General features: G+C 32.3%; 80 protein-coding genes, 2 tRNA genes, 2 pseudogenes and 1 CRISPR repeat array (1 of these 85 cut by a window edge). Of the genes and pseudogenes, 27 read left to right on the top strand and 57 right to left on the bottom strand.

Annotated elements, in window-relative coordinates:
• Nucleotides 1-28 precede the first annotated feature (28 nt).
• The 11 genes from E5Z56_RS07790 to E5Z56_RS07740 all read right to left on the bottom strand — a co-directional run bounded on the left by E5Z56_RS07790 (nt 29) and on the right by E5Z56_RS07740 (nt 7822).
• Nucleotides 29-256 carry a hypothetical protein gene (locus E5Z56_RS07790; protein ID WP_138157305.1) on the bottom strand — a complete coding sequence of 76 codons (228 nt, stop codon included), beginning with the start codon at nt 254-256 and terminating at the stop codon, nt 29-31.
• A 470-nt stretch (nt 257-726) separates the two neighbouring features.
• Nucleotides 727-1161 (bottom strand): hypothetical protein, encoded by a 435-nt coding sequence (locus E5Z56_RS07785; RefSeq protein WP_138157304.1) that lies wholly within the window; start codon nt 1159-1161, stop codon nt 727-729.
• A gap of 1 nt (nt 1162) precedes the next feature.
• Nucleotides 1163-1606: a LytTR family DNA-binding domain-containing protein gene (locus E5Z56_RS07780; RefSeq protein ID WP_138157303.1), complete on the bottom strand. Its 444-nt coding sequence runs from the start codon at nt 1604-1606 to the stop codon at nt 1163-1165.
• A gap of 1 nt (nt 1607) precedes the next feature.
• Nucleotides 1608-2954, bottom strand: a complete 1347-nt coding sequence (locus tag E5Z56_RS07775) for an alpha/beta hydrolase family protein (protein WP_175405424.1) — start codon at nt 2952-2954, stop codon at nt 1608-1610.
• A gap of 181 nt (nt 2955-3135) precedes the next feature.
• Nucleotides 3136-4440, bottom strand: coding sequence for a hypothetical protein (locus E5Z56_RS07770; RefSeq protein WP_138157301.1), 1305 nt, complete (start codon nt 4438-4440; stop codon nt 3136-3138).
• Entirely contained in the window at nt 4437-4988 is a 552-nt protein-coding gene (locus E5Z56_RS07765) for an RNA polymerase sigma factor (protein ID WP_138157300.1), read from the bottom strand. The genes E5Z56_RS07770 and E5Z56_RS07765 overlap by 4 nt, the downstream gene beginning before the upstream one ends.
• Before the next feature lie 143 nt (nt 4989-5131).
• Nucleotides 5132-5353 carry a hypothetical protein gene (locus E5Z56_RS07760; protein ID WP_138157299.1) on the bottom strand — a complete coding sequence of 74 codons (222 nt, stop codon included), beginning with the start codon at nt 5351-5353 and terminating at the stop codon, nt 5132-5134.
• Between the two features lie 113 nt (nt 5354-5466).
• A complete protein-coding gene (locus E5Z56_RS07755) occupies nt 5467-6066 on the bottom strand; it encodes a DUF2812 domain-containing protein (protein WP_138157298.1) in 600 nt (199 codons plus the stop codon).
• The gene (locus E5Z56_RS07750) at nt 6059-6373 is read right to left on the bottom strand and encodes a PadR family transcriptional regulator (RefSeq protein WP_207668578.1); all 315 of its coding nucleotides are present in this window, start codon (nt 6371-6373) and stop codon (nt 6059-6061) included. Before E5Z56_RS07750 ends, E5Z56_RS07755 begins: the two co-directional genes overlap by 8 nt.
• A gap of 170 nt (nt 6374-6543) precedes the next feature.
• Nucleotides 6544-7035, bottom strand: coding sequence for a hypothetical protein (locus tag E5Z56_RS07745; protein ID WP_232842416.1), 492 nt, complete (start codon nt 7033-7035; stop codon nt 6544-6546).
• Nucleotides 7036-7051: 16 nt separating this feature from the next.
• Nucleotides 7052-7822 carry a hypothetical protein gene (locus E5Z56_RS07740; RefSeq protein WP_138157297.1) on the bottom strand — a complete coding sequence of 257 codons (771 nt, stop codon included), beginning with the start codon at nt 7820-7822 and terminating at the stop codon, nt 7052-7054.
• A gap of 77 nt (nt 7823-7899) precedes the next feature.
• On the opposite strand from E5Z56_RS07740, the gene tnpA reads away from it, so the two are divergent.
• From tnpA to E5Z56_RS07705, 7 genes and pseudogenes are all read left to right on the top strand, one after another.
• Nucleotides 7900-8232, top strand: a complete 333-nt coding sequence (tnpA, locus tag E5Z56_RS07735) for an IS66 family insertion sequence element accessory protein TnpA (protein WP_138156885.1) — start codon at nt 7900-7902, stop codon at nt 8230-8232.
• Entirely contained in the window at nt 8225-8581 is a 357-nt protein-coding gene (gene tnpB, locus E5Z56_RS07730) for an IS66 family insertion sequence element accessory protein TnpB (RefSeq protein ID WP_138156313.1), read from the top strand. The genes tnpA and tnpB overlap by 8 nt, the downstream gene beginning before the upstream one ends.
• A 49-nt stretch (nt 8582-8630) precedes the next feature.
• Nucleotides 8631-9137 carry an IS66 family transposase zinc-finger binding domain-containing protein gene (locus E5Z56_RS07725; protein WP_138157296.1) on the top strand — a complete coding sequence of 169 codons (507 nt, stop codon included), beginning with the start codon at nt 8631-8633 and terminating at the stop codon, nt 9135-9137.
• Between the two features lie 67 nt (nt 9138-9204).
• Nucleotides 9205-9963 (top strand): annotated as a pseudogene (gene tnpC / locus E5Z56_RS11915) (IS66 family transposase); the annotation flags it as partial.
• Between the two features lie 12 nt (nt 9964-9975).
• A complete protein-coding gene (locus E5Z56_RS12210; protein WP_408638879.1) occupies nt 9976-10191 on the top strand; it encodes a transposase domain-containing protein in 216 nt (71 codons plus the stop codon).
• 286 nt (nt 10192-10477) lie between these two features.
• Entirely contained in the window at nt 10478-10657 is a 180-nt protein-coding gene (locus tag E5Z56_RS07710; RefSeq protein WP_138157294.1) for a hypothetical protein, read from the top strand.
• 3 nt (nt 10658-10660) lie between these two features.
• A complete protein-coding gene (locus E5Z56_RS07705) occupies nt 10661-11017 on the top strand; it encodes a TnpV protein (RefSeq protein WP_138157293.1) in 357 nt (118 codons plus the stop codon).
• A gap of 153 nt (nt 11018-11170) precedes the next feature.
• On the opposite strand, the gene E5Z56_RS07700 is transcribed toward E5Z56_RS07705, so the two are convergent.
• A complete protein-coding gene (locus E5Z56_RS07700; protein ID WP_138157292.1) occupies nt 11171-12676 on the bottom strand; it encodes a hypothetical protein in 1506 nt (501 codons plus the stop codon).
• 307 nt (nt 12677-12983) lie between these two features.
• Nucleotides 12984-13829: a tyrosine-type recombinase/integrase gene (locus E5Z56_RS07695; protein ID WP_138157291.1), complete on the bottom strand. Its 846-nt coding sequence runs from the start codon at nt 13827-13829 to the stop codon at nt 12984-12986.
• Nucleotides 13830-14179: 350 nt separating this feature from the next.
• Here E5Z56_RS07695 and E5Z56_RS07690 point away from each other — a divergent pair, with 350 nt between their 5' ends.
• The 5 genes from E5Z56_RS07690 (at nt 14180) to E5Z56_RS07670 (ending at nt 19238) form a co-directional block, all read left to right on the top strand.
• Entirely contained in the window at nt 14180-15067 is an 888-nt protein-coding gene (locus tag E5Z56_RS07690) for an RNA polymerase sigma factor (RefSeq protein ID WP_138157290.1), read from the top strand.
• A gap of 115 nt (nt 15068-15182) precedes the next feature.
• Nucleotides 15183-16118 carry a ParM/StbA family protein gene (locus tag E5Z56_RS07685; protein WP_138157289.1) on the top strand — a complete coding sequence of 312 codons (936 nt, stop codon included), beginning with the start codon at nt 15183-15185 and terminating at the stop codon, nt 16116-16118.
• Between the two features lies 1 nt (nt 16119).
• Nucleotides 16120-16434 carry a hypothetical protein gene (locus tag E5Z56_RS07680; RefSeq protein WP_138157288.1) on the top strand — a complete coding sequence of 105 codons (315 nt, stop codon included), beginning with the start codon at nt 16120-16122 and terminating at the stop codon, nt 16432-16434.
• 463 nt (nt 16435-16897) lie between these two features.
• Nucleotides 16898-17641 carry a carbohydrate-binding protein gene (locus E5Z56_RS07675; protein WP_138157287.1) on the top strand — a complete coding sequence of 248 codons (744 nt, stop codon included), beginning with the start codon at nt 16898-16900 and terminating at the stop codon, nt 17639-17641.
• 271 nt (nt 17642-17912) lie between these two features.
• A complete protein-coding gene (locus E5Z56_RS07670) occupies nt 17913-19238 on the top strand; it encodes a recombinase family protein (RefSeq protein ID WP_175405422.1) in 1326 nt (441 codons plus the stop codon).
• A gap of 104 nt (nt 19239-19342) precedes the next feature.
• Here the strand turns inward: E5Z56_RS07670 and E5Z56_RS07665 are convergent.
• The 4 genes from E5Z56_RS07665 to E5Z56_RS07650 form a co-directional block, all read right to left on the bottom strand.
• Nucleotides 19343-19427, bottom strand: a tRNA-Leu gene (locus tag E5Z56_RS07665).
• 332 nt (nt 19428-19759) lie between these two features.
• Entirely contained in the window at nt 19760-20932 is a 1173-nt protein-coding gene (locus E5Z56_RS07660; protein WP_138157285.1) for a tyrosine-type recombinase/integrase, read from the bottom strand.
• 12 nt (nt 20933-20944) lie between these two features.
• Entirely contained in the window at nt 20945-21274 is a 330-nt protein-coding gene (locus E5Z56_RS07655; RefSeq protein WP_138157284.1) for a helix-turn-helix domain-containing protein, read from the bottom strand.
• Between the two features lie 562 nt (nt 21275-21836).
• Nucleotides 21837-22919 (bottom strand): helix-turn-helix transcriptional regulator, encoded by a 1083-nt coding sequence (locus tag E5Z56_RS07650; protein WP_138157283.1) that lies wholly within the window; start codon nt 22917-22919, stop codon nt 21837-21839.
• A 120-nt stretch (nt 22920-23039) separates the two neighbouring features.
• On the opposite strand from E5Z56_RS07650, the gene E5Z56_RS07645 reads away from it, so the two are divergent.
• Complete coding sequence (locus E5Z56_RS07645) at nt 23040-23723, top strand: leucine-rich repeat domain-containing protein (RefSeq protein ID WP_138157282.1); 684 nt, start codon at nt 23040-23042, stop codon at nt 23721-23723.
• A 59-nt stretch (nt 23724-23782) separates the two neighbouring features.
• Here E5Z56_RS07645 and E5Z56_RS07640 read toward each other — a convergent pair whose 3' ends face one another.
• The 11 genes from E5Z56_RS07640 to E5Z56_RS07590 all read right to left on the bottom strand — a co-directional run bounded on the left by E5Z56_RS07640 (nt 23783) and on the right by E5Z56_RS07590 (nt 47561).
• Complete coding sequence (locus E5Z56_RS07640; RefSeq protein WP_138157281.1) at nt 23783-26566, bottom strand: GmrSD restriction endonuclease domain-containing protein; 2784 nt, start codon at nt 26564-26566, stop codon at nt 23783-23785.
• A 212-nt stretch (nt 26567-26778) separates the two neighbouring features.
• Nucleotides 26779-28596: direct repeats of the CRISPR family, unit length 36 nt; unit sequence GTTATAGTTCCCTAATTATTCTTGGTATGATATAAT.
• A 100-nt stretch (nt 28597-28696) separates the two neighbouring features.
• Entirely contained in the window at nt 28697-29017 is a 321-nt protein-coding gene (gene cas2, locus E5Z56_RS07635) for a CRISPR-associated endonuclease Cas2 (RefSeq protein ID WP_138157280.1), read from the bottom strand.
• Complete coding sequence (cas1, locus tag E5Z56_RS07630) at nt 29010-29906, bottom strand: type II CRISPR-associated endonuclease Cas1 (RefSeq protein ID WP_138157279.1); 897 nt, start codon at nt 29904-29906, stop codon at nt 29010-29012. The genes cas2 and cas1 overlap by 8 nt, the downstream gene beginning before the upstream one ends.
• A complete protein-coding gene (cas9, locus tag E5Z56_RS07625; RefSeq protein WP_138157278.1) occupies nt 29903-33163 on the bottom strand; it encodes a type II CRISPR RNA-guided endonuclease Cas9 in 3261 nt (1086 codons plus the stop codon). Before cas9 ends, cas1 begins: the two co-directional genes overlap by 4 nt.
• Before the next feature lie 274 nt (nt 33164-33437).
• Nucleotides 33438-38678, bottom strand: a complete 5241-nt coding sequence (locus E5Z56_RS07620; RefSeq protein ID WP_138157277.1) for a DEAD/DEAH box helicase — start codon at nt 38676-38678, stop codon at nt 33438-33440.
• 4 nt (nt 38679-38682) lie between these two features.
• The gene (locus tag E5Z56_RS07615) at nt 38683-39693 is read right to left on the bottom strand and encodes a hypothetical protein (RefSeq protein ID WP_138157276.1); all 1011 of its coding nucleotides are present in this window, start codon (nt 39691-39693) and stop codon (nt 38683-38685) included.
• The gene (locus tag E5Z56_RS07610) at nt 39686-41872 is read right to left on the bottom strand and encodes a coiled-coil domain-containing protein (RefSeq protein WP_138157275.1); all 2187 of its coding nucleotides are present in this window, start codon (nt 41870-41872) and stop codon (nt 39686-39688) included. Before E5Z56_RS07610 ends, E5Z56_RS07615 begins: the two co-directional genes overlap by 8 nt.
• Nucleotides 41869-42444: a hypothetical protein gene (locus E5Z56_RS07605; protein WP_138157274.1), complete on the bottom strand. Its 576-nt coding sequence runs from the start codon at nt 42442-42444 to the stop codon at nt 41869-41871. The genes E5Z56_RS07610 and E5Z56_RS07605 overlap by 4 nt, the downstream gene beginning before the upstream one ends.
• 23 nt (nt 42445-42467) lie before the next feature.
• Nucleotides 42468-44033 (bottom strand): hypothetical protein, encoded by a 1566-nt coding sequence (locus tag E5Z56_RS07600; RefSeq protein ID WP_138157273.1) that lies wholly within the window; start codon nt 44031-44033, stop codon nt 42468-42470.
• A gap of 281 nt (nt 44034-44314) precedes the next feature.
• Nucleotides 44315-46564 carry a DEAD/DEAH box helicase family protein gene (locus E5Z56_RS07595; protein ID WP_138157272.1) on the bottom strand — a complete coding sequence of 750 codons (2250 nt, stop codon included), beginning with the start codon at nt 46562-46564 and terminating at the stop codon, nt 44315-44317.
• A gap of 376 nt (nt 46565-46940) precedes the next feature.
• Entirely contained in the window at nt 46941-47561 is a 621-nt protein-coding gene (locus E5Z56_RS07590) for a hypothetical protein (RefSeq protein ID WP_138157271.1), read from the bottom strand.
• Nucleotides 47562-48915: 1354 nt separating this feature from the next.
• Here E5Z56_RS07590 and E5Z56_RS07585 point away from each other — a divergent pair.
• Complete coding sequence (locus E5Z56_RS07585; RefSeq protein ID WP_175405421.1) at nt 48916-50832, top strand: leucine-rich repeat protein; 1917 nt, start codon at nt 48916-48918, stop codon at nt 50830-50832.
• A 151-nt stretch (nt 50833-50983) separates the two neighbouring features.
• Here the strand turns inward: E5Z56_RS07585 and E5Z56_RS07580 are convergent, their stop codons facing one another.
• Nucleotides 50984-55162, bottom strand: coding sequence for an Ig-like domain-containing protein (locus E5Z56_RS07580; protein ID WP_138157269.1), 4179 nt, complete (start codon nt 55160-55162; stop codon nt 50984-50986).
• Nucleotides 55163-55409: 247 nt separating this feature from the next.
• Between E5Z56_RS07580 and E5Z56_RS07575 the strand changes: the two genes are divergently transcribed.
• The gene (locus tag E5Z56_RS07575; protein WP_138157268.1) at nt 55410-56534 is read left to right on the top strand and encodes a HipA domain-containing protein; all 1125 of its coding nucleotides are present in this window, start codon (nt 55410-55412) and stop codon (nt 56532-56534) included.
• Nucleotides 56535-56704: 170 nt separating this feature from the next.
• On the opposite strand, the gene E5Z56_RS07570 is transcribed toward E5Z56_RS07575, so the two are convergent.
• From E5Z56_RS07570 to E5Z56_RS07550, 5 genes are all read right to left on the bottom strand, one after another.
• Nucleotides 56705-60106, bottom strand: a complete 3402-nt coding sequence (locus E5Z56_RS07570; protein WP_175405420.1) for an Ig-like domain-containing protein — start codon at nt 60104-60106, stop codon at nt 56705-56707.
• A 175-nt stretch (nt 60107-60281) separates the two neighbouring features.
• On the bottom strand, nt 60282-60665 hold the full coding sequence (locus E5Z56_RS07565) for a hypothetical protein (RefSeq protein WP_138157266.1): 384 nt from the start codon (nt 60663-60665) through the stop codon (nt 60282-60284).
• The gene (locus tag E5Z56_RS07560; RefSeq protein WP_138157265.1) at nt 60662-61054 is read right to left on the bottom strand and encodes a hypothetical protein; all 393 of its coding nucleotides are present in this window, start codon (nt 61052-61054) and stop codon (nt 60662-60664) included. The genes E5Z56_RS07565 and E5Z56_RS07560 overlap by 4 nt, the downstream gene beginning before the upstream one ends.
• A gap of 185 nt (nt 61055-61239) precedes the next feature.
• On the bottom strand, nt 61240-63618 hold the full coding sequence (locus E5Z56_RS07555) for an Ig-like domain-containing protein (protein WP_175405419.1): 2379 nt from the start codon (nt 63616-63618) through the stop codon (nt 61240-61242).
• Nucleotides 63619-63833: 215 nt separating this feature from the next.
• Complete coding sequence (locus E5Z56_RS07550; RefSeq protein WP_138157263.1) at nt 63834-68243, bottom strand: carbohydrate binding domain-containing protein; 4410 nt, start codon at nt 68241-68243, stop codon at nt 63834-63836.
• Nucleotides 68244-68696: 453 nt separating this feature from the next.
• On the opposite strand from E5Z56_RS07550, the gene ade reads away from it, so the two are divergent.
• The gene (gene ade / locus E5Z56_RS07545; RefSeq protein ID WP_138157262.1) at nt 68697-70424 is read left to right on the top strand and encodes an adenine deaminase; all 1728 of its coding nucleotides are present in this window, start codon (nt 68697-68699) and stop codon (nt 70422-70424) included.
• A gap of 93 nt (nt 70425-70517) precedes the next feature.
• On the opposite strand, the gene E5Z56_RS07540 is transcribed toward ade, so the two are convergent.
• The 3 genes from E5Z56_RS07540 to E5Z56_RS07530 are packed head-to-tail and all read right to left on the bottom strand — an operon-like array spanning nt 70518 to nt 75351.
• Nucleotides 70518-72899, bottom strand: coding sequence for a hypothetical protein (locus E5Z56_RS07540; RefSeq protein WP_138157261.1), 2382 nt, complete (start codon nt 72897-72899; stop codon nt 70518-70520).
• Between the two features lie 35 nt (nt 72900-72934).
• Nucleotides 72935-74119 (bottom strand): HNH/ENDO VII family nuclease, encoded by a 1185-nt coding sequence (locus tag E5Z56_RS07535; protein WP_138157260.1) that lies wholly within the window; start codon nt 74117-74119, stop codon nt 72935-72937.
• Nucleotides 74120-74121: 2 nt separating this feature from the next.
• On the bottom strand, nt 74122-75351 hold the full coding sequence (locus E5Z56_RS07530; RefSeq protein WP_138157259.1) for a hypothetical protein: 1230 nt from the start codon (nt 75349-75351) through the stop codon (nt 74122-74124).
• A 390-nt stretch (nt 75352-75741) separates the two neighbouring features.
• On the opposite strand from E5Z56_RS07530, the gene E5Z56_RS12325 reads away from it, so the two are divergent.
• Complete coding sequence (locus E5Z56_RS12325) at nt 75742-76161, top strand: hypothetical protein (protein ID WP_456300119.1); 420 nt, start codon at nt 75742-75744, stop codon at nt 76159-76161.
• 54 nt (nt 76162-76215) lie between these two features.
• On the opposite strand, the gene E5Z56_RS07520 is transcribed toward E5Z56_RS12325, so the two are convergent.
• The 10 genes from E5Z56_RS07520 to E5Z56_RS07475 all read right to left on the bottom strand — a co-directional run bounded on the left by E5Z56_RS07520 (nt 76216) and on the right by E5Z56_RS07475 (nt 95394).
• A complete protein-coding gene (locus tag E5Z56_RS07520; protein ID WP_138157257.1) occupies nt 76216-77184 on the bottom strand; it encodes a YARHG domain-containing protein in 969 nt (322 codons plus the stop codon).
• Between the two features lie 124 nt (nt 77185-77308).
• A complete protein-coding gene (locus tag E5Z56_RS07515) occupies nt 77309-78010 on the bottom strand; it encodes a metallophosphoesterase (RefSeq protein WP_138157256.1) in 702 nt (233 codons plus the stop codon).
• 92 nt (nt 78011-78102) lie between these two features.
• Nucleotides 78103-80283 carry an Ig-like domain-containing protein gene (locus tag E5Z56_RS07510; RefSeq protein ID WP_175405418.1) on the bottom strand — a complete coding sequence of 727 codons (2181 nt, stop codon included), beginning with the start codon at nt 80281-80283 and terminating at the stop codon, nt 78103-78105.
• 223 nt (nt 80284-80506) lie between these two features.
• Nucleotides 80507-81850, bottom strand: a complete 1344-nt coding sequence (locus E5Z56_RS07505; RefSeq protein WP_175405417.1) for a hypothetical protein — start codon at nt 81848-81850, stop codon at nt 80507-80509.
• A gap of 296 nt (nt 81851-82146) precedes the next feature.
• Nucleotides 82147-82965: an endonuclease/exonuclease/phosphatase family protein gene (locus tag E5Z56_RS07500; RefSeq protein WP_138157253.1), complete on the bottom strand. Its 819-nt coding sequence runs from the start codon at nt 82963-82965 to the stop codon at nt 82147-82149.
• Nucleotides 82966-83116: 151 nt separating this feature from the next.
• Nucleotides 83117-84046, bottom strand: a complete 930-nt coding sequence (locus E5Z56_RS07495) for a helix-turn-helix transcriptional regulator (RefSeq protein WP_138157252.1) — start codon at nt 84044-84046, stop codon at nt 83117-83119.
• Nucleotides 84047-84331: 285 nt separating this feature from the next.
• The gene (locus tag E5Z56_RS07490; protein ID WP_138157251.1) at nt 84332-86404 is read right to left on the bottom strand and encodes an RNA polymerase sigma factor; all 2073 of its coding nucleotides are present in this window, start codon (nt 86402-86404) and stop codon (nt 84332-84334) included.
• 392 nt (nt 86405-86796) lie between these two features.
• Nucleotides 86797-88722 carry an Ig-like domain-containing protein gene (locus E5Z56_RS07485; protein WP_138157250.1) on the bottom strand — a complete coding sequence of 642 codons (1926 nt, stop codon included), beginning with the start codon at nt 88720-88722 and terminating at the stop codon, nt 86797-86799.
• A gap of 164 nt (nt 88723-88886) precedes the next feature.
• On the bottom strand, nt 88887-93485 hold the full coding sequence (locus tag E5Z56_RS07480) for a bacterial Ig-like domain-containing protein (protein ID WP_138157249.1): 4599 nt from the start codon (nt 93483-93485) through the stop codon (nt 88887-88889).
• A gap of 562 nt (nt 93486-94047) precedes the next feature.
• A complete protein-coding gene (locus E5Z56_RS07475; RefSeq protein ID WP_138157248.1) occupies nt 94048-95394 on the bottom strand; it encodes an ATP-binding protein in 1347 nt (448 codons plus the stop codon).
• A 263-nt stretch (nt 95395-95657) separates the two neighbouring features.
• Here E5Z56_RS07475 and E5Z56_RS07470 point away from each other — a divergent pair, with 263 nt between their 5' ends.
• Nucleotides 95658-96164 carry a hypothetical protein gene (locus tag E5Z56_RS07470; protein WP_207668577.1) on the top strand — a complete coding sequence of 169 codons (507 nt, stop codon included), beginning with the start codon at nt 95658-95660 and terminating at the stop codon, nt 96162-96164.
• A gap of 132 nt (nt 96165-96296) precedes the next feature.
• Here E5Z56_RS07470 and E5Z56_RS07465 read toward each other — a convergent pair.
• Nucleotides 96297-97471, bottom strand: a pseudogene (locus E5Z56_RS07465) (IS110 family RNA-guided transposase).
• A gap of 390 nt (nt 97472-97861) precedes the next feature.
• Here E5Z56_RS07465 and E5Z56_RS07460 point away from each other — a divergent pair.
• From E5Z56_RS07460 to E5Z56_RS07430, 7 genes are all read left to right on the top strand, one after another.
• Entirely contained in the window at nt 97862-98473 is a 612-nt protein-coding gene (locus tag E5Z56_RS07460; RefSeq protein ID WP_138157247.1) for a WYL domain-containing protein, read from the top strand.
• On the top strand, nt 98463-99374 hold the full coding sequence (locus E5Z56_RS07455; RefSeq protein ID WP_138157246.1) for a WYL domain-containing protein: 912 nt from the start codon (nt 98463-98465) through the stop codon (nt 99372-99374). The genes E5Z56_RS07460 and E5Z56_RS07455 overlap by 11 nt, the downstream gene beginning before the upstream one ends.
• A gap of 266 nt (nt 99375-99640) precedes the next feature.
• Nucleotides 99641-101122 carry a DUF2828 family protein gene (locus tag E5Z56_RS07450; protein ID WP_138157245.1) on the top strand — a complete coding sequence of 494 codons (1482 nt, stop codon included), beginning with the start codon at nt 99641-99643 and terminating at the stop codon, nt 101120-101122.
• 23 nt (nt 101123-101145) lie between these two features.
• Nucleotides 101146-102348, top strand: a complete 1203-nt coding sequence (locus tag E5Z56_RS07445; RefSeq protein ID WP_138157244.1) for an RtcB family protein — start codon at nt 101146-101148, stop codon at nt 102346-102348.
• Between the two features lie 177 nt (nt 102349-102525).
• Nucleotides 102526-103290 (top strand): hypothetical protein, encoded by a 765-nt coding sequence (locus E5Z56_RS07440; RefSeq protein ID WP_138157243.1) that lies wholly within the window; start codon nt 102526-102528, stop codon nt 103288-103290.
• Nucleotides 103287-104144 carry a hypothetical protein gene (locus tag E5Z56_RS07435; protein WP_138157242.1) on the top strand — a complete coding sequence of 286 codons (858 nt, stop codon included), beginning with the start codon at nt 103287-103289 and terminating at the stop codon, nt 104142-104144. The genes E5Z56_RS07440 and E5Z56_RS07435 overlap by 4 nt, the downstream gene beginning before the upstream one ends.
• Nucleotides 104131-104766, top strand: coding sequence for a radical SAM protein (locus E5Z56_RS07430; RefSeq protein ID WP_232842415.1), 636 nt, complete (start codon nt 104131-104133; stop codon nt 104764-104766). The genes E5Z56_RS07435 and E5Z56_RS07430 overlap by 14 nt, the downstream gene beginning before the upstream one ends.
• 558 nt (nt 104767-105324) lie before the next feature.
• Here the strand turns inward: E5Z56_RS07430 and E5Z56_RS07425 are convergent.
• Nucleotides 105325-105409, bottom strand: a tRNA-Leu gene (locus tag E5Z56_RS07425).
• Between the two features lie 348 nt (nt 105410-105757).
• Here E5Z56_RS07425 and E5Z56_RS07420 point away from each other — a divergent pair.
• Nucleotides 105758-106426, top strand: coding sequence for a winged helix-turn-helix domain-containing protein (locus tag E5Z56_RS07420; RefSeq protein ID WP_138157241.1), 669 nt, complete (start codon nt 105758-105760; stop codon nt 106424-106426).
• A gap of 7 nt (nt 106427-106433) precedes the next feature.
• A complete protein-coding gene (locus E5Z56_RS07415; RefSeq protein WP_175405416.1) occupies nt 106434-108083 on the top strand; it encodes an ATP-binding protein in 1650 nt (549 codons plus the stop codon).
• A gap of 989 nt (nt 108084-109072) precedes the next feature.
• Here E5Z56_RS07415 and E5Z56_RS07410 read toward each other — a convergent pair.
• The 8 genes from E5Z56_RS07410 to E5Z56_RS07375 all read right to left on the bottom strand — a co-directional run.
• Nucleotides 109073-109858, bottom strand: a complete 786-nt coding sequence (locus E5Z56_RS07410) for an acetyl-CoA carboxylase carboxyltransferase subunit alpha (protein ID WP_138157239.1) — start codon at nt 109856-109858, stop codon at nt 109073-109075.
• Complete coding sequence (gene accD / locus E5Z56_RS07405) at nt 109858-110730, bottom strand: acetyl-CoA carboxylase, carboxyltransferase subunit beta (RefSeq protein ID WP_138157238.1); 873 nt, start codon at nt 110728-110730, stop codon at nt 109858-109860. Before accD ends, E5Z56_RS07410 begins: the two co-directional genes overlap by 1 nt.
• Nucleotides 110731-110802: 72 nt before the next feature.
• Nucleotides 110803-112152 carry an acetyl-CoA carboxylase biotin carboxylase subunit gene (gene accC / locus E5Z56_RS07400; RefSeq protein ID WP_138157237.1) on the bottom strand — a complete coding sequence of 450 codons (1350 nt, stop codon included), beginning with the start codon at nt 112150-112152 and terminating at the stop codon, nt 110803-110805.
• A 28-nt stretch (nt 112153-112180) separates the two neighbouring features.
• A complete protein-coding gene (locus E5Z56_RS07395) occupies nt 112181-112591 on the bottom strand; it encodes a 3-hydroxyacyl-ACP dehydratase FabZ family protein (RefSeq protein ID WP_022504718.1) in 411 nt (136 codons plus the stop codon).
• A gap of 93 nt (nt 112592-112684) precedes the next feature.
• Complete coding sequence (gene accB / locus E5Z56_RS07390; protein ID WP_138157236.1) at nt 112685-113197, bottom strand: acetyl-CoA carboxylase biotin carboxyl carrier protein; 513 nt, start codon at nt 113195-113197, stop codon at nt 112685-112687.
• A 1-nt stretch (nt 113198) separates the two neighbouring features.
• A complete protein-coding gene (gene fabF / locus E5Z56_RS07385) occupies nt 113199-114440 on the bottom strand; it encodes a beta-ketoacyl-ACP synthase II (RefSeq protein WP_138157235.1) in 1242 nt (413 codons plus the stop codon).
• Nucleotides 114441-114473: 33 nt separating this feature from the next.
• Nucleotides 114474-115217: a 3-oxoacyl-[acyl-carrier-protein] reductase gene (fabG, locus tag E5Z56_RS07380; RefSeq protein WP_138157234.1), complete on the bottom strand. Its 744-nt coding sequence runs from the start codon at nt 115215-115217 to the stop codon at nt 114474-114476.
• Between the two features lie 16 nt (nt 115218-115233).
• Nucleotides 115234-115343, bottom strand: partial view of an ACP S-malonyltransferase gene (locus tag E5Z56_RS07375; protein WP_138157233.1) — the end only. Its footprint extends 793 nt past the window's final position; 110 of the gene's 903 nt are visible here — the last part of the coding sequence; its start codon lies beyond the right edge, outside the window; the stop codon is at nt 115234-115236.

Here is a 115343-nt window from a genome sequence, read left to right as displayed (position 1 = left end):
GTGGTTCCTTAAACCCTCTCAAATCTTCTTACCACCCAATCGTGCTTATAATGCTCATACGGGCTTGAACAATGAGAGCAGCGCCCTTTTTGTTGAGCCTTTCTCTTTGCAGAGACCGCGTATACTTCAAATCTGCCGAAGCGTCGTCGGGATCGGCTTTACCGCTCTGCGAATCCAGCTGAGTGATAAACCTGTCGAGCGTGATCCTTGCCTGCTCGTCATAGTTGTAGTTTATATTGTTTGAATTTGAATTCATAGTCATGCTCTCTTACCGCTTTATTATTCAATGTATATAATATACCATAGATACGGACTTTTGTCTATATTCAAAGCGTTTCTGGGGACAAGTAAAGTCGCCAAGTGGGATAATCTCCTGTGAACAGCTCCGTAAAAAGTAGACAATAGAAAAACAGCACCTCCTATGGTAGAATAAAGATACCATAGGAGGTTGGTTTTTATGAGCAGAAAATATCGACACATAAGCGAATATGAAACTGAAATAATTAACATGGTGAATCAAGGTCTGACGTTAAGAGAAATAGGAAATAGACTTGGGTTTACTCATATAATAACTATCGTATTCAAACAAAAACAAAACTGACACCCCTCGAAAAGAGATGTCAGTATTTTGCTTAATTCTTTAATTCTGCCATAGCACGCCGTTTTTGTGTTGTCTACACAATTTGGGGCAGTTCACCTGCTTGGCGGCGTTTTATTTTATTGGTTTTACTTTACCATATTATTCTGAAAGTTTTTCAGCTGTTCAGTGAGCTTTTTTGATTGCTGAACCTTTTGCAGCCACATCATCACCATAGTTAGAACATATATGACGGCAATTACCGCGCCGAGAACAAGATAAAACATCGGTTTCGCTATTCCTTCGGGAGCTGATATTAGAAACATTACTACCGATTCAATCAATGCTAATTCTATGATTTGGCGTATAATATACTGTCCGGCAGTCGGCTCTTTTTTAAAGTACGTTACACAGGTTGGCAGCACACAGCACGCGGCGAGAATAACGGGACTGAGCAAATGATAATAGCGCAGTTCCTTATCGGGCTGATATATCGCGCCGAGAATAACCGTCGCTGTCAGAATCAGCGTTACCAGTGTGAAAAAAATCTGAACACGTGAGATGATAAACTCTTTAATTGTCATTTCATTTATCTCCTTTCAATGCCTTTTTGAGCTCCGGTACATATTTTCGGGTAATAACAACCTGCTCGCCCGAAAACAGCTCGGCTGTGAATCGACTGTTCAGTGCGGGTTTAATCGCGCTGACCTTCATCAGATTGAGCAAGGTGGATTTTGAAACTCGGAGGAAGCGCTTTTCTTTAAGTATTTCCTCCAGCTCATACAGCTTCTGTCTTGTTTCGTACACCTTGTTTTTTGTGTAGATAAAGGTTTTGTTATCCACCGACTCAATATAAAACACATCAGATACGGCAATTTCATACTGCCTTTCGTCAGCGGTACCCGTCAGCTGTCCCTGTCTTGACTTGACAAAGGCTATGATCTCGCGCACCTCGTCGCTGATTTTGTGACAATGAATTTCAAGCAGTTCGGGCTTATCACGGTCGATTTTTGTGATCCTTGTTTGCATATCAGTATTGCGGCTGAATATTCAATGCGCCGTTACCTTTCAAATAATAATCGAACCAGTTGAGGACAACGCTGTTCAGCGTATTCATCATTTCCTCGTTGTCGCGTTCTCCGCTTCCGAGCATATTGCCGAGGAAGGGAGAAAACAGCGGAAGGTCAGTAAAGTCCATATGCTCCGCGTTTTCGAAGGTCACAATTCTGCCGTCCTTCGCGTTGTTGATCATATTCTCATTGACTCGATAGAATCCGCTTTCATCTGATTCTATCATATTATAATTGTTTTCGGTGAATAAAGCAAGCACGGGAACAGGATAGGACTCGGAATTATATGTGTATTCTCCGTCCATAACGCCGGTTATCTCACCCATCATCGTGCCGTCGATATCGATCACGGCGTCGATATCCGTTCTCTCTCTGCCGAGTTCAACAGCCGTCGCGCCGCCGAGGGAATGTCCTGTCAAGCCGATTTTATCGGTATCGATCCTGTTGATAACGCTGAGAACAGTATCTGCGTCAGAGGTATGCCATGCGGTTGAGAGTGTGCCGCTGTTCTTTGCCTCTTTAATGGTATCCAGCACAAAGTTCTCATCATCGACTCTGACCTTCAGCCAAGCCTGGGAATCCGTCATCATTTCCTCTTTGCTGACAGCATCGTCATCTCTTGTGACCTCATAGATAAACTTCTCGTCAACGGTGATCATTTTCCCGTCGGTATCCTTCGTGAAGAAGGAGTGGTGCGGATGATCGAGCGCGACAACAATATAGCCGTTGCTGACAAGCTCCGCGTAGGTGGAAAAGTTGCTCTGATAGTAGCCGAACGCGCCGTGCGAGAAGATGACGAGGGGATATTCGCCCTCGGCGTTTTCGGGGTAGTAGAAGTGCGCGGGAACCTCTCTGAACGAGCCGTCGCTTTCGAATTCGTCGACTCTGCTTTCATCCACAAGGATGGCGCTTGTCTCATTCACCTGATACTCGCCTGTGGTCGGGAGACCGTTGTAGTTGGTGAAGATGAACGCTGGAACGAGCGAGAAGGCGATCAGAACCACAGATAACACGCAGCTAATAACCGTTACAGGCTTTTTTCTCAGTCCGTTGGATTTCTTCCTCATGACCAGCCAAACGATACCCGCGATCAGCAGGCGAACAGCCACGACGATCAGCGCGCCGAAAAAACGCCATTTCATATTGACCGTCGGAATGAGGATCATACCAAGGAGCAAAACCACCTCGGCGGCTCTGATGATAGCGCGGTTTTTCCGCCACGAGGCTTTTTCTCTGAATTTTGTAAAGGTCAAAACGACCAGTGCGATTTCTGCCAATGTGAATAAGATGAAAAAAATAATGCCCATAATCAATCTTCCTTTCGGTTTTGTTATGGGCATAGTATAGCTTATTATTTTAATTTTTTAAATAGATTTTGCTGTAAGTTGCAAAAATCGGCGGTAAGATGCGTTTAGTTCCCTAAGAATAATGGTGTTTTTTGTGGGTGTTTGATATCTGAAGCCATCTTTACGTATTTTTGAATTATTACTATTTCCGGTAAATCGTATCGCCGTTGATGATAACGCTTTGCACCTTGTCAAGGTCGATGATGATGCGGTTGCTGCCGAGGTCCCATGCCATTTCCTCCGTTGCGGAGTATTGAAGCTGTGCATTCTCATGGAAAACGCCGCTGTCGTCTGTCCTGCGCTCGCCGCCCTCGTTTACAAGGATATAATAAACTGTTCCGTCATCCATTGTTACCTTTGATTTGCCGTCTGTGTCGGGAATCTCAAAGCAGCGACTGCCCCAATCCGGCATTTGCTTGTCATATTTCTCATCACACTCGCCCGTAAGAGAGATACCCAGCGGAGAGATTTTGATTTTCGCGTTGCTTGTGTAATCCTTAACAACATTCGGGGCATTTTCGGAATTGATATCGCGTTCAATCTGATTATCAACTGTTGAATTGATATCAAAGCTGATGTCAAAGACCAGCTCAAACTGTTTTTCCTCGCCCTTTGCGTAAACTGTCTTTCCTTCGTGATGAACCCAAATACATTCTTCCTCGGTAAGTCCGTTTTCCTCGCGCAGGCTTTCAAGCTTTGCTTCCGTTTCATATTCCTCTCCACCGCGTTCTTCTGTCAGTCCATCATTCGACAGAACCTCCGGCAGATCCTCTGTGTAAAGAATCTTGTCAAGCTTATAGCCGTTGATGGCTGTGCAGTGAAAGGTAACCCTGAAATCCTTCGTTGCCTGTTCCATATTTCCGCCGCGTACATAGTCGGTATAAATACTCAGAGTCCTGCGATCCTCCGAGAGCGAGCAACGGCCGCGTGCAATCGCTCCTCCGTCAAGCTGGTCTCCGCCGTCAAGCGAAAACTCATAGCTGTTTTTTACAAACGTGTCCAACGAGCTGCTGATATAATAGCCTTCCTCAACAAATGGACTGCCGTCCTTTCTGGTGATCTCCATCGCGGAATAGGCGACCTCTCCATCGCTCATCACGCCAAGCAGCTTTACATCATAGTCGTCGGACTGCACCTCGACGTTTCCGCCGTTGTAGAGTCCCAAATCATTTACCTCTGCACCCTTGAAATACCCCTTGAATATCGCCTGAATGGTGCCCGTTGCAAACGCTCCTATTGTGCTGCCGACGAGGATGACCGCCGCCGCGAGAATGACAATAAACTTCTTGCTGTATTTCTTTTTTGTTTTATTTTCGTCGTTGATCTGCATAAATACCTCACTTTTTATCTTTTCGATGTCGATATCAACAGGAGCGTTTTCCTGAATATCGAGGTTCATCAGTTCGTCGTCCAATTCGGTGAAAACTGTCTTGAATGTTGTTTTCATATCGTGTAACTCCTTTCAATCAGTTTTTTCTTGATTTTTTCACGCGTCCGCCTGAGCTTGGATTTCACGGTTTCAAGGTTCATTTTCATCTCAGCCGCTATCTGAGATACGGTCTGATTGTAGTAATAATATCGAATCAGTATCTCCCGGTCGGGCAGCGGAATTTCTGTTATGACCTCTCTGAGTTCGCGGTGAATATCCTTTTTCTCGGCATCAAGCGCAATCGAAAAATCGTCCTCGGGATCGTAATCGTCAATATTGAGTACGGCTGTATTCTTTAAGCTCTTTATCTTATTTAATGCGCGTGTTTTGGCAATGCTGCAAAGATAGCCCTTCAGCTTGCCCTCCTGCACCTTTTCCGCGTTGTTCCACAGCGTGACAAATACGTCGGCGGTCACTTCTTCTATATCTTCCTTTGAAAGACTTCCCTTTGATGTGTTGTAAATAACGGAAGCCACAAACCGCGACTGCTGCTCGATGATTTGCGACAACGCTTTTTCGTCGTGTTTTTTCAGCTTTTCCACAAGCCTGTCCCGCATGAAGTTCATCCCCTTCTGTTCTCTTTTGAAGCGCTTCTATTCATTATAACACCGGTAATCGGTGTTTGGGTGCAAAGTTAAAATGTATTTCTAAAATTTTTGTCAGAAAGACAACGGACGAAGGTGAAAGGCTCATCTTCGTCCGTTAACTTTTATAAAGTATATGTCTTTTCTCCGTTTTGGTAAGCGGCAAAAATCTTTTCAAGCTCCCTTACTGCGGATTCCTTGTCGGGGAAACAATCGAGTATATCGTCATGGTGATTGACAGAGCCGATAACGGCGTATTTCTTCTCTTTTCCGCCGCCAAAGTTTTTCTGAACAATGATGCGGTTATACTCCGCGCATTTTGTTTTATCCTTTGAAATAATAATCATAGTCATTTTCCTTTCAGCTATTTTTGAACTGGACGAAGCGTAAAAAATGATAGTAAATAATATCAAGAAAAAGATAATCATGTACATCGGATAATTCATTGCTTCACGTCCCTTTACTCATAGATTTCACTTTCGCTCTGCAATTGCTTAAAGCTGCGGCGCGCCTTGGCGGTCAGCGCCAACACATACACGCACATAGCGAGATACGCTGCCGCAAACAGCGTAAACAGTACGCAGATCACGGTAAGCGCAACCGAAGCATCGGGATCAGCCATTCTCGTTCCGATCATAAAACCTGCCTGATACATCAGGAAAAGCGAAATCACAACAAAAACAATGCTGAGCGTGCGGAAACGGTGATAGATTCTTTTCGCGCTTTCTGTTTTTTCGGGACCCTCGCAGACAAATTCAGGCGATACCTCCGCTTTCTTTCCTGTGAGATAGAGAAAATCTCCGTAGCCGTCCATCGTATGCGGAATCGACTGATAACCGCACTGTGCGGCAAAGGCGGATATCTCCATTACCTTTTCTTTTGCAGCGGCGTGAAGGATGGTAAAATACTCGTCAGGCTCCGTTTTTTCAAAATGATAAACACAGCCGCCCTTGATATACACAAGCTTCCAACCCGCCTTGTTCATCTCGTTGATGTAATTCAGTTCTTTATCAAGCGAAAAGAACAGCTTGTTTTTTTTCATCGTTTCTTTATTACTCATTTGGACCCTCCAAAATTTCCTCTCCGTTTTTCACAAGCTCCTTTAATCTGGATAATTCCGCGGATAAAACACCCCGTCCTTCTTCGGTAATGATGTATTCCTTTTTGGACGGATCGCTTTTATACTCCGCGATAAAGCCCTTTGAGAGCAGTGTGTTGATCGCTCCGTAGAGCGTGCCAGCGCCGATGTTCACTCTGCCGTTTGTCAGCTTTTTTACGTTCTGCATAATACCGTAGCCGTGCATCGGCGTGAGCAGTGAAAGCAGAATGTAATATACAGGCTCGGTAAGTGCGCCTTGCTTTGCCACAAAATCACCTCTTTATCGTTTGCCGATATATCGCTTCTCTCTATATCGTATACCGATATATCGGACATTGACATAACTATATCACCTTCCGATATATTTGTCAAGAGGTTTTTAAAAATTTTTTGTTAATAAAATACCGTCAAGAAGCGGTCGCTCCTTGACGGCAAATGTTATTTTATGAGAAGCGCCATCAGCGCGGCAAAGCCTGCGGCGAGGACGGGATAACCGACTAAGGTATATACCCATTTCAATGCAAGCGTTTTGCCGTATATATACGGCTTCAAATCTTCAGTACCATTAATTGTCCACGCATTCGTTCGGTTCACCCAGAAAAAGTCTATGAACAGGCGGTCAAAAAGCCCTTCCGTCATGATGATAACGAGAATCTGCCAAAAGCCGTCCCAGAAGCCCCTTGCGCCGTTTACCGCATAGACCGATATCAACACAAACGCGATGAAAAACGGCAGCCAGATATTGAACAGCATAGCGTTGCGCTTGATTTTCTTTTCCGTGATCAGCCCAAGCTCCACCACGCGCTGCTGTACTTCCTTTTCATACAGACAAACGAGATTTACCGCTCCGTATGAAATGCCGATAACGCACGGCAATAGTACAAACAGGCAGGCGGCGAGCGCTTCAATTATCAACAAAAGCATAGTCATTTTCATTTCTCCTGCTTTATCTCTTCTTACGTGCCTTGTACGCGTCTTTGATGAACCGCTCCACGCGCTCGTTTTCTTCCTTACCGAAGTTTTCGGCTATAAAATTTTTATTGTACATTTTGTTATACCGATCGAAGGTATATTCAACATCCGAACGCCTGCTCTTCTTCACAATTTCGCCGCTGTGGTTGTGGTAAAGAAAATCATAATAAATCGTAAAGAAAGCGGCGATCTCGCGGTCAAGGCTGTTATCAAGGAAATGCAGTAGATAGCAGTCGAGGTTATTAACAACAGCGTTGGGCTTTGTCAGCTGTCCGATCTGCGTTTCACCGTCATAAAAGGAGACGACCTCTTTCTTGCCGGCTCCCTTTAGATAACAGGCTATCAGCCTTCCGCGCCATTCCATCACATACTTGGTTTTCGCTATGCCGGTCTGCTCAAAGTAAAAGCGTCCGACGATCTGGTTCTCTGTGTTGAGCACGGAATAGCGGCACACCTGCTTTGCGCCCTTAAACAGCCAACTCATCGGAACAGCTGACGCGGCAAGGTTTTCGACCGCGTTATAGTCGGTATACAATATCGGGCGATTCGTAGCGTCCATTAGCGTAAGCCTGCGGAAAACGTCTCCGCCTATCGGTATCCCGGGATTATAGAACGGAGCCGTGCCACTGAACAGAAGCTGTCCATTTTCAAGAATTTCAAATTGATTTCTGCCGTTCGCGGCAATTTGATTGATTTGAAGGTAACCGTCAAATAAGCCAGCGTCTTGAAGCGGATTTGAAAACATGCGAAAATATCCAAGTAAATAAGTTGTAGACGAACATCTACAATAGACTACAACAAAAAACGATTGGAGAGTTTCGTATGAACAAAGGTATCAGAACATTAAGAAAAGAACAGAACCTGGCTCTTTGGGCAAACCAAGTAGAGAAATGCAACAACAGTGGGTTAAGTGTTGCGCAGTGGTGCAGAAATAACAATATTCCTGTAAGTACATTTTGGAGCAGACAGAAAAAGGTATACGAAGCCTACACTCAAAAAAACAGACCTCAATTCATAGAAGTGTCAGTAGAACCAGAAGTAAACGCTAACTCACCTATGATTTCTATCAAAAGAAATGATTTCACAGTAGAAATCAATAATGGTGCTGACGAAGCTACAATAACAGCTGTGTTGAGGGCAATGAAAAATGCTTAATGATTTTAATTGTAATTGCCCGATATACCTTGCAAGTGGATATACTGATCTACGCAGAGGAATAGACGGACTTGCAACAATAATAGAAAAGCAGTTTAAGCTTGAGTCTTGTACAAATGCTTTGTTTCTCTTCTGTGGACGAAGAACGGATAGAATTAAAGGTTTGTATTGGGAAGGTGACGGATTTCTGCTTCTGTATAAAAGGCTTGAAAAAGGTAAGTTTCAATGGCCTCGAAAATCTGAAGAATGTGTCACAATAACACCTCAGCAATATCGTTGGTTAATGGAGGGACTTAATATAATCCAGCCTAAGTCAACACAAAAAATAAGTGGAATAAAGTTCTCATAAAATGGCTTAAATACTGTACTTTTGCCTTGTTTTGTGGTATAATATAGGTATGATAATCAAGGATAAAAACAGTGAAACAATTACTATTTCACTGGATGAATATAATGAACTAAAATCATTAAAAGAGCACTGTTCAGAACTTGAAACACAGGTGAAGTGGCTGATGGAGCAGCTTAAGATAAATAATAAAAAGACCTATGGCTCAAAAAGTGAACAATCGGAATATATTTACGAACAGCTTAGTCTTCTTCATAACGAAGCAGAGCTCTACTCAGATGTAGAAGCAAAGGAAGAGGTTAAGGTGGCTTCTCATACCCGAAAAAAGAAAGAAGCTACTCTTGACAAATTACCAGAAAACATCAAGACAGTTGTTGTAGAGCATACTCTTCCCGAAGAAGAAAAGGTATGTCCTAACTGTAATGAACAGCTTGAGGTTATTGGTAAGGAAGTAAAGAAAACATTAAAAATCAAACCTGCTGAGGTGATTATTCAGGAGGATGTATATTACACCTACGCCTGCAAGAATTGTGAGAAAACGGTATTGAGACCCCAATAGTAAAACACCACAGGAAAAGCCAGTAATCAAAGGCAGCTTTGCTTCACCAGAAGCAGTGGCTCACATTATGACACAGAAGTTTGTGATATACTCACCACTCTATAGACAAGAACAAGACCTGAAAAGGCAAGGTGTTGAATTAACAAGACAGACAATGTCTAACTGGATACTTAAAGCGAGTCAGCTGTGGTTAGAACCAATATATGAGAAGTTAAGAGAGCTTCTCATAAAAGAGGAAGTAATCCATGCAGATGAAACAACACTGCAGGTACTGAAAACCAAAGAGAAGCCTACTCCAAAGAAAGCATATATGTGGCTGTACAGAACGAGTGGATGCTCTGAAAAGAATATCGTACTGTATGATTACAAACCAAACAGAAAGATTGAAAATGCGGAGAACTTTCTTGAAGGTTTTAATGGCTACATACACGCAGATGGTTATCAGGGATATCACAAACTTGGAGATAACTTCACAGTTGTTGGTTGCTGGGCGCATTGCAGAAGAAAATTTGCTGAAGCATTAGAAATGATAAGCAAGGACGAACGAGCAAACTCAACAGCTGGAATTGCTTTAGATTACTGCAATCAGCTATATGCAATAGAAAAGAAATAGCTGATAAAAGCTATGAAGAAATACTAAAGGTGCGACAAGAAAAATCAAAGCCAATTCTTGACGCTTTTGTGCTGGGCTGAAAAGCAAAGCATAGCATTTAAAAGCAAACTTGGTGGTGCGTTTACCTATCTTAAGAATAACGAGAAATATCTCAGAAGATATTTAGAGGACGGCAGATTAGAAATTGACAATAACCGAGCCGAAAGAAGCATTAAGCCATTTGTTATGGGCAGAAAGAATTTCCTGTTTGCCAATACTGAGTCAGGAGCTACTGGCAGTGCTGTTATGTACAGCATAATCGAAACAGCCAAAGAGAACAATCTGGATCCGTTTAAGTATCTGACATACATCTTCAAAAAGTTCCCTAATATTAAGGAAAATGAAACGGCTGATATTCTACTGCCTTGGAATGCACCAGAGGAGTGCAAAGTTAAAATTTGATACATATGTGGAAATCCCTGCGAGAACAAACTCGCAGGGGTTTTTTAGGATGATTTGACGGTTACGTCGTTCTCGTCACCTTCAATTCCTGTCCCCCTTTGCTTGTTATATAAAGAAAAAGAGAAGTACTGATGTACTTCTTTTTCTTGGTGCGAGTGTTCATAACGGACTTATGAAAAATTCAGGTTTTATCGGCAGTTACACACATTTCTCACTCGCACATTTGTGATTTATTCAATTTCTTCCTATAATATGAATACAATATTCAGTCGAGGAGGAAAAGACTATGAGAAATCCCAAATACCACATTTACTTAACGCCCGATGAACGGCGCACGGTCATCAACAGCCTGATTGATTTGAGGAATGACCTCATCTCACGTGGCAAATATACCGATGTCATTGACGAGCTGTTAATCAAGCTCACGAAAGCCAAAGTCAAACAAATCAAGATTAAGGAGGTCTGAATTATGGCTACAAAAATTACATACACACAGCAGGGAGATTACTTGCTGCCCGATTTAAAATTGCCAGAACAGCCGAAGGTTGAAATCGGAATTTGGGGTAGGCGGCATTTGAAGTATATTGAGCATTACCGCCCAATTCTGTATACAAACTTGCTGACGAGCTGCAAACTCACCGCCTATCTCGCTGACATTGATGAACTGGCAGAGGATATGTTCTTTCGGTTAGTAAAACAATTCGCTGAAAAGGAAGGCGTAAGTGAACAGCTCAAAGCTGAGGATCAAATGCAATGGGTCCGGAAGATGAATAGTATTCGTAATCGGGTAACGGAGATTGTTAATAATGAAATAATTTATTCATAAATGTTATGGGCGAAGGTGATTTGTTTCATCTTCGCCCGTGTTTTGGTCGTTGTTAATTAGATTTTTAAAGCTCAGTCTTTATAAGCCTCATATTAACTACCGGTAGAAATTACCATAAGTATAAGAAACGTAGTATAATCATCTACCTTTTCATTACGATTTCTCGAAATTTGATGAGGAAGCAATACATATTATTAAAAATATTGGTATCAAAGAAATAGTATATTTATTCCTGCATTCAGTCAAAAGTAATAATGAGGTTGTTCCCAATAAATAAAGTTGAGTAAATACGATAAGGTATTCTTTCTTGGCGGATTTGTTACGAATTAAAGAAGCTAAGCCAAAAACAGCAAGTAAAAGCAACACTAGGTACTCAATGAAAGTAAGCGGTTTAAACAAATACTGATTATAAAACTTGCTTATCGATTCATTTGGAATGGTCTCATTTGTATATCCTATGGAATAAGAAAAATTACCCCAAATCACAGTAATCTTATGCTTTATCAACGATAATAGTTTTTGAGGACTGGAAATAAGTTCTTTATACTGTTGTGAAATTAGAGCCATGTGATAATCATCTATTTCATCATTGCTGTAATTCTCAGGATAATCATCCCATTTCTTATCTGGAAACCATTCTCCGTTGTGTTCATAATTGCTTCCCACATATAAGGTCCATAATACTTTATTATTTTTCTCTCTTGTGATTTTAGAATGATTAATCTGGAAAGCGTTAAATATAACAGAACCTATGATAAATATCAATAATAGTGAGACTATTTTTATAGCAAAAGACATAATTGTTCGTTTTGATAAGCACCTAATAAGCTCTATGATAAGAATTATAGTTAAGGCAATCATTGCAATAAGTCCTATTGAATTCATCTGACTACATAAAAAGAAACTTACAAAGGAGCCAACTATAGCAATTATCTTTAAATATCGTTTTTTGACCTGTTTTGATATTTTAAAATACAGCCAGATTCCAATGAATAAAAAGAACATAGAAGCAATTTCGTGCGTCACATATTGAGGCAACAAAATTTGTGAAGGCAATATGCAAAATAAAAAAGCTACTGAAAAAGCAATGGCTTTAGAGTATAAAAACGACATTGTATCAAACACAAGCGCACAAACAAGCGTAAGTGTTATAGAAAGATATATTGAATATGCCAATTGGCTAATTCCAAAAAGTCTAGTAACAGGCGTTAAAAAGACTGCATACCAAAACATATGAGAAAACGAATTACAATAGTTTGCGTATTGTTTTACCATTCCATAATCTGCTAATTCTTTTGAAGTTGTGACATATACATTAATATCAGAATGGTCATCAATAGAGTTAATATGAAAAGCCATTACAGCGATAAACTTTGTAATCAATGATATAATTGCGATAAAAATAATTAATTTTCCATATCCAATGCCATTTATGCGTGTAAAAAATATATTAATTTTACTAATTATGTAATCATATTTTATTATTACAACAACACATAAAGTAACTATAAAAACAGAACCAACTACTGCAATTAAATTAGGTACTAAGTCAAATAGATAAATACATTTTGAAAGAATAATAACTGCAAAAAGAGCAATGCAAAAAAATCCAATTATCTTAGATATAAGATCTGGTCGGTTTTGTGTACTTTGTTCCATTATATTTGTCCAAGCCTTTCCACGAATTTTTATAACAAACAGTTCCATCATAATGTTTTAGTTTATTACATAATGTCGATTATGTTGTAACGTACTTGACTATTATACATTTAAAATCAAATTTAATCAACATATTTTGCTCAAAAAGTGCGGACGATTTATTATTTTGCTAAAAATTGTCACAGGAAATCAAACTCTTGAAAAATCAGATTTCAAGGGCTTGGTATTTTTGCGCTGTTTTTGTTTGATATGATGCGATTATATCTTTGTTCTGTACTTTCTTTACAACATAATCGACATTATGTACTCAGACCACCAACCGCATATTTTCCATACGCTTTAGGTGTTCATAACCGGTTGAGATAATATAGATTCTTGTTGTGTTGATACTGCTGTGGCCAAGGATATCTGCGAGCTTGGCAATGTCTTTTTCCAACTTATAAAACATTCTTGCAAACAGATGTCGCAGATTGTGAGGAAACACCTTGTCCGGATTGACGTGAGCCTGCTTGCACAAGGCTTTCATCTCTCTCCAGACGTTTGTGCGGTTTACCGGCTTGCCTGATTTCGTAATAAAGATAGCTCCTGCTTTGATGTGCCATTCTGCGGCGTATCGGAGCAGTTTTTTCTTTAGCTTTTTTACAATGAATATTATCCGGTTTTTGCCTTTGCAAGCTACTTCAACAGTACCGCTTTTCACTGCTTCAACTGTTATGAATTGTAACTCGCTGATTCGGATGCCTGTACCGCCGATCGTCTGCAATATCATATTCAAACGTTGGTTGTGATTATGCTCGGCAGCTTCAACCAAACGCAAGTATTCCGCTTTGCTCAACTCCTTGTTTTCGGGGCAGTAGATTTGTCGTTGAGTTTTGATTGATTTCACCTTGCAGTCAACCCAACCCAAGTAATCAAATAAGCTGTTCACGGCGGCAAGCATCGAATTGATACTGCTCACAGCATATCCGTCGGCAATCAGCTTTTGCTTATACTCGATGACAAGCTCCTTGCTAACCACATTGCCGTTCAAATACGCCGCAAATGCCTTTACATCACGAGCGTATTTCTCTATTGTGTTTGCGCTCTTTTCTTCCAAATGAAGATGGTTGATAAAACCCGTTATAGTTTCTTTGGTTAGTATTCTTCCTTTCATAGTCTTACCTCCGAGTAAATGTATCTTTATTTTACCCGAAAAGCACAGCGATTAATTATCAAGCTAATTGTAGAATTAATCGGCTTAAATTACGAATGTGCAAATTATAGCCCCGCTGTTAGATAACACATTATCTGTTATCCGACAGCGGGGCTTTTTTGCTTTTATACGATTTTTCTACGTTTTTACTGCGACCGTACCAAAGTCCGTATTTTGGGACACCCTATCTGTTAGAATTAGGGTAGTGCGAAATATTTTTTAAAAAATTTTTTCAATTTTTGGAACAATTTAGGGGTAGAAGCGTCTTTATAATATAGAGGCACCTAACCTCGGAAAGGAGATGAATACAAATGCCAATCAAAATCAAACGAAAGAATGGCGAAATAACCCGATACAAAAATGCAGAGTATATACCGCTGTTTTACTTTTTCCCAAAGTCTTTACTTGATCATTGCGGAACGCTTCCGTTTCAGATTTCACGCTATCCCTATGAGCTGTTCACGGATTGGAAGCAGATAGAGTTGATAGAGAGCAATCAATTTGCTCTTTTGATGTATGACGCTTTTCACTATCTTGTATGGGAATATATGGGATTGAACGTAGGTCGTGAAATATATTCGGGAGATCATCCGGCTTGGAAGTTTTCTCACGCACCTTCTTTCTGGATAAAGACTATGCAGGACGAGGGCGTGCTGCCGCCGATTGAGAGCCTTGTTAACGATATTCAGCCTACAACTTTTTTCGGCTTTGTCAGCGACGAATATGTTGACGCTGTTTTGAAGGATATTGTTCCGAAAACAATGGAACGCTTTGGAATGAATGAGATCCTCGCCGTTGTCAAGGAGCATCAGTGCTTTGAGGATTTCGATTATAGATATAGCCAACAGAAGAATGACTTTAAAAACAGCTATTATCATAAGAAAACCAAGCACCCGATGGTCTCACTTGAAGCTTTTCAGGAGGATTACAAAAATAATCACGACGGAGCTGAGTGGGATAAAGCGGATGACTGTATCGACTTGGAAGGCGATATAACTGCAAAGGTTGATGTTGAACGGTTTATGGCAACGTTATCCGAAAAAGACAGGCAGATATTGGAGCTTCGTGTTGAGGGTTTTACCTATCAGGAAATAGCAGATAAGGTCGGCTATAAAACGCATAGTGCCGTAAAAAAGCGCATTGATAAAATCGGAAGAATATTCCAAGAACAAACAAACACAGATATTGGCTTTGAATAGCACCTACTGATTGTTTTCGGTAGGTGTTATTTTTATTCCAAAATTACACAATTAATTAATTGATAACTGCCCCACTTTTCAGGGCAGTTTTACTATTTCAGGAGGTATTTTTATTATGAAAAGTTACAAGAACAAAATCATTATCGGTATCGACCACGGTTACGGCAACATCAAAACCGCTAATCATTGTTTCAAGACTGGTATAACCACCCACGACAGCGAACCGCTATTTACAAAGGATATGCTTACCTACAACGGCAAGTATTATCTGATCGGCGAAGGTCACAAGGAATTTCTGCCCGAAAAGCAGAACGACGAGGATTACTATATCCTCACGCTCGCCGCTATCGCAACCGAGCTTGCAGACGAAGGACTGACCGAAGCGGATGTGATTATCGCCGCAGGTTTGCCATTGACTTGGACAAGCGGACAGAAAGCGGATTTTGCTGCATATCTGTCAAAGAACAAAGAGGTAGAGTTTACTTTTCGGAATGTAGATTATTATATCCGAATCTGTGATGTGAAAATCTATCCGCAGGGTTATTCTGCGGTTGTGCCTATCAAATCCACGCTCAAAGGTCTGAGTATGGTAGCCGATATCGGTAACGGTACGATGAACACACTTTATCTTGTCAACGGCAAGCCGCAAAGCGGTAAGATGTTCACCGAGAAGTTCGGCACTTATCAATGCACTCTCGCTATTCGTGAAGGTTTTATGCGCAAGACACGCAGAGAGTTGAATGACTATATCATCGACGAGGTGTTGCGGACGGGCACGGCAGATATTCCTGATTCGGATTTGGAGATCATCACCGCTATTGCGGAGGAATATGTCGCAGAAATCTTCCGCCGTCTGCGTGAGCACGGCTATGATGAAAGCACAATGAAGCTCTACGTCTGCGGTGGCGGAGGCTGCCTGATCAAGAATTTCTATCACGGCAATCTTGACCGTGTAAAGTTCATTGACGACATCTGTGCTGCCGCAAAAGGCTATGAATATCTCGCAGACGTTTATCTGAGAGCCGAGGCGAAGAATGAAGGACGTGTATAAAATGACAGTGCGCTTTGATTTGACCGACGCCCGAGAGCGTGCTCTTGCAGAATATATGCAGACGCTGGATGTGAAGAAATACCAATCCCGCAATCAGTTTGTGTTAGATGCAATTGCCGATTATGTAGATTTGCAGTCAATCACCCGTGAACAGCACGAGGAAGATATCCGAAATATTATTCGTGAGGAAATGCGGGCTTGCTTTGCAGAAGCAAACTTTGCCCCGCAGCCTATGGCAAACGCTTCGGCACTGACCGCAGAACAACAGGAAGAAGCCGAACAGGATATTCTGGACGACCTTAAACTGTTTGATTGACAGCAAGATGACGGCATTTTTCAAGTACGAATTTGAGTTTGACGGCAAAACGCCGTCATATCAAGACAGTATAATTATCAGCAGTATAAGGCACAGCAGAATGGTTGAAATAGCACTCCGTGGCTGTGTCTTATACTGTAGCAAGCAATATCATATTACCCTCCTGCTTGGTGTCCGCAAGAAAGCATAGCTTCGTTAAATGCACCAAAAATCGTTAATCAACACAGTATATATTTACATAATTAATGCACTTTGCTAAATCTATTGTAAATATGCACAAAAAGTACATCCTGTTACCGTGCAGAATAACCAATAGGCAGAAATGCTTTTTACCCCCTTGATTTTTTTACCCCCTTGATTTTTGTTTTAACATTTGGTAAGATATAGGTGTCGCAAGGAAAAGCGACAAACAAATACAAGTCAAAGTCACTTGAAAAACAAAAACAAAACGGAGGAAAAAATCATGACAAAGACTAAGACAACAAAAAGATTTGCAGCGATTCTTCTCACACTTGCAATGGCATTCGGTATGTTCAGCATGATCGGTGCAACAAGCGTTAGCGCAGCTACAGACAAGGTAAGCCTTTATTCCTTGAACCCCACTTTCTCAAAGTACGGCGGAACTTCATTTGAGGCTTACATCCAGACAAACGACAGCGCAAGCAACCAGGAAGTTTATGTTCACTACAACTACATGGATTCAATGGATTGGCAGGACGCTAAGGCTGAGTATGTAACTACTCTTAACGACGGTTCAAAGATTTGGAAAGCTAACTTCTCAAGCTGGAACACAAAGTTCGCTATCAAGTTCGTTGCTGACGGTCGTGAGTACTGGGACAACAACAACGGCAACGACTACACACGCAACGACATCCTCGGCGTAGCTCCTGTTACTTCTGAGAGACTTGGCTATCAGCTCTACGGCAACAAGTTCCAGATCAACGCTGTTCTCCAGAACTATGCTTATCAGAAGAACGTATATGTAAGATACACAACAGACGGTTGGAACTCATACAACGATCAGGCTCTCGGTTATGACAAGACAAACGAGAACGGCACTGAGACTTGGACAACAACACTCAACCTTCCTTCTAACATGGATTACAGCAAGTTCGAGTATGCTATCTGCTACCAGGTAAACGGCACAGAGTTCTGGGCTGACAACTTTGGCGCAAACTACGACGCATATTACTATATCCACCACTAATTAAACCATCGGATCTATCCGATAATAAAAGGGGCAGACGGAGAGCAAACGCACTCCGCCTGTTTCTTTTTTTGATTTTTGTGTAGGAATTTTTGCCGCAGTATGATATAATCATTAATGCAAGCGGCATTTGACCGCAATCAACCCGAAAGGAGCCCGGCTTTGTCCGGCTTGAATAATCATGAAAAAATTTTTATCGATACTTTTTTCCGCCGTCATGCTCCTTTCCTTTTGCTCGTGCTCGGATACTAGGTCCGAAAGCTTGCAGAGAATGCTCGAAAGCCTGACGGAAAAAGCTGATTTCGGCGGAGTAATCAGAATCACCAGGGACGGAAGGACGCTTTGCGAAATCGCACGCGGCAGCACAGGCGAGCCGTTAGCTCCGCCGCCATATGGATATATCAAATCTCTCGATAATCCTAAGAAGTGGATCATCGATCCCGAAGCAGCACAGATCGTTCGTGACATCTTCAAAATGGCGCTTGAAGGCAAAAGCAACGAAACGATTGCTCGAATCTTGCAAGAGCGCAAGGTGTTGATTCCTATGGCGTATTGGCAGGAAAAGGGTATCCGAAAAGGCGGTAAGGTTACGCAGCCTAACAAATACAAATGGTGCAAAACCACTATCACCAAAATACTAACCCAACAGGAGTATTGCGGCGATATTATCAACTTCAAGACTTATTCCAAATCATACAAGAATAAGAAACGCTACGATAATCCTAAAGAAAACTGGGTGATTTTCAAGGACGTTCACGAGCCGATTATTAACCGTGATGATTTTGAGTTGGTGCAAACGCTTGTCGTAAAGACAAAGCGCCGTGCTCCTAAAAAGGAGAACGGCGAGAAGAATATGTTTTGCGATTTTCTATACTGTGCCGATTGCGGCAGTAAGCTATGGTATCATACGAATACCACCAACAAGGAAATCCATTATTTCAGCTGTTCCAACTATAAAAAGGATACCCGTGGGAATTGCGAAACCCGCCATTATATCCGTGCCGACGCAATCGAACAAGTGGTAATGCTGGAACTTCGCCGTTTAGCAAAGTATTTGGAATCTCACGAGGAAGAATTTGCAAAGCTTCTTGCCGAGAAAACCAACGCCGATATGTTGGCGGAGCAGAAAACCTTAGAAACAGAGCTGAATCGGGCAACCGCCCGAAACGAAATGCTCACTTCACTTTTCGCCAAAACCTACGAGGACAATGTATCCGGCAAGCTAAGCGATGAGATGTATATGGAGCTATCGCATAAATATGAGGTTGAACGCCTTGAACTGAAAACAAAGATTTTTGAGTACAAGGAACGCCTTGCCAAAATCAGCGAAATGGAGCAAAACAAAGATGACTTTCTTAAAGCTGTCAGAAAGTTTATGGAGATGGAATCCTTAACCGCACCAATGCTCAGAGAGCTTATCGATCACATTGATGTTTACGAAAAGGAAGGCGGGAAGAAAAGCTACACCCAGCGCATTGTAATCTATTATCGCTTTGTCGGCTACTTAGAGCTACCGTCATCAGAGGACGAAAACTACAAAGCAAACACCCGAAAGGGCGTAGATGTGGAGTATATCCCCACAGCAAAGTCTGCATAAAAAATTGTGAGCAGGCACAAAACCTGCTCACTACATACAAATCGGATGAAATTGAATAAAAAGAATGAGTGTCCATAACTTAAATCCGTTATGAACACTCATACTGGTGCGGGTGACAGGACTTGAACCTGCACGTCGGTGAACACTAGAACCTAAATCTAGCGCGTCTGCCAATTCCGCCACACCCGCATATATTTTATTTTGCGTTTTGTTGTCTCTCAACAACGATATTTATTATATCTTATGATGTCCCAAAAGTCAACACTTTTTTGCAAAAATATTTTAAAATATGATAAAAACACAGAAAATCACCTCAAAAATAGCCTATTAATGGGGTTTTGGTGGCAAAAAAAGATTTTTATGATATTTTTTATTCATCCAATGGTTATAAATTTCAACTGATTATTTTTCTTTTTAAGCATAAAAAGTGCCTAGTAATTTCTTAAAAAACTAGGCATTTTCTTGTGAAAAAATTTCTCTGGTGCAGTTCTGGTGCAGTAGCAAAAGATTTTCATTAAATTTTATATACTTAAATTCTGCTGACAATAGGTGTTAAACTGTTCCATTGCAGGGTTATTTAATCTATCAAAAACATCACAATATGTATTTATAGTTACAGAAATATCGGTATGTCCCATCCAGTTTTTCAATACTTCTGCTGATATTCCTGACTCAATAACTCTGGTTGCAAAGGTATGTCTTAGAAGATGCTGACCACCACTGATTTCTATATTTAGCTTCTTACATATTCTGGTAAACGAACTATTCACTTGTGAGGTGGATATTGGTCTATTGCTTTTAAAATTATAAAACAGTAGTCCGTTATCATTCTCTTTATAGTTTGCCAAAACTTCTTTTAGTATAGGCACTAAACAATCTTGAATTGGTACATCACGATAACCTTTTTGAGTTTTTGTTCTGTCCCCTACTTTTATTGCATAATTTATACCTCTTGTAACGGTATTTCTAACATGTATAAGTCTATTTCTCAAATCAATATCCTTAGCAGTCAAAGCACAAATTTCTCCCATTCTAAGTCCGGCAAAAAGTTCAATGTAAAACATAGGTCTGTAATCAATAGCATTTTTATTGATTTTCATATCTTTAAGATAATTAAGAAAATCATTTTCTTCTTCAACAGTAAAGGCTACTACTTTCTTAGTTGGTTTATCTGACTTTGGCTTTCTAATAAACGGACTATCCATCAAGTTATATCCCATTAATCTTTTATGTATGGCAAGGTTATAAGCTTTAGACATTGAAGAATACACTTTATCAATTACACTATTAGAATAGTGCTTTATCGAAAATAAAAAATCATTAATTTGATTTGTTTGTATCTTTGTAATTGGAATTTTAGCTAGACTTCCTTTTTCTATAATTCGAACAGTCAGCAGTCTTCTGTTATAAGCAGAATCTTGTATTCTATTCATATTGTGGTCATACTCTGCATCTTCTTTCAGTAAATCAACCATTGTAGCATCTGTAGTTTCACAAATTTTTTGCTCCATAATATCTTTTAATAATTGATTTCTCTTTTTAATAAGTTCTGTTTTAGTTGATGCTGATAAACTTTTTCTTGCTATTTCTCCACTATACTTTTGATAACTTATTTGGCATCTCCATCTCTTACGACTTTTATCATAAAAAATTGTGCCTTCGCCGTTACCTTTTCTCTTAGGTTTATTTGCCATAAAAAACACCTCTTATTGATTATTAATCCAAGTATTTCTTTCACTACTTTTTCTCTTTACTGAAAAGAAATTAATGAAAGCAGTTTTTAGTACAAGTTGTTTTTTGCCTAAATCTGTAGAAGGAAATTCAGGATGTCGAAACAACTCCTCTACTGTTTTCCTAGACCAGCCAGTCATCTTCATAACATCTTCAATATTGAAAAACAAGTTATTTACTACTTGATTATTAATGTTACGAGATATTTCTTCAATCTGTTTTTGCAATTCTAACAATGCAGGAATTGTTAATACAATATCTTCTTTATTTTCTGACTTTTCAATTAAATTTTTAGTTTTTTTCATAAATAAAAACTCCTTTTTGTTATATTAAATCAAAAACGAATAATCTGTATCTTCGTTTCACTGAATTATCAAACAAAATGGAGTTAAATTTTTATTCTTTACAAGAATTTATTTCTTATAAAGAACTATAGTATTTAATTTGACAAATAATATTTGCTAACTTCTTTACTGCATAAAGCCTTTAGCAAATGCTATTTTATTTTGTTCGATTAATTCAGTTCTTATATTCTAATACAATTTATTCGATTTTAATTCTTTCTTATAGCATGATGTTAGCACAGTTACCTTAATAATACAATGTACATTTTTATGGATTTGTGCATAATTCAATCAATATTTAAGTAATCTTTCACTATGCACTTTTCTGTTTTGAAATTTGATTATTATAAATATAATTATCTATAAAAAAGAAAGACTATCGCTAGTCTTTCTAATTATGCAATATTCATCAGAGAGCTAAAACAAGATGAAATGTTATATTGTTGTAAAAAGCAAAACACCTTCATGAATAATTGATTATTCATGATATTATCTTAATCATAAAAAATAATTACCTAACTTTTTATTTCAAATCATCATAAATTTTTAGGGTTTGTTTTGCATCTTCTTTTAACTTTTCTATCAAAGACTTTGGTTCTAGTACCACAACATCATTTGAATAATTCTTAGCAAACTGAAACATAGAAATTTCATTTACATTTGCAGTTACAGTTACATAAGCAGAACTTTCATCAGAAAATTTCAAGTTCTTTTCAAACATATCAACAACATCACTTAACAATGCTTTACTTACCCTAAACTTTGCTTTTATTGTATCGCTGGCATACATATAAACATGCTCATCCATATATTTCTGCAAATCCAGTGGTTGTCCGTTAGCACCTCTTAAGCTCTTAAATGGCTTTACATCTTCATCAAGAATTTTTATATTTGCTATTCTGTCTACTCTATAATTTGACACATCCATGTACTTATCGTTATTACAGATTAGGTAATACTTTCCCTCTTTTGCAACCATTTGATATGGGTTGATTTTGTATTCTCTAACAGTACCGTCAGAAGTTTTTCTACAATGAAGTTTCTTGTCTGTACCATATTCATAATAATTGAAAGACACTTTCTTTTTCGCAGTAATCGCCTCATCAAGAATGTCTATGGTATAAAAAAGTTCTTTGTTATCAAGGTTATAATCAGTAGCGGTTACAATGTGCTTTATGCTAGGCTTAAAATACACACTGGAAAGTTTCTCTAACTTTTCAACAAGCTCTTTTCTCTGAGAATAAGGTATATGTCTTGAAAAAACCAGACTATCAATCAGCATCCTTAATTCACTGTTAGAAAATTCATTTGCATAATAAAAATCAGACCAAACATAACTTTCTTCCATTTCACCTGTCTTTTTGTTAGGTGTCATTCTTACTGTTTCGGTATATTCAATATCATAACCGGCATCTATCAAATCCATAATATTACGCTTAATAGCTTTTCTGTCTACTGACATATTATACTCTTTTTTGAGAATATCTATTATTTCTTTTTGACCTAGTCTATGGTTTTCATCAGTATATTTTCTTAGAATTTCTAGGATATTCAAAATAAGAAGTTTCTTAGGTTTGTATTCTGAGTCTTTCTGATAATTCTGCATAAAATCACCTCATATATAAATATTTTATCATTACACTATCAAATTGACAATATTATATGTGATAAAAAAGGAACATAGGATTTTGTATAATATAGCCAACACACAAGGAGGATTTGTAATATGGAAAATAATATTAAAAAGATAAAGTCTTTTCAGTATCTTGACAGGTATGATATTGTCAGCATTGATATACCCTATGGAACAGAAGAAATAGAATGTTGTGCATTTTATAATTGCCCTAACCTTCAGCACATTACCATTCCTGATACTGTTAAAATAATAGGTTTTTCTGCTTTTAGATTTTGTACTAATCTTGATAATATAGTTATCCCTGACAGTGTTACTTTTATTGGTCATGATGCTTTTGATAATACAAAATGGTACAGAGACAACAATGATGACTTTGTTATTTCAAGCAATAAATATCTAATAAAATACAGAGGTAAAAGTGAAAATGCCATAATTCCTAAGTCAGTAAAATATATTAGTCCCTACGCCTTTGACAGATGTAAACACCTTAAAACCATTGCTATTCCTAATGGTATAATGGTAATTGAAAGTTTCGCATTTATAGGTTGTAGCAATATAAAATCTATCATTATCCCAAACAGTGTTGAAAAAATCAGTGAATACGCATTTATAAATTGCAAAAGCCTTGAAAGTGTTTCTATCTCTGAAAATGTTAAGTATATCAGTAAAAAAGCATTTGCCGGTTGCAGTGAAAATTTAACTATCCTTGCTCCTAAAAATTCCTATGGAAATAAATTTGCCAAAGAAAATTGTATTGAATATCTTGAACTATAAAAATGACCTGTGGGTAAAACTCACAGGCCATTTTTTATTTAGCATTACTGTATTTTGATTTACGACTTTTTATCTATTACTTCATAGAATTCACCATATAGATTTTTTAGGAATTCTGTTTTAGCGATATTTCTATCTGCTATGTAATTTTCTATGTTATGGCTTTTATCATAATTGTTAAGAAAATTCTCAACAGATTGCAAGGTGCTTTTCTTATAAAATTCTAATTTAGTTTCTATATCTTTCTGTTTATTGACCTCATTTAAATTTTTAGTTTTAGCACCTAATTGTCTATTTATAGTTCTTTCAAGGAACATTAAGTTTCCTAAACTATCCACATACTCATTATCACTATACAATGAATGTGAAAGTATATGTTCAATATCAAGTGCTTTTTTAGGTTCTTGATTTGAAGAATAGAAAATTGTATTTTTCACATTATAAATAGTTTCGTTAGTACTTTTACAATCATCAATGTAACTAAGTGAAAGAAACAGATTTTTTGTACGATTATCAAATACCGATTTATCAAGTACATTCTTAAAACCGACAAAATCAAAATTTTCTTTTTCTAAAGTTTTAATCAAATCATCTTTTACTTCTTCAATATTGTTATAAGGGTTATTGTTTTCACTAAAATAAATCTCCTTAATATTTGTAAATACACGATAGACAATTCTTGAATATGAGGCACTGTATAATGAACAGTATTGCCATAGTAATTTTGTCAACTGTTCTGCATTATCGATTACTGTATTATCAATTACTGTATTATCTATCTTTTTACCATTTATACACTGAATAAATACAAGATAAAAATACATATTTTTTAAGTTGCCATAACCACTTATTCCTAGTAATTCTCTTGAACAACCATTAATTAAATTACCACTATTTTTATCTCTGGTATTCATAAGATAATTTTGTGTTTCAAGAATACAAGCAGAAATATCCTCAAAAACTTTCAGCAAATCCACATTAACAAGTTCATCAGGTAATGGTGAATTGAAAAATCCTTTTTCATCAAAAAAGAATTTATTGTTGCTCATTCTAAGGCAATCACCGCTTTTATTGGTTTTTGAAATTAGATAAAACCTAAATGTATCAAGCAATACATTTTCATTAACAGAATAATTTTCTTCCAAAGAATTAACTTGTTGATAAGCATCATTAATCTTTTTTAGGGTACTATTTTTATCACTGCTATTTTTGCAAATATAATCACAAAATTTTATCTTGAAAATATCCTTAACATCTAGCTTTAGACCTGTTGTGTTGATAGAATCGAAAATTTCTAATAATGTAGAAATAGATGCAGTTTCACTTACAAAAATTGAAACAAAGAGAATTTTTTTATTTATAAAATCTTGAAAACTCTCTAAATTTTTCTTTTCAATACCGGACACAAACTTATCTAAAAGTTCTTTATTTTTCCCATAATTTGTAGATTTATCATTGATAGCTTTAACTATATCAGCATTATTGATTTGATTCATCACCTTAGGCAAATTATTCTCTTCACCTAACCTTTCTGCTAATATACTTTTCAATATGTAAAAGGTAGTTATTCTTTGGTGACCATCAATAATGCTAAGAGAATGATTTTCAATTTTTCCAAATTGTAAAATACCAAACATTAAGAATTGAACATTTTCTTCATTCTCTAAATAATCACAAAACTTTGCATAAATAGTATTAGTAAGTTCATTAATTTCTTTCTCTCCCCATTCATAAGGTCTTTGATATGCCGGGATTATAAAATTTTTTGAACTACATAAAACATCTGCTAAAGTTTCTGTTTTACTTTCTATATCTTTCCTTTCTAATTCATCAAGTAGTTGTTTCACTTCATCAAAGTGGGTTAAGTCATAGGCAATATTAAGAAAATATTTTGCAAATTCATCATTGCCATTTTCTGCACTATTCTCGCCATAAGCTATAGCTAATCCTACAACATCCTCATTAGGCTCTAATGGAAAGCCATATTTCCTACTAAACTTCTTCATTGTTTCAATAGGTGCAGGTTTTATTTCCAAATGTGTGGTTTGTTCAATATAAAACAACTCACCATAAGCTGCATCAGTATTAGAATCAAAATTCAAACTATAATCTTCACAAGCAATAGCCTCTTGCCACATTTTCTTTTCTATAAAGTAATAACCAAGATTTCTATAACAACGGGCTAAATCCTCAGATTTATAAGCAAAATTGAAAATTTCAATTGTGTAATCCAAGAATGTTTCAATATCACCCATAGCCTTGTATGTTTCTGCATATTCAAAGGCAATATCGGCATCCATAGGATTCCATCTTTTTGCTTTTTCAAGGGCAACATTTGCTTCTGTATAACGACCCAGTTCAAACAATATATTTCCATAGAAGAAATATATTGTAGCAAACGGAAAATTAGATAGTCTAATATCTTTCTTGCTATCTCTGTGTCTATAACCATAAAGTAATTCTTGCATAGGGTTAATGAAACAAAAATAATCGCTGACTGAATCATTCTGATACATACCGGCAGAAATTAATTCTTCAGCCTTTTCCACTAATTTTTCTACTTTTCCAAGTGCTAAATTATAATCACCTGATTGTAGAGTAGAAAACAAATCATCAAGTTCATTTTCGATTTCTGCATTATCTTTTTCAAAAGCATTAGCTAATTCATTGACCTTTTCTTCAGGCAACATTCCACTTATCAGCCTACCACAAGCCCTGATAATCTCTTTTCCAAGTTCATGGTCTTTGTACTTTTCCATTTGTTCCATTAAGTACTGTATATCTTTTTCATTTTCACCGGTTAAACCACTTGCAATATCTCTCATAATTTCTTGATAATCCATAATATCCTCCTTAAATAATTAAATTTATATAAAATAATTAGTTATTATTATTTGTTTCTGTATATTATGCATTATATCATACTTATTTTTAGAAACACAATAGAAAAAGAAAAATTATAGTGTTTTATAATAGATAAGTCCCATATTGGGGACTTTGGTTATTGTTATTGGTATGATATAATAACATTGTTAAATAGCATTGATGTTATTATGTTATAGTTCTCTAATTATTCTTGGTATGATATAATCCTTAACAACATTGAAGGAAGTCGGTCCACGTTATAGTTCCCTAATTATTCTTGGTATGATATAATTTTGCTTTCTGTATATCTTCGATTGTGTGGGTTATAGTTCCCTAATTATTCTTGGTATGATATAATCTTTTTACTTCTAATTCCGTGTTGTAAACTGTTATAGTTCCCTAATTATTCTTGGTATGATATAATATAAGTAGCTATGAGCACTAAAACAAAATGGTTATAGTTCCCTAATTATTCTTGGTATGATATAATTGTTTCTCTGTTATTTAGTGCAATTTGTGCGTTATAGTTCCCTAATTATTCTTGGTATGATATAATTTAATCTCTTGATTTATACAATTATTTATTGTTATAGTTCCCTAATTATTCTTGGTATGATATAATAATATAAAAACAAGACAAGTAACTTGTCCTGTTATAGTTCCCTAATTATTCTTGGTATGATATAATTTGGGTTAGCTCGTTAAAAATTGCAGTTGTGTTATAGTTCCCTAATTATTCTTGGTATGATATAATCATTGACGATAAAGAAGTGTGCTTTACCAAGTTATAGTTCCCTAATTATTCTTGGTATGATATAATTACAATACTATTAATATCTGATGATATATCGTTATAGTTCCCTAATTATTCTTGGTATGATATAATGCAAGGATATTGACTTTGTAACCTTTGAAAGTTATAGTTCCCTAATTATTCTTGGTATGATATAATTAAGTCAGAGAATGTATGTCTGCAAGAGTAGTTATAGTTCCCTAATTATTCTTGGTATGATATAATAAGCTAAATTTCATTTTTCGTTGTTCTAATGTTATAGTTCCCTAATTATTCTTGGTATGATATAATAGTTCACCAGATAGATTATAAGACAATTCAGTTATAGTTCCCTAATTATTCTTGGTATGATATAATTAACGGTACTAACTTGTCATACGGTCAGTAGTTATAGTTCCCTAATTATTCTTGGTATGATATAATTTATCTGCGTTGCCTCGTCTATCATTAACAGTTATAGTTCCCTAATTATTCTTGGTATGATATAATATATGTATAAATGCCCTTTATGCGGAAGCGGTTATAGTTCCCTAATTATTCTTGGTATGATATAATGCAAACCCATTCAAGGTTGTTCTCATTCAAGTTATAGTTCCCTAATTATTCTTGGTATGATATAATAAAGGGATGGACAGCAATGTTTGATTCTGTGTTATAGTTCCCTAATTATTCTTGGTATGATATAATGCAAACCCATTCAAGGTTAGCTTCACTCAAGTTATAGTTCCCTAATTATTCTTGGTATGATATAATTGGATGAGTATATCTAATTAATCGACATAGGTTATAGTTCCCTAATTATTCTTGGTATGATATAATTTACAATTTAAAAAGTAAAAAAAGTTCTCCGTTATAGTTCCCTAATTATTCTTGGTATGATATAATAGTTTTCTTTCTCTTCTCCAATTGCAAAGAGTTATAGTTCCCTAATTATTCTTGGTATGATATAATGCATTGACAAAAACTTGCTATGTATTTATTGTTATAGTTCCCTAATTATTCTTGGTATGATATAATAAGTACCTACTGATTATTCAGATGATACGGGTTATAGTTCCCTAATTATTCTTGGTATGATATAATTCGAGCCATCCTATACCCATTCAGGCCTGGGTTATAGTTCCCTAATTATTCTTGGTATGATATAATTAACACTTATAAAACTGCAATAGCAAACCTGTTATAGTTCCCTAATTATTCTTGGTATGATATAATAGGGACTAAAGAAACTCCCATAAACACTAAGTTTATGGGAGTTTTCTTTGCGCAAAAATTATTATTTTTAACAGTAATACAATCAGAAACTCAAGAAAAATCAAAAAATAGAAAGTTGTTCAAATACTTGTTGTTTTTCTTCATTTACAAGATCACCTATAAGAATTTCCATTCTTTCATACTGTTTTTCAGTTATCACTAACATTCGTACAGAACCATTTTCCGGAGTATTATCTCTAATTCTTGATTTATGTTTCTCAACATCATCAACGCCATTACAAATTCTTGCATACACAGAAAACTGCACCATAAAAAAACCATCTTTTAGTAGAAAATTTCTAAATCTTGTTGCAACCGTTCTCTGTCTTTTTGTTTTTACAGGTAAATCAAAAAATACAATTATTCTCATAAATTTATTCATATGTATGTTGTTCCAAATCAATAATCTGTGGCAATAATAAAGATTTATTCTTATCATTATACCAACTAGATAAACTTTTTATTGTTAGTTCAATAGCTTTTGCACAAGCAAACAATTTATTGTCTATTATTAAATCACAATTTAATAGATTCACCAGAGAAGCCTTCGTATGTGTATCTATTTCATCTTTCAAAGCAAATTTTTTTACATACAAATCTACTATTGGTCTAAATGGCTCAATGATATCATCTGACAGATTAAAGCTATTTAGATTACTCTTATGAAAAATACCTAGTGAAGGTTCATATCCATATACTATAAGATACTTTGATATTGTACTTCTCAAAATAGAATAACCATAGTTAAGTTTTGGGTTTATAAAGTTATCTTGAGTTCGGGTATAATTTTTACCAAACAATAACTTAAAATATTTTGAAGCTGCTACTGCCTCCATATTATCCGGATCACCAGACTTAACCATATTTTTCAAAACATCTATGCTTTTCCACTCATCTATACCGCACAATTTTAAAACAGTTGCTTGATTTTCTATTTTTTGACAAACAATTTGTTTCCATAGCTTTTTCTTATTAGGTAAAGTCATTTCTAACTGATTTTTTAGCACTGATAGATGTTTTGAATGTCTCAATAGCGGAAGAAAAGTTCCACAAGGGTGATGTGTTTTGTCAGTTACATACAAAGTAATAGCATATTCAGATAGTCTTGACAACAAATATGAATTCATTGATATTTGCATAGAATCAATAGCAATGCATTCAATATCTTCTAATGGAACTTTAAAAACATCACCATTATCTATTACAAGTTGTTGATTTTTTACATATAATCTTGCTGGATTTGTAAGAAAAATTACCCTATATCCCATCATCTAAAACCTATTCGTTTTTCTTTTTTAACTTTCGAAACATTCCCCAAAACATCAACTTGGTATTTTTCTAAAGACTGAAGGTTTTTCACTCCTAAGCTTTTTTTGATGTAACAATTGTCATGAGTAACAACCCTTATAGAAGCTGTATTAATACTAGTTCCTTTAAAATACACAAATTCCTCTCGTAGGGATTCTGTTTTAGGCAAACTGCTACTTTCATTCATTAATGAAAATGTCACATCACTGTTTGACTTAATTTTAATTAAATCATTTCTGTACAGAGAAAATAAAAAGTCTTCATCATTCATAGCTTTCCATTCTCCACCTTGAACTATCGCTTTATGAGGCAATTCATTTTTTACTGTATCAGCAACATAAATTGGCACTAAATAATATCCGTCTTCCGTACGAAACACATCAGTCCTTATCATATCACCATTTTTAGCTATAGTAGTGTTATTATTTAATGTAACTGATGAAGTAATTTTCTTGATAATTTTCACTGACTTTACAAGTGGACCCTTAGAACCATCACTTTTTGGCTTATAGAAAGGTTCGGTAAAAGCATCTTCTACCTTCTTTTTGCCATTCTCTTCCTTATGCATTTCTTTAAATTTTATTAAATGATTCTTTAATGCATCATATAATAATCTATCATCATCAGGATTGTAATAATTAGCAATTTCGTTATTGTTATCTAAACTTAATTTATTCAAATCAGTTTTAACAACTTCATATTTTTGACCATTTTCTACAACCATTCTTCTTAATGTATCTTGATGAGCCGGTCCAGTTACTTTTCTATTAACCATTCTTGATACGAAGATTGGTTTAACCTTTTCGTCTCTTGCATAAGTAGGTATAGGATTAGATGCTAAAAGTCTCTCTGGATTTTTAGAACATCTAATATCAAGCTCTGTTCTAAACCACTTGTATGGCATAGGAAAATAATTTTTCACTTCACCAGTTATTTTATCAACATCTAATGTTTCATTGTTGTTCTTGATATACAGAGTTTCCTTATATTTAGAATACTCTGAGATTCTCTTTATCATTGACTTGGTAACGCACGCAATAACTATTGCATCCGTAGCATGATGAGCATCACCATTTGCACGGATTTTTTCAATACCCCATCTTTTACGAATGTAAGAAGTTATTGCACCATTCACTGCTATTACCGTTTCCTTTCTGTTAGTAGAACTTGGTGCAAATTTAAGGTATTTCTTAATAAACTTCAAAAGAAATCTTGAAAGATATTGTGTATCCTTTAAATTTCTATTCTTAAATCCATCAAAATCGTCTTCCGAAATTTTTTCTTTAAGAAGATTCTGCTTTTTTCTAAAGCTAAGATGAGAATTCTTCACCCAAACTATAAACTCATCTCTTTCTTTACCACTCAAATAATTAAGAGGTATTCTGTTGCCTTTATTTTGATTTTCATTGGTATGCACAAGAACTTTGTTTGAATAAGAATCATCAAAAGAAATACTATAAGGAACAATATGATCCACCTCAGCATAACCTTCTGAAAATAGTTTTTCTATTTTTAGTGGTTTTTGTGAATAAACACATATTCCATCTTGTTCTTTCCACAATTTATATTTCACTAAATCAAAAGCAGTAGGTTTAACAACTCCCAATTTTTTTAATTCTTCAAAACTTTTCTCATTTTTCTCCCTATTTGATTTTTGATTACTCTCAATATTTTTTCTTTCCTTATAACTCTTTGCAAGTTCCCTAGCTAGTTCAATATTGATGTATGTTGGACTTTCACCCTTTTCTCTAATAATAGAATTAATAACCTTTATAGTTTGAGAAACTGTTCGTCTAACTACAGGATTTCTTATTTCATCAAGTTCTGGAGCATCTTTTGGATTTGATGGTAAATACATTTGCTGACACTTATCATCATCTTTAAAGTTATAACCCAATGCAGTAATAGCTTCATTGTACAACATTCCATCTTCAAGATATGGAATCATTTTATTTAAGACAGCAATAGAAAGATTTCCAAACTTTGTAAATGATGGTATTGTAAGAGCAACATTAATTTCATCTTCCAAGAAATTCTTTTCTTTCATTTCCTCGATAATTTTTGAGTCGTTTTTGTGAAGTGTAAGTATCGTTGCTAAAGTATTTTTCTTCTCAACACTCCACTCTAAATATGAAGATCCATATGCTTTTTTAAATTCATAATAAGCAGTTAAGTAACTAAACTTTGTTTTCTTTTCAGTTTCAGTATAATCTTTTGAATTATATGAAATGTTGAAAAATTCTTCATTAGATAAACCTAATTCTGTTCTAATAGAAGAATAGGTTATCTTATTCTTTTTAAAAGCTAAATTAACAACTTTTTCTCTTTCTTCCTTAGTTAACGGTCTCCTATTTCCATTGTATAAAATTTTCATACTATTGACCTTAGTTAACAAGTTTGAATACTCAAACGAATATGATGCTTTTGGGGCTGCCTTTAAAGTAGGTTCAAATGTACAATTCTTCACCATTTTTCCAATTAGATTTCCACCGTATGGGCTACTTTCATCCGGTCCGTCATCAAAATTTCTTTGTGACAAATAGATTTTTAGATATTCGTTTTCAAAGGATTCCGTTGCATGTTGATTATTGAATTTTCTCTGTTGATTAAATATCACTTTAATTTCATTTTCATAATCAACTCTTAAGAAAGTCATAGAATAGTCTGATTTATTTCTTTTTCTTTGAATAAACTTTTCATTTTTAAATAACATTTCACCTATCGTACGATAACCGTTATCTGTAAAAATTGACTTATTCTTTTCAATTTCTTTAAGCATCTTGCCATCATCAGAATTTTTATTTTTTGCATCAATCTTTCTGTTAGACTTAAAACCTCTTCTCTGTGATAAATGAATCAATAATCGAATAAACTCATCTTTTGTTAATTTTCTATTCAATGCTTCATATCTAATCTCATAAATATCTGATAAATTCTTTCTTTCATAGATAGATTGAATGTACTTAAAATCTACATTCATAGTATCACAAATAAGTTTTTTGATTCTATCTTTTCTGTGAGTCTTTCTTCGGTGAGTTCTCCTAGATCCTCTAAATGTTCTTCTTTCAGCAGCTAATGATTTTCCGGTACCGGTTTCAGCTTTATCAAAAGTTCTTACACCCATAAAATCGATTTTGTAAGGTTCTTCTTTTTCGTTCAAAAGAACAGTTCCACTACCTACTGAAGCAATTCCACAATCAATACCTAAACCATAACTCATAATTAACCTCCTAACAAATATCAAATTATAAAAGATAATGCCCTATTCAAATGAACAGGGCATCAGCGCTTTACGGTTTACTACCTTATTATAGCAACCTAATTATTCTTGGTATGAAATAATTTAATGTTATATTAACATATATTTTGCAAAAAATCAAGTATTTTTATTAAAAAGTTCTAATGCCACTCATAATATATCACATATACATAAATTTTTCAATAAATATAACAAATTTTACATAATTTTTATAAATGTATCATTACACGCATTGTTATAATGCAATTTCATCCAATATTTTTTGCACTGCAAATGGCTTTGAATATTTAATGTACGAGTCACGTAAGTATATTGTTTTCTCTTTATTCTTTTCAGACCACATAGCAGGATAAACGACCAAAGTTTTTTTAAATTTATCTTTAGTAATTGTAATTTTCTTATTGCTAAAATCAAGGATACAATTAAATGAACTTAATATATTACATAGTGGTTTAATAATATCAACCTGTTTTTCAAAATTAAGTGCTGATGCTACTGTACCATTTTTACCCCATTGTAATAATTCTAACGCTGCAAATCTATCCAATAAACCATGAACAAACTGATTTCTATAGTTTCTTAAACAATTGTGGCAAGAACTACTACAATCACAATTTTTCAATAAATCTTCAACTTCAATTAAAATTTCTTCAATATCATTAGCTATACTATCTGCATATCCAGCACCACTTGAAAGACTATCATACAAATATATATCAATAAAAGAGCCTTTGCTATTTTCCCTTATTCGATATCCAGTAACCAATTCAGTAAATTCAACATCTAAATGTTTGCTAGCTGCCAACCTCATTGCTTCAGCCAATGATTGACCAGCACGTTCAAGCCAAAGGTTTTCATTTCTATCTACATTAATATAGTTACTATCAAGAAAAAACTCTAACACTAACATATCAGTAATAAAATCAAATCCTAAGTTTACATTTACAGTATTTAAATGATTACATTTTTTTCCAGCATATTTATTATTGTACGGTCGATATATACTATTTAAAACACGCTCATCATCACCTGGCATTGAAGCACCACAATCTTTGCATACCATAAACCCACAATCCTGAACACCTTTATTCATCATAATAATTCTTTGATTAGTCCTTGAAGCTATTCTTATATTATCACAATTAGAGACACTTATCATATCAGAAGAATTAGGTAAAGTTGAATATAGTGGTTGTTGAACTGATGTATATTGTTCTATTAATTGTGCTTCTGAAATACTTTTTCCATCCTTTGGGGCAAATCCCCACGGTCTCAATAATGGTTTACTTGATATTATACTTTTGCTACTGCAAAACGGACACAATGTTAGGCTTTCTTCTTTTAAACCAAACCACCCACATTTTGGGCAAGATAAAATTTCTTTCAAATAATTTGGATCCTCCACATATGCACGAGCTGGTATCTTAGTCAAACCTTTTCTTTTATCGCTATTTGGAAAATACAAGCCACCTATTTGGTAAGTTTGTTTATCAACAACAATCGCTCGTCCTGGTGCATATTCCCCAATCGCAACATCAAGGCCTCTACTTATTTCATAGCGTACTCTGCCATTTTCATCTGTAATATAGGTACTAACAACATTTTTGGGGAAAGAATATGTAGGTATAATACCTTCCTCGTATAAAGCATCTAGTAAAGATTTAGTGTTCTCATTATTAGAGCTTTCAACACCAAACAACTCAGGATGTTCATCTCTTCTATTTTTCATTTTAATTAACTCATTATTAAGCCAATGACAAAACTTTGAATAATCAAATTCAATATTATTTGGTATAAGTTTTCTTCTAATCGCATATTTCTTTAAGTAATTACTAAATTCAAACAAGTGATAATCAAGAAACTCAGCTGCACTAATGAAATCTAAGCTATTATTATTCTTGCTAAGATATTCACAAAAAATAACCATAGCCAAATGGCGTTGAATCAATTTGTTACTTTTAGTATCTATCCAAGGTTTTCTTGGATCTCCCCTAAGCATTGGAACAGGATCTTTAAAATATAATGTGTCATGAGGTCCATCCTCACAAAATGTAACAATAGTAGATAAACTTGAACCCCTTCGACCTGCTCTACCTGCTCTTTGCTGATAATTTTCACGTAATGGTGGAATATTTCTAAGGCCAACTGCTACTAATGAACCAATATCTATTCCAACTTCCATTGTTGTAGTACTACTTAAAATATCAACAGGAGTTTCATTATTTTGAAGTAAATCCTGAAATCTTAGTTCATACTTTTCAGTTTTACTCCAAATAGCATCTCTTTGATCCTTATGAGATACCTGTGCAGTATGTTCCTCTGTATCAATAACATAAATTTTTTTACCACTAATTGCATCATCTATAGGCTTTCTCCAAAATTCAAGAGACTTAATTTCATTATCATCCATATAATGGATTTTAGTAGTTCCACAACTTGGACAACACTTTTTTAATAGATAAGGAGTTATTTCTGAACAGCACTCACACCTATACCATTTATGTTTCAAATCAAATCTCGGTTTAATTTTTGATAAAGATACGTAGTATTTTCCATGATCAAATTGAGACATATCTAAAAAGTTATTAATTAATGTCCTCTTCCATATACTTAACACTTCAGAATCATTTTTCCAATCCATAACACTAGCGATTGCTTTTGAAAATGACCAATCTTTTTTCAATCCATATCCGTCATAACTAGATCTTACCTCACTTCTAGTATCATCAGAAATTGACTGTCCTAAGGCAGTACTTGAATCGCAAATATTTATCATCCAAGCATTGAAGAGTTCCAAGAATTCATTTTCCGTTACAATGATACCATTTTCCTCAAGTTCATCAAGAGAATAAAACATTGCCTCATCCGTTGGTTCAATCCAACTTATAGCAGAATCATAAAGTGTATTATAACCACCCGCATATAATCTTAATAAATACTTTTGCATCTGTATAGGTGCATTAGATATTATCAATTCAGGTGAATACTCGCGTTTTCTTCTTAATGATCTATTATATTTATTAAGAGCACTATCACAATTTTCTATAAACCATTCCCTTTCAGGTTCATTAAATATCTTTATTTTATTCTGCGCTGCAACAATACAAAAATAATCATATAAATATTCCATAGAATACTCTTTATTAGATTTTTCCATCATATTAATTGCTAATGCAAATAATTGATGTACAGCCATAATATCTGAAGCTTCAGACATATCACGCGCAAGTTTTGCAGCTCTTTGTCTACTATCAGAAAATATTAAAACTTTTCTTCCCTCATTAGGTAATCGGTCTGGATCGTTATCTTTACCTGGAACAGCAGGTTGCACTTGAAACTGTGATTTAATTAAGTTAAAGAAGGATTGATTACCTCTTGTACTAAAAGATGTTAATTGCGATGAAGACAATTGGTGCCTACAATGCGGACAAGTTGGAAAGGTAATAACTTGAGGACGACCTTTGGCAGAATAATCGCAATAATACAATTTTCTATAATTTGAATTATTAGATTGAGAGTCATCTTTAAAATTAATAAATCCACTTTTAATATCTAGATAACAAGCTTTTATTGGATACTTTTTACGACCTTTACTTAATTCAAAATCATCTGTTGGAATAAATAAATGAATTTCTTTCACTCGTCTATCCAGTAACTGACCCGGATAATGCCATAAATACGTACTATTACTAATTTCATTATTTTCTTTTAAAATAAAACCTTTATAAAACAAGGCACCACAACGACGATCATTATAAAGTTCATATACAACACTTTTGCATTTAGGGCATATAAAGTTACCATCAGATAAATAAATTTCACCTAAAGTAAGTGTTTCATCACTATGGGAATTATCACAATTTGGATTTACACAAGCATACACTCCATTGATACCTCTGAAAAACATATGCATACGTGCTGGAAACAATATTGTTCCTTCATAATTTTTTGCCAATGGTGCAATAGCCAATAGCACACTCACTGCTTTTAGACCTTCTGTCCTGCATGTTTCCGGAAAAATTTCATTAGATAACTCGTTTAATGATACTGCATTTCCACGGCACTTATTAAATAATTTATGAAATTGTTTATATTCAATCAAATGATTATACATCCAATCATATACTTGCTGTAAATTACTAAAAGTCTCATTACTTATACCATTCCAAAATTTCTTTAACGCAACAAATTGAATGTCTTCTTTATCTTCAAAATCAGATGGATTACAATTTTTAAATTTTTCAAATGGTATATTATATTTTGCAAGTCCGGAAATATCCTCTCTTTCGCCAGTTAAATAACAAAATTCCTTATTCGAATCACTTGCCGTAAGTTCATTGGCAAATTTCATAATAGCATTTCTATCTTCTTCATCCCTATCAGGCATACTGGCAGTGGTTAAAATAAACTGGACTTTACTACGAGTAATTCCAAGTTTATAGAAAAGTCTTCTTAATAGAAGTGATACCTCACCGCCGGATGAACCTCTATACATATGTGCTTCATCAATAACAAATAATAATTTATTATCCTCACTACAATTTAACCATTTTTTTGTATCTTTCCAAATTTTTTCTTCTCTAGGTCGTAAAAGCATATATTCCAACATTGAATAATTTGTAATTAGAATATCTGGACAAAATTGTTGCATTTCAAACCTGGTAATTAACTCTGCATCTTCCTCATTTGGAATATGATTACCATTATGTAATCCTTTGAGGAAACCTTTCATATCATACTTTGCCGGTATTCTTCCCTCATTCAATAATTGTTTTAAAAATCGTTCTTCTGATTCTGTTTTTGGAAAAGACATTCTTGCTAAATTTTTTTCTAAAAGTCGATCCTGATTTTGCTCCGATTCAATTCCTGGATAAGGTGTACGACCTGTATACATTCCAAATTGAGGTCTTCTAGAATGATACAAACAAGTATCACGAAAAATTTTTACAAATTTATTTTCGGGATCACCTATTAATCTACGTAAACGACTTACCTGATCAGAAACAAGCGCATTCATCGGATACATAATAATAGATCTTATTCCGCGATTACTCCAACTGCTTGGAGTTTCTTTTGCCTCTGTTACTAATTTTGCCATTAAGGGCCACATAAAGCATTCTGTTTTACCTGAACCAGTACCTGTGGCAACAAATAGGTCATCACCTTTAATTGACGCTTCTAACGCTGATAGTTGGTGTAAAAAAGGTGTAGGATACACGCCCAATTTAGCTTCTGATAATCTATCAAAATATTTTTTCAACCAATCAGGTATATTAGAAAACTGTATGCCATTTTTCTTACTTTTATAGGCTGGTGATGATTCAATATATGGTTTTTGATATAAAACGCCTTCTTTATTTATTTTTTCAGTTACAGCTGAAAGCAATAAAGGTGTCTTTCCAAAATACTGAGATTTTATATAATTTTCTAGTTCTTTACACAACTGTTTGTGTACATAATTCGCACCATTTGACATCTTATCATTCCTCAATAAATTTATATCCTAACTGTATCATTACAGTTTTAATTGATTCAAATACCTTTCTATCACATATTCTTTTAAAATCATATGGCAATTTTTTCATAAGTCGAGGCCAACTATACAATTTCCATAAATATAGTACTGACTGAGGTGGTAAATATTGAAATTCAATATACACTAAATCTCCGTCAATTTTATATTTAGTTGGTGGTAATACATCTCTTTTCCGTAGGCAAGCATTTGTCAATAGTCTTTTGTTATTATTTTCAACTAACCATTGAGGTAACTCACTAGCATATAACTTATTTTCATATTTATAAAGATAATACAAATAAGTTCCTTTTGTCTTAATTTTCAATATTGATATCTCACCTGTTTTATCAATATTATTAGTCCAATAACCTTTATTATATGGTGGTTTTGTACGCAAATATTCAATATCCGCATTTATATCTATGGTATCCCATTTTGCTTTTTTTGTATATATATCCCATAACTGGGATAACATAATATTTTCAAGTTGAAACATATTAATAAATTGATCTTTATTTTCTTGTCCTGGAAATTGTTCATAGGTACCAAGGCCACTAATTTTCTGTTTACTATCTAGTTCATATCCTCTTGTAAATTTTATTTCATTAACAATTGAATCTGATTTTGATGACATAACAACTCTATTGGGCCTATGATAAATCACACCAGTATTTAAAAAAATATCATACACTTCTTCTGCTAATTCAGTAGAATCCATCGGCAACAAAGTTTTTAATTCCGGATACATATCTTGATAACTAGCAAATACTTTGTTTATTCGTCTTTTCATATGGGTAATTGAAGAATCTTCTTCCTCTTCCGTGCCATAGTCTGTGTCAAATAATGAAGCTAGTGCCATTCTTCCTAAAAGACTATAAATTATTCTAGACTTCCATTTATTAATTTCTTCATTATCACCTTTATAAATTGAAAATTCCTTAGAAATACGACTTAACAAATTTTGATACTTATTCATCGTCTTCTCCAAACAAAGTATTTATAATATCCTCTAATTCTTTTGAAATTGTAATATGTCGATCTGTTGTATTTTGAATCATATCCAACAAAATAGGCATTTGCATAGTTGTAAAGGCATATGGTAATAATGCAAACAAAACATCATAATCAACAGCATCATTTCCCAATAATTCATGCATGTTAGTAATCAATGTTTTGATTCTATTTCTTATTAATAATGGTGCGTGAAACTTCTTTAGAATTTTCTCATATGTTCTTGATGGCCCAACTAATTTATATTCTTCATGATCATCTGAAAAAACTCCTCTTATTACTTCACCTGTTGGTGGATTTTCAATAAGTGGTTCCGTAAGAACTGGCAACATATAGTTAAATAAACTTGCTGGTTCTATCTGCATATCCTCAGAATAAGGATAGACTGAAATAAAAAATTTGTTATCATTAGAAATAATATCCGGTAACCTTGAAATCCAATTACCATTAAATGGGTTAACAACTCTAATAATATTATCATCACTACTATTACACAATTCAACAATTTTAGAATTATACTTTCCATTACATTCTAAAATTCCGGCTTTTTTTCCAAATATAGCTCCTGAAAAAGCATCGACAATAGCAGTTGCATTAGGTCCAATTAACAACAATGGACAATTATCAAGATATGCAATATACATATACGTCGCAAGTGGATGACAATACTTCTCAATTACACCAGCATCCAACAACCCACACTTAATTGTATCTAGCACATTTTCTATAGTATCGTTAATTTCTATATCATTTGAATCTAAAGGTTTGCCTTTATAATAATTACAACTTTCATCAATTAATTCTGTATAAGAATTTTTTCCAGGATTAACTGTTGTAGCTTTTGGTAAAAAAGCAAAATTAGCTACAAAATTTGCTGCATTTTGCTGAGCTTGTTTAATCTTATCATTCACCGCAGCATCAACATTATTAGCAAATTCCTTTTTATCCTCAATATCTTTATTAAGAGCTTCTAGCTTTTCTGCCAACTCAATTTCTCGATTCTGCAGTTTCTCTAATTCGTTTTTTGCAGTTTTTCTTTTCTTTTCTATTTCGTTTTGTAAATCTTCGCGTTTATCTATAAGATTCTTATTTTCTGCTTTCCAATCAACCATAATTAAAGACTTGCATCTCTTCATTAATTCCTCATTGGAATATAATGCTGACAATATAACTTGATCCTCAATTGTATTTCCGTCAATGTAGCAATTAATATTTTCAAGATAATCCTCAAGCATTTTCTGTGCTTCTACAGAACTACAATTTAATTTTTCTTCAACTTCCTCTGTCACCGATTTCAAATCCACATTTGTTAGAAAATCGCGTACTAATTTCCAATCACTTTTTTGTTTTCCTAATTTTTTAAATTCTCGCCATGAACTTCTTTCAAGTAAAATATCATTAATTACCTCCGTAGAACCCTTTACATTGACAATCATAGAAGGAATTCCAATATTTACAGTTTTAAGATACTTTTTATTATTAGATAAACATACAATATCATTCTTAGAAAATTCATAACAAGGCAATTGAATAGTATTATTTTTCAACATAAATAATTCATTGTTAGTTTTTTCAAAATCATCATTTCTACACAAAAGTCCCCAATAATTGCTTTTATCTTCAAGAAAAGCAACCATTATTCTAGAAGTAGTAATATCTAAACTAATTCCGGTCTTTAATTTATTAATAATTTCATCTTTACTTTTACATGCATAAAACGTAACTATCTCTACCGGCTCAATACGACCATTAATCTTAGATTCAACATAATCTTTAGAATAATCATTATTATTTGGTTTAGCAGTCCAACTCCAAGTTGCAAGTTTCCCCACTTTATCTTTAGGTCCATCGTTGATGAATATTATTTTACGGTTTTCAAAATAAGGGGGTTCATCATTACTTTGCTGAAAAGAAATTAAGTTACCTTCTCTATCTATATCAGCTAAACGTAGTGCTTTATATTTAACTTTTCCGATTAACTCAGGAGCAATAACTTGACATATCGAAACATAATCATCTGTCAAACTTGAAATAGTATCAGTAAAATTGCCTGTATCATCAAATTTTCTCAGCTTGTTAAATTGTTCAAGATTTACTTGCAATTGTGATTTTTCATCAAGTGCTTTATGTAATCTTTCTTTCATATTAGACAATGACTTTTCCAATTCATCTTGCTTCTTCTGACAGTCTTGAAAATCAATTTTATATTTCTTTTCTGATTCAAGTAATTTTTCTTTATATTTTCTAACTGTTTTTTTAAGTTCTCAATTTCAATTTTTGAATTTTCATTAATTGTTTGTACATTTTCATCATTTTTATTTGTTATATTTGACATAGTATTCTGTATTTTTTCCAAATACAAATTATCTACATCGTCACCATTCAATTTAAAATACAATGCAATATTATCCTTAAACGGTGAGTCTCTCAAAATTTTTGCAAGAACATTTATTTCTTCTTCTTTTAGTTGTTTTTTAATATCTGTTAAAAATAAATTTGCAAAATTATCCATAAAGTCACTAATAAAAGATTTATTAATATTCTCTATTGCTAGTGACACAGCCTTGTTCTTAGGTATTTTTTCTGCACGATACCAACTTTTTATTTTATTATATTCTTTTTGATTTTTCTTAAAATAATCCTTAAAAGCATCGCCAGAAATAATATTACAAAAATTTTTCTTTTCTGTATCATTTAATTTTGAAATGTAATTCATAGTCATATCCTCTCTCAATTTATTTATATTTTCCCACTTGTTGACCACTTTACTAGAGTACGATAAGCTTTTCTACTCATATGTCCATTTCTAATACACTTATATATCCATCTTTGGATAGCAGTATATTTATTAAGTTTTTTTACTAAAGAACCAATAGTATGTGGTAATTCAATTTGTTCTCCATAATATGATTCTAACTTTTTCAGCATAATATTTTCATCAAAAGTATTATCATGATCTTTTCTCTTAAAAAAGGATGCTTGCCATACTTTATCTAAACCTACATACACCTCAATTTCAGTATTCCAAGAAATATCAAATATTTCAGATTGAGTATCTGCATATAAATTTCGTCTTTCAACCAATATGCCATTCCTTTTAATATTAATATGACCATCATATGGAATTGTAATATTTAATAACTTATTAATAGGTAAAGCTTCATGAGTTCCTTCAACAAAATTATTACCCTTTAAATCCACCACATCTGCTTTTTGACAGTCAGTTATATTATCTAATCGTTCTTGCCAAAAGTATGTATATTTTAAAATTTTGGCACGTCCTATTGTTAACAGTTGTTGTCTGCCATTACAATGAACATTTGCAACATATTCCTCATTCAAATATGGTATATTGTACTTTTGTATATAAACATATGGGAATGGCTTAATATTAGGCGAATTTCCTTGTATATGCATCACAATATCTTTTTCATTGCACTTTAATACATACGGATTTTTAATATATACAGGCCATACAGTCTGTAGTTTTACCGGTCTATCTGTAAGTCTGCAGTGATAATCAAAAAAGAATTCAGCTGACTCTCTTTGATAATCATTAGCAGTAACTTCATACAAACACCAAGTTTCAAGTGAAATTGTTTTTTTCATTATAAACTTTAAAGTTATATATTGTTTTGTAAAGTAATCAAGATATTTACATCCTTTTTTTAACAAATAATATTTATTTCCAACTTCTACATCAGAATCATAAACTAATTTTTTACCGGTTTTAGCATCGAACAAGGTTCCTTTAGGATCTATTCCACTTACCTCATCTGGCCAATAATTATGTACTTTTTCATTTGTACCAGATACACTTATTATGTATTTTTCATAGGGAGTATTACCAATTGATAAATATGTAATACCTTCAACCTGTAATCTTTCTCTTGAATATATAAATTTTTCTGCCCAAGCATTCTTTGGTTTTATATTAATTTCTAATTTTTTTGTAATCAAATCAGACGGAATTTGCATAAATCCTATTTCAAATGAAAAGGATTTATTATTAAGTTTTATTCTAATAGGTAATTCATATTTTGCTTTATTAAACAAAGTAAAAAAGCCATTTGAACCTAATATTCTTTCAGGACACTCTTTGTCTTTTTGGGCTCTATCATGTCGAAAATGTCTTCTATTAATCCCCTTTTCTGTAAGCGATACATATTGGCCACACAACTCACACATAAATAATCCACTATTAGCGGAAACTTTGCCATATGGATAGATTTCTACTGCTTTATCAATAGTAATTCTCTTCCAACTATTATCTTCCCACATACATACATGTTTTAATGTGCCCATAAGAATAACCTCTCTTTTGTCATTTTGTGACAAAACTCTTACATTCATTATATAATTATTAAAGCAGTAAATCAACATTTTTAATAAATTTTTATTATTTTATTTTAAATTTATATTAATAATAGCAAAACTATAATTAATTTATTAGTAATAAGACCAAGTCCATACTTAATAAAACTTTTGAAAGCAATTATATTCTTATATCTTATATAATTAACGATAAATGCCCTAAAAACAAAATCTGTTAAGGCATTTATTATTAATTTCATTATAAACTTTTACTACTTAGTTATTCTTTTATAGTACATATCTAACTTTTCATCACACACCTGCAAGATATGTGCTATATCAGTACCGGAGAGCTTTCTAAACACATTAGAATTAATTTGGATATACTCAATATTTTTAGAATGTTCAAGAAATCTCATATCGGCAAAACGCTTAAATGGGTTACTGAAAATATTCCTTTCAACATCCTTTTCGGTATATCCACCTTTTTGATAGATACTATTTGGTTTTTCTGCGATTAGACCATTATCCTTTCTTTCCTCATAAAAATCAATAAAGTAATTAACTATATCTACAATCCTTATCTTGCCATCTTCATCCACATGGTCAAATATTGCTTTTAGCAACACAGGTTTATAAGAAAAGCTCATATCCATTTTATCAACAAATTTCATAAACTTTTCTTTTATATTAGTTGGAGTTATTAAATCCCAACCATACTTTTTAGCATACATAATTACTGTATCTTCTTTATAGTAATTAAAAGTTTTATTCTCACTAATCGGAATAGATAAATCAGGCTTTATATCACCGTTTTTAACATATCTATCAACGGTTTCGGACTGTACATCAACCCTTCTAATAAATTCCTTTTGTGATAACATTGTTTTGACTTCATCTTGCCAATTAAATAAATCTACCGTTTCATAATCATAAATATTTAAAGGTAAATCAATATACTCTGTTGGTTTTTCACCTTTTCTCAACAAATCTTTATCAAGTTTCTTTTTATTATCCGGTGCAAGTACATACTCCAATGGATGATATTCCTTGATATTGAGAAGTCTATGTAATGAATAAGGTTGATTAAACATATTAGCATTGTCAACGAAATCAAACACTAATAAATCTTTTTTACCTTTACATTTTCTTGTACCTCTTCCAAGTTGTTGCATATAAACAGTCTTTGACATAGTAGGTCTAGCCATAAACAAAACTTCTGTCTTTGGACTATCCCAACCTTCATTTAGAAGGTCACAAGCACATAGTACATTTATATTACCGTTTTCATAATCATTAAGTATTTTATTTCTTACTTTTGGTTTATCTCTACCTGAAACAGATTCAGCATTTACACCTTGTTCTAATAATAGTTTTGCTATTTCAGTAGCATGATTAATACTAGCACAGAAGATAACTGCCTTTTTACCATTTACAAAATTCACATATGTATCGGCTATAATTTTATTTCTTTCAGGTACAAAAAGTTTAGATTCCAAATCTTGAGAATTATATTTAATACCGTTAATTCTTACACTTGTTAAGTCAATATCAGTTTTAATTCTGATACATCTTATTGGAACTAATATTTCTTTTTTTACTGCTGTTTCTAAATCCATTTTATGTGCAACATTTTGGAATAGATTTAGCATATCTTCACCATCAGAGCGTTCAGGTGTTGCAGTTAAGCCTAATATAAATTTTGCCTTAAAATAGCTAAAAATTTTCTTGTAGGTTTTTGCTGCTGCGTGGTGACATTCATCAACAATAATATAATCAAATGAATTTGGTTGAAATTCAAGTAGGTTTTTGGAAATACTCTGTACAGTTGCAAAAATAACTTTAGTATCAGTTGTTTTTTCACTACCTGTATATTTACCTAGTGTAGCTTCTTTCCAAATTTTTGCAAAGGTGTTTTCTGCTTGGTCTGCAAGTTTTAGTGCATTAACAAGGAATAGTGTTCTGCCACCAACTTCTTTTGCATCCGACGCAGCAGTAACTGTCTTACCAACACCGGTTGCATGATAAAGAAGTGCAATGGTTTCACCATTTTCTCTCATCTTTTTAAGATTGTCTAAAGCCTCTTTTTGATACTCTCTTAACTCAAATATTTTTCCTTGTTGATTTGGTAGATATTCTTGAAAGGTTTTGAAAAAAGGTGTTTCTCCTAAAAAAGTTACCAATTCATCTTTAACTTTTTCAGGTTGTGAAACCAACTGATTATATGCCCAACGATAAACTTTCCAATCTTGATATACCATACTGTTCTGCTTTAATAAGTCATCAAAGTATTTATTATCAGAAACTTTCTTTGGATTGTGATATGTTTCACCATCAATCTCTATGGCAATCTTTGAATCTTCATTTTCTAAGGCAAAATCAATATATCTATGTCCACCGTATATATCAACAAATGGATATTGAACATATAAATTATTTGCTTTATCCGGACCAAATGTATCACAAAATATTTCTACAAATTTCTCTTCAGCAATGCTATTCACACTTGTGGCTTTTTCCATAACTAACCTCTATTTTAATAACAACCATTTTCTTCTTAATAACTGCAAAAGCAATTACCTAACTACATTATCATTATACAAAATCAACTGCCCCATAAATGGGACTTTTTAAATAACTTTGATAATTATTTTTAAATCTTCAAATTATATAGCATTTTGCACAATATTTTTACACTAATAGTATCATATTTAATTAAATTATGCAACATACAATATGGATTTTTCAATAAATTATTGGTAAAAACCACTAATAAACACTATTTAGTTTTATTCATACATAATAGCGACTCAGCAAAAATAAAGCCTATGAAATCGGAAAGAAATCACAGGCTTTGATAATTGTATTTTTAACTATCAGTGTAAGAGAATCACTTAATCAATGATAAAACTTATCATACACTTCATTAATAGTTTCAGCATAGAGTGAACGAGAATGTTTATTATGGTCTTTATTTTCATTCTTCTTTTTCAAATACTTCTCTTTAACAACTTTCCATTTTCCAAAATCTTTTCTCAACTCTTTCGCTTTCTTGTCAAGGTTGATAAAGTCTTTAGGTTGCTGAGCCCATACATACACATTTTTCTTCTTATCAAATCTAATGTACTGATTTCCATAGACAATTGCAAAATCACAACTATGATTTATAGAAAAATTCCAAGTACTGTTCTTCACTATCGTAATAACTCTTGTAGAATCCTCGCATCTGTTATAACCATATTTTCGTGATACATTGGTTATAGCTATTCTTAATATTGTTCTAATTTCCTTTGGTGTATAATTTTCATCATCGTCATTAACTGTCAAATTAACATCAAAATCAAATCCTTTATTAGACATTACATCTTCTGTTATCATATTTCTTTTTGTACTTCCAACAAATTCAAATTGAAATGTAAACTTATCTCTGACTTGGTTCTGTACCTCTTTGATTAATTCGATAATCTGTTTCTTCAAATTTAAATACCTAATTCTTGGTACATACTTGAAATGGTACATACACATACCTCCTTAAGAAAATTTAAAAATCATTATATAATACCACTAAAAAATGTTTTGTCAAGTGTTATTTCTATTTTTAACACTAAAAAATCAAAATAAAGGTGATTTTCAAACATTAGTTCTATTGTTTCAACTGGTATGCCCTTTATTTGCTTATATTTTAATCATAAAAGGTTTTTATATAGAATACATTAATGTATATTAATTAAGCATAAAATCGAATACAGAGGATTTTAGAGCATATTACAGGTATGTCATTTTATCTATTTTAAATAATCAGCCAAAGAGCTGAAAGAAAATTGTAGGTGTAATAATTTTGATTGTCTTTCTACAATACTAACGGTAATAAAATTTCTCAAAGTATTTAATGTGAAATTAGATAACAAAAGTGATACACATGTGTATCACAAAACGATACCGAGTATCAAAATGAGATACACATGTGTATCACTTTTTATGATTTTTTACCATCAATATTATATTTTTTTCACATTATTTATCTGATTTGAAACTAATTTTAATAAACATAAAAATGGATTAAAACAGAGGACTTCCCTATTTATGCAAATGAATTGGAAAAAATTTTGTATTATGACATTTAGAATTATGATTTTAAATAATTATTGCAATCTAATTTTACAATATGAATTTTTTTAGTTTATGCAAGATTTCTTAAGAAAAAATATTCATCGCTTACTGTCAATCGATATTTTAATTAAACATTTTATTTACTACTCAAAAATAATTTTCTTAAATATTTCTTGCAAAGGTCTGAAAATAATCTTAATATTATTAACAATAAAATTCATTATAAATCAGTTGGATTTAGTTTTTATAAAGTAAAAAATTTTTCTGAAATATAACAAGATCAGCAATCTAAAAAGTCAATTATAAAAACTAAATCGTTAAATTATACTAAGACAAAATCGACTTTTTGGTACATAAAAAATATATGTATTAACAACAAAAAAACATAAAATAACAAAAGGCAAAAAGACGATTTAGTCTTAGTTGGGTAACTTTTTTTAAATTTTACAGGGCAGTAGCCTAGATAATATCTAGCTTTTCAGCCAATTCAAAAGATGTAAAAAAGGGTCTTTTTTAATACCTTATTTTTCACACTTTAAAAGCCTTTTTTTTTACACATTTTGAAATTATTTTGTTGTATTTTTTCACATTTCAAATCCGAAATTTCAGCTAAAATAATTGTAAAATCAGATGTAAAATTAAATAGATTTCTTAACATTTATCCCACTAAAAACTTTAAAATTATTTGACACAGAATATATTTTATTATACAATTTTGTTAAGTAACTGAGCTTTCAGTATGCTTAGTCAAAAGGAGAATTTTATGAAAATTAAAAGAATTTTATGTGTAATACTTGCTATAACAGTATTACTATGTGGTGGTGTTATTACCTCAGTATCAGCTGATACTACTACAGTTAGCACTGACACTAAATCAGATGTTGCATGGAATTATGACAGTACAACTGCCACCCTAACTTTTTCCGGTAAAGGAGATATTAACGAATTAATAAATGATTCCGATACACCTTGGGAAAAATATGAAAATGACATTCAATATATTAATCTTATTGAAAATATCTTTAGTTCTAAAGAAAAAGTATTTTCAAAATATCCTAATTTGGTTAGCGTAGATGTTGACAAAAACAATCCTTACTATACCTCTGAAAATGGTGTTTTATTCAATAAAAATAAAACAGAATTATTTGTTTATCCTGCTTGTAAAACTGACAGTACTTATGTTGTACCTAGCACTGTAAAAACAATTGAAGATTATTCGTTCTATACCTGTAATAAACTGGAAAAAATCACTATTCCGAATGGAGTTAAAAAAATACCAACTTCTTGTTTTGAAAAATGTAAAAATCTTAAATCAGTTGTTCTTCCTAACTCAATAATAGAGATTTCTTCTTATGCTTTTGAAGATTGTGAAAATCTAACAAATATCACTATTTCAAATAATGTTAAAGTAATTAATTTTAGAGCTTTTAAGAATTGCACTAGTTTAAAAAGTGTCTATATTCCTAAGGCAACAACCACATTATATAATAAAACTTTTGGCAATTGTACAGGTTTAGAGAGCATTAACATTGATAGAAATAATAAAAAATATACATCAGTAAATGGTGTTTTTTACGATAAGAAAAAAGTCACTTTAATTCAATATCCTCCTAGCAAAAAAGCAACATCTTTTACTGTACCAAACACAGTAAAGACAATTAAATCGGAGGCTTTTTCATATAGTAAATACCTTAAATTAGTAACAATCCAAAATTCTGTTACCGATTTAGGTTCTGATGCTTTTTCAAGTTGTGTAAATTTAGAAAAAGTAACATTACCAAACTCAATCAAAGTAATTAAAGATGGTGTATTCAGTAATTGTACTAAATTAAAATATATTAATATACCTAATTCAGTAAAAGAAATTCAGTATTATGCTTTTTCTCATTGTGAGAGTTTAAAAAATGTTATTATTCCAAACTCTGTAACTTATATTGGTCAAGGTACTTTTGAGGAATGTAGTAATTTAGAAACTGTTACTATTCCTAATTCTGTTAGTTATATAGATTATTCATGTTTCTTCTATGATGATAAATTAAAAGATATATATTATAAAGGTTCTAAAGCTCAGTGGTACTCCATAATGGTTTGCCATTCATATAACAATCCTTATGATGAAGATAAAGACTTATATATGGGTGATGATAAGGAATTTAACATTGGAGTAAATGCTACTATCCACTTTGAATTAAAGGACAATGAGGTTTATGTCAGAAAGTCACTTAGTAATGTAAACATAGGCAATAAGAATAATATCATAAATAAAAATAAAACATATTCAACTAAGCTCACTCCAAAAAAAGGTTACGCAATTACCGGTGTATCGGTAACAATGAATGGAAAAGCTATCAAAACATCTTTCAATGGTAAATCTTGCAACATTAAAATTGCTAAGATAAACGGAGATATTACCATTTTCGCTAAATCTAAAAAATCACAAACTATTAGTGTTAAAAAGTCTTTCACTAAGAAAAAAGGTTGCAAACCTTTCTACCTTAAAGCTAAAGCTAAAACAAAACTTACTTATTCTTCAAGCAACAAAAAGGTTGCAACTGTAAACAGTAAAGGTAAAGTCACTGTTAAAAAAGTTGGTAAAACCACTATCACAATTAGGGCAATATCCAGTAGCACATATGTTTCAGATACTAAAAGAATTGTTGTTACAGTTAAGAAAAAGTAATTGTCTTATAACTTCATAAACAAAATTACACCTATCGTTTTTTACCGATAGGTGTTTTTTATGTTCTAAAATAAAAAGCGATAATCCCCACCATACAATGATGAGGATTATCTATAAGGAATTAATATGAATAGTAGAAATCTGTTTTATACTACTTTGTTACAGTTGTTTTTGCTGATGACCATAAAGAATAGAGATTATAATTTTTGCCGGAGAATTTTGTTGTTTTATAGGTACGGACTCTGACAAAATATTTTTTCTTTGCCTTTAACTTAGTTATCTTTTTAGCAGAAACAGTATTCTTTACAGTAACGGTTTTTGCATTTTTGAAATTCTTAAATGTACTGTACTGAATTTGATAACCTGTAGTTTGAGTTTTCTGTAGTTTTAAATTAACTTGCATACCCTTTGAAAGTCCTTTTACTGACTTAACAGAAGTTGCTTTAGGTACAATATTATAATAGAAAGTCTTTCCCCCACTATAATTACCTTTAAACTTAACCTTTACAGAATATCTGCCTACATTCTTTCTACCTCTAGAATATGTAACTGTATAATTGGTTTTATTCTTCAAGATTTTATTTTTACTGTCTTTTACCGTAACAGTAGGTGTTTGAGTTTTACTGTTATAAGTGAAAGTAGTTTTTGAAATACTTACCGAAGAAATTTTATTGATTACATTGTCATACTGTACATTGTTACAAATTGAACACTTACTGATTATTCTACCGTTACTTTTCATTGTAGCAGGTGTTGTAGTAGTTACAAATGAATGGTCAATTGTAGGTATTGTATCAATTAGAGTTTCTCCACATTCTGTGCAGATATATTTGCCTAAACCTTCTTCTGTACAAGTTGGTTCTTTCACTACTTCATACTTATAGTTATGGTCAATCTTATCTACAAAATCACTCTTGTAAGTATCACCGCAATTCTTACATACATTTAATGTATAGCCTTGTTCAGTACAAGTAGGTTTTACTACTTTCTGTTCATAATCATGATTTGTTTTGGAAATTGTTTCTGTATAATTATCTCCACATTCTGTACAAGTGTATTTACCTATTCCTTCTTCTGTACAAGTTGGTTCTTTCACTATTTCATACTTATAGTTGTGGTCTGTCTTATCTACAAAATCACTTTTATATGTATCACCGCAATTCTTACATACATTTAATGTATAGCCTTGTTCAGTACAAGTAGGTTTTACTACTTTCTGTTCATAATCGTGACCTATTTTAGGTAGAGTTTCTGTATAAGTATCTCCACATACTGTACAAGTGTATTTGCCTATTCCTTCTTCAGTACAGGTTGGTTCTTTCACTATTTCATACTTATAGTTATGGTCAATCTTATCTACAAAATCACTCTTATAAGTATCACCGCAATTCTTACATACATTTAATGTATAGCCTTGTTCAGTACAAGTAGGTTTTACTACTTTCTGTTCATAATCGTGACCTATTTTAGGTAGAGTTTCTGTATAAGTATCTCCACATTCTGTACAAGTGTATTTGCCTATTCCTTCTTCTGTGCAAGTTGATTGTTTCACTAATTTATACTGATATTTATGGTCTATTGTAGCTATAGATTCGGTATAAGTATCCCCACATTCACAAGTATAAGTTCTGATACCTGTTTCTTTACATGTAGGTTCTTTAGTTACTTTAGAAGTATATTTATGTTCATGGAGATTTTCTATATAGTATGGATTTAGACTATACAGAGTAGTACCATTATTATCTGTTACATACCACTTAACTAAATTATCACTGCATAATATAGGTTGGCAATCAGATAATCTTGCAGTCAAAGTTTTTGCTGATGAAACAGTTTGACCTTTTGCATCAACAGTCATCCCTTTAGTGACTACTTCACTGGTTGATGCATTAGTTTCTTCCCACATAATCAGGAATAAGTTTTCACTTATTTTTACCAGTTCAGGAGTACCACAAGTTATGTTGTCATTATCTGTATAATTGGTTAAAGGGACTTTCTTAGTTTTATAAAAAGATGTATCTGTTACTGTTAAATAAACATTTCTTTTTCTATTGGTTTTAGAAATATCTTGAGAAAAAGCAATGATACAATTATCACTACCTATTTCAAAACCACCTATTGAGGAGCCTGTATAGTTACCTCTTCTGATGTTAAATTTTTCAGGTACAGTAACCGTAACTTCAGTTGATTGGTCGTTCTTATTAAACTTAGTTAATGTTATACCATTCACTGCCATTATTTCTCCACCCTCAACTAAATCACCGGTTTCGGAATGGTCAACTCTGTAAATATAATCACCATATGTTTTTATAAACTGATTAAATGAATGGCTTACATATCCTTGAGTTAAGTTAGATATTACATACTGATAATCAATTGTTTTCATAGTAGATTCATCAATAGTGAATATCATATTTGCTTGATGGTTAAGTTTATCTTCTGTAGTGTACATTGTGTGACAGGTATAAACATATAACTTGCCGTCAAGTTCTGCCATTCTTAATGAACCGGCATTAAAAGGCTCATATGTATTTGAACCACAAATTTTGCAATCACTTACTTTTGTCCAATCTTTAGTATATTTTACGACTCTCATAATTTCGGCAGAGTCTTTTTCTTCTTTGTTATCTTCACCAAAGACTAGGTAGTTATTGTCTTTTCCGTAGAAATACCCACCAAATTTATTTAATTCTTTTTCTACCTTGTTTGAGGAAATCAACTTTTTTCCGTCACTTGAATACTTTTCTATCAATACGCCATCAGAAGTATTTTCAACTTTATTAAGTGTACCATCCTCATTTTCACTTAAATATGAATTTACAACAGAAGCCCATGTTGAATAATTATTTTGAGAAATATTTTCGTTACTTGTTCCGTCTAAAGAATTTTTTCCGCTTAATGGTTGTGATTTTCCCTTTACAGTTACAGTACACTGTACTTTCGTATTATCATCAGTTTTTGCAGTTATAACTACTGTACCCTCTCTGTTACCATAAACCTTACCATCACTTGTAACAGAAGCTACTGAGTTATCGCTACTTGACCAATCACAAAAATATTTTAGTACTGTATCACTTGTTGTAGTTAATGCAACACTGTCACCAACATTAATTGTTGCAGAATTTTGGGACAATTCAATTTTTGAAGGCTTTGACCAATAAATATTATCCACATAATAATTACCGTCAGTATCCTTTTCAATTGTCATAATGTTGTTTCCGTAATTAAACAATGAAAATACAGGAAACTTAGTGTCATAGGAAGAAACCCTATTAAAATCATTGTCATACTCAACTAATTTATTGTTGTTAGCATACATTACAGTAGTATCATTTACATTGTTATGTACAATTCCCGGACCTACACTACCATAGGACCTATCATTACCCTCATAACCGTCTCTTGATACACTACCTAACATAGGCAAATCAGATATATCATCGGTATTTAGATTTTTTGAATTCATTACACCGACTTTGCTAAATAAAATAGATGACCATGCTAAATTACCGTTAGAAAGCATTATTGCATTTCTTTTATGATAAGAATTATACTGTCTGTAAAATACATCAATATAACCATCATTTACAGTTACTTTATCGTCTGCTACATTACCACATTTCAATGCATTTGTAGTATGAGTATACCCCCAATAAACCCAGTCGGCATCTCCTTCAAAATAGAAATTACCGTTAGTACTGTCAAAGCCACAGAAATCATATACAGCACCTTTTGTATCTACTGATGTAATTTCTTCAAAATTCTTACTGAATAAATGAATACTGTACTTTGTATCATAACCGGAGTTATCACTGATAGCAATATAATATCTACCTTGATTATCCACACCTATAGCATCAGCACTAAAGCTATTTATATTAGGAAAAACATCTGATAAATTTTTGCTTAATTCTACTTTTTCTGTTAATGAATTGAAAACATCAATATAATATTTCGGATTTGAAGTATATTTATCCTCTTCTATTATCAGATATATCTTTGACTCTGATACAAATGAATCCACAATATCTTTGTAAGAATAATCAGCAATTTCCCTTACAGTGTTATTCTTAACATCATAGAAGTTAATAGACTTATTGAAATAATAAAATCCACCCTTTTCGTAAGAAGGTATAACTTCAAATCTGTCATTCATACTTTTAAATTCTATTGCATTATCAGGCATTTTTACCGCACTGCTTTTAGCTAGTGCTTTTGCTGAATTAGTAGTTTTCAGCACATTACTAAAAGTGTCCGACAATGGCAAAACTGTTGAAGTCACTGCCACTAAAAATGCAACTAATATTGCCGATAGTTTTTTAAATTTCATCTTAACGTTTCCTTTCTTTGTAAAAAATACTATATTACCATAATAGCACAAACAAACAGTACTTTCTAGTGTATATATTTACAAATTTTGACAATATCTTTTGTAATAGTCAACAGTTATAATTATTGCAAAACATAGTATTCAAATTTCTTACAATCCTTTCATTAGCAAATTTAAAATATTGAATTTATCTTTGATTTATGGCATAATAAAAGTAAATAGAAACTAAAGATTTATTGGAGAAACTATGAGCTATATATTAAAGCAATATGACACACCTCTGATAAAATTTAATATTAATAAAGATGCATTTGGAATAAGTACAGAAATTCTTTGGGTAAATGAAGAAAAAAGGAATTTACTTCCTTTATCACTTAACAAAAATCTTGACAATTTATCAAGTTGGTTAAGACACAGAACAATTCCGTCTAACAGAGCATTTGTTGAAAATTTTCTTGCTAAACTTGGACTAAATGAAAAAGACACTAAGGGCATTATTGACATTTGTAAGGGTCTTTCCCTTAACGATAGTTACTGGATTGTTGATGAAAATTTCAAGGGTACATTTGCAAACAATAATCTTTATGATAACAGATTTAGTCAAACACTTTCCCTTATGGCTTTTACCGGATATGGTAGCTATGTAAAGTCAACTTTTCGTTCTTCTCCTGAGTTTACTACCGGTGGTATGTTGGCTAAATGTTGGAGAAGAGTAAAGGGCAAAATTTTGCTTTATAAATCCGGCACTCAAGGTTTCGCTAATTCCGGAAAAGAACCATATTCAGAATACTATGCCTATCAAATAGCAGAAACTATGGGACTTGATTTTGTAAAATATAATCTTTCTAAATGGAAGGGTTTTCTCTGTTCAACTTGTGAATTATTTACAGATAAGAACACCTCCTACATTCCTGTTGCCTATATTGTAAATGGCAACAATTTAAAGGATATTTTAGTTTATTACAAAAATCTTGGAGAAAAATATTACAATAGCCTTGTAAGTATGTTGGTCTTTGATGCAATTATCTGTAACCAAGACAGACACCTTGGTAACTTTGGTTTTCTTGTTGATAATAAGGAAAATAAAATTATAGGTACTGCTCCTATATTTGACAATGGTCTTTCTCTCTTTTGCTATGCTATGAAAGACGATATTGAAAATCTTGATAAGTATGCAGAAACCAGATTTCCTGCACTATACGAAAACTTTGTAGATGTTGCAAAGGAACTTATCACCCCTATTCAACAAGAACAGTTAAAAAGATTAATAGGCTTTAAATTCAAAAAGCACTCAAGATATAATCTTGATAAAAACCGTCTTAAAGCTATTGAAAACTTTATTCAAAAGAGAGTTCTGGAATTACTAAATTAATTAATTGTTTTTCTCACTACTCTGTCAAAATAGAATTATATAAAATTACACCTATCGTTTTTTCCGATAGGTGTTTTTTACGCCTTAAAATAAAAAGCGATAATCCCCACCATATAATGATGAGGATTATCTTTAAGGAATTAATATGAATAGTAGAATTCTGTTTTACACTACTTTGTTACAACTGATTTTGCTGATAACCATGAAGAATAGATATTATAATTTTTGCCGGAGAATTTTGTTGTTTTATAGGTACGGACTCTGACAAAATATTTTTTCTTAGCCTTTAACTTAGTTATCTTTTTAGCAGAAACAGTATTCTTTACAGTAACGGTTTTTGCATTTTTGAAATTCTTAAATGTACTGTACTGAATTTGATAACCTGTAGTTTGAGTTTTCTGTAAATTTAGATTTACCTGAATTGCTTTTGATAAGCCCTTTACCGACTTAACAGAAGTTGACTTAGGTGCAATATTATAATAGAAAGTCTTTTCTCCACTATAATTACCTTTGAATTTAACCTTTACAGAATATCTGCCTACATTCTTTCTACCTCTAGAATATGTAACTGTATAATTGGTTTTATTCTTCAAGATTTTATTTTTACTGTCTTTTACTGTAACAGTAGGAGTTTGAGCTTTACCGTTATAAGTGAAAGTAGTTTTTGAAATACTTACCGATGAAATCTTGCTGATTACATTGTCATACTGCACATTGTTACAAATTGAACACTTACTGATTTTTCTACCGTTACTTTTCATTGTAGCAGGTGTTATTGTAGTTACATACGAATGACCTTTTGCCTTTATAGTTTCGGTATAAGTATCTCCACAACCTTTGCATACATAAGTTTTCACACCATTTTCTGTACAAGTAGGTTCTTTAGTTACTGAGGATGTGTAGTTATGCTCATGGATATTTTCTATTTCATAAGGATTGACAATGTACAAAGTAGGTGTACTGTCATCAGTTACATACCACTTAACTACACTGTCACTGCATACAATAGGTTCACAATCTGACAATCTAACAGGCATTGTCTTTTTAGATGAAATAGCATTACCGGTTGCATCAACTGTCATTGCCTTAGATGTAACTTTATTTGTGGTAGTATTCTTTTCTTCCCACATAACTAAGAAAAAGTTATCATTAATTTTTACTAGCTGAGGATTACCACAAGTTACTTTATTACTTGCCTTATAATTAGTTAAAGCTATTTTCTTTGTGTTATTAAACAGCTTATCGGTAACAGTTAAATAAACATTTCTATTCTTATTATCCTTTGAAATGTCCCTTGTAAAAGCAATTAAACAATTGCCACTACCGACTTCAAAACCACCTACTGTTGCACCGGTATAGTTACTAACATTCACATCAAATTTTTCCGGTACAGTTACTGTTACAGAAGTTGATTTATCATTCTTGTAGTATCTTGTAAGGGTGATACCATTTACAGAAAGATATTGGTCACCAAAGGAAAAGTTGTTTGACTCAGAATGGTCAACTCTATAAATATAGTTGCCGTCAGTCTTTATAAACTGATTAAATGAGTGGCTGACATAACCATTCATTAGGTTTAACACATCATACATTGAGTCGGTAATTTTCATTGTACTTTCATCAACAGTGAATGACATATTTGCTTGGTGGTTTATTTTATTTTCGTCAGCATACATTTCATGACAAGTATGTATATATAGTTTGCCATCAAGTTCTGTCATTCTAAGTGAACCAAAATCAAATGGCTTTGTAGTATTTGAACCGTTAATTTTACATTCACTTATTTTTGTCCAATCTTTTGAATACTTTACAACTCTGACTACTTCTTTTGAGTCATTTTCTGAAGTGTTATTTTCACCGAAAACTATGTAGTTATTATCTTCACCACAGAAATAACCACCGAATTTGCTAAGTTCATTTTTAATTGTTTTTGTAGAAAGGAGAGTTTTGCCATCACTTGAATATTTTTCAACCAATACACCATTTGATGTACTTTCAACTCTATTTAGTGTACCGTCAGAATTTTCACTTAAATTTGAGGTAATATCTGAGGACCATTTATAATAATCATTTTTTGAAATATTTGAGGAAGTTTTTCCTGATAATTTTACCTTATCAACTGCCGGTGCAGAAGAATTTTTCTCAACTGTTACAGTACATTGAGCAGTAACACCGTTAGTAGTTTTTGCAGTAATTACTGCTGTACCAACGCTATTACCGTAAACTTTGCCTTCACTTGTAACAGAGGCTACCTTATCATTGCTACTTGACCAACTGTAAGAATATGTTGCTAAAGCATTACTTGTTGCTGAAAGTGAAAGGCTTTTCCCTACCTTTATAGTAGCAGAAGTTTGTGACAAATTAATTTCTGTTGGAAATTCCCAAGTAAATTTTTCTACATAATAATTACTGTCAGTATCTTTTTCAATAGCAAGAATATCATCACCGTAATTTAAAAGTGCAAATACAGGGTACTCAGTATTGATTGTAGAAATATGCTTATAGTTACTGTCAAATTCCATAAGCCTATTATCATTCATATAAATTACAGTAGTATTGTTCAGGTTGTTATGTACTGCTCTAGCACCTATGTTACTATAAAATCCATCATCACCCTCATAACCTATTCTTGATAAGCTACCTAGTAATGGTGGGTTGTTAGGATTTTTTGTATCAAACTTGCTAGAGTCTAGAACATTAACTGTTGAATTATATGATGAAGTCCAAGCTAGTGTACCCTCAGTCAACATAATTGCACTACTGTAATGATACTGAACATACTTTGCATAAAGAATATCTAGAATTTCATCACTTACGGTTATCTTATTATTTGTTACATTACCGAAAGCCAATGTTCTATAACCGCTTGAAGAACCCCATTGACTTTTTGCAGTTTTATAACTTTCAAAATAGAAATTGCCGTTACTACTGTCAAAACCATAATTTTCAAAACAATCATCTTCCATATCAGCAGAAGAAAGTTCCTTATAATCTTTTGATAGTAAGTGAATTGTATATTTCTTTTCACTTTTTAAACCGTCAAAAGTAGTTAGATAAATTCTACCTTTACTGTCAACACCTATTGTTCTGATATAAGAATTATAATTATCAGCAACAAATTCTGTTACATTGTGAGTTGACTCTACCTTTTCGGTTTCTATATTCAATTCATCAACATAGTAAATTATAGGGTTAGGATTTCCACCATCTCTATATACAACATAAAACTTTGAGTCAGTTGCAAAAACATCATAAACAGCCTTGTCTTTGTAGTCCTTAATCTTTCTTACTGTATTGTTATTAACATCATAGAAATTTATACTTCTATTGTAATAACTGTTGTAGTAATAAAAACCACCCTTTTCCGGTGACTGTATCTCCTTGAATTTTTCTTCACTACTATCAAACAAAATGGCATCACTAGGCATTTTTACTGCACTGTTTTTAGTTACTGCTTTAGCTGAACCGGTTGTTTTTATAACACTGTTAAAAGTATCTGACAATGGCAAAACCATTGAAGTTACTGCCACTAAAAAAGCAACTAATACTGCTGAAAACTTTTTGACTTTCATTTTCATTTCCCTTTCTTAAATAATCTTATATTATCATAATATCACATTAAATAATTATTTTTCTATTGCTTATAATTAGAAATTTTTATAATAATTCTGTGATACATAACGGATTTATTTTACAAAGAAAAAACCTCTAAAAATGAGAGGCTTAATTTTGGTATCAATTCTATTTTTACTTTACAACTTCTTCAACTACTTTTGACAAAGCAGAATAATTTTCTGCTGAGATTTTATATACTGAATTTTTATTAGTATTAACTGTAATGTGATTTTCATTTGCAATAGTAAAGGTATATTCCACTTTACTGTCAACATATCCGTTAATGGAAAATCCACCATCATAATCATTACTGTCACTACTGCTTTCAGCATTTTTTAAAGCTGAAATGACAGTATCTTTTTGGTTAGAATTTAGAGTATATTCTTTTCCCTTATCAGTTACAATAGATAATTTATCTATCTTGTCAAAATCAACCTTGTCGGTAATTTTACTACATCCACACATAACTGACATAGTCGTTATAATCATTAATATAAATACAATTGTTCTTTTCATAAATTCACCTTAACATTCAAATTTTTATGCCTATTATACATTTCAACTGCAATTTTATATAGCTGATATACACATATGAAACCAACAACCAATATAAATGATGCAAGGTAAAAATACTTACCCAAAAGATATGTAAATTGGTCAGGTAGTTCATTTGTAACTTTTAGATAATACCACTCTGTATATGAATTATCTAAAAAGTATGCACCTAAAATAACTGCACAGGTCGGTACAACTCTCCATATATTAATTAACGACTTTTGCTTTAAATCACAAGATACATTTCCATAAATCAAAAACAGTGGTGCTATCCATTGTAAGTAAAGTGGTGAAAAATAATCAAAGAAAAACAATGGTACAATAAATAATGCAAATGAAATAACATACATAAGTATATTTCTTAAAACTAACCTTTTGATATGATCACCTCATATAATTCTATCATTATAATAAATAAAAATTTACCGTTTTCTACAAGATTATTATATATTATTTATTATACTTTAGCAAGAATTAATATTAACAAGAATAAACTAAGCTGACATTACATAAGTAATGTCAGCTTTTTGATTAATTATTTAACTGTAATTTTGCACTTAGCATATTTTTTACTGCCATCTTTTGCAGTAGCGTAAATAAAACAAGTACCTTTTTTCTTTGCAGTTACTTTACCTTTGCTATTAACTGTAGCAATCTTAGATTTTGATGTTGTCCATTTTACTGATTTAACATTTGCATTCTTAGGATTTACAGTAGCTTTTAGGGTTACTGTCTTTTGTTTAGCATTACCTTTTACTTTTAGGATAGCTGAATTTCTGCTTAATTTAACAGATGTTACAGGTTGCTTTACTGTTACCCTAATAGTTGCATATTTATTGCTGCCGTCAAGTGCCATTACTTTAATTGTTGCATTACCTCTACCCTTTGCAGTAATTTTACCTTGTGAATTTACTACTGCTACTTTTGAGTTAGAACTTGTCCACTTTAACTTTTTGTTTGTTGCGTTATTAGGAGTTACTGTTGCTTTTACAACTGCACTTCTGCCATTTAATAAAGCAACTGATTTCTTATTAACTTCAACTTTAGTAACCTTCTTTACTGTTGGTTTTGTTAGATTAGTAGGTTCGGTTTTAGGATTTACCTTTACTTTAAATGTATCTATATAGTCATAATGCTGTACAGTAACAGTTCTCTCACCTACTCTAGTAAGGTCATAATCTAAAGTGTAATTTTCAACTACTTTAGAAGTACCGTCCTTGTAATAAACAGTAACTTCAAGACCTGAAACATCTAAACCTTCACCTAATGCATATTCTATTTTATTAGGTAACTTTGTTACTGCAATTCTATAAATATTATTGACCTTTATTTTACAAGTTGTTACAACAGGTTCTTTATCATCAGGATTTTGTACTGAAATTGAAATTGTTGCATCGCCAACACTTTTAGCAGTTACTTTACCGTCATTATCCACAGTTGCAACTTCCGGATTACTTGAAGTCCACTTAATCTCTGCTTCAGTTCTAACATTTTTAAATGTTGGAACTAAGTAAATAAAATTGTCAACTGTAAGGTTAGCACGTCTTGTGTTAAGTTTTACATTAGTATTGTGAATTTCGTATGTAGAACCTTTTGATGTATCCCACTTACCGTCAGAATGTAGATAGTACCAATTACCTTTGTATAAATAACCCGATGGGTCAACTGAAATTCTACTATTACTGTCAACAACATAAATCATATTGTCAAAGTTATCAACACCATCCGGATAAAGGTCACACTCTCCTGCTTTGTATCTATCCAGATTAATACTAAAAGTTTGTAAGTTCTTGTTATAATTAGGGTCATAATCGTTACCTATTGGTCTTTTTTCAGAACCCTCAATACCGTTGGTAAATATAATATTATGTACACTCTCTGCAACATCAATGTAATAAACAACAGAATCATCATCTGTTTTAATAGAAGTAGGTCTCATTATGTAAGAATGTTGCTGGTCGTAACAAGCATCTTCACCACTCCACCAAAAAGCACAAGCAGTTGCATTGCTAAAATTAAACCACTTTTCCGGCATCGCAAAGAAATATCTCTTTGACTTATTGTTTATAGGACCTGTATAAGTACCACCTAAACTTGTAACAAATTCAGATTTTCTCATTTCAGGTGTTACTTCTTTATCATTCACATAAACTCTAACCTTTAGCTTTGCAGTTAAAACAATTTTTACTGTTGAATTAGGTTCTGTGATAGTTAATAAAGCATTTTCAGAACCGGGATCTTTCTCACCGTAATAAACATAACCCGGTTCCCATTGACCATTTGTAGTTACATAAAATTCATATGGTGTACCGTCTGTTTTAGGGTTTACGCCTTTTAATGTAATCTCATAAGAACCATCTTGGTTCTTTGTCATCTTGTTTATTTCATTATCTTTTTCCCAGTTTATACCGTTACAAAGACCGGCTTCACCTGCAACATAATGAGTAGTTTCTGTCGGTACAACCTTGCCCGGTGCATCTACACCATCAACAAGCACTTTTACAAAGCCATCTGTAATTACTTTACCGTCTTTGTTTCTGGTACCCTTCAAAGTTAAAATAACATCAACTGTTGAATTATCCATTGGTACGGAAAATTCAATATTCTGTGGTTCGTTCTCACCAAGATTTGAACCAAAATTAACACTCCAATCATGGTCCTCTGTAACCTTGATTGAGTAACAATCTGACTTAGAAACATTTGTATATGTTTTCTTGTAAGTACCATCCGACTGAACCACCATATCATCAGCTACAGTTGTTGGGTCCCATTTTGCACCTAAAAACGGTGCATCACCTACAACTGTATAAGTATGAGTCTTATCAATTGTAGTAGCTGATACTGATAGCCCACCAAAAATTGAACATACCATTAATAATGATAAAAATACACTAAAGAATTTATTTATTCTCATATGTAGTCCTCCTACATTAATATAGTTATATTTTACCATAATATAAAAACTTGTTCTACAATAATAATACACCAACATTCTTATAATGATTTATGCAATATGCTTAAACTTTTTGAACTATTTTTTAATAGTAAAAGAAAATCAGATGGCAATATAATCACCATCTGTTTTCTTAATTGTATATATTCTGTTTTATATGAGGAATATAAAAAGTATTAGTCTGCAATCTTAGTCATATTACCATTTGAGAAAGTATATGTACCTTTTTCAAAATGATAGTTCTGACCGTTTCTGCTATCCCAGCTACCGTTACCGTTGTTAAAGCAAACATTTGCATAAGTTGAAGCACCTAGGTTGATAGTATACTTATGAGTATAACCTGACTTTTCATTAGTTGCAGTCATTGCAACACCCGGTACTGCTGTCCAGTTACCATTACCTACCTGATAATGAATATATGGAGTTGAATAACCCTTGTAGTAGATTGTTACTACATTTTCTGATGCTTTATCAACTGTAACTTCAATTGATCTACCGGCAATATACTTACCATTGTGCTTAATTTGTAATAGCATTGTATATTTTCCTGCTTCCTTAGGTGTCCAGTTAGCAGTTCTGTCACTATTTGTTGTAAGTGTTTCTGTCTTATTATCCTTAGTTACTGTATAAGTATAATCCTGATATGTAACAAGTGATGATAGATTCTTAATATCAGCACTGAATTTAACTGTATCATTTACCTTAACAGCACTACTACTTACATTTAAATTAGCAATATAAGTCTGAGCAACATAAATTTGTCTTGTATCTGTTACTGTTGCACCGGTTGCATCCTTAACTGTTACTTCATAATTATAGTTACCGATATATTCAGGAATAACTGTACAAGTATTCTTTGTAGAGAATGACTGTAAAACAGTTCTTGTATTGTACTGGTTCATTGCAAATTCATACTGATATGGAGCTTTACCACCTGATACATTAACTGACATATTAACATTATCACAGAAAGGAACTGAACCTGTGTTTGAATTAATGCTAAATTGGTTTATCTTTAGAGGTTGTTTCTCTGCAACTGTAACAGTTTTTTCTGCCATTACATAATTAGTTGAGCCATAGCTTTCTTTTGAATAAACTCTAACCCTATAAGTACCGGATTTGTTAAACTGCCATAAACAACTACTGGCACCTGCATAGTCATAAATTGTAACTTCGTGATTATTTGAATCTAAATATGTGTATTTACTTACAGCATTGGAAGTAGCATTTTTTAATTTAACTTTCATATCTATAAAATCACCAACAGTGATTTTACCGTCAGCAGGTGTAATATCGAATGATTCAATACCAAACTTATCATCTTCTACCGGAGTAATTACACCGTTCTTGTAAGTATATGTACCCTTGTTGAAACGATAGTTTTTACCATTGTTACTGTCCCAATTACCGTTGCCGTCATTGAAACATACATTTGCGTAATTCTTGTTACCAAGGTTAATTACATACTTATGTGTATAACCTGACTTTTCATCAGTAGCAGACATTTTGTAACCCGGTGCATTAGTCCAAGAACCATTTTCTACCTGATAGTGAATGTATGGAGACTGATAACCAACATAGTAAATTGCAACTATATTATCAGTTGTATCCTTCTTATTAACAACAAAGTTAACTGTCTTTGTTGCTGACTGACCGGACATATCACCCATATTACAAGTGATTGTATAATTACCCGGTTCGGTTGGTGTCCAATCTACTGAAGTATTGTATGGGTCTTCCAGAGTTTCAACCACATTGCCATCTTTCTTAATCTCATATTTCAGATAATTATATCTACCATACTTTGATTGAGAATATTCAATGTCTGCTTTAATATTAATCTTTGTACCAACATACTGTGGAGAAGTTGGTGAAGTAACAATATTTTTAATTGTTAATGCATTTACCTTAATTGGCTTAAATGTTTTTGTTAGGGTCTTACCATCAGCATCTGTTACCTTAGCAAATACTGTGATGTCACCACCCTTTTTTGCACAGAAGTGATAAGAAGAGTTAGTAGTTTTTTCTGTCTTTGTATTACCGTCCTGAGTGTAACCAAATTCATATGTATATGGAGTTTTACCACCAGATGCTGTAATATAGCAACTAACATAACCGTTTACATATGTTGAATCACTAGGTGACACTACTGCATCATCAATTTTAAATTCTTTCTTTGGTGAAACTGTAACAGTCTTTTCAGCCATTACATAATCTTTTGCAGTATAGCTTTCTTTTGAATATACTCTTACCTTATATGTACCGGGATAACTAAATTGTTTTTTACAACCTAATGATTGTGAATAATCATAAATTGTACATTCATTGTTATTAGTGTCAACATAAGTAAACTTATTTACTGCACTATTTGTAGCATTCTTTAGTTTAACATTCATTTCTACTGAGTCACCGGCAGTAATGTTACCATCTTCAGGAGTTAAATCGAATGACTCAATCTTAAGTTTCTTTTCTGCTACAAATACAGTCTTTTCAGCCATTACATAATTAGTTGAGTCAGAGCTTTCTTTTGAATAAACTCTAACTCTATATGTACCGGCTTTACTAAACTGCCATAAACAACTACTAGCACTCGCATAGTCATAAATTGTATATTCTTTATTGTTTGAATCTAAATATGTGTATTTACTTACAGCATCAGAAGCAGCATTCTTAAGTGTTACCTTCATTGAAACATAATCACCTGCTTCAATTTTACCATCAGCCGGAGTAATATCGAATGACTTAATGCCAAATTTATTATCAACTACAATTGGTGTAATTACACCATTTTTAAATGTATATGTGCCCTTTTTGAACTTATAGTTTTGACCGTTTCTGCTATCCCAATTATTATTACCATCATTGAAACAAACATTAGCATAGTCTGATGTACCTAGGTCAATTGTATATGTATGTGTGTAACCATCAACTGTTGTATCAGGTGTCATTGCTTTACCCGGTACTGCAGTCCAGTTACCATCACCTACCTGATAATGGATATATGGTGTTGAGTAACCTTTGTAGTAAATAGTTACTTCATTCTTATCAGGAGTAGTACTACCATTTACAGTAATATCTTTTGAATTACCATTTAGTTTTACTGTACCGTTTAAATCTGACTTATATGTTTTATTGTTATTGTTATCTACAATCTTAACATCTGATACAGATAGTGTACTGTTATCACTTGTATCATCAGCAAATTTTAACGTCCAGGTATAGTCACTAACATTATTAGAATTTAGATTTTGTACAATATTACTTAAGTCATATGCAAAATCACCTGTTGAATATTTTTTAGTACCATCAAAAGAACAACGATAGTTGCCGTTTTCTTTTTTATAAGATTGGAAAGGTTCTACATTACCTTCATAAGTTTTACCGGTATTTATATTTTTTGCAGTTAGAGCAATACTGACTTCATCACGATACTTAGTGTTTAGTGTGTATTCAAGATTAATATTTGAACAAGCATCAATAGGCTTTACGCTAACTCTCATTAAGTCAAAAATAGTAGGTTGATTTAAACGATTTGGTAGAGAGTCGCTAACTGCTGAATCATAATTTAATGCATCATATGAAACCCAAGCAAAACCATTGTTTCCATAATTGGTACCCCAAGAATTTACAATTTTGAAAGCACCTTTTTCAGCTTCTTGAATTTTGTCATCACCATTAATATCTACCCAAATATCATCGTCATATCCAACAATAGTCATTCTATGGCAACCACTATATCCTGTAGAATAAATAGCGATGTCATCATTAGCATATTTAGTGTTTTCAGGCACTCTGCTATCTTTTTGAATAGTTTTATTTTCCCAACTAAAAACAAATGTTGTGTATGTTACAAGTTCATTATTATTTAGAGCAGCCTTAATTGGAGCAATAACTTCACTCTTAGGGTTAGTAATTTTATTATTATATGTATCCAAATCGAATAAATTATAGTTGTTTACTCTGTATTTAGGTGCTTCTGTAAAAGCTTCCTTAGTTGTTGTCCACTTTGCATTTACAGTTGTATTTGGAGAAGTTTTTAATGAAGGTACTCCAATTCTCTGTGCTAATCTAAAAGCATTAGTAATATCGGCACCTGTATTTGCATCTCCTCCGTTTGCAAAGTTATAAATCCATATCGGTGAACAAGTATTATCATGTGTAGCAGTTCTGTTAAGTGCAACATTTTCAGCATAACTCATTTGATAATAAATTTCTGCCCATGTTGTACATGAACCTAACGAATCTTGGTCACCGATAGAAGGGAAATACTTACTTTTACTATTATCAATTGAAGAAGGATAAGATGTAGCAGGAATATTATTAGCCTGTGTTCTTGGTTTTCCTTCTTCTTTATTTACTATTGAATAGTAATCAGAAATATTTTCAATCTTTGATAACTTTGATATTTCCTCTTCTGTTAAAGGTTTACAACCAAGATTATCGTGTTGGTTTGTATTATCTGTAACTGTAGTTTGTGTATTATTTGTTTTATTTTCAGTTGCAAATGCTGTTAGAACTGAAAAACTTGACACTGTCATCAATACACATAACAATACAGATAACGCTCTCATTGTTTGTTTTCTCAATTTTCTTCCTCCTATTTGTAGCTTTTGCTACATTTTTGAACTTGCTTTTATACAAATTCAACAATCAATTATAGTGCGTTTTCAAACTTTTTGCAACTAAAATTGAATAAAAATAAACTTTTCTATAATAAACACTATATTTATTTCAATTCACTTATAGATTTATGTACATTTTTATTTTACAATCTTTTATTTATCAAAAAGTTGTACAAAACATTTTCATATTGTTTGTTTTAAATATCAATATATCATAATTAAAATATAGATATGTTAAATAGTATATATATCCAATTAATTTATTTAGTAATAAATTTGCTAAAAATATACAATCGCTATAAATACCGTACAGAAAAAACATAAATATAAACTTTATTTAATGTAAAAGTACTTTAATTATACAAGGTACAATGATATAATTAATTTAAAGATTTATCTTTGAAAGGTGGTGCTATTATGGCAGAAACATATGAACAAAAGATTGAAAGAAAATTGAAGGTTAAGCAACAAGTTATTGCAGTTGCATCCGGCAGAGAAAAAGCTGACCTTGTACTGAAAAATGCAACATATCTAAATGTATTTTCTAATGAATTTTTAGTAGGTGACATTGCAGTTTCTAACGGTCTAATTGCCGGTATTGGAAAATATAACGGTAAAGTTGAAGTTGATGTTAGGGGCAAAATTGTATTACCCGGATTTATTGATGCACATATTCACCTAGAAAGCTCAATGGTATCTCCTACCGAATTTGCAAAGGCTGTTATCTCTCACGGTACAACTACTGTTATTACTGACCCACATGAAATTGCAAATGTTATGGGAACTGATGGCATTGAATATATGATTGAGGCTACAAGTAATTTGCCTTTAGATGTTCACTTTATGTTGCCGTCTTGTGTACCGGCTACTGAAATTGATGAAAGTGGTGCAGTTCTTGAATACAAGGACATTGATAAATATTTTGAACACAAAAAAGTTCTTGGTCTTGCTGAAATGATGAACTATGTTGGTGTTATAAATGGTGACAGTAAAGTAGTTTCAAAGATTATTGCATCTCAAGCACACCACAAAAAAATTGATGGTCATGCACCTGAGCTTTCCGGTAATGACCTTAATGCATATATTTCAGCAGGTGTATATTCTGACCATGAATGTTCAACCTTTGAAAATGCTCTTGAGAAATTACAAAAAGGTCAATTCATTATGATTAGAGAAGGTACTGCTGCTCACAACCTAAAAGCACTAATGCCTTTACTTAATGACAAATACTATGCAAGGTGTATGTTTGCTACTGATGACAAGCACCCAAATGATTTATTATATGGTGGCCACATTGACTACATAGTTAAAGAGGCAATCAGAAATGGTGCTAATCCTATTATTGCACTAAAGGTTGCAACCCATCATGCAGCAAGATACTTTTTACTTAATAATAAAGGTGCTATTGCCTCAGGTTACTTAGCTGATATAGTAGTGGTAGACAACATTAGGGACTTTGACATTCAGCAAGTTTATAAAAGAGGTAAACTAGTATTTGATGATAAAGAGGTGATTGACTTTCCTACTCCTACTATTGAAAGTAGATTAGTAGAGAAATGCCACAATACTTTCCACCTTGACAAAGTTACACCTGAAAGTTTTGATATTAAAGGTGATTTAGGATTGATAGGTTTAGTTAGTGGTGAACTGCTAACAAAAAATCTCGGTACTGCTAACCATATTGATGTTGAAAATGATATACTAAAAATTGCTTGTGTTGAACGACACAAAAACACAAACCACATTGGCGTAGGATATGTTAAGGGTTATTCCCTAAAGTCAGGTGCAGTTGCTACTTCTATTGCTCATGACTCACACAACATTATTACAGTAGGTTGTAGTGACTCTGATATTGCAATTGCAGTTAACGCAATTAAGGATAATAACGGTGGTATTGTTGTGGTTGAAAATGGTGAAATCAAAGCATTACTGGAATTACCTATTGCCGGTTTAATGTCGGAAGAACCATTAAAAGTAGTTAATGATAAACTTGAAAAAGCAAAAGCCTCTGCTTATAGCTTAGGTGTTAGCAAAAATATTGACCCGTTTATGACACTTTCATTTATCAGCTTGCCTGTTATTCCATCCCTTAGAATCACTACTAAAGGTGTTTTTGATGTTGATAAATGGAAAATTGTTGAATAATAATATATAAGAATAACATATTAAATAATATAATTAGACCCCAAGAAGTTAGATTAAAAATTCTATCTTCTTGGGGTCAGTATTTTTTTACACTTACTTATTTTCAGCGGATAAACCTAATTGAAAAGAACTAACAAATTTGTCTAAATCTTTTATGGCAATTTTCATAACCTTAACAGTATCTTCTTTGTTCTTTATGCTCTCTTTAATTTGTTTTACTTCCTCATCGGTTTTATCACTAGTTAATTCACTCTTCAATTTTAGATCAACTAGTTCTTTCTCAATTTGTGAAATATTTTTTAAATATTTCTTACAAATTTTATCAGCATAATCAACATCATGTTCATCATTCAAGAAAATTTCTTTAACTGAAACCATTAATTTTGCTGATTGTAGTATAGCAAAATCCTTTTTAAAACCATCATATGCAGTTATTGCTCCACCAATTCCGGCTCCGGCTCCTAAACCAATAAGTGCACCACCACCTACAATAGCTATCGTGCCACCGGCCATTCCGGCTCCGCCAATTGCAATGGCTCCACCACCTGCATAAGCAAGGCAAGCACTTGTTAATGCAGCACCGCTAAGTCCTACAAAATCACTACCAAATATAGCAACTGCTATTGCCGGTGCAAACATTCCTGCAGCAAGTACTGCTATCAAAGTTGCACCTAATGTAATTGATACCCCGGTAAGAATTGATTTTAATACTTCTTTAAGTTCATTGATTGATGAATCATAACACTTTCGCAATCTCTTAATATAGTCTTTTTCATAATATTCTTCGTCAAAAAATGTGTTGAGAAAATCATCACCATATGACTTATCATAATCGCAAAAAGGCATATGTACTAAATCATACTTCTTACTAGGTATTTCTTTGCCTTTTTTGTCTTTTTCCATACTAATTGTGTAATAAGGCTCAAAGATCATAGCCTCAAGAAGTACAAGTCTAAACCAAGTTTTGTTAGGTTCATTATCCTTTATTTTTTGTAACAACTCATCCTTTGAATACCAAGTAAGTTTCGCTTCTTTTACTCCGATAAATTCAGGAAAACCGGTTTCCATAAACTTCATCCATTCTTCTAACCACATTTTTTTCAAAGCAATCACACTGTCTTTGAGAAAAAGTACATTTGTCTTTTCAATATCATTAAGAGTTTTTTGATATTCAATATTGTAAAGAATTTCAGTATCTTTCATAGATAAACCAAACTTATCTATATCCATATTACCCTCCAAATTTTTGTACCGATTGTTGTCATCTTGATTAAAAGTATTCTCACGAATTTCCTCATACATATTTCTAATTTTTCTTATATCCTGTACTTTTGCAAAATTTATAGTTTCCTGTCCTAATGCAACAATAAATCTGCCTACACCGACATAATTAACTGCAACAAAGTATTTTTTACTGACTATTGCATCAGTTACATCCAGTGCAGTAAATACACCGGTAGAAACAGTTAACATCCTAGTTATTGTGGCATTTTTGTAAGGCTTTACTTTATCCCAATCTATATCTTTTAATTCAGATAAAGATTTTGGTTTTAAGATACACAGCTGATTAATCAATCTTCTTATAAAGTAGAATGCCCTAACAATACATTCATTAGCAATCACAGGCAATGCTTGTTTACCTATTTCAGCTAATAAGCCTAATTCTCCACGCAAATCAAACTTTATAACTGTATCTCTAATAATTTTCCCATTCTCGTCCCTTTTAGCAAAAATAGTGCCATTGAATAATTTTGAAATAAATTTAGAGATAGTAACATTGTTTATATGCATATTCTTAAATAACGGTAATGATGAAACCTCTTTTGCTAAAGATAAAATTGGTCCCGGAATTCCTGTACCACCACTTAGTCCTGTTGTACTACTGGATCCGGCCATATCACTAACAAGATGGAAGAACCAATCAACTGTCCCTTTTATAATTCTATCAGGAATATTTACTCCGATATATTCTTTACTTTTGTCTTTAATATCTACAAAAATAAAATTTCCATCAACATCTGTACCGTATGATTTTCCTGTAAATTGAGTTAGTAAAGAGAACATTAATCCCACAATAGTAGGATGATGAGCAAAATCTCTTAAATGATGATTTAGTCCACCACCAAACTCTGGAGTGTTTCCATCACTAGGGATAGGTGCTTCTTTTTCTAAAAAAGCAACAGATGACTTAATATCATCCTTTTCACATCCTTTGATTTTTGCAATTTTCTTAACAAACTTTTCTACTTGTTCTCCTGAATATTCTCTTCCTTCAGATAAACTAAAATCACCTACCCAAAGTATATCAAGAATTCCACACAATAAGCCTGATGATATTGACACTAAGTAATCAAGATTATCCGCATTACTAGTCATCATCTTCTCTTTATATACACATTCAGAAATAGCATTGTTAAAATCACTTCTAGCTAATTGTTCTTCCGGTATAATTTTTACTTCCACTTTATTTTTCATAATAATCACCTTATATTATAATTATTTTCAAGTAATTACTCAAAAATTTCTGCATATGATTTCCAAAATTCTTTTCTTGCTTTTTCCCACTCATAACCATGTTTTACTTTAGAGTTATTTCTATTAGGATGAAGAATAGCAGTATTTTTTTGATGTTGATCTTTAGTTAATATGGCATATGTAGAGTTGGACTCTTGTCCCATATGATGAATTTCGTATGAAGCACCTGTATTATCTAGTGGTGCTAAACCATATTTCTTAATTCTTTCGTAATTTGTAATCATTTCACCCTTGTATTTACTTTTATATTGTAAATCAATTTTCTGTATAAGAGCCTTTTTACCATTGACAACTTGTTCAAAATTACCTGCATTTTTATATACTTCATACTCTTTCTCTGAGCCGATATATTTAATTACTTCCGGTGAATACTTTGATTTTTTCTGTATTTGACAATCCTCTTTAAATGCAAATCCTTTTTTAGTAGCATCATATTTGTTTGGTTCTTTTGCAAGAGATTTTCCTTTAAATCCACCTACTACGCTCCCTAAGATTGCACCCCACTTAAATTCCTTACTACCTTCAAGGATTGCACTTTTCAATGACTTATTCATATCACCTGTTTGGACATATGTTACCCCACCTGAAATTACTGTACTGATACCACCGGCAGACAAAGCCATTTTTGTTCCTTCGGATGCTGCTGTTGCAAAAATAATACTGGTTGCACCACCTGTAATAGCTGATACAGTTGCACAAAATAGAATTACCCCTGCTCCAATTGACACATTCTTTATTACTTGTTCATAGGTATCATCATATTTTTCAAACTCTTTCACTACTGTTTTACCGTTATCATCAGCAGTAAAAACATATCTCTTTCCACTAAACTGTTTATCTAGCTGAGAAAGGGTGTATCCAAAATAAATATTTTCCTTTGAATTTTCATTAATTTCATCTATGTATTCTTGAGAAACATATGTTGCCTTTATATCTTCAATATAGTATTCTTTATCACCAAAACTATTTATAAGTGTGGAATAAACTTCATCTTTGTATTGCTCTAAAGATTCAGGATTTTTCATATCACTAAACTTTAGTTTTTCTGAAATTGAAGTTGTAGTGGTTGTTTTGGTTTTACTTTCTTGATTTTTGCCTCCGATTGAACAACCCGTTAGTAAAAAAGCAATAGTAATAATTACTGCAATTATCCTTTTCATATCTAATCCACCCTATCTTTTTTTACCTTGTTTTCATTTTTAGCACATTTCTTTTTTCTATGAATTTTCACAATTATAAAAACAATTATGAGTACCACCAAAACAGAAATTGCAATAATTATAATAATGTTTTTGTTAAGTGACTCATTTTGGTCATTGGATTTTATTTTAGAATTCTTTGAAACATATTTAATTGTACCGTCAGAATTAATGGTATTACCTTTATCCATTTGTTTCTTTAATTCTTTTAAAGATAACTGTGTTGTTGCATATGCTTTCAATAAATCATCAGTACCTACATAAATAACCTTTGTGGTTGTTTGGCTTGTATATCTATTTTTTGCAGTAATAGTATATACACCCTCATCAGTATATGTATCACCATCAGCACCCGGTTTATTAAAACGAGTATCCTCAACCAATTTGTCACCATTTTTATTGAGAATTTGTTTCTTTACATCAATGTCAAGATATCTTGATTTTGCAAAGTCAAGGTAAAATCCTTTTTCAGAAAAAGCCTTATTACCTAATTCATTCTTTGTAGAAACTTCTCTTGGGAATATCATACAATTACCGTTTCTTACTGAAAAGTTAAATGCAATTTTATAATCATAGGCGGATTGTTTCCAAAACTCCCACCAACTATCACCGATATCTATTTGATAATCCAAAGTAACTTCATAGTCACCTTCCTCACAAAGTTGGATTGTTGTATCGGCACCGTTTTTTACACCTTTAAGATAATCTTTGTATAATACAGGCTTATGTTTTTTACCTTGATAATCTGTGTATCTTGTGATAAGCATACCTTTTCCAAAATAGGTTCTTTCTATACCGAACTCCTCGTCATAACCACCATTATCTTCAGAAATAGTCAATCCGTCTTTTCCGTTTAACTTTGAAATATCTTGAGCCAAACTAAACGATAAAGTAACCTTATCTCCTGCATTTTTTAAGAATATAGGATTTTTAGTATTTTCATCAATAGCTCTGGTAAAACCACTTACATAAAAGTTGCCTAATTCCCAGCCAAAATGAGGATTGTCCTTTTCTATTTTTTCATTTAGAGAATAGCCCTCTGAATGACCTACATATACCGTTTCTCCTAAATATTTTCTTGTACTTGATGTAGTGTTAGATGTTGTTTCTTCAGCATTAGCAACATAACACACACTAAAAATATTCATCAAAATAAATACAATAGTAAAAACACTAATTAGTCTTTTTCTCATAATTCTACCCCTATATTACAAAATATTTACTTTTATTATAATAAATTTTACATAAAATTACAACTATATTAATATATTTTTTATGATTTATTACCACTGACAAAAATAGAAATTCAATGGTTAAAGTATTGTGTTAACAACTCTAAGGCAAAGTTATTTTTAGAAGAAAATCAACTTTCTAAGCTGAAAGAAATTTTTACTGTTGAAGAAAATGATTTACCTATAAGCAGTATAAATTACTATGACAAATTTAAAAGTCATAACGAAATTGCAGATACTGACATTTACATTGACAATTTCAAAAAGATAGTTAAAGCTTTTACTGATGAGAAAGTCGTAAAAATCAATTATAAGTCAGTAAACAATTCGACAAGGCTAGTAAACATTGGTTTGTTAGAATATTCTAACAAAGATGACAAGTTCAGAATTTATTGCAAAAAGGAAAATTCAGTTTCTGTTTATAACCTTGAAAAAATAAATTCTGTAGAAATTCTCAGTGACAGTTATGACAGAAATTTGGCTGAGAAAAACATCAAAAATTACATTCTTAATCAGCGTAAAGAAATAACATTAGAATTTACTAATGTGAAAAATATTCCTGACAGATTGCTAACAGAATTTACACCATGGGAAAAGCTATGTACCAGACTTGATGATAGGTACAATGTAACAATAAAATATGATAAACCGGATTCACTTGAAATCGTTACAAGGCTACTTCCTTACGGTAAAAATATTAAAATACTTAAGGATACAGGAAATGTAAAAGCAGAATTAGAAAATAGAATTAAAAAACAACTTTCTATGTAACAGAAAAGGCATTTGTGAAAATTCACAAATGCCTTATTTTTATTATATATATGATTATCTATATCCTTTTTCTTTCATATAATTAACGATAGTATCTACATTATGTCTTTCATAATCGTTAAATTGTGAGTCATCAAAATGACCGGGCTTTATTGAAGGTACATACCAATCCTTAGAATTAAAATACTGCTGAATACTTGTGGTATTAAACATTAAACCATATCTTGCATAAATCTCATTTAATGCAAGAGTTAATTCTTCCTTACTCATACCTTCAATTTCACTTTCTGAAATATATTCAGTATCTGAGTCAGGAAGTATATAATCACCGTTATAATAAGTATCTTCATCCGAACCTAATGAAACATACAGTGTAACCATTTCACCATCTCTAACTGTTTCACCACTAGGAATACTTTGGCTAGATACAACACCTTCAGAATATATGTTATTATTTTCCTCCTCATATCTAATAGAAATATTTTGTTGTCTTAAAATTCTACTAGCCTCTTCTTTCCTCAATCCAACAACATTTGGCATTATCTTTGATACTGTTGCCTCTGTTGTAGGTTCTGTTGTTTGAGTTGTAGCAGTTGTTTCGGTAACAGTTGATGTTACTGTTTCCGATGCAGAGGTATCGGAATTACTGTCTTTGTCATTAAAGAAAATTAGAAATACGCAAACACATATTGCTATAACGGCTATAGCACTAACCACAATAACTGTGATTAACAAGTTTTTATTATTTTTAGGTGGTTTAGGATAATTATTCTGTGGATTTTCATATGATACATTTTTATTAAAATCATCATAATAATCGAAGCTTGAATTATCTTCTAAATTTGACTTGTTAATAGTTCCGTAATTCATATCACTATCAAAGCCCAAATCCTTATCCAGATCAAATTTTGCATTATCAGCTTGATTATTCTCTACACTGGTATTATCCTTTAGCTTGTTTCCACAACCTTCACAAAAATATGCATTATCATCATTTTCATAACCGCATTTTGGACACTTCATAACAATTTACCTCCCATTCGTATAATAAAATTATACATAATTCTAACATTTTATTCAAGTATATACATAATAATTATCTCAAATTACAATATTAGTAAAGTTTTTAAAATTATTATAGAAAGATTTATCTGGAATAAAATTCTTCCATAGTTTCAAGGCAGATACCGGCTAATTTACCTTTAGGAGAAAAAGCACCACAATCAAGTGCGATATGATTATTACCCATAAAAATATAACCCGGCAATGTATTTTCTTTTATACGCTGAGTTGGTGTATGACCGGTTACTAAAATCTTGTTACTGAAATATTCTTTGCTATAGTCAGGTCTATCCCAAACTAATTCTTCTAATGAATAATCGGCAATAGGTTTTTCAACTGAAAAATTTCCTAGTCCTCCATGTACCAACAAATAATCAACACCATTAACACTCAGTTCAACATAAGGCTTAAACTTTTCTACATAATCCAAAATCTTATTTCTTTCATCTAAAGACAATTCAGAAAGTTCACATAATGTAGACTCGGCACCATTATTAAGCCAATCTAAAATGTTTAAACAATTATTCTCTATAAATTTCTTAGAAAGATTACCTAGATTATTTATCATTTCTCTATTCTTCAGCATCATTAACTCATGATTTCCCATAAGACAAGTACAGTTAGGCAAACCCATAAGTAACTGCAATGATTTGATAGGATATTCACCTTTATCCACAACATCACCCATTACATATAGCCAATCCTTAGAAGAAAAATCCATTGTATTTAATAATTCTAAAAGCTGATTAAATTCTCCGTGAATATCTCCGACAACATATGTACTCATTTAACTCCACCTTTTTAAATTAATTTTAGAGAGTATCAAACCCCTTGCAAAACAAGGGGTTCAACACAATTTCAGATATTATTTTTATAAATTTATTTTACTACAATCTTACACTTTGCAGACTTTTTACTACCGTCTTTTGCAGTAACTGTAATATAGCAAGTGCCTTTTTTCTTTGCAGTTACTTTACCTTTGCTATTAACTGTAGCAATTTTAGAATTTGAGGACTTCCAAGAAACTGCTTTATTATTTGCATTCTTTGGATAAACAGTAGCTTTTAGTGTAACTGTTTTCTGCTTTGAGCTACCCTTTACTTTTAGGTTAGCTGATTTTCTGTTAAGTTTAACAGATGTTACAGGTTGCTTTAATGTTACCTTAACAGTAGCGTATTTATTGCTACCATCAAGTGCCATAACTTTAACTGTTGCAGTGCCTCTACCCTTTGCAGTAATTTTACCACTTTGGTTTACTGTTGCTACTTTAGCATTAGAACTTGTCCACTTTAATTTTTTATTTGTTGCATTAGTTGGAGTTACTGTTGCTTTTACAGTTGTACTTCTGCCATTTAATAGTGTAACAGAATTCTTACTTACTTCAACTTTAGTAACTTTCTTTACAGTTGGTTTTGTAGTGGTAGGTTCGGTCTTTGATTTAACATTCACAACAAAACTCTTTCTATAGTTATGATATGATACTGTTACAATTTTCTTACCTGCTGTAGAAAAATCATAATTTAAATAATAATCTTTTGTTTCTTCTAAAGAACCATCTGCGTATTGAATGTAAACTTCAATATCCGATGAATCAATCTCATCATCTACATAATAATCGGTTCTGTCAGGTGATAATGAAACCAAAATTTCATCAATATCTTTTGGTTCAACATAAACCATAAAATGTCCTTTTTGACCTCTACAAGTAACCTCAATAATTTTCTCACCGACAGTAGAAAAATCATAGTCACCTATTGAGTAATCATAAACATTACCAAATGTACCATCTGCATAATCAGCTATTACATCCATACCGTCAATGTCCAGATCTTCACCTACAACATAAGTTAATTTTTCAGGTGGATAAACAGTTATTCCCTTAATTTGTTTTGACAATATAGTAATTTCAAATGTATCAGTAAAACCACCATACTTAATAGTTACAGTGTTCTTTCCCACTTCATATCTAGGTTCTGCTACAATATAACCATCATGATTATCTTCATCGTAAAAAGCACTATTAAGTACAACTTTACGATTACCACTATATATAGCCACAACTTCTATTCCCTTTGTAATTATATCAGAGTCAAGTTCTTCGCCCTCATAATATGTAGTTTTGCTAGGTAATTTAGTGATTTTTATACCTAGTAACACACTTTTCACTTCTACTGTACAATAAGTACATAAAAGTGTAGTTTCCCCCGGATTTTGTACTGAAATTTTGATTTTAGCAGTACCTTCATCAACACCATATACTGTACCATTATTGTCAACAGTAGCAATATTAGTGTCACTTGAACTCCAAGTAATTTTAGCATCAGGAGACAAATTTTCAAAAGTAGCATTAAGTTGGATTGTACCACCTATGTTAACCGTATCTTTTCTTTTATCAAGTTTGACATTAACATCTTTAGTTTCATATACTGAACCTTTTACTGTATCCCATTTACCGTCACTATGTAAATAGTACCATTCACCACCATAAACTTTAGAACTTAATGATTCATCCTCAATATCATTAGGAACATAAATCATATTATTCATTGAATCAAGTCCATCCGGATAAGTCATAGATTCATTAGGGCCATAACCTTCTAAGCCAATTGTTACTGTCTGACAAACTTTGCCATAATTTGGTGGTAATTCTTCATCCTCAGATTTTTGTCCTAGGTCAATACCATTATTAAATAGAATTACATTTACATCTTCAGCAACATCAATATAATAAACTTTTGAACCATCATCAGTATCAATAGTAGTTGGTCTCATTTCATAGGAATTTTGCCAATCAACACAACTATCTTCACCATCCCACCAATATGCACAAGCAGTTGCATTGCTAAATGTACGCCATTCTTTTGGCATAGCAAAGTAAAATCTTTTAGATTTATTCTTTATAGGTCCTGTATAAGTTCCACCTAAATTAGTCACATACTTTGTTTCTGTGTTTTCAGTAGAATTACTATTTGTTTCTACTGCTGAGGCTATCGGTAATGTGGTGAAAACACTAACTACCATAACAACAGAAAGTAGAATTGATATTAATTTTTTACTCATTTTCATTTTTCCTCCTAAATAAATTTTTATTTTACTGTTATACATAAAGTATACTAACATCTTCCGTACAATAATTATAAACTTTATAAGTTGTAATTTAAAGAAAAAATCTACGACACTAAAAATACACACTACTAATTAATGTTGTAATTTACAACATTAAAAACACCTATGAGGTTAAAATTCTCATAGGTGCTTTATAGACTTTATTTATAGTTATTAATTATTTTGTAGTGTCAGTATTTGTATTGGGTTTATCATCAATTTTTGTATGAGATTTACCCCAATAATCAACTATATTTATTTTGTTACAACCGTTATAAACATTGAACATTAGATTTTCATACACATTCATAGTATTTACTTCAATATATTTTCCGTAATAAACCAAGCTACCACCAACTTGTTTTGTGCTGATTTTGTTAAAAATATTATTACACACAGTAACATAATTATATCGTGGCAAAACAACTGCATGACCTAGTGTATTAACAAAAATATTATTATAAATTGTTATACGATTGCAAATTTTTACTTTTGTAGAATGATTACCGATTGCCCTCATAACATTTTCAAATCGGCAAAATTCTATTGTAACATCCTTACTAACTGTATCATCATTGGACATTTTAATTGTAGGCAAAGCAAAGGCTGTACCGTTATTTGTATTGGAAAAATCAGGTTCAATCTGAATTACCTCATAGTTAAATAAAGGATTACCGTAATATTCGGGATTTTTCTCTTTTCTATTGCCACAGTTTTCTCTGGTATATCTTCTGTTGGTGTTTCTATTTATATACAGTAAATTGTAAAACTTAGAGTCTGAAACAGTAACATTCCTTGCACCGGTAATCTGGAATACATGACCGTTATATCTACCGTTTTTTACTGCAATATGGTCCACAACAACATTTGAACAATGAGCCATATAGAAAAATCCGTTTATATAGTGATTGATAGTACCATCAGATTTATCAGTACAATCAACTGTCATATTCTTTACAGTAATATTGCTTGAACCACTATACTTAACTGTATTACTGTCTAAATCATCAAAATTAATCATAAATGGATTGTCATTAGTTTTTGTGATAATACAACCACTACCATCAAAAGTTGTATTGCCAAAAATTCTATAATATCCATTTGTATATAAATTAGTTTTAGGTAAAGTTATATACAGTTTGTATTTCTTTTCAGTTAACCTATTTAATTCAAATAATTCTTGAATATAGTACTGTCCTATTCTTCTTTTACTGTTGTCATAAACGACCTTACCGGATTTATCCTTTCTACCGATAATATAATAATAACAATTTCTCTCAGCTTTCACCTTATCATTTGAAGGTGTTTTACCGATTTGAACATATTTTTCATTAACTACCTTATTCTTTTTATCCTTAAGAATAGCCTTTATTACTGCACTTTTCTTATCAGTCCATATATGAGAATTATCTGTAGAAAAAGAAGCTAATTTAATAAAATTGCACTTACATTCACAAGCTGATATACCTTGAAACTTACAATGCACTTCACTTTCATCTTGTGAATTTTCATCTTTAATCATACATTTTTCACAACTTTTATCACATTTACAAATAGCATAAGATAGTGTTGGATAATATCTTCCTGCACCTTTAACCGATAATATATTAGATGAGAAAAGCATTATTGTAGTCAACAATAAGTTGAAAAAAGAAATTGCAATTTTTCTTTTACCTTTTAACAATTACATCATTTTCCTTCTATATAATATTCAAAAATCTATCGTTAGACTTATTGTTTATTATACCACAATTTTATTGTTACTACAATATTTTGCATTTATGCAAAGGCATTATTTTCTAGGCTTTATGTACAAAATCATATATCCACTACAAAAGTAAATAAAGCGTGATCAGGATAACCTACAGGTATGTTCAATTTAGTAACATTTCTTTCTATAGTGGATTTTTTAGGATACACATTGCAGTGATTAATAAAATCCCAACTATATGATAAGTTTGTAATGCCTTCCATGTTAGAAATACAAAAGTCTAATGCATTCATACCCTTAATTATGTGTTTGTCTTTTTCTGTAAAGAAATAGCTGTAATTATTAATAAAGTTTTCAGTATTATATAAACTTCTGTTATGTCTTGGTTGGTAGGTACGGAAATTTGCAGGTAAAAATTTTTCTATATTACTTGAAATAACATTAAAATCACCAACAACAATAATATCTTCATCAACAATTTTCGCTAAATAGCGTTTTATTGCTTCCATCTGCAAACGATAATCTTCACCGTACAAATTCCTTATACCGATAATATTAAAAATTTTGCCATCTTTTCTTTTAAATTTTACATGGAGAAAATTAGGATGTATCTCTCCTACATTTAATGGGATATTTTTATTAACCTCAACAACTTCATTAATTAAATCTTCCTTAATAGTAATTAATTCTTCATTCTTCTTTTTTAAAGGAGAATTCGTAAATACTCTATAGCCAATATTTTGAAGTTTCTTTTCAAATTCAATATTTTGCTTGTACTCTACTAAGACGATTATATCATAAAAATAATTTTTTATTTCCAAAGTTTCTTCAATAATATATGGGAATTTTTCTACCACATTTGCCATCATATGGATGTTCCACTCTGCTACCTTTATCATCTGTGGACTCCAAACTGCTTTTTCCATAATAGTAATACTCCTTATCAACAATAATTTAAAAATTATGAAAATCTTTCTTGATAGTAATTATACCCCATACAATATGTAAAAGTCACGAAGTAAGATGCAACATCAAAATTCACACTCAAATACAAATGTTGTAAATGTCAACATAAACTTATAGTTTCTTTGCGTTATTCTTTAAATCTTTTTTGATTTTATTAGACTCATTCTTAATAGTCTCCATAAGCAAGGAATACATTATATCCCTTAATCTACCAACAGATACTTCAATTCTCTTTTCTTTCTCAAAGAAATCATAGGCTATATCAGAGATAAAATCTATTATTAAAGCATACTGTTCATTCTGAGAAAAAGCAGAAAAATCTTCACATAAATTGTATATGCAATTTTTTCCTTCTTCTAGGAAATTGCTTTCTACAAATTCTTCAGAATTAAAATTCTCAGAAAGAATTTTCTTACACAAAAACTTAGTAAAATTAGTCTTTGTCATTTCTGTAGGGAACTCTGAAAAATAAAACTCATCAAAATATTTTTTCAGGTTCTTAAGAAATTTGTTTGTGAAAATAGTCTTAACAGCACCATCAATAACATTATTAACCACTAATTGTTGTGTACGGTTTGCAAGTTCTTCAAAGGAATTACTTGTCAGAAAATTATTAATTAAGAACCAATAGTTCTCATTATTATTTATAGCTTCAACACTTTCTTTGGATATATTCTTGATAAATTTATCAAGGAAAGCTCCATAACTGCTGCAATCTCTGAGAGTTTCTACCGTTCTTTCGGATGTGTTAAGTAAAGTAGCTATCTTATCTGTTTCTTCAGATATTACTCCTTTTCTCTCAAAAAAATAAGACATATCACATTTGTAAAAGTTACACAAGTCAACAAGCATAACTAAGCTTGGCAATGTTCTTTTTTTGTCATTTAAATTTTCCCAAGTGGCAACAGTTTCCCTAGCAACAATTAAGCCTGTTTTCTGTTTAAAATCATCAACAAACCCTTGTTGTGTAAGGCCTTTACTATTTCTCAATTTCTTAAGTTTTTCCTTAATATCATCAACATCATAAACATAATCAGTCATTATTTCACAAACCTTTCATTGTTAAATTGATGAATTCATTATAACACAAGCCTTACATTTTGTAAACAATATCATCATATGCTGCTATAACATTACAATATCATTATCAAAATGTTGAAGTTATCAACATAAGTGATATTATAAAAACTCTCTTTGCATTTTCACAAAGAGAGTTACTTTTTAAATATACTTACTTTTGAGAACAGAAAGGCAAAATGAAGAACCACAAAGAAAAATCTTTGTGGTTCTTGGAAGGTAAACAAAATATTTGTAGAAATCTATATATTAACGAATTCTTGTGTGAGAATAAAACCTAGGAATCCAATCATAAGCTTCATCATATATTTCTTGCCATTCTTTTGTTGGGTATTTTTCACCTTTCTCAACATATGCTTGATTGTTTTTCACAAAAATATAACAACAAGCTTTTTCTTTATCATAAGGATCAAAAATATAAGTGTTGCTATGATATTTCTTTCGTTCTGTAGCAGTCAATTTGGCAAGGCTTAATAAATTTCCTGTTCCTCCCTTTTTTCTTGTTTTAGGTTCATAGAAATTAATTACATTATCACCGATATATTCATATCCCCAACATTTTGGAACATTCAACTTCATTTGTCCAAAATTAACTACTTCGCCCTGATAATCAGAATTATCTTTAGTTATTTCTTTTTGTAATGTATTTGATATTAACATAAATGGAAATTTACTATTATTATAATTTCGTCTAAAAACAGCTTTTTTCTCATAGTAAAACTTTGTCCCTGAAACCAATTTACCACCGGCACATTTATACGATACTGTAATATTGTTTCTATCATCACTATATTCAACATTTTCAATATCACATATTTTTTTAGGGTTACTTACTTCTCCTTTATAATTAAAATTAAGATAATCATCAGCTATGTTAAAATTAAGATAGTTAAGAGAATCATTCTCTATATTAATATTATCTGAAAAAGTTTTACCAAACGCATTTTTTGCAACTTCTCTTGCTGTTGACAATGGTAACTTATAATCAAAAGTAGGTCTTGCACCATCATTCTTTGCAACTTTAGCAGAAGGAAAAAGTTCAATTCCCTCTGTATAATTCTGAGATAATTCATAATAATTACTAAATAAAAGCATCATTTCTTCATCAGTAAGTTTGCTAAAATCTGTTGTAGTACTTGAGGTAGATTGTGAATTAGCATAAACAAGAACTGTTTTTAAATATGATATTTCATCTTCTGTCATTCCAAAATAAGTCCTTTTAGGAATCGAAGGTGTAGTTGTTGAGGTATTCTTATTTGATGAAGGTATTGTTAAATTATAGTTATTATTGCTTGGTAATGTTTCATTATTTTTTGGTAATGTAAAAGGATTATTTGTTGTAATATTATTCTGAGGATTAACAACATTAATAGGATTCACTGTTGCTATATTTTCAGGTTCCGTTATTTTCTCACTTGTAGGTATCGTTGTTTGGTTTGTTGATGACATTTGCGAACTAGAAGGGAATACTTGTTTTATAGATGTTGCTTGTGAAGAAAAATACACTTTTCTATCACTTGGCTTCTTTTCCAATGTTCTAAATTGTTTAGGTCTAATTTCACCATAAACTAAACTAACACCTAATAATCCACTAAAAGCTACCAAAATAGCAGTTACAATACTAATCATTGCTTTTAGTGAAAGTTTATTTGTCGTTAACCCTATTATAGATGAAATATTTGATGCAGTTATACCTAAAGCATTTGACATATATGTAAAGAAATCCAGTGGTAGCATACCATTTAGTGTATAGCCTTTTTTCTTTAGTCTTTCTGCTTCTCTCTTTAATTTTATTTCACCTAAACGAACTCTTGACTTAACAGTGTTTTCAGAGCAACCCAATATCTCTGCTATTTCTCTAAATTTCTTTTCTTCAATTTTATTTAATATAAGGGCAGTCCTTTGGTTATCAGATAATTTTGAAACTAACTGTTTGTATAAATTTATATTTTCGTTTGATTCTGCTATATTTTCCGGTAAAACACTTTGAGCGCTATTCACATCATCCGTTGAATATTCAAAATTTTCACCCATATATACCGGTTTATTTTTCTTGATTAAATCTTTTGCTTTATTTTCTGCAACTGTACTTACCCATGATATAAATTCATTAGGCTTTTTTATTGTATCTATTTTTTCTATTGTTTTAACAAAAACATCCTCTGCTATATCCTCAGCATCATGATGATTTTTTAAGATACTGTAGGCCTTTTTATAAGAAATATTTTTTATGTTTTTATACAATAGAACTGTTGCTTCATCATCACCATTTTTTACTTTTTCAAGTAATTCTTTCGTACACTTAAATTTTTCTTCAATCATACTAATCCCTTATATTTTATAATTCAATATTTCAACAATGGTACTTATCATTGTATACCATTTGTCCTATTTTTTCAATTATCTAATGCATTTATGAAAATTATTTTATTTTTTAATAATAAAACTTTTCGCACATTGTAAAATGAAATTGCAATTTAGGTAATAAAACTTTTTTGGTATTTTTACAGTTTGCTTTTAGATAAATAATAAAAGCCAAATAGTTTTTTAGCTTTACTATATTGCTATAATTTCATTCTTACATAATATAGACGAATGAAGGCTCCAAAAAGTTCACTTTTTTTCAAAAATTTTTCAAAATTTTTGTAGAAAAAAATCCCCTTGCTATAAAACAAGGGGATATTCTCTATTAGGTTTTTATTTTCACTATAGTTTTACTTAACTACAATCTTACACTTTGCTGACTTTTTACTACCATCTTTTGCAGTAGCTGTAATATAGCAAGTGCCTTTTTTCTTAGCAGTTACTTTACCTTTGCTATTAACTGTAGCAATTTTTGTATTTGATGTTGTCCATTTAACTGCTTTATTATTTGCATTCTTTGGATTAACAGTAGCTTTTAGGGTTACAGTTTTCTGCTTTGCATTACCCTTTACTTTTAGGTTAGCTGACTTTCTGTTTAGTTTAACAGATGTTACAGGTTGCTTTACTGTTACCTTAATAGTAGCATATTTTTTACTACCGTCTAGTGCCATAACTTTAATAGTTGCAACACCTTTACCCTTTGCAGTAATTTTACCTTGTGAATTTACTACTGCTACCTTTGAATTAGAAGTTGTCCACTTTAGCTTTTTGTTACTTGCATTAGATGGACTTACTGTTGCCTTTACAGTTGTAGTCCTACCCTTTACTAATACAACAGACTTTTTATTTACAGTTACCTTAGCAACTTTCTTTACTGTTGGTTTTGTTGTATCTGTTTCTTTATCTGAATACACTCCACCACCGGCAACTAGGATTTTACCTTCATTAATCATTTTCTTAAATGTTACCTTTATCTCAGCTAATCTATCCTTATGACTTCTAGCTGTTGATTGGTCACTATAAGAATCTTTATTTGGATAATCAGGATATTCCTTATCCCACTTGTTGATAATGTCATAAGGTGATGTACCCTTAGGGATAAACTCACCTTGTATTGTACCCACTGATGTAATCTGTAGTGGAATACCGTACTTCTTAGAATTATTAGTCCATGTAGCCGGATAATACAAAGTTTTGGAATCTATACTATTTTCAATTATCTTTTCATTACCGACAACAGAAATTGTATCACCAATACAATCAGTATTAAACATTATTGGACAAGTTTCATTATTAATATTATCACAAAACATAATAGAATACTGAGTATCAGGCTTTAATCCATCTGAAAGGGTTTTACTATAGTATAGTTTATTTAAATCATAATAAAGTTTACCGTCAGCATCTTCTTCAAGCTTTTCAGCTTTCATCATCCAATAATAAAAAGGCATACCAACTGAATTTTCATAAATATGAGCGAAATAAATATTGCCTTCCCAATCAGGCTTTTCAAAATATATTTTTCCACTATCTTTATAAACAGTTACATCAAAAGTAGCTGACAACTCCTTACACTTAACTGTAATAGTATTGTTACCCAGAGTAAGCTTATCAGTACCCTCTAATGTATAATTATTTATTGTTACTATATTATTATTGGTATCAGTAGCTTCAACATTTAATCCATCAGAATTAAATGTTTCTCCCTCAATATAAATTGTCTTTTTTGGTAATGAAACAACCTTTAAATCAACATAGTTAGGTGTAACTTTAGTAGTTTCTCTAGTAGTTGCATCATCACTAATTTTGAAATCATCAACAATTGCTTCACCATTAAGTCCTGTTACTATTTCGGGACTATTTTTAATAGTAAAGGTACCATGTTGTAAAACTTTAAATGTTGCTTTACAAAGTCTTACATCTTTATATTTTGTTTTGTAACCACTAATATTGCTTCCGGCATAATAAACATAACCCTCAATATCAGTATTTATCATAATACCATCTGTACCATCCTTGCCTATATCAGGCATTGAGAAACTTTCAAGTTGTAATCCACTCTTATCATACTCTAATTGACCTTGAAAATTTTCCCAATCGTAATTAGAATTAATATAATAAGTATATGTTACCGTATCAGTTACCCTAGCACCTATGCCATTAATCCATACATAATCATCATCTGTTGATGATATTGCTGAAACTGATATTCCACCAAAAGTTGAACATATCATAAGTATAGATAGTAATATGCTAAAAAACTTCTTACCTTTCATGCAAAATCCTCCATTTACTAATTATGGTTATATTTTACCATATAGAAAGTTTATAATCTATTATGATAGTTTACAAATTGTTTATTTATCCGTTGTGCAACTTGCTTACAACAAAGATAAAGGCTACCCAATGGATAGCCTTTCGTAAAATTACTATTTAATTGTTACTTCTTAGTAGTAACATTGGTTACTGTCCAAGTTGAATATGCCTTACCGTTTTTATCATTATAATATGCACGGATACGGATATACACTTTCTTCTTTCCTTTTAGTTTCTTAACTGTTTGAGAAGTAGCATTGCCACTCTTTACAGTAATTTTCTTTGCACCTGAGAAATTACGCTTGTATGAATACTGAATTTCATAACCCTTAGCACCTGCAACTTTCTTCCAATTTAGTTTGAAAGACTTTGACATTGCAGTTGCTTTTACACCAGTAGGCTTAGCAAGTTTTTTCTTTGCAATTGTCCTTTGTGGTTTTATAACCTTGCCACATACTGAGCAATGACTACCTTCAGTCTTACCATTTGCAGTATAAGTTGCAGATACTGCTTTATCAATTACAACTGTATGGTCAGTCATAGGAATCTTTTCTGTATAAGTATCACCACAAGTTGAGCAAGTGTATTTCTTAACACCTTCTTCTGTACAAGTTGGTTCTTTTGTTACTACTGAATTATAGCTATGGTCAACTTTTTGAGTAATTGTATCCTTGTAACTGTCACCACACAAATCACAAGTGTGTTGTGTATAACCATCTGTTGTACAGGTTGGTGCTACTACTTTTTCAGAATATTTATGTTCAGTCTTAGGAATACTCTCATTATATGTATCACCACATACCGTACAAGTATATTTCTTAATGCCTTCTTCTGTACAAGTTGGCTCTTTAGTTACTGAACTTTTATATTCATGATCTATTGTATCAACATAATTTGACTTATAACTATCACCACACAATGTACAAGTATATAATGTATAACCTTTAGAATTACAAGTTGGCTTTACTGTTTTCTTAGCATAAATATGGTCAACAGTTGACTTTAGGTTACCCTTATACGTATCACCACAAACAGAACACTTATATACTGTGTAACCAACATCTGTACAAGTTGGTTCAACTACGGTTTCAACATAATCATGTCCAAGTGATTTAACCACCTTTTGTTCAGTAATAACATCACCACATACTGAGCAATGGCTACCTTCTGTTAATCCTGTCTTTGTACAAGTAGGAGCAACTGCCTTGTCAGTAACTTCCTTATGGTCAATCATAGGAATAATTGTTGTAAACTTATCACCACATACGGAACAAGTGCTTGTCTTTACACCTGTTTTCTTACAAGTAGCAGGTGTTGTAACAGTAGTAACATAATCGTGACCTACTGTATCTTTGTAGTCATCAATATAACTATCTTTACACTTTGTACATTCATAAACTGTGTAGCCCTTATCCTTACAAGTTGGAGCAACTACTTTCTTTGTATATGAATGACCTGTAGCTTTTACTAATTCTTGAGGAACAATAACTGCACCACATTCTGAACAATGGCTACCTTCTGTTAAACCAGTCTTAACACAAGTTGCTTCAACAGCCTTATCAACAACCGGCTTATGGTCGGTAATTGGTATTTGTTCACTATAATTTTCGTTACATTCAGTACAAGCATATTGCTTATAACCCGGAGTTGTACAAGTAGCATTTACTGTTTTTATTAACTTAAAGTTATGATTTGATGCTTCTTGATATACAACATAACTGTCACCACAACTCTGACAAGTATATGTTACACTACCTCTTGTTGTACAAGATGGTACTGATGTAACCTGTGCAGTATAACTGTGATTTAGCTTAGGAATAATTTGTTGTGGTACCAGAACAGTATCGCAAACATTACAATGGCTACCTTCTGTTAAACCGTTTTCTTTACAAGTTGCAGGTTTACCGTAATCGGTAATTGGGTTGTGACCTGTTTCCTTTACATAAGAATCACGATATGTATCACCACAATTCTTACAAGTATGTTCTGTATAGCCTTTTTCTGTACAAGTTGGCTTTACAACTTTTTCACTGTAGTTATGGTTAAGAGCCTTAATTTCTTCTCTCTTAACTATTTCACTACAAGTTGTACAGTACATTACCTTTTCACCGGCATTTTCACAAGTTGCTTCTTTAGTATTAATCCATTCACCTGTAGGGTTATGAATAAACACTTCAAAACTTGCAGTTAGTGATTTATATGATACTGTAACTAGGTTTGATTCGTCAGAGTCACCAAAGCCACTTAGAACATAATCAGTAATCGGTTCTGACTTCTTATTATTATAAACTGCATAAACAACCATACCTGTAGTATCTAGTTGCTCACCCTTAAAGTAAGTTGTCTTTTTAGGTTCTGTTACCTTAATTTTTACTAATGCTTTTTCTTTGATAGTAACATTAATTGTTGTTGACTTACCACCATAGCTAACTTTTACTGTACCTTCACCTAAAGTAGTAGGTAATGAAGAAACATAATAATCAGTAACTACCTTTGATGTGCCATCGTTATAGTAAGCAGTAACCTCCATACCTGTTGTATCAAAGTCACTACCGATAACATATGATGACTTAAGTGGTGCTTTTGTAACTGAGATTGATTCAACTGATCTTTCAATTACTTCAATAGCAATATATGTTGATTTACCACCATAAGAAATTTCAATAATCTGTGTACCGATTTCATCAGTGATTTCCGATGTTTTGTAATCAGTAACTTCTTCTTTCAAACCATTATTATATGATGCAGTAACTACCATACCTGTTCTATCAAACTTTTCATCAGAGAAGTAAGAAGTTTTTGTTGGTTGTTCTGTTACAGAAAGACTTAGTAATTCTCTTTCACTAAAGGTTACATCAAATGTTGTTGTGTATCCATTATATGTAACAGTAACTGTCTGTTTACCTGCCTTATTCTCATAATCCAGCTTGTAATCTTTAACACTTTCAGAAGAACCGTCATTGCGAGTTAAGCCAATATCAAGACCATCTGTATCAATAGACTGACCTTCAATATATGTAGTTTTTGTTGGCAATGATTTTACTTCAATACCTGTAATTTTTAGAGGTACAACCTTTACAGTAAAGTTTACTGTGTAGCTTTCATATGTATAAGTTACAATATATGTACCTGATTTTTTAATATCGGCACCTGTTGTATTTGACGGTGTTAGGATAACATTTTCTGTTGTACCGTCATCATAGAAAATCTTTGCCACTGCACCTGAATAATCAAGCTTAGTGTCACGAATAAATTCTGTCTTTGCAGGTCCGCTTACAAGAGAAACACCAACCGCATTAGGTCGCTGAACAACATTAATATCATAGGTCAAAGTTTTATTACGATATGTTACTGTAACTGTTTGGTCACCGACTGATGACATATCATAACCACTTAGCATATTCTTAGTGATATCAATATCTTCAAAAGTACCATTCATATAGTAAACTGTGATTGTACCTTCAACCTTAATTTCATCACCTGTTCTATACTTTACCTTTGATGGTTCGGTTTTAAACTCAATAGTATCAATTTTTAGTAATGTATCCTGTCTATTATCTCTTAACTGAGGATAAGCATATTCTGTAGAATCATCAATAATCCAAGTGTTTTCAAAGTCAAAACCTGAGAAGTTAATTGCCTTTGTCATTTGTACGCCTGACAAAGCAGTTGCACCTGAAGTTGAAGCATTCTTTTCATTTAGATAATAACAATTAACTACTGTTGAATTACTAAATGGTTTTAGTGTTGTAGCATAATATACTGAACCGGTATTGTAGCAGTTTTTAATAATTTGTGAAGAGTTACAATATCCAATACCATAAATACTTTTTTCACTACTACTATCTGTAGTATTATACACATCACCACAGTTATAGCAATCTGTTATTGAACAAGAAGATAAAGCATTACTACCAGATATACCACCTTCATGTAAATAACCATTTTGATTTTTTGAATAGTCTTTTAAATTACCACTGTTATATGACTGAGATATTTTTCCGTAATTTGTACCGGATATACCGCCCATATATAAATCAACATTATCATAGTAATTTCCAAATGCAGAACCTTTAATTGTAGCATTATTAGAACTTTTAATAATTATACCGTTAGTATCATTATGACCTGAAACACCACCTAAGTATGTAGATTTAGTATTATGAGATGAATCATGTGCATATCCATCAACATTTCCACCTAATACATGACAATTATCCACAGTACCACTGTTATAACCACAAATAGTGCCTATATATTTACTTTCAGCGGAAGTACTTTCTACACACCTAATACTAACACTATCTACTGATAAATTCTTAATTGTACCGGCATTACAGGCAAACAAACCTAAATATCTATCAGAAGTACCACTGGGAATTGTGTTAGTTTCAATCCTTAGTCCCTTAATAGTATGATTGTTACCGTCAAAAGTACCTGTAAATTTACTACCTTTATAGGAATCTCCACCACCAATAGGATTCCAACCATTTTTTCCTAGGAAACAATAGTCTCCACCATCGGCTACATCTTTTGTCATATCAATATCTGCCATAAGGACATAATTAGCTGACATATCGTGTCTTACACTATACAAATCATCAATATTCCAAACTTCTATAGTGTTTTCAGTATTTTCATCAGCTAATGCAGTTGTGCCTAATACCGAAAATCCACTAATTACCATCAATACTGACAGTATTGAACTAATAATTTTTTTCATAACTTTTTACCTCCTATAAATTATTAATGAAAAACATATGTATATTTTACCATTTTTTCATTTGTATTTCTACTACAAATAGTAACAAATAATGACTAAAATATTTATGCACAATAACTAAGAAAAAATTTCTCCTAATGTTTATACTACATCAAGAGGGAATTTTGTATTATCAATTTTATATACTTGTATCAAAAGGATTAATCTTTAGGGCAATTCTAACATAATAATATGGTATTATGCCTACTGATATCTTATCCATAGGTACACCCTATTTCATTGGAATTAATAATCATTAATGAATTATAATAAATTTCTACACCAAAATTGCAATAACTAGTTGCAGTTAGTAAAGTTTTTGAAATAGGATGAGCTTGTAAAATAAAGAGTGTAAGTTAGGAAAATAATTTGCACACTTTTCTTGACAAAGCCTTCTAATTCTAAAAATAATAAACCAACACACAAAAAGGAGCTATGAAAAGATAAAGTTAAGACTTCATTCTTCACAGCTCCTTTTAATTTTCCTAAAAATAAGGTAATCGCTAAAAAGGGTATGCTTCCATTATTGATTTTCAAATCTTTGTTTTAAAGCAATGCCTATTAATTTATCTGTCTTATCAGCCATAAATAAAGGAATATTTAATACATCATCATCAAGTTTTAGGTTGTCTAACGAAAATCTTACACGAAGTTTTACTTTATCCGGATATAATTCCTTATATTTTTTTAAACTTTTACTTGTTGTATTAGATTCTGATTTAACTTCTATAGGAAAAATATCATTTTCTCTTTGAATTACAAAATCGACTTCATATGGAGGATTAGTCTTTGTCCAATAACGAGGAGTAACTTCAAACTGAGTAATTAAAGTCTGTAAAACAAAATTTTCAGTCAATGCACCTTTAAATTCTGTAAACAAACGATTTCCTTCCCCAAAAGCTGTTGGAGAAAGTTGGGCTAATTTTCTCAATAAACCTACATCCACCAAATAAATTTTAAAGGCAGAAAGGTCATCATAAGCTGATATTGGCAAACCCGGAGCAGTGCCACGATAAATCTTATGCACTAACCTTGCATCTACAAGCCACTGTAAAGCATCCTCATATTCTCTGGCTCTAGCACCTTGTTTGACAACTTTGTAAATAAATTTCTTATTTTCCCTAGCTAATTGAGAGGGTATTGACTTCCAAATCATAGAAATTTTTGGGAATTCAGTGATTTTAGGATGTTTTGCAAAATCACGCTCATATGCACTGATAATACCGGATAAGGATTCTTCCATTGCAGAAATATCACGAGCCTCAGTCCACATTAGTACAGATTCAGGCATACCACCTGTCACATAATACATTTTTAATTTTTCACATAAAGGATTAAAGAAAGCATCCGGTATTGGTTCTATAACATTTACATTTTCTATATATCTAAAAAGATTTTCATCACCATTTGCAAGTAAAAATTCAGAAAAAGTCATAGGATCAATTTGCATAAAATTGACCTTTCCTACAGGAAATGAAGATGGCTTTGCTAATGCAATACCTAATAAAGAACCTGCACATGCTATGTGGTACTGTGAAGCATTCTCACAAAAGTATTTCATAGAATTTATTACTTTAGGACAATCCTGAATTTCATCAAAAATGATAAGTGTTTTTTCCGGTACAATTTTTTGACCACTTACTAACATAAGATTTTGCAAAATTCTATCGACATCCTTAGTTGTTTCAAAAAACTGTTTATATTCTTCATTTTCATCAAAATTGAAATAGGCAATGTTTTCATAATAACGACTACCAAACTCCTTCAACAACCAAGTTTTTCCTACCTGACGAACACCCTTCAATATTAATGGTTTTCGATAAGGTGAATTTTTCCACTTTACAAGTTTTTCCATAACAAATCGTTCCATAGTTTTTGCACCTCACTTTTCTTTGTTTTCGTTTTATCAACCTTGTTATACTTTTATTATATGCTGAATTTAAATAAAATACAACTTAAATCACAATTTTCTTAATAATTATGTGATTTTAATCACACTTTTATTAAATATTTTGTGATTCATATAAAAACAACTTAACAGTAAATAAAATTTCAATGTAAAATTATATCCATAACACAATATTTATGATAGAATTTAAGTAAGGAAAATTATTGAAGGAATGAGGTGATAAAATGGCTTACAATGAATTAATAAAGAACTTTAATCGTATTCGTGACTATATGAGGGAATTTTATGTATATGGTTTTAAGAGTAGAGATAAATTCACAAGGAAAAGCAGTCGTTCTTATGACGATGAGCGTAGAAGAATTGAAAGTTGGCTTGGTGACTATATGAGTTTCCGTCAAACTGCTGACGGTAAAAATATTTTTATGTCAATTGATAGCAGAGTATCTCACCACAATCCCCTATACAAAGCCTTTAAAACTAAGAGCTTTACTGATGGGGATATTACTCTACACTTTATCCTTATAGATATATTAAGTTGTACGGAAGAACCTTTATCAATCAGTGAAATTACCGAAAAGATAGATGAATATTTGTGCAACTTTTCAAATCCAAGAATATTTGATGAGTCAACTGTAAGGAAAAAGTTAAGGGAATATGTAGCTGAGGGGATAATCGTAAAAGAAAAGAAAGGTAAAGCTCTGTATTACAGTTTATCAAAGACTAACTATTAAAAGTCAAGGCTATAATGAAGATATTTTGAATTAATCAAAAAAATCCTTTAGATCGTATTGGAATCGTAAAAATGGCATGACAAAAAAGAGCATCATAAATGGTGCTCAAAAATAAGATATTTATGAAAAGAATTAAACTGTTGGTTGGTATGGTTGTTTAGATTTCTCCATTGCAAAAATTAAGCGAACAAGTTTCTTTGTTGCATGGGATAATGCAACATTGTAATGTTTGCCTTCTGAGCGTTTCTTACCAAGATATACACCGAAAGATTCATCCCAGTAACAAACATATTTTGTTGCATTGTACAGAGCGTATCGTAAGTACCTTGAACCACGCTTTTCCATATGCGAATGGCAGTTCTCTAATTGACCGGATTGGTAGGTAGAAGGTGACATACCTGCATATGCAAGTATTTTATCAGCTGAATCAAAGCGATTGAAATCTCCAATTTCAGCGATAATCATAGCTCCTGTATTATAACCGATACCTGGGATTGTAAGTATTGGAGAATCAATTTTATCCATAATAGATTTGATTTCTGTTTCAATTTCATTAATTTCAGTAGTTAATTCTTTGATAAGCTTAATAGTGTGTTTTAGTTCTAAGGATTTTGCGGCATATGTGAACCAATAGAATTTCTGGCAGCATTACGAATTAGATTGGCTGTATCTTTACCATATCGTCCATGTGAATTTTCAGATAGCAAATTGGTAAGTCTGGTAAGGTGTGAAGATGCAATAGCATTAGCAGATGGAAATTCAGATAATAAGGCATAAACTGAAGCCATATGAAGTGTAGGAACGAGTTTTTCTAATTCAGGAAAAAGGATACATACCAGTCTAGAAATAGAAGATTTTAATTTTGCTCTTTCTTTTACTTTATCAAAACGGTATCTAGTTAGTGACTTTAGCTCCTCATTGTGGTATGATGTATTTGAGTAGGACTTTAAGTTCACATCAGACATAATCATAGAAGCAATTGTACGGGCATCAACTTTATCTGTTTTCGTCTTTCTAAGACTTAAACTTTTTCTGTATAGATTTGTATGTAATGGATTGATAATGTATGTCGGCAAACCTTTATCAAGAAGGAATCCCAGAAGATTGTAACTATAGTGTCCGGTGGCTTCAAGCCCTACTTTTACTTTTGTTAAATCATCTGAAATGGATTGTACTTTCTGAAATAAGGTTTCAAAACCTTCACGATTGTTAGAGATAGTAAAAGATTTAAATAAGACTTCACCATCTGAATTAGTAATAAAACAGTCGTGTTTATTTTTAGCAACATCAATTCCAATATAAATCATAATGAAAACTCCTTGTGAGTGAATTTTTGATACTGTTTAGACCACTGGTACTCCTTGCGATTGTAACCTCGTTCTAAATAAACCGTCATGCGGTATCTAACTAATTAACAAATATACAAAGAGACTGTGGTTGTAGCCTTTATTAAACCATCAAGTGGTAGGAGAATGTAAACAATCCACAGTATCTCTATCATTATAGCACACAGACCTTGGAGAGGGTCTATAAATACTACTACTTTATTATACGAGGATAATGTTAATTTAGATTTTAATGTTATAGATTTCTTTTCTGAGGTTGCACCTTGTGGAGTAATCGGTTCTTTTCTTCTTGATAAAGATAATGTTCATAAAGAACTTTTTCAGTTTAAGCATCACTATATTACCGGTGCTATGGATAGTGAGATTATGTGTGAACTTTTCATAGCTATGAATGAAAAGAAAAATGCTACAATAGAACTTCTTAACAGACATAAAGAAAAGGTAACTGAAAGCCTTGTAGTACCTTTAAGAATTATGATAAGTGTACAAAACGGTAGGCAGTACCTTATGGCATACTCCCCCACATTTAATAGGATAACCTCATATAGACTTGACAATATTATTTCTGTAAAAGTCAATGACAAGTGTGATAACTTTGATGAATTAAGAAATAATCTAAAAAATATGATGCCAAAACTTTGGGGTGTTAGTTCTTCCGGAAAGTCAAACCAAAGATTAGAGTCTGTTCAGTTTACGGTATATTACAGTGATGATGAAGAATTCATACATAACCGATTAGAGAGAGAAAAGCGTTGTGGTACAGTTGAAAAACTTGACAACAATCACAGTAGATTTTATGCAAATGTATATGATTCCAGTGAGTTAATTCCTTGGATTAGAACCTTTATCTGTAGGATAACAGAAATTAATTTTTCAAATAAAGAGCTGGAAAATCAGTTTAAAAATGATATTAAGGAAATGTACAAGCTATATGGCATTAAGGAGGAAAGCAATGATATTTAGTGAATTATACAGTGCCTACTACAATGCTGTTGCTGAAATTCTTAAGAAAGCAGTAAAAGAACCTATCAACAAAAGTGATATTAGAAAAATTGTAAATAGATATGCTTTTAGTGAAAGTATAATAAATATTGAACCTGCATTAATTGAAGAAAAGTGGCAACTTCTATTGCCTAACGGTATAACTCCAATAAAGGAAGAACCAAAAATGCCATTGACTAATATTGAAAAAAGATGGTTAAAGGCAATTTTTCAAGACCCAAGAATTAAACTTTTTACTGATGATACATTAGATTTTCCTGATGTAGAACCTTTATTCACAAATGAAGATTACTATATTTTTGATAAATATAATGATGGTGATTCCTTTGAAGATAAAGAGTATATAGCAAATTTCAGAACTGCACTTGACGGAATAAGGAACAAATACCCACTAATTATAAAAATGAAAAATCGTTATAATGAGGATATATGTTTTAAATTCTTCCCGAAATATATGGAATATTCAGAAAAAGATGATAAATTCCGACTTATCAGCAATGATAAGCATTATGGTGGCACTATCAATATGGGTAGAGTGATTTCTTGTGAAAAATACAATGACAGACTAAAATATCAAAAACATACTAAGAGAAACTCAAAAAACAAAACAGTAGTCTTTGAACTAATTGATGAAAGGAATGCACTTGAAAGAGTGTTAATGCATTTTGCTCATTTTGAAAAGCAAGTTGAAAAAGTAGAAGAAGAAAAATACAGAGTTACAATAAACTATGATAAAGATGATGAAACAGAAATTGTAATTCGCATTTTATCCTTTGGTCAAATGGTAAAGGTGATTGAACCTAATAGTTTTGTAGATTTAATTAAAGACAGATTACTTAAGCAAAAAAGTTGTGGACTTTAAAGTTCGCAACTTTTTTTCCAAGATAAATGAAAATAAAAATTGTAAAATAATGTCAACAACTGAAAGGGAGTAAGTTGTTAAAAGACGCATACAGCAATTTTCTAATCCAAGATTAATGATTAATTATAGATCATACAAAGCGTCTTGTTCTAAAGGCACAGACAGCAAACCTTTTCTTTTTGTAATATTTTATATTACCGTAGTAAGCAACGCTTACCTCTTTTAATGTGCCTTGTTTTCATTTTATCTTTAAGGAGGAAAATACAATGTTAGAAGATATGAAAAAGAACTCAAATTTAACTTTTACTGAAAACGGTGCAGTAACCCATGGAACAACCGTCTCAGAATGTCTTGACCTATTTTCCGGCATTGGTGCTTTCCGTTATAAAAGTGATGGCGAAATTATTAAGTCATTTATCAAAGCCTTTACCGAAAATCCGGATATGGCTATGAAGATACTTTTCTTTGGCAGAGATGTTAGAGAAGGCTTAGGAGAAAGAAAAGTATTTCGTACTATTATTTCTTGGCTTGGTAATAATGAACCAAAATCTATTATTAAAAACATTGAGTATATTGCAGAATATGGCCGATACGACGACCTACTTTCACTTTTAGACACTAAGTGTGAACAGGAAGTTCTATCTTTCCTAAAAGTACAATTTGATAAAGATATAGATGCAATGAATAGTAGAAAAGCAGTTTCATTGTTAGGAAAATGGTTACCTTCAGTTAATGCATCAAATAAAGAAACTGTAAAAATGGGAAAAAGAATAGCAAAGGCTTTTGGTCTTACTGATGAAAAATACAGAAAATCACTTTCAGCATTAAGATCTAAAATTAAAATTATTGAAAATAATCTTCGTGAAAAAGATTATACCTTTGATTATGAAAAACAACCATCAAGGGCATTGTTTAAGTATAGAATGGCTTTTATGAACAATGATAATGAAAGATATAGTAGATTTCTTGCAAATGTATCAAAGGGTAAAGCAAAGTTAAACACTAACAATATTTATCCTTACGAATTAATAGAGCCATACCTTTCTACTTCATTTCTGCACAATGAATCAATCACCTTTACTGAAGCAGAAAAAGAAACATTAAATGCTACATGGGCATCCTTTCCTGATTTTTGCAATGATGAAGACACCTTAGCGGTTATTGATACATCCGGCTCTATGTATTGTTGTTCCAAACCAACACCGGCATCAGTAGCACTTTCTTTAGGTTTATATTTTGCAGAACATAACAAAGGAAAATTTAAGAATCACTTTATTGAATTTTCAAATAAACCACAACTTATTGAAATTAAAGGTGAAACTTTTGCCGATAAATTACGCTACATAAGCCAATTCAATGAAATTGCAAATACAAACATTGAGGCAGTATTTAATCTTATTCTGGATACTGCTGTAAAGGGTAATTATTCTCAAGAAGATTTACCTAAAAAACTGATTCTTATTTCAGATATGGAATTTGATTATTGTGTAGAAAATGCAAATGAAACAAATTTCAACAATGCCAAAAAAGCCTTTGAAGAAAAAGGCTATAAACTTCCTAATATAATTTTTTGGAATGTTGCAAGTAGAAACAGTAATCAACCTGTAACAAAGAATGAACAAGGTGTAGCCCTAGTTTCCGGAATAACACCACGATTATTTTCTATGATTGCAAGTGGTGAACTTTCACCATATAAATTTATGATTGACACAATAAGCAATGAACGATATGCAAAAATTGTTGCATAAACATATCACAAAGAGGTGATAATATGTTAGAAATTAAAGGTAAAAAAGCAACTGCAATCTGCTATGCAAAGGTAATAGAAGATGAGGCAATTGAACAGATAAAGAGAATGTGTGACTATGAACTTACTGAAGGTTCAAGTGTAAGAATAATGCCGGATGTTCACTCAGGCAAGGGTTGTACAATTGGTACAACTATGACTATCAAAGACAAGGCCTGTCCTAACATTGTGGGTGTTGATATTGGTTGTGGTATGCTAACAGTTAAACTTCAAGATAAAGAAATTGATTTTGAAGAACTGGACAAAGTTTGTCACTTTATCCCATCAGGTAAAAATGTTTGGGACGGTAGAATTGAAAGATTTGATTTAACAAAACTTCGTTGCTATAGGGACTTGAAAGATACCAGACGACTACAACGCTCATTAGGTACACTTGGTGGTGGCAACCACTTTATTGAAGTTGATATTAGCAGTGACGGAACTTATTATTTGATAATTCATTCAGGCAGTAGAAACCTAGGTAAACAGGTTGCTGAATATTATCAACACCTTGCTATAGAACTACACCAAGGTAAGGAAGAATATTATAAAGAAAGAGATAGAATTATTAAGGAATACAAGTCACAAGGCAGAAGAAAAGAAATTCAATCAGCACTAAAGGAGTTGCGAGATAATTTCAAGGCAAAAGCACTTGAAATTCCTGAAGATATTTGTTGGCTATATGGAGAATTTCTTGACAACTATCTTTATGATGTTGAAATATGCCAAAACTTTGCTAAAAGAAGTAGAGAAAAAATGGCAGAAATAATCCTAAACAAAACAGGACTAACTGCCACAAATAGCTTTCATACTATTCACAACTACATTGACACAAGTGAAATGATACTTAGGAAAGGTGCTATTGCTGCCCATAAGGATGAAAAAATACTAATTCCAATTAATATGAGGGATGGTTCAGTAATCACACTAGGTAGAGGTAACAAAGAATGGAACTACTCTGCCCCACATGGTGCAGGTAGATTAATGTCAAGAACTCAAGCTAAAGAAAAGCTAGATTTGGAAGAATACAAAAAATCTATGGAGGGAATTTACACAACTTCCGTAAATGAACAAACCCTTGATGAAGCACCAATGGCATATAAATCTATTGATGATATTATTGATGTTATCAAGGACTCAGTTGATATAATTGATATTATGAAACCTGTATATAACTTTAAGGCATAAATAATAGAATATTATTTTAAAAACTAACTGCTATTTAATAGTGGTTAGTTTTTTGTTTATAGATTTAAAATATTTTTCTATTTCAAAAGATAAGTCCCAAAAATGGGACAGTACAAATGTTATTATATTAATAGAAAGAAAACCAATAACCCATTATTTTATTTTGGAGGTGCTTTAATGAGTATTGTAAAGGAATATGAAGAAAAATTTATAAGTGCATATTGTAGGCTTGAATATGAAGCTTGGTATCAAGGTTATAAGGATGATGTTTCAAAATATCTAAAAGAAAATCCCCTATGTGATGCTCTTGATAAATTTATAGAGTCAGGCACAAAGAATATTATCAAGGTTAGTGGTGAACCTTGCAAAACAACAGAGGACTTATATAACTTTATTCAGTCCATATTGTTTTTCTTAGAGGATAATGAAGATTATACAGTTACACTTGCTCTACCTTATGAAAAGCAACAACTTGCTGACACTATGGCATATAAAATAACTATGAATAATATAAACGATATTATTGTTTATGATGAAATGAACGATAATAAATATGTAATTCAGGTTACACCTTATGGATATTTAAGTGTTTTCTATATTAATTTATACTCAGATAAAACTGTTGATTATGTTTTAAGTGGAACTAAAGATATAAATATAACTAGAGGTCACTTAAAAATTGATGATAACCTTTATAATGAAGTTTATGAATGGGCAAAAAAATATGTTGCAGAAAACAAAACAGATGGTTGGGTTATGGGAGAATTTCATACAAGGGATTATAAATTTGAAGTTAGTTTTAATGATGAATTTTTCGGAATAAAATCAAAATATAGTTATATTCCAGATTATACATTTAACAAAATTGAAGGTAATGGTGCATTAACAAAGCTTTTGCAACTTCCTGAACTAAATGCATTATTTAAGGAGTTAAAAGAATGATTTCTAATATATTAATAGCAGATATAGGAATGTATGTTGATGAAAATATGACTTCATTAATAGAATACAAAAAGTCACTTAAAATCATAAAAACCGACCTACCCTTAACAATTCAAGTTGAGCCTTTAGTATCGGAAAATAAAGATATTGTTATTTTAAGCGATATAAAGGCTTATATTCTTAATGTACTTAATATTATTCAAAAGTCTAATTATAGTGGAAACATTCACTTAATTTTGCCATTACCTTTTGGAAAAATTACAAATGGTACTACACAATGCAAAACACTTTCAGACTTAACTAAGGTAAAATCCATTGCAGTTTACGACCCTTACAAATTAGCAATGAAAAAGTATAATGGCATAGATAATGATATTATAGAAAAAATAATCAACGAACAGACAAGTCACTTATTAAATGAATTAGAAAGTATTGAAAGAAATATAGAAAATGTTTCTAATAAGTATTTCTTTGATTTTGATAAGGATATTTATATTCAGTCTAAGTCATTAAAAATAGTAGATAATTATGAAACTAACCATTCCAATAACATACAAAGCAATCCTAACTTTCACTATAGGAATAATGATGAAAACCCATTAATTAATTCAGCAAAAGCACCATCCCCAAGACCTGACGGTAAAGTGATTTGTAAGCAGTTAAAAGCTATTCGTAAAGAATTTGCAAAGTTAAACGGAATTGACTATAACTTTAAAGAATGTACATATAACGGACCTTGTGCAGGTACTTGTATTGCTTGTGATAATGAGGCTAATGAATTAGGAGAAATAGCAAAAAATTTGGATAATGTGAAATACCCAAAGGTGGTTGTAAATAGCAATGATGAAAAATAACGAAAAGCAAAAAGCTAAAATAATGGGTATTAATAGGCATAGAATGGGAACTGACGGTAAAGGTATTTCAACACTTATTACATTCTATGGTTGTCCCCTAAATTGCAAATATTGTTTAAACCCACAATGCAAAATGAAGAGTACTAATTGTACTTATATTGAACCTAATAACCTTGTGAATCTGCTAATGGTTGATGATATATATTTTCAATCAACAGGTGGTGGAATAGTTTTTGGTGGTGGAGAACCTTTGCTAAATGCTGAATACATAAAGGAAGTTTGTGACCTAGTACCTCCCAAGCGGAAAATCAGAATTGAAACAAGTCTTAATGTTAAGTGGGACAAAATCGAACTACTTCTTCCCTATATTGACCAATGGATAATCGACATTAAGGATAGTAACACAGAAATATACAAAAACTATACCGGTGTTGATAACCTAAAAGTATATGACAATGTGCTTAGATTAAGCCATAAAATCGGCAAAGAAAAGTTGTTAATCAGAATACCAAAAATTCCAAATTACAATACAGAAAAGAATATACAAGAAAGTGTAAAATTATATTCTAACCTTGGAAATATAGATATTTTCAATTATAAAATACTAAATAGGAATTATTAATAAGTCTAAAAAATAATAAACCAGCATACAAAAAGGAGCTATGAAAAGATGAAGTTTAGGACTTCATTCTTCACAGCTCCTTTCAATTTACCTGAAAAATAAGGTAATTACTAAAAAGGTATACTTCCGATTATCAAAAACAAAATAAAGAAAATATCTTTCCTTTTACTTAATCTTAATATTTAAAACTTATAAAATCACATTTTTCTTAATAATTATGTGATTTTAATCACACTTTTATTTAAAATTTCGTGATTTAAATAAAATCAACTTAACAATAAATTTACTTACAATATAGAATTATATCCATCGCACAATATTTATGATTGACTTTAAGTAAAGAAAATTATTGAAGAAATCAGGTAATATATTATCAAAATGATGGTGCAATTATGGTGCAAATCAAAATATTATTGCACCAAATGGATGCAAATAGGGTGCAATCTGAAAATATTTTATGTACCGATGAAAAATGAAAAAAAACCTAGAAATGGCTTATCCATGGGCTTTTTCAGGTATAAAAAAATTGGTTAACAAGTAAATTGTTAACCAATCCAATGGTGCGGGTGACAGGACTTGAACCTGCACGTCGGTGAACACTAGAACCTAAATCTAGCGCGTCTGCCAATTCCGCCACACCCGCATATATTAACTTATTTAGTCGTTATCTCTCAACGACAAGATATATTCTACTATATATCTTAGAAACTGTCAAGAGTTTTTTCATAACTTTTTAAATATTTTTAATATTTTCTACACCTACTATTTAATTCAAAACAAATATAAAAATATTTACTTTTAACAGTACAAATCTATTCACTTTTAAACTATTATTAGTTATAATATAAGTGAAGTTTACATAAATATTTTTAAATACTTTTCATACCAATATAATCTAAACTTCTTATTTAACTTAGATTTAACATTACTACTCTTTTTATTTAACCTATCGGTGCTATAATATTAATAGAAAAGAACGGAGATGATATATATGATTTATTTCATAGAGGATGACCGTAGTATAAATGAAGCTGTATTTTATTCATTAAAGAATAGTGGCTTTGAAGTTAAAGGCTTTGAAAGACCATCAGAATTTTGGAAAGCTATGAAAGAAGAAACACCTGACCTTATTCTGCTGGACATTATGCTACCTGAAGAGGATGGTTTACAGATACTCCGAAAATTAAGAAGCAACAAAGAAACATCAGACCTACCTATCATTATGGTAACTGCTAAAGATGCTGAGTATGACAAGGTTATTGGACTTGATAGTGGTGCTGATGACTATATGACAAAACCATTTAGTATGCTGGAACTTGTTTCAAGAATTAGAGCATTACTAAGAAGAACATCTAATCACAAAGATGATGGTGAAATCACAGTTGGCAAACTAACAGTAAACCCTGAAAAACACATTGTTACTGCAAATGGCAAAAATGTTGTACTTACATACAAGGAATATCACCTACTATTGCTATTAATGCAGAACAAAGGTGTTGTTTTCTCCAGAGAAAAGTTGCTTAACAAAATCTGGGGATATGACTTTGATGGTGAAAACAGAACTGTTGATGTACACATTCGTACCCTTAGAACTAAACTTGGTGAATGTGGTAATATGATTGAAACTATCAGAGGTTTTGGATATAAGATTGGTGAATAAAATGACAATGACAAAGAAAATATTTAAAAACATTTTTTTAGCTTGTTTTTCTATGCTTGTTGTTACAATCGTTATTATCTTTGGTGTTATGTACAACTACCATGGAAAACAAATAATGAATGAACTTCATTCTGAAATTAATATAATTTCTGTTGGTGTTGAAGATGGTGGTACAAAATATCTTGACACATTAAGCAAATCAGAAAAAGCCAGAATCACTTGGGTTAACAAAGATGGTTCTATTAAGTATGATTCTAATGTTTCAAAAAGTAAAATGGAAAACCACCTTAACCGTAAAGAAATTAAGGATGCAATGAAAAACGGTACAGGTGAAGATATAAGAATGTCAGACACTTTATCCGAAAGGACTATGTACTGTGCAAAGTTACTTTCTGATGGTTCGGTAATTCGTATTTCCACCAACCAATATACCGTTTGGATTTTGTTACTTAATATGTGGCAACCACTTGCAATTGTTGTGATAATTGCACTTGTACTTTCATATATAATAGCTTACCTATCTTCAAAAAAGATTGTTATGCCTATTAATGACCTTGACCTGGAAAATGTTGAGGCAGTTACAACATATGAAGAAATTGAGCCATTAGTACACAAAATCAGCCACCAAAACAGAGTTATTCGTGACCAAATCAAAGAGTTAAAGAGAACTCAAGCTGAATTTAATGTTATCACCAGCAATATGAAAGAAGGACTTTTGGTTCTTGATTTACAGGGCAAAATTCTTTCATATAACAAGAGTGTGAAGAAGTTACTTAACATTTCATCACTGGATGATGAATATTTAGAAGACCTAAGTATTGATGATGAATTTAAAACTAACATTAACAATGCTATTCATGGAACACATATGTCAGATACTTTTGAATATGGTGACAGATACTTAAGTCTATACTGCAATCCTGTTGAGGTTGACGGCAAGATTAAAGGTGCTGTAGCAGTTATCCTTGATGTTACAGAAAAGCATCAAAGAGAACTATTAAGAAGAGAATTTAGTGCTAATGTTAGCCATGAACTAAAAACTCCACTAACTGCAATTTTAGCATCTGCTGAAATTATCGGAATGGAAGCAACTCCTAAGGAAACAGTAACTCACTTTGCACACAACATTACTAAAGAAGCTAACAGACTTATCACCTTGGTTAACGATATTATCAAGTTGTCTAAGTTAGATGACAAGTCATACGAACCTGAAGATAAGGAAGTTGACATTTACGAAATTGCAAAGAATGTTGAGGACACCCTATCTCCTATTGCAGACAACTGTGGTGTTAAATTAACACTATACGGTGAGAAAACAATAGTACATGGTGTACCAACACTACTAAGTGAAATTGTTTACAACCTAGTTGACAATGCTATTAAATACAACAAGCCTAACGGCTCAGTAACAATTACTGTTGCACCGATAAACGGTAAAGCTACTTTGATTGTTGAGGACACAGGTATTGGTATTAGCAAAGAAGACCAAAGCAGAATTTTTGAAAGATTCTACAGAGTTGACAAAAGTCACAGTAAAGAAGTTGGTGGTACAGGTCTTGGTCTTTCAATTGTTAAGCATGGTGTTGAACATCACAACGGTAAAATGAAAGTTGAAAGTGAACTTGGTAAAGGTACTAAGATTACAATTAAATTCTAATTTTTCTTTTCATTCTGTATTACAAATAACTGTTTATGGCTTTATACCATAATAAGCTATTCTATATTAACCCTAAAAGGTGTAGTAGAAAATTCTACTACACCTTTCTCTTTTCTCTGTTAATATATATTTTATAGTAATACAAATTTGGGTTTTAAATTTTGTCTGTGGGTAAAGACTAGTTTCATAAATTAGGGTTTTTCAATTTTTATTGTGGGTTAAGGTAAATTTATTTTTTAGCTTTTATTGTGGTTAGAGAAAAGTTTATTTTTCATTTAACATAAAGGAAAATTTACAAAAATATCATACCTTATACTATCTTTATAGTGTGGCTAACAGGTGTAGGGGACATCATTGATGTCCCGTTACAAACTAGCCTTCATATAGGTACTTTGCCCTATGTAGATATTATAAATATTTAGTCTGTAAACAGGACAATAATCCCATAGGTATCACACTTTTTTACGGGCGAACGATGTTCGCCCCTACGACTGTGAGTCATAATATGATATAAAAGTCGGTACTGTTTATGCTACATAATATTGTTATATTATTAATTGTGCAATAACTTGGTACACAAGAGAGAAAGGACATAGTATACACTTTTTAGTATTTAAACATCACCACAAACCCTAATTTATATAGTTATTTACCCTTAGCCACAATAAAAATTAAGAAAATTGACTTTAAATTTATGAATAACAATACACTTATATAAAACAACAACAGCACAACTTTCGTTGTGCTGTTGCTGTGTATTTTTGATAGTGAGGTATAGAAAAAATACTACATTCATCAAAAAAACATTAACATTTAACATTTTCACTTGAGGGGGAGTCAGGAATCCCACAAGTAACTATATTATAATCCTATTTTTTTAATAAGTCAACTACAACAGACTATTATATAGGAAATTCACTATATTAAATTGCTATAACAAAAAGGCTTTCACTACAATGTAATGAAAGCCATAATTTATATATTAGAAATTAATCTTTCTTGCCGAACTTACGGAAACGAGCATATCTTGTTTCAATAAGTTTATCTGTGTCAACAGCCATATTCTTCTCAAATGTTCTGGCAACTAACATTTTTAGTCCCTCAAACATTTTTCTATCATCACTATCAACAGGTTCACGAATAATTCTTTCGATAACACCAAGGTCAAACAAATCGTGAGAAGTTAACTTTAAGCAGTTAGAAGCCTCAGGTGCTTTTGTACTATCTTTCCATAAGATTGACGCACAACCTTCAGGCGAAATTACTGAATAAATACTGTCTTCAAGCATCCAAACTTCATCAGCAACTGCCAGTGCCAAAGCACCACCTGAACCACCCTCACCAATAATAATGGAAAGTACAGGTGTTTTAAGTGTCATCATTTCCATAAGATTCTCAGCAATAGCAAGGCCTTGACCTCTTTCCTCAGCACCGATACCCGGATAAGCACCACTGGTATCAACTAAACAGAACACAGGTCTGTGGAACTTTTCAGCTTGTTTCATAAGTCTTAATGCTTTTCTGTAACCCTCAGGGTTAGCAGAACCAAAGTTACGGTTCATTCTTTCCTTAGTATTTCTACCTTTTTCAATACCGATAACTGTGATTGGCTGGTCATAAAGCATTGCTAAACCACCAACAATAGCCTTATCATCACCAAATCTTCTGTCACCATGCATTTCAATAAATGTTGAACCGAACATCTTGTTAATATAATCAACGGCAGTTAATCTCTTGGCATCTCTAGCTGCCATTACCTTATCATAAGCATTCATTATTCTTGAACCTCCTTGTTAGGATTGTGAATAGAAAGAAGATAAGCAAGAGTTTTCTTCATATCTTTTCTCTGTACAACAGAATCTACAAAACCTTTTTCAAGTAAGAATTCTGATCTTTGGAAACCCTTAGGAAGTTTAGTGTGGGTTGTTTGTTCAACAACTCTCTGTCCTGCAAATCCAACAAGAGCCTTTGGCTCAGCAAGGATAATATCACCCTCCATAGCAAATGAAGCAGTAACACCACCTGTTGTTGGGTCAGTTAGAACAGTAATATATAGAAGACCTGCATCACTGTGACGCTTTACTGCACCGGAAGTCTTTGCCATCTGCATTAGTGACAACACACCTTCCTGCATTCTTGCACCACCTGAAACTGTGAAAATAACAATAGGAAGTCTATTGTCTGTAGCGTACTCAATAGCTCTGGTAATCTTTTCACCGGTAACAGTACCCATAGAACCCATCATAAAGTCTGATGACATAACACAAATTACAGTATCATTGCCACCGATTTTACAAGTACCTGTGATTACATTTTCTTTTTCATTACTTTTTTCCTTAGCAATTCTTAGTTTTTCTTTGTAGTTAGGGAAATTAAGAATATCAGTACTTTCCATATCCTTATCCATTTCAACGAAAGTTCCCTTATCGGCAACAATCTTAATTCTTTCCCTAGCAGTCATTCTAAAGTGATGATTACATTTACTGCAAACACTAAGGTTTTCTTTCAAATCACTTGCCAAAAGCATATTGTTACAAGCAGGACACTTTACCCACATTGAATCAGGAACAAATGGCATTGAGTTATTTGATTGGTTAGAACCCTCAAGTTCATTCTTTGGTTTTAAAAAAGTAAATAAATCCAACATAATCACCCATTTCGTAAATTATTCGTAAAAACTATATAAGTACATTATAACACGATTTTCACTTTGATACAATTACTTTTTTCTTCTCTTCTCAAATTCTTCAATAAAATCAGTTGTATAAGAACCATCAATAAATTCTTTAGCAGAAAGAATTTCAATCTGTAGGTTTCTGTTGTGGTCAATACCACTGATTGAAAGTTCAGAAAGTGCCATCTTCATCTTTCTGATAGCAAGGTCACGAGTTCTGCCTTGAACAATAACCTTACCTACCATACTGTCATAGAATGGTGGAATAATGTAATCCTGATAAATAGCAGTATCAAAACGAACAAATGAACCACCGGGAATATGTAACTTTGTAATCTTACCACAAGATGGACGGAAGTCCTTGTCTGGATTTTCTGCATTAATTCTACATTCAATAGCATGGCCATGGAAGAAAATCTGATCCTGTGTTTTATCCAGCTTACAACCGGCAGCAACTCTAATCTGCCACTGTACCAGGTCAAGACCTGTTACCATTTCTGTAACACCGTGTTCAACCTGCAAACGAGTGTTCATTTCCATAAAGTAGAAGTTCTTGTCCTTATCAAGTAGAAATTCTACTGTACCAACTGAATTGTAGTTTACTGCCTTAGCAGCCTTAGTAGCAGCATCCATCATTTTTGCTCTGATTTCAGGAGTAATTGATGGGCTAGGACTTTCTTCAATTAACTTTTGGTTCTTTCTCTGAACAGAACATTCTCTTTCACCAAGGCATAGAACATTGCCATGCTTATCACAAAGCAACTGCATTTCAATATGCTTAACCGGTTTTAGGAACTTTTCTATATAGCAACCACTATCACCAAATGCACTTTTAGCTTCACTTGATGCACTTCTGAAAGCGTTTAGGAAATCCTCTTCTTTTTCAACAAGACGGATACCTCTACCACCACCACCGGAACGAGCTTTAATAAGAATTGGGTAGCCAATCTTACCGGCAGCTGCTTTAGCTTCATTTTCATCTTCAATAACTTCTGTACCGGGAGTAACAGGTACACCGGCTTTCTGCATTGTTTTTCTTGCTTTATCCTTGTCACCAAGGTCCTCAATCATCTGAGAAGATGGACCAATGAAAGTAATATTACACTTTTCGCAAAGAGAAACAAATTTTGCATTTTCAGAAAGAAGTCCGTATCCCGGGTGAATAGCCTGAGCACCTGAAGAAACAGCTATTGTTAAAATATTAAGCATATTTAAGTAACTATCCCCTACTTGAGCAGGACCTACACAATAAGCCTCATCAGCTAAAGATACATGAAGGGCATCCTTATCTGCTTCACTATAAATAGCAACTGTGCTGATACCCATTTCTCTACAAGCTCTGATAATTCTTACTGCAATTTCACCACGGTTTGCAATTAAAATTTTTGAAAACATTTTTTAAATCTCCAATCCTCTAGGAGTTTTACTTTACAGCAAATGACATTTCTGCCTGAACATGAAGTTTGCCGTTTACATAACCCTTTGTACTAATAAAATAGAATGGTGCTCTTACTCTTGTAACTGTAGCAACAGTTTCCAATGTGTCACCCGGTAGAACAGGTTTCTTAAACTTAACACCATCAAGCTTAGTAAAGTAAGGTGTACCACCTTTTACCTTATCGGCAAGAAGTACACAACTGGCCTGTCCCATCATTTCACAAAGAATAACACCGGGAACAACAGGGTTTCCAGGGAAGTGACCCTTTAAGAAAAATTCGTCACCTTTAATTGTATAATAACCTTTTGCCTCATTTTCACCTGTTAATTCTGCTCTTTCAACAAGTAGCATATTATCTCTATGAGGTAAAATCTGCTTAATTTCTTCTTGATTCATTTTAAATTACCTTTCTTTAGTTGTAATTTATTTTTACATATTAATGCATAATGGGGCGAACAATGTTCGCCCATACAAAATTATTATGTAAAATTATTCAATAACGAAAAGTGGCTGACCGTATTCGATAATGTCACCGTTCTTTACAAGGATTTCCTTGATAGTGCCATCTTCTTCTGCCTGAATTTCGTTCATTAGTTTCATAGCCTCAATGATACAAACTGTATCACCCTTTTTAACTGTCTTGCCAACAGTTACATATGGTTCGGCTTCAGGAGATGCTGCCTGATAGAAAACACCAACCATAGGTGCTTTAATTGTTTTGCCTGTAGGCTGAGGAGCAGTTGCAGTTGCAGGAGTTGGAGCAGACTGCTGTACAGGTGCAGTTTCTGCTACAGGAGCTTGTACAGGAGCAGGTGCAACAGCCGGTGCAGGTGCAGCAGCATTAAAAGCTACTGCAGGAGCAACAGGCTTATTCTTTTCAATACGAATTCTTCTGCCCTTTTTTGTTTCTATTTCAAGAACACTTAAATCGTTCTTATTAGCAAGTTCAATTAATCTTTTAACATCATCAAGGTCATACTTCTTTAGTTTAAAAACTTCCATCTTAGTCCTCCATAAACTTCTTGAAGATTAGACAAGCATTGTGACCACCAAAACCAAGGTTAGTAGATGCTGCAACATTTACATCTCTCTTAACTGCCTTGTTAGGTGTGTAGTTAAGGTCACATTCTTCATCTTTTTCTGTGTAGCCGATTGTTGGTGGGATAATACCATTCTTTAGAGCAAGTGTACAAACAATAGCCTCTAATGCACCGGTAGCACCAAATAGGTGACCTGTCATTGACTTAGTTGAAGAAACATTTACTCTGTAAGCATTTTCACCAAGAGCCATCTTAATTGCCTTTGTTTCTGTTACATCATTTAGGTGAGTTGATGTACCGTGAGCATTCCAGTACCATTCTTCATCACCTGTAACATTAGCTTCTTTCATAGCTACCTTAATTGCCTTTGCAGGAGTTTCGGCAGTTGCATCAGGAGCAGTAATATGGTGAGCATCACAAGTGTTACCATAACCGGCAATTTCAGCATAAATCTTAGCACCACGAGCCTTAGCGTGTTCATATTCTTCAAGAATCATACAAGCACCACCTTCACCCATAACAAAACCGTCACGGTTCTTGTCAAATGGGATAGATGCAGTCTTAGGGTCATTTCTTGTTGTAAGTGCCTTACAGTTTTGGAAACCGGCAATTGATAGTGGAGAAACTGCTGCTTCTGCACCACCTGTTATAATTGCATCACAGTAACCATCTCTGATTGCATGGAAAGCTTCACCGATTGAGTTTGCACCTGTTGCACAAGCAGTTACGATTGGCACACAAGGACCTTTTGCCTTAAACTTAATAGCGATTGTACCGGAAGCCATATTAGCAATCATCATTGGAATAAAGAATGGGCTAACCTTTCTTGCACCAAACTTTTCCATATTGATAGAGTTCTTATAGAAACTTTCAAGACCACCGATACCTGCACCTACATAAACACCAAAGTTATCTTCTTCAATCTTACCTAGGATGCCACTGTCTTCTACAGCTTCAGTTGCTGCTGCAACTGCATACTGTGTATATAAATCGTTCTTTCTTAAATCTTTCTTTTCAAAATACTTTGTTGGTTCAAAATCTTTAACCAAACCAGCAATCTTAACCTTTAGACCTTCTGTACTAAAGCGTTCTTCAGGAATAAAGTCAATACCTGAAACACCATTTACAAGGTTGTCCCAAGTTGTCTTCATATCATTACCTACCGGAGTTACTGCTCCAATACCAGTTACTACTACTCTTCTCATATTAGCTACCTTTCTTCGTAAATTTAAGGCAAATTACATTGCCATACCACCGTCAACTCTTAGAACTTCACCTGTAATATATGAAGCATCATCAGAAGCTAGGAAACAAATTGCATTTGCAACATCTTCAGGAGAACCGGCTCTCTTCATTGGGATACCACTTGACATAACTTCTTTTGCTTTATCAGATAACTTATCTGTCATATCAGTTGCAATATAACCCGGAGCAATAGCATTAACTGTAACATTTCTGCCACCTAGTTCCTTTGCAACTGTCTTTGTTAGACCGATGATACCTGCCTTTGATGCTGAATAGTTAGCCTGACCGGCATTACCCATAATACCAACAACTGATGCTAGAGAGATAATTCTACCACTTCTCTGCTTCATAAAGTGCTTATAAGTTGCTTTCATCATATTGTAAGTACCCTTTAGGTTAACATTGATAACTGCATCAAAATCAGCTTCTGTCATCTTAATCATTAGCATATCACGAACAATACCGGCATTGTTTACAAGAATATCAAGACCACCAAAGTCCTTAATAACTGCATTTACAGTTTCCTGTGCTGATTCAAAGTTTGAAACATCACTCTTATAGAACTTCGCCTTTGCTCCCATTTCTTCTAATTCTTTAATAGCAGGAGCTGCCTTTTCTTCGTCACAAATATCAGTAATAATAATTGTTGCACCTTCACTTGCTAACTTCTTACAAGTAGCAAAACCGATACCTCTTGAACCACCTGTTACAAGAGCAATCTTACCTTCTAACTTCATATACTTCTCCTTTTTCTTACACATTTAGTGCATCTAAATCTTCTTTATTTTCAACCTTAATTGCAGTAACATTTCTGTCAATTTTCTTAATTAGACCTGTTAAAGTCTTGCCAACACCAACTTCAA

This window comes from Ruminococcus bovis (assembly GCF_005601135.1).
In the GTDB taxonomy this organism is placed as follows: Bacteria; Bacillota; Clostridia; order Oscillospirales; family Acutalibacteraceae; genus Ruminococcoides; species Ruminococcoides bovis.
The sequence above is the reverse complement of the archived record's forward strand: the minus strand, read 5'-3'. Positions and strand labels throughout refer to the sequence as shown.

Excerpts from the sequence above, each read along its gene's own strand:
- E5Z56_RS07540 (WP_138157261.1), bottom strand. The coding sequence starts at position 72,899 with ATGAAAAATAAAGTGGAAGTAAAAATTATACCGGAAGAACAATTAGCT.
- E5Z56_RS07570 (WP_175405420.1), bottom strand. The coding sequence starts at position 60,106 with ATGAAAGTCAAAAAGTTTTCAGCAGTATTAGTTGCTTTTTTAGTGGCA.
- E5Z56_RS07595 (WP_138157272.1), bottom strand. The coding sequence starts at position 46,564 with ATGGAAAAAGCCACAAGTGTGAATAGCATTGCTGAAGAGAAATTTGTA.
- E5Z56_RS07505 (WP_175405417.1), bottom strand. The coding sequence starts at position 81,850 with ATGATTAAAGATGAAAATTCACAAGATGAAAGTGAAGTGCATTGTAAG.
- E5Z56_RS07705 (WP_138157293.1), top strand. The coding sequence starts at position 10,661 with ATGGCTACAAAAATTACATACACACAGCAGGGAGATTACTTGCTGCCC.
- E5Z56_RS07645 (WP_138157282.1), top strand. The coding sequence starts at position 23,040 with ATGGAAAATAATATTAAAAAGATAAAGTCTTTTCAGTATCTTGACAGG.
- E5Z56_RS07725 (WP_138157296.1), top strand. The coding sequence starts at position 8,631 with ATGATAATCAAGGATAAAAACAGTGAAACAATTACTATTTCACTGGAT.
- E5Z56_RS07555 (WP_175405419.1), bottom strand. The coding sequence starts at position 63,618 with ATGAGAATAAATAAATTCTTTAGTGTATTTTTATCATTATTAATGGTA.
- E5Z56_RS07640 (WP_138157281.1), bottom strand. The coding sequence starts at position 26,566 with ATGGATTATCAAGAAATTATGAGAGATATTGCAAGTGGTTTAACCGGT.
- E5Z56_RS07495 (WP_138157252.1), bottom strand. The coding sequence starts at position 84,046 with ATGACTGATTATGTTTATGATGTTGATGATATTAAGGAAAAACTTAAG.
- E5Z56_RS07680 (WP_138157288.1), top strand. The coding sequence starts at position 16,120 with ATGACAGTGCGCTTTGATTTGACCGACGCCCGAGAGCGTGCTCTTGCA.
- E5Z56_RS07690 (WP_138157290.1), top strand. The coding sequence starts at position 14,180 with ATGCCAATCAAAATCAAACGAAAGAATGGCGAAATAACCCGATACAAA.
- E5Z56_RS07410 (WP_138157239.1), bottom strand. The coding sequence starts at position 109,858 with ATGAATGCTTATGATAAGGTAATGGCAGCTAGAGATGCCAAGAGATTA.
- E5Z56_RS07780 (WP_138157303.1), bottom strand. The coding sequence starts at position 1,606 with ATGCAAACAAGGATCACAAAAATCGACCGTGATAAGCCCGAACTGCTT.
- E5Z56_RS07490 (WP_138157251.1), bottom strand. The coding sequence starts at position 86,404 with ATGATTGAAGAAAAATTTAAGTGTACGAAAGAATTACTTGAAAAAGTA.
- E5Z56_RS07450 (WP_138157245.1), top strand. The coding sequence starts at position 99,641 with ATGTTAGAAGATATGAAAAAGAACTCAAATTTAACTTTTACTGAAAAC.
- E5Z56_RS07710 (WP_138157294.1), top strand. The coding sequence starts at position 10,478 with ATGAGAAATCCCAAATACCACATTTACTTAACGCCCGATGAACGGCGC.
- E5Z56_RS07485 (WP_138157250.1), bottom strand. The coding sequence starts at position 88,722 with ATGAAAGGTAAGAAGTTTTTTAGCATATTACTATCTATACTTATGATA.
- E5Z56_RS07765 (WP_138157300.1), bottom strand. The coding sequence starts at position 4,988 with ATGAACTTCATGCGGGACAGGCTTGTGGAAAAGCTGAAAAAACACGAC.
- E5Z56_RS07575 (WP_138157268.1), top strand. The coding sequence starts at position 55,410 with ATGAGCTATATATTAAAGCAATATGACACACCTCTGATAAAATTTAAT.
- E5Z56_RS07430 (WP_232842415.1), top strand. The coding sequence starts at position 104,131 with ATGATGAAAAATAACGAAAAGCAAAAAGCTAAAATAATGGGTATTAAT.
- E5Z56_RS07520 (WP_138157257.1), bottom strand. The coding sequence starts at position 77,184 with ATGAAGTGTCCAAAATGCGGTTATGAAAATGATGATAATGCATATTTT.
- E5Z56_RS07445 (WP_138157244.1), top strand. The coding sequence starts at position 101,146 with ATGTTAGAAATTAAAGGTAAAAAAGCAACTGCAATCTGCTATGCAAAG.
- E5Z56_RS07530 (WP_138157259.1), bottom strand. The coding sequence starts at position 75,351 with ATGAGAAAAAGACTAATTAGTGTTTTTACTATTGTATTTATTTTGATG.
- E5Z56_RS07475 (WP_138157248.1), bottom strand. The coding sequence starts at position 95,394 with ATGGAACGATTTGTTATGGAAAAACTTGTAAAGTGGAAAAATTCACCT.
- E5Z56_RS07655 (WP_138157284.1), bottom strand. The coding sequence starts at position 21,274 with ATGAAAAAAACTAAAAATTTAATTGAAAAGTCAGAAAATAAAGAAGAT.
- cas2 (WP_138157280.1), bottom strand. The coding sequence starts at position 29,017 with ATGAATAAATTTATGAGAATAATTGTATTTTTTGATTTACCTGTAAAA.
- cas1 (WP_138157279.1), bottom strand. The coding sequence starts at position 29,906 with ATGATGGGATATAGGGTAATTTTTCTTACAAATCCAGCAAGATTATAT.
- E5Z56_RS07515 (WP_138157256.1), bottom strand. The coding sequence starts at position 78,010 with ATGAGTACATATGTTGTCGGAGATATTCACGGAGAATTTAATCAGCTT.
- E5Z56_RS07775 (WP_175405424.1), bottom strand. The coding sequence starts at position 2,954 with ATGGGCATTATTTTTTTCATCTTATTCACATTGGCAGAAATCGCACTG.
- E5Z56_RS07675 (WP_138157287.1), top strand. The coding sequence starts at position 16,898 with ATGACAAAGACTAAGACAACAAAAAGATTTGCAGCGATTCTTCTCACA.
- E5Z56_RS07420 (WP_138157241.1), top strand. The coding sequence starts at position 105,758 with ATGATTTATTTCATAGAGGATGACCGTAGTATAAATGAAGCTGTATTT.
- E5Z56_RS07700 (WP_138157292.1), bottom strand. The coding sequence starts at position 12,676 with ATGGAACAAAGTACACAAAACCGACCAGATCTTATATCTAAGATAATT.
- E5Z56_RS07605 (WP_138157274.1), bottom strand. The coding sequence starts at position 42,444 with ATGAATTACATTTCAAAATTAAATGATACAGAAAAGAAAAATTTTTGT.
- E5Z56_RS12210 (WP_408638879.1), top strand. The coding sequence starts at position 9,976 with ATGGGCAGAAAGAATTTCCTGTTTGCCAATACTGAGTCAGGAGCTACT.
- E5Z56_RS07415 (WP_175405416.1), top strand. The coding sequence starts at position 106,434 with ATGACAAAGAAAATATTTAAAAACATTTTTTTAGCTTGTTTTTCTATG.
- E5Z56_RS07510 (WP_175405418.1), bottom strand. The coding sequence starts at position 80,283 with ATGAGTAAAAAATTAATATCAATTCTACTTTCTGTTGTTATGGTAGTT.
- E5Z56_RS07650 (WP_138157283.1), bottom strand. The coding sequence starts at position 22,919 with ATGCAGAATTATCAGAAAGACTCAGAATACAAACCTAAGAAACTTCTT.
- E5Z56_RS07695 (WP_138157291.1), bottom strand. The coding sequence starts at position 13,829 with ATGAAAGGAAGAATACTAACCAAAGAAACTATAACGGGTTTTATCAAC.
- E5Z56_RS07470 (WP_207668577.1), top strand. The coding sequence starts at position 95,658 with ATGGCTTACAATGAATTAATAAAGAACTTTAATCGTATTCGTGACTAT.
- E5Z56_RS07745 (WP_232842416.1), bottom strand. The coding sequence starts at position 7,035 with ATGACTATGCTTTTGTTGATAATTGAAGCGCTCGCCGCCTGCCTGTTT.
- E5Z56_RS07755 (WP_138157298.1), bottom strand. The coding sequence starts at position 6,066 with ATGAGTAATAAAGAAACGATGAAAAAAAACAAGCTGTTCTTTTCGCTT.
- E5Z56_RS07460 (WP_138157247.1), top strand. The coding sequence starts at position 97,862 with ATGGATAGTGAGATTATGTGTGAACTTTTCATAGCTATGAATGAAAAG.
- accC (WP_138157237.1), bottom strand. The coding sequence starts at position 112,152 with ATGTTTTCAAAAATTTTAATTGCAAACCGTGGTGAAATTGCAGTAAGA.
- E5Z56_RS07455 (WP_138157246.1), top strand. The coding sequence starts at position 98,463 with ATGATATTTAGTGAATTATACAGTGCCTACTACAATGCTGTTGCTGAA.
- accD (WP_138157238.1), bottom strand. The coding sequence starts at position 110,730 with ATGTTGGATTTATTTACTTTTTTAAAACCAAAGAATGAACTTGAGGGT.
- E5Z56_RS07770 (WP_138157301.1), bottom strand. The coding sequence starts at position 4,440 with ATGAAAACAACATTCAAGACAGTTTTCACCGAATTGGACGACGAACTG.
- E5Z56_RS07740 (WP_138157297.1), bottom strand. The coding sequence starts at position 7,822 with ATGTTTTCAAATCCGCTTCAAGACGCTGGCTTATTTGACGGTTACCTT.
- E5Z56_RS07670 (WP_175405422.1), top strand. The coding sequence starts at position 17,913 with ATGCTCGAAAGCCTGACGGAAAAAGCTGATTTCGGCGGAGTAATCAGA.
- E5Z56_RS07560 (WP_138157265.1), bottom strand. The coding sequence starts at position 61,054 with ATGTATGTTATTTCATTTGCATTATTTATTGTACCATTGTTTTTCTTT.
- E5Z56_RS07580 (WP_138157269.1), bottom strand. The coding sequence starts at position 55,162 with ATGAAATTTAAAAAACTATCGGCAATATTAGTTGCATTTTTAGTGGCA.
- E5Z56_RS07685 (WP_138157289.1), top strand. The coding sequence starts at position 15,183 with ATGAAAAGTTACAAGAACAAAATCATTATCGGTATCGACCACGGTTAC.
- E5Z56_RS07600 (WP_138157273.1), bottom strand. The coding sequence starts at position 44,033 with ATGGGCACATTAAAACATGTATGTATGTGGGAAGATAATAGTTGGAAG.
- E5Z56_RS07585 (WP_175405421.1), top strand. The coding sequence starts at position 48,916 with ATGAAAATTAAAAGAATTTTATGTGTAATACTTGCTATAACAGTATTA.
- E5Z56_RS07440 (WP_138157243.1), top strand. The coding sequence starts at position 102,526 with ATGAGTATTGTAAAGGAATATGAAGAAAAATTTATAAGTGCATATTGT.
- E5Z56_RS07395 (WP_022504718.1), bottom strand. The coding sequence starts at position 112,591 with ATGAATCAAGAAGAAATTAAGCAGATTTTACCTCATAGAGATAATATG.
- E5Z56_RS07535 (WP_138157260.1), bottom strand. The coding sequence starts at position 74,119 with ATGAAAAGGATAATTGCAGTAATTATTACTATTGCTTTTTTACTAACG.
- E5Z56_RS07620 (WP_138157277.1), bottom strand. The coding sequence starts at position 38,678 with ATGTCAAATGGTGCGAATTATGTACACAAACAGTTGTGTAAAGAACTA.
- E5Z56_RS07590 (WP_138157271.1), bottom strand. The coding sequence starts at position 47,561 with ATGTACCATTTCAAGTATGTACCAAGAATTAGGTATTTAAATTTGAAG.
- E5Z56_RS07480 (WP_138157249.1), bottom strand. The coding sequence starts at position 93,485 with ATGAAAAAAATTATTAGTTCAATACTGTCAGTATTGATGGTAATTAGT.
- fabF (WP_138157235.1), bottom strand. The coding sequence starts at position 114,440 with ATGAGAAGAGTAGTAGTAACTGGTATTGGAGCAGTAACTCCGGTAGGT.
- E5Z56_RS07790 (WP_138157305.1), bottom strand. The coding sequence starts at position 256 with ATGAATTCAAATTCAAACAATATAAACTACAACTATGACGAGCAGGCA.
- E5Z56_RS07610 (WP_138157275.1), bottom strand. The coding sequence starts at position 41,872 with ATGAAAGAAAGATTACATAAAGCACTTGATGAAAAATCACAATTGCAA.
- tnpA (WP_138156885.1), top strand. The coding sequence starts at position 7,900 with ATGAACAAAGGTATCAGAACATTAAGAAAAGAACAGAACCTGGCTCTT.
- fabG (WP_138157234.1), bottom strand. The coding sequence starts at position 115,217 with ATGAAGTTAGAAGGTAAGATTGCTCTTGTAACAGGTGGTTCAAGAGGT.
- E5Z56_RS07785 (WP_138157304.1), bottom strand. The coding sequence starts at position 1,161 with ATGACAATTAAAGAGTTTATCATCTCACGTGTTCAGATTTTTTTCACA.
- ade (WP_138157262.1), top strand. The coding sequence starts at position 68,697 with ATGGCAGAAACATATGAACAAAAGATTGAAAGAAAATTGAAGGTTAAG.
- cas9 (WP_138157278.1), bottom strand. The coding sequence starts at position 33,163 with ATGAGTTATGGTTTAGGTATTGATTGTGGAATTGCTTCAGTAGGTAGT.
- E5Z56_RS07435 (WP_138157242.1), top strand. The coding sequence starts at position 103,287 with ATGATTTCTAATATATTAATAGCAGATATAGGAATGTATGTTGATGAA.
- E5Z56_RS07760 (WP_138157299.1), bottom strand. The coding sequence starts at position 5,353 with ATGATTATTATTTCAAAGGATAAAACAAAATGCGCGGAGTATAACCGC.
- E5Z56_RS07500 (WP_138157253.1), bottom strand. The coding sequence starts at position 82,965 with ATGGAAAAAGCAGTTTGGAGTCCACAGATGATAAAGGTAGCAGAGTGG.
- E5Z56_RS07660 (WP_138157285.1), bottom strand. The coding sequence starts at position 20,932 with ATGGCAAATAAACCTAAGAGAAAAGGTAACGGCGAAGGCACAATTTTT.
- accB (WP_138157236.1), bottom strand. The coding sequence starts at position 113,197 with ATGGAAGTTTTTAAACTAAAGAAGTATGACCTTGATGATGTTAAAAGA.
- E5Z56_RS07615 (WP_138157276.1), bottom strand. The coding sequence starts at position 39,693 with ATGAATAAGTATCAAAATTTGTTAAGTCGTATTTCTAAGGAATTTTCA.
- E5Z56_RS07565 (WP_138157266.1), bottom strand. The coding sequence starts at position 60,665 with ATGAAAAGAACAATTGTATTTATATTAATGATTATAACGACTATGTCA.
- tnpB (WP_138156313.1), top strand. The coding sequence starts at position 8,225 with ATGCTTAATGATTTTAATTGTAATTGCCCGATATACCTTGCAAGTGGA.